Origin of the sequence: Vibrio penaeicida, from assembly GCF_030689305.1 — a bacterium.
Taxonomy (GTDB): Bacteria; Pseudomonadota; Gammaproteobacteria; order Enterobacterales; family Vibrionaceae; genus Vibrio; species Vibrio penaeicida_B.
On record NZ_JAUYVM010000004.1, the window covers coordinates 115,343 to 230,685 of the forward strand.

At 42.2% G+C, this 115,343-nt stretch carries 95 protein-coding genes and 3 pseudogenes (2 of these 98 running past the window's edge); 54 read left to right on the forward strand and 44 right to left on the reverse strand.

The genetic code is table 11. The features are described from left to right. Positions 1-869 carry the 3' portion of a TerC/Alx family metal homeostasis membrane protein gene (locus tag Q8W40_RS08610; protein WP_305396778.1) on the forward strand. Its footprint begins 88 nt before the window's first position, so 869 of the gene's 957 nt are visible here — the last part of the coding sequence; the start codon falls outside the window, past its left edge; it ends in the stop codon at positions 867-869. An 11-nt stretch (positions 870-880) separates the two neighbouring features. On the opposite strand, the gene Q8W40_RS08615 is transcribed toward Q8W40_RS08610, so the two are convergent. The 4 genes from Q8W40_RS08615 to yccS all read right to left on the reverse strand — a co-directional run bounded on the left by Q8W40_RS08615 (position 881) and on the right by yccS (position 9,428). Continuing rightward, positions 881-1,318 carry a hypothetical protein gene (locus Q8W40_RS08615; RefSeq protein WP_305396779.1) on the reverse strand — a complete coding sequence of 146 codons (438 nt, stop codon included), beginning with the start codon at positions 1,316-1,318 and terminating at the stop codon, positions 881-883. A 68-nt stretch (positions 1,319-1,386) separates the two neighbouring features. Next, the gene (locus tag Q8W40_RS08620; protein ID WP_180958450.1) at positions 1,387-1,554 is read right to left on the reverse strand and encodes a hypothetical protein; all 168 of its coding nucleotides are present in this window, start codon (positions 1,552-1,554) and stop codon (positions 1,387-1,389) included. 341 nt (positions 1,555-1,895) lie between these two features. Further along, positions 1,896-6,632 carry a glycosyl hydrolase family 95 catalytic domain-containing protein gene (locus Q8W40_RS08625; RefSeq protein WP_305396780.1) on the reverse strand — a complete coding sequence of 1,579 codons (4,737 nt, stop codon included), beginning with the start codon at positions 6,630-6,632 and terminating at the stop codon, positions 1,896-1,898. Between the two features lie 627 nt (positions 6,633-7,259). Then, positions 7,260-9,428, reverse strand: coding sequence for a YccS family putative transporter (yccS, locus tag Q8W40_RS08630; RefSeq protein ID WP_305396781.1), 2,169 nt, complete (start codon positions 9,426-9,428; stop codon positions 7,260-7,262). Between the two features lie 197 nt (positions 9,429-9,625). On the opposite strand from yccS, the gene helD reads away from it, so the two are divergent. From helD to Q8W40_RS08650, 4 genes are all read left to right on the forward strand, one after another. Then, positions 9,626-11,692 carry a DNA helicase IV gene (gene helD, locus Q8W40_RS08635; RefSeq protein WP_305396782.1) on the forward strand — a complete coding sequence of 689 codons (2,067 nt, stop codon included), beginning with the start codon at positions 9,626-9,628 and terminating at the stop codon, positions 11,690-11,692. Between the two features lie 16 nt (positions 11,693-11,708). Then, on the forward strand, positions 11,709-12,308 hold the full coding sequence (locus tag Q8W40_RS08640) for a DJ-1/PfpI family protein (RefSeq protein ID WP_305396783.1): 600 nt from the start codon (positions 11,709-11,711) through the stop codon (positions 12,306-12,308). After that, complete coding sequence (locus Q8W40_RS08645; protein ID WP_305396784.1) at positions 12,292-12,657, forward strand: VOC family protein; 366 nt, start codon at positions 12,292-12,294, stop codon at positions 12,655-12,657. The genes Q8W40_RS08640 and Q8W40_RS08645 overlap by 17 nt, the downstream gene beginning before the upstream one ends. A 198-nt stretch (positions 12,658-12,855) precedes the next feature. After that, complete coding sequence (locus tag Q8W40_RS08650) at positions 12,856-13,458, forward strand: YceI family protein (RefSeq protein WP_305396785.1); 603 nt, start codon at positions 12,856-12,858, stop codon at positions 13,456-13,458. A 159-nt stretch (positions 13,459-13,617) separates the two neighbouring features. Here Q8W40_RS08650 and Q8W40_RS08655 read toward each other — a convergent pair whose 3' ends face one another. Further along, positions 13,618-14,073 (reverse strand): methylglyoxal synthase, encoded by a 456-nt coding sequence (locus Q8W40_RS08655; protein WP_126606482.1) that lies wholly within the window; start codon positions 14,071-14,073, stop codon positions 13,618-13,620. 99 nt (positions 14,074-14,172) lie between these two features. Next, complete coding sequence (torT, locus tag Q8W40_RS08660; protein WP_370693376.1) at positions 14,173-15,171, reverse strand: TMAO reductase system periplasmic protein TorT; 999 nt, start codon at positions 15,169-15,171, stop codon at positions 14,173-14,175. A 151-nt stretch (positions 15,172-15,322) separates the two neighbouring features. Between torT and torS the strand changes: the two genes are divergently transcribed. Further along, entirely contained in the window at positions 15,323-18,307 is a 2,985-nt protein-coding gene (gene torS, locus Q8W40_RS08665) for a TMAO reductase system sensor histidine kinase/response regulator TorS (RefSeq protein WP_305396787.1), read from the forward strand. A 159-nt stretch (positions 18,308-18,466) separates the two neighbouring features. On the opposite strand, the gene Q8W40_RS08670 is transcribed toward torS, so the two are convergent. The 4 genes from Q8W40_RS08670 to Q8W40_RS08685 all read right to left on the reverse strand — a co-directional run bounded on the left by Q8W40_RS08670 (position 18,467) and on the right by Q8W40_RS08685 (position 23,219). Beyond that, positions 18,467-18,646: a hypothetical protein gene (locus Q8W40_RS08670; RefSeq protein ID WP_101112949.1), complete on the reverse strand. Its 180-nt coding sequence runs from the start codon at positions 18,644-18,646 to the stop codon at positions 18,467-18,469. A gap of 211 nt (positions 18,647-18,857) precedes the next feature. After that, positions 18,858-20,483, reverse strand: coding sequence for a VRR-NUC domain-containing protein (locus Q8W40_RS08675; RefSeq protein ID WP_305396788.1), 1,626 nt, complete (start codon positions 20,481-20,483; stop codon positions 18,858-18,860). A gap of 70 nt (positions 20,484-20,553) precedes the next feature. Beyond that, positions 20,554-21,789: an L-lactate MFS transporter gene (locus tag Q8W40_RS08680; RefSeq protein WP_305396789.1), complete on the reverse strand. Its 1,236-nt coding sequence runs from the start codon at positions 21,787-21,789 to the stop codon at positions 20,554-20,556. A gap of 215 nt (positions 21,790-22,004) precedes the next feature. Continuing rightward, positions 22,005-23,219: a sensor domain-containing diguanylate cyclase gene (locus tag Q8W40_RS08685; protein WP_305396790.1), complete on the reverse strand. Its 1,215-nt coding sequence runs from the start codon at positions 23,217-23,219 to the stop codon at positions 22,005-22,007. 357 nt (positions 23,220-23,576) lie between these two features. Here Q8W40_RS08685 and Q8W40_RS08690 point away from each other — a divergent pair, with 357 nt between their 5' ends. The 3 genes from Q8W40_RS08690 (at position 23,577) to Q8W40_RS08700 (ending at position 25,772) form a co-directional block, all read left to right on the forward strand. Further along, positions 23,577-23,939 carry an NADH:ubiquinone oxidoreductase gene (locus tag Q8W40_RS08690; protein ID WP_305396791.1) on the forward strand — a complete coding sequence of 121 codons (363 nt, stop codon included), beginning with the start codon at positions 23,577-23,579 and terminating at the stop codon, positions 23,937-23,939. 379 nt (positions 23,940-24,318) lie between these two features. Then, positions 24,319-25,323, forward strand: coding sequence for a response regulator (locus tag Q8W40_RS08695; protein WP_305396792.1), 1,005 nt, complete (start codon positions 24,319-24,321; stop codon positions 25,321-25,323). Further along, positions 25,323-25,772 carry a PAS domain-containing protein gene (locus Q8W40_RS08700; RefSeq protein WP_101112955.1) on the forward strand — a complete coding sequence of 150 codons (450 nt, stop codon included), beginning with the start codon at positions 25,323-25,325 and terminating at the stop codon, positions 25,770-25,772. The genes Q8W40_RS08695 and Q8W40_RS08700 overlap by 1 nt, the downstream gene beginning before the upstream one ends. Before the next feature lie 173 nt (positions 25,773-25,945). On the opposite strand, the gene Q8W40_RS08705 is transcribed toward Q8W40_RS08700, so the two are convergent. Further along, positions 25,946-26,941, reverse strand: a complete 996-nt coding sequence (locus Q8W40_RS08705) for a 2-hydroxyacid dehydrogenase (RefSeq protein WP_305396793.1) — start codon at positions 26,939-26,941, stop codon at positions 25,946-25,948. 410 nt (positions 26,942-27,351) lie between these two features. On the opposite strand from Q8W40_RS08705, the gene Q8W40_RS08710 reads away from it, so the two are divergent. Then, entirely contained in the window at positions 27,352-28,395 is a 1,044-nt protein-coding gene (locus Q8W40_RS08710; protein ID WP_305396794.1) for a GMP reductase, read from the forward strand. Between the two features lie 125 nt (positions 28,396-28,520). Here Q8W40_RS08710 and Q8W40_RS08715 read toward each other — a convergent pair. Then, positions 28,521-29,476: pseudogene (locus Q8W40_RS08715) on the reverse strand (phage integrase). Between the two features lie 198 nt (positions 29,477-29,674). Between Q8W40_RS08715 and Q8W40_RS08720 the strand changes: the two are divergent. From Q8W40_RS08720 to Q8W40_RS08735, 4 genes are all read left to right on the forward strand, one after another. After that, complete coding sequence (locus Q8W40_RS08720) at positions 29,675-30,796, forward strand: DNA cytosine methyltransferase (protein ID WP_305396795.1); 1,122 nt, start codon at positions 29,675-29,677, stop codon at positions 30,794-30,796. A 124-nt stretch (positions 30,797-30,920) separates the two neighbouring features. Continuing rightward, the gene (locus Q8W40_RS08725) at positions 30,921-32,897 is read left to right on the forward strand and encodes a DUF262 domain-containing protein (RefSeq protein ID WP_305396796.1); all 1,977 of its coding nucleotides are present in this window, start codon (positions 30,921-30,923) and stop codon (positions 32,895-32,897) included. Next, the gene (locus Q8W40_RS08730) at positions 32,890-34,041 is read left to right on the forward strand and encodes a DUF3696 domain-containing protein (protein ID WP_305396797.1); all 1,152 of its coding nucleotides are present in this window, start codon (positions 32,890-32,892) and stop codon (positions 34,039-34,041) included. The genes Q8W40_RS08725 and Q8W40_RS08730 overlap by 8 nt, the downstream gene beginning before the upstream one ends. Before the next feature lie 2 nt (positions 34,042-34,043). Beyond that, the gene (locus tag Q8W40_RS08735) at positions 34,044-34,958 is read left to right on the forward strand and encodes a hypothetical protein (RefSeq protein ID WP_305396798.1); all 915 of its coding nucleotides are present in this window, start codon (positions 34,044-34,046) and stop codon (positions 34,956-34,958) included. A 35-nt stretch (positions 34,959-34,993) separates the two neighbouring features. On the opposite strand, the pseudogene Q8W40_RS08740 reads toward Q8W40_RS08735, so the two are convergent. Further along, positions 34,994-35,469, reverse strand: a pseudogene (locus tag Q8W40_RS08740) (transcriptional regulator); the annotation flags it as partial. A gap of 101 nt (positions 35,470-35,570) precedes the next feature. On the opposite strand from Q8W40_RS08740, the gene Q8W40_RS08745 reads away from it, so the two are divergent. The 3 genes and pseudogenes from Q8W40_RS08745 (at position 35,571) to Q8W40_RS08755 (ending at position 36,751) form a co-directional block, all read left to right on the forward strand. Further along, the gene (locus Q8W40_RS08745) at positions 35,571-35,783 is read left to right on the forward strand and encodes a hypothetical protein (RefSeq protein ID WP_305396959.1); all 213 of its coding nucleotides are present in this window, start codon (positions 35,571-35,573) and stop codon (positions 35,781-35,783) included. A gap of 114 nt (positions 35,784-35,897) precedes the next feature. Further along, positions 35,898-36,035, forward strand: a pseudogene (locus Q8W40_RS08750) (phage regulatory CII family protein); the annotation flags it as partial. Between the two features lie 179 nt (positions 36,036-36,214). Further along, complete coding sequence (locus Q8W40_RS08755) at positions 36,215-36,751, forward strand: phospholipid scramblase-related protein (RefSeq protein WP_201797010.1); 537 nt, start codon at positions 36,215-36,217, stop codon at positions 36,749-36,751. A 76-nt stretch (positions 36,752-36,827) separates the two neighbouring features. Here the strand turns inward: Q8W40_RS08755 and Q8W40_RS08760 are convergent, their stop codons facing one another. Further along, positions 36,828-37,283, reverse strand: coding sequence for a hypothetical protein (locus tag Q8W40_RS08760; protein ID WP_305396799.1), 456 nt, complete (start codon positions 37,281-37,283; stop codon positions 36,828-36,830). 252 nt (positions 37,284-37,535) lie between these two features. Here Q8W40_RS08760 and Q8W40_RS08765 point away from each other — a divergent pair, with 252 nt between their 5' ends. Next, positions 37,536-37,982, forward strand: a complete 447-nt coding sequence (locus Q8W40_RS08765; RefSeq protein WP_305396800.1) for a GNAT family N-acetyltransferase — start codon at positions 37,536-37,538, stop codon at positions 37,980-37,982. Positions 37,983-38,134: 152 nt separating this feature from the next. Next, entirely contained in the window at positions 38,135-38,932 is a 798-nt protein-coding gene (locus Q8W40_RS08770) for a Cof-type HAD-IIB family hydrolase (RefSeq protein WP_305396801.1), read from the forward strand. Between the two features lie 129 nt (positions 38,933-39,061). Here the strand turns inward: Q8W40_RS08770 and Q8W40_RS08775 are convergent, their stop codons facing one another. Then, positions 39,062-39,520 (reverse strand): MarR family winged helix-turn-helix transcriptional regulator, encoded by a 459-nt coding sequence (locus tag Q8W40_RS08775; RefSeq protein ID WP_305396802.1) that lies wholly within the window; start codon positions 39,518-39,520, stop codon positions 39,062-39,064. Positions 39,521-39,610: 90 nt separating this feature from the next. Here Q8W40_RS08775 and Q8W40_RS08780 point away from each other — a divergent pair, with 90 nt between their 5' ends. The 4 genes from Q8W40_RS08780 (at position 39,611) to Q8W40_RS08795 (ending at position 42,791) form a co-directional block, all read left to right on the forward strand. Continuing rightward, the gene (locus tag Q8W40_RS08780) at positions 39,611-40,759 is read left to right on the forward strand and encodes an Acg family FMN-binding oxidoreductase (RefSeq protein WP_305396803.1); all 1,149 of its coding nucleotides are present in this window, start codon (positions 39,611-39,613) and stop codon (positions 40,757-40,759) included. 347 nt (positions 40,760-41,106) lie between these two features. Continuing rightward, positions 41,107-41,253 carry a hypothetical protein gene (locus Q8W40_RS08785; protein ID WP_305396804.1) on the forward strand — a complete coding sequence of 49 codons (147 nt, stop codon included), beginning with the start codon at positions 41,107-41,109 and terminating at the stop codon, positions 41,251-41,253. A gap of 199 nt (positions 41,254-41,452) precedes the next feature. Continuing rightward, on the forward strand, positions 41,453-42,034 hold the full coding sequence (locus tag Q8W40_RS08790) for a tetratricopeptide repeat protein (protein ID WP_305396805.1): 582 nt from the start codon (positions 41,453-41,455) through the stop codon (positions 42,032-42,034). A 220-nt stretch (positions 42,035-42,254) separates the two neighbouring features. Beyond that, positions 42,255-42,791, forward strand: coding sequence for a cytochrome b (locus tag Q8W40_RS08795; RefSeq protein ID WP_305396806.1), 537 nt, complete (start codon positions 42,255-42,257; stop codon positions 42,789-42,791). A 396-nt stretch (positions 42,792-43,187) separates the two neighbouring features. Here the strand turns inward: Q8W40_RS08795 and Q8W40_RS08800 are convergent, their stop codons facing one another. From Q8W40_RS08800 to phhA, 5 genes are all read right to left on the reverse strand, one after another. Further along, positions 43,188-43,574: an ectoine synthase gene (locus Q8W40_RS08800; RefSeq protein WP_101112967.1), complete on the reverse strand. Its 387-nt coding sequence runs from the start codon at positions 43,572-43,574 to the stop codon at positions 43,188-43,190. 9 nt (positions 43,575-43,583) lie between these two features. Beyond that, complete coding sequence (gene ectB / locus Q8W40_RS08805) at positions 43,584-44,849, reverse strand: diaminobutyrate--2-oxoglutarate transaminase (protein ID WP_305396807.1); 1,266 nt, start codon at positions 44,847-44,849, stop codon at positions 43,584-43,586. Between the two features lie 23 nt (positions 44,850-44,872). Further along, positions 44,873-45,412 carry a diaminobutyrate acetyltransferase gene (gene ectA / locus Q8W40_RS08810; protein ID WP_305396808.1) on the reverse strand — a complete coding sequence of 180 codons (540 nt, stop codon included), beginning with the start codon at positions 45,410-45,412 and terminating at the stop codon, positions 44,873-44,875. Positions 45,413-45,752: 340 nt separating this feature from the next. Beyond that, on the reverse strand, positions 45,753-46,091 hold the full coding sequence (locus Q8W40_RS08815; RefSeq protein WP_305396809.1) for a 4a-hydroxytetrahydrobiopterin dehydratase: 339 nt from the start codon (positions 46,089-46,091) through the stop codon (positions 45,753-45,755). A 9-nt stretch (positions 46,092-46,100) separates the two neighbouring features. Then, positions 46,101-46,889, reverse strand: coding sequence for a phenylalanine 4-monooxygenase (phhA, locus tag Q8W40_RS08820; protein WP_305396810.1), 789 nt, complete (start codon positions 46,887-46,889; stop codon positions 46,101-46,103). A gap of 361 nt (positions 46,890-47,250) precedes the next feature. Here phhA and Q8W40_RS08825 point away from each other — a divergent pair, with 361 nt between their 5' ends. Beyond that, on the forward strand, positions 47,251-47,877 hold the full coding sequence (locus Q8W40_RS08825) for an outer membrane beta-barrel protein (RefSeq protein ID WP_305396811.1): 627 nt from the start codon (positions 47,251-47,253) through the stop codon (positions 47,875-47,877). Between the two features lie 14 nt (positions 47,878-47,891). On the opposite strand, the gene Q8W40_RS08830 is transcribed toward Q8W40_RS08825, so the two are convergent. Then, on the reverse strand, positions 47,892-49,481 hold the full coding sequence (locus Q8W40_RS08830; RefSeq protein ID WP_305396812.1) for a putative bifunctional diguanylate cyclase/phosphodiesterase: 1,590 nt from the start codon (positions 49,479-49,481) through the stop codon (positions 47,892-47,894). Between the two features lie 413 nt (positions 49,482-49,894). Between Q8W40_RS08830 and Q8W40_RS08835 the strand changes: the two genes are divergently transcribed. After that, positions 49,895-51,088 (forward strand): acetate/propionate family kinase, encoded by a 1,194-nt coding sequence (locus tag Q8W40_RS08835; protein ID WP_305396813.1) that lies wholly within the window; start codon positions 49,895-49,897, stop codon positions 51,086-51,088. 579 nt (positions 51,089-51,667) lie between these two features. Beyond that, the gene (locus tag Q8W40_RS08840; protein ID WP_305396814.1) at positions 51,668-53,722 is read left to right on the forward strand and encodes an ATP-binding response regulator; all 2,055 of its coding nucleotides are present in this window, start codon (positions 51,668-51,670) and stop codon (positions 53,720-53,722) included. Positions 53,723-53,916: 194 nt separating this feature from the next. On the opposite strand, the gene cqsA is transcribed toward Q8W40_RS08840, so the two are convergent. Both cqsA and Q8W40_RS08850 read right to left on the reverse strand, forming a co-directional pair. Continuing rightward, positions 53,917-55,089 (reverse strand): alpha-hydroxyketone-type quorum-sensing autoinducer synthase, encoded by a 1,173-nt coding sequence (gene cqsA, locus Q8W40_RS08845; RefSeq protein ID WP_305396815.1) that lies wholly within the window; start codon positions 55,087-55,089, stop codon positions 53,917-53,919. Positions 55,090-55,309: 220 nt separating this feature from the next. Next, on the reverse strand, positions 55,310-56,275 hold the full coding sequence (locus tag Q8W40_RS08850; RefSeq protein ID WP_305396816.1) for a TDT family transporter: 966 nt from the start codon (positions 56,273-56,275) through the stop codon (positions 55,310-55,312). 705 nt (positions 56,276-56,980) lie between these two features. Between Q8W40_RS08850 and Q8W40_RS08855 the strand changes: the two genes are divergently transcribed. Next, positions 56,981-57,991, forward strand: coding sequence for a CobW family GTP-binding protein (locus Q8W40_RS08855; RefSeq protein ID WP_305396817.1), 1,011 nt, complete (start codon positions 56,981-56,983; stop codon positions 57,989-57,991). A gap of 40 nt (positions 57,992-58,031) precedes the next feature. Here the strand turns inward: Q8W40_RS08855 and Q8W40_RS08860 are convergent, their stop codons facing one another. The 3 genes from Q8W40_RS08860 to Q8W40_RS08870 form a co-directional block, all read right to left on the reverse strand. Continuing rightward, on the reverse strand, positions 58,032-58,823 hold the full coding sequence (locus Q8W40_RS08860; protein WP_305396818.1) for an EAL domain-containing protein: 792 nt from the start codon (positions 58,821-58,823) through the stop codon (positions 58,032-58,034). Between the two features lie 458 nt (positions 58,824-59,281). Then, the gene (gene ylqF, locus Q8W40_RS08865; protein ID WP_305396819.1) at positions 59,282-60,217 is read right to left on the reverse strand and encodes a ribosome biogenesis GTPase YlqF; all 936 of its coding nucleotides are present in this window, start codon (positions 60,215-60,217) and stop codon (positions 59,282-59,284) included. A gap of 147 nt (positions 60,218-60,364) precedes the next feature. After that, positions 60,365-61,405, reverse strand: a complete 1,041-nt coding sequence (locus Q8W40_RS08870; protein ID WP_305396820.1) for a LacI family DNA-binding transcriptional regulator — start codon at positions 61,403-61,405, stop codon at positions 60,365-60,367. 223 nt (positions 61,406-61,628) lie between these two features. Between Q8W40_RS08870 and Q8W40_RS08875 the strand changes: the two genes are divergently transcribed. Genes Q8W40_RS08875 through Q8W40_RS08895 form a run of 5 tightly spaced genes read left to right on the forward strand, consistent with a single transcriptional unit; the run spans position 61,629 to position 67,750 of the window. Next, the gene (locus Q8W40_RS08875; RefSeq protein WP_305396821.1) at positions 61,629-62,933 is read left to right on the forward strand and encodes a M24 family metallopeptidase; all 1,305 of its coding nucleotides are present in this window, start codon (positions 61,629-61,631) and stop codon (positions 62,931-62,933) included. A gap of 16 nt (positions 62,934-62,949) precedes the next feature. Then, on the forward strand, positions 62,950-63,939 hold the full coding sequence (locus Q8W40_RS08880) for a thiamine pyrophosphate-dependent dehydrogenase E1 component subunit alpha (RefSeq protein WP_305396822.1): 990 nt from the start codon (positions 62,950-62,952) through the stop codon (positions 63,937-63,939). Then, positions 63,927-64,907 (forward strand): alpha-ketoacid dehydrogenase subunit beta, encoded by a 981-nt coding sequence (locus tag Q8W40_RS08885; protein WP_305396823.1) that lies wholly within the window; start codon positions 63,927-63,929, stop codon positions 64,905-64,907. The genes Q8W40_RS08880 and Q8W40_RS08885 overlap by 13 nt, the downstream gene beginning before the upstream one ends. After that, positions 64,904-66,367, forward strand: coding sequence for an NAD-dependent succinate-semialdehyde dehydrogenase (locus Q8W40_RS08890; protein ID WP_305396824.1), 1,464 nt, complete (start codon positions 64,904-64,906; stop codon positions 66,365-66,367). Before Q8W40_RS08885 ends, Q8W40_RS08890 begins: the two co-directional genes overlap by 4 nt. 21 nt (positions 66,368-66,388) lie before the next feature. After that, positions 66,389-67,750, forward strand: a complete 1,362-nt coding sequence (locus Q8W40_RS08895; protein WP_305396825.1) for a dihydrolipoamide acetyltransferase family protein — start codon at positions 66,389-66,391, stop codon at positions 67,748-67,750. A 71-nt stretch (positions 67,751-67,821) separates the two neighbouring features. Here the strand turns inward: Q8W40_RS08895 and Q8W40_RS08900 are convergent, their stop codons facing one another. Both Q8W40_RS08900 and Q8W40_RS08905 read right to left on the reverse strand, forming a co-directional pair. Then, positions 67,822-68,850, reverse strand: a complete 1,029-nt coding sequence (locus Q8W40_RS08900; RefSeq protein ID WP_305396826.1) for a Gfo/Idh/MocA family protein — start codon at positions 68,848-68,850, stop codon at positions 67,822-67,824. After that, positions 68,847-70,466 (reverse strand): GMC family oxidoreductase, encoded by a 1,620-nt coding sequence (locus tag Q8W40_RS08905; RefSeq protein ID WP_305396827.1) that lies wholly within the window; start codon positions 70,464-70,466, stop codon positions 68,847-68,849. The genes Q8W40_RS08900 and Q8W40_RS08905 overlap by 4 nt, the downstream gene beginning before the upstream one ends. Positions 70,467-70,714: 248 nt before the next feature. Here Q8W40_RS08905 and Q8W40_RS08910 point away from each other — a divergent pair, with 248 nt between their 5' ends. Continuing rightward, on the forward strand, positions 70,715-72,424 hold the full coding sequence (locus tag Q8W40_RS08910) for an ABC transporter substrate-binding protein (protein WP_305396828.1): 1,710 nt from the start codon (positions 70,715-70,717) through the stop codon (positions 72,422-72,424). A gap of 34 nt (positions 72,425-72,458) precedes the next feature. Here the strand turns inward: Q8W40_RS08910 and Q8W40_RS08915 are convergent, their stop codons facing one another. Beyond that, positions 72,459-73,457: a sugar ABC transporter substrate-binding protein gene (locus Q8W40_RS08915; RefSeq protein WP_237324127.1), complete on the reverse strand. Its 999-nt coding sequence runs from the start codon at positions 73,455-73,457 to the stop codon at positions 72,459-72,461. A 266-nt stretch (positions 73,458-73,723) separates the two neighbouring features. On the opposite strand from Q8W40_RS08915, the gene Q8W40_RS08920 reads away from it, so the two are divergent. The 4 genes from Q8W40_RS08920 to Q8W40_RS08935 all read left to right on the forward strand — a co-directional run bounded on the left by Q8W40_RS08920 (position 73,724) and on the right by Q8W40_RS08935 (position 78,444). Next, positions 73,724-74,683, forward strand: a complete 960-nt coding sequence (locus tag Q8W40_RS08920) for an ABC transporter permease (protein WP_104400641.1) — start codon at positions 73,724-73,726, stop codon at positions 74,681-74,683. Positions 74,684-74,718: 35 nt separating this feature from the next. Then, the gene (locus Q8W40_RS08925) at positions 74,719-75,684 is read left to right on the forward strand and encodes an ABC transporter permease (RefSeq protein ID WP_305396829.1); all 966 of its coding nucleotides are present in this window, start codon (positions 74,719-74,721) and stop codon (positions 75,682-75,684) included. A gap of 66 nt (positions 75,685-75,750) precedes the next feature. After that, positions 75,751-77,241: a sugar ABC transporter ATP-binding protein gene (locus tag Q8W40_RS08930; RefSeq protein WP_305396830.1), complete on the forward strand. Its 1,491-nt coding sequence runs from the start codon at positions 75,751-75,753 to the stop codon at positions 77,239-77,241. 57 nt (positions 77,242-77,298) lie between these two features. Then, positions 77,299-78,444: a Gfo/Idh/MocA family protein gene (locus Q8W40_RS08935; RefSeq protein ID WP_305396831.1), complete on the forward strand. Its 1,146-nt coding sequence runs from the start codon at positions 77,299-77,301 to the stop codon at positions 78,442-78,444. A 168-nt stretch (positions 78,445-78,612) separates the two neighbouring features. Here Q8W40_RS08935 and groL read toward each other — a convergent pair whose 3' ends face one another. Continuing rightward, positions 78,613-80,223, reverse strand: a complete 1,611-nt coding sequence (groL, locus tag Q8W40_RS08940; protein WP_305396832.1) for a chaperonin GroEL — start codon at positions 80,221-80,223, stop codon at positions 78,613-78,615. A 443-nt stretch (positions 80,224-80,666) separates the two neighbouring features. Between groL and Q8W40_RS08945 the strand changes: the two genes are divergently transcribed. From Q8W40_RS08945 to Q8W40_RS08980, 8 genes are all read left to right on the forward strand, one after another. Continuing rightward, positions 80,667-81,470, forward strand: a complete 804-nt coding sequence (locus Q8W40_RS08945) for an SDR family NAD(P)-dependent oxidoreductase (RefSeq protein ID WP_126609199.1) — start codon at positions 80,667-80,669, stop codon at positions 81,468-81,470. Positions 81,471-81,561: 91 nt separating this feature from the next. Next, complete coding sequence (locus Q8W40_RS08950; RefSeq protein WP_305396833.1) at positions 81,562-82,497, forward strand: sugar ABC transporter substrate-binding protein; 936 nt, start codon at positions 81,562-81,564, stop codon at positions 82,495-82,497. Positions 82,498-82,761: 264 nt separating this feature from the next. Next, entirely contained in the window at positions 82,762-83,802 is a 1,041-nt protein-coding gene (locus Q8W40_RS08955; protein WP_305396834.1) for an ABC transporter permease, read from the forward strand. Between the two features lie 16 nt (positions 83,803-83,818). Next, entirely contained in the window at positions 83,819-84,769 is a 951-nt protein-coding gene (locus Q8W40_RS08960; protein WP_305396835.1) for an ABC transporter permease, read from the forward strand. Then, positions 84,766-86,316: a sugar ABC transporter ATP-binding protein gene (locus Q8W40_RS08965; RefSeq protein WP_305396836.1), complete on the forward strand. Its 1,551-nt coding sequence runs from the start codon at positions 84,766-84,768 to the stop codon at positions 86,314-86,316. The genes Q8W40_RS08960 and Q8W40_RS08965 overlap by 4 nt, the downstream gene beginning before the upstream one ends. 120 nt (positions 86,317-86,436) lie before the next feature. Beyond that, positions 86,437-87,327, forward strand: coding sequence for an NAD(P)-dependent oxidoreductase (locus tag Q8W40_RS08970; protein WP_305396837.1), 891 nt, complete (start codon positions 86,437-86,439; stop codon positions 87,325-87,327). After that, positions 87,327-88,034, forward strand: a complete 708-nt coding sequence (locus tag Q8W40_RS08975; protein ID WP_305396838.1) for a ThuA domain-containing protein — start codon at positions 87,327-87,329, stop codon at positions 88,032-88,034. Before Q8W40_RS08970 ends, Q8W40_RS08975 begins: the two co-directional genes overlap by 1 nt. Next, positions 88,003-88,773: a sulfite exporter TauE/SafE family protein gene (locus Q8W40_RS08980; RefSeq protein WP_305396839.1), complete on the forward strand. Its 771-nt coding sequence runs from the start codon at positions 88,003-88,005 to the stop codon at positions 88,771-88,773. Before Q8W40_RS08975 ends, Q8W40_RS08980 begins: the two co-directional genes overlap by 32 nt. 1 nt (position 88,774) lies before the next feature. Here the strand turns inward: Q8W40_RS08980 and Q8W40_RS08985 are convergent, their stop codons facing one another. The 5 genes from Q8W40_RS08985 to msrP all read right to left on the reverse strand — a co-directional run bounded on the left by Q8W40_RS08985 (position 88,775) and on the right by msrP (position 93,200). Next, positions 88,775-89,551: an EAL domain-containing protein gene (locus Q8W40_RS08985; protein WP_126609192.1), complete on the reverse strand. Its 777-nt coding sequence runs from the start codon at positions 89,549-89,551 to the stop codon at positions 88,775-88,777. A gap of 457 nt (positions 89,552-90,008) precedes the next feature. Further along, the gene (locus tag Q8W40_RS08990) at positions 90,009-90,800 is read right to left on the reverse strand and encodes a lipase family protein (protein ID WP_305396840.1); all 792 of its coding nucleotides are present in this window, start codon (positions 90,798-90,800) and stop codon (positions 90,009-90,011) included. Positions 90,801-90,907: 107 nt separating this feature from the next. After that, a complete protein-coding gene (locus Q8W40_RS08995) occupies positions 90,908-91,546 on the reverse strand; it encodes a hypothetical protein (protein WP_126609284.1) in 639 nt (212 codons plus the stop codon). Between the two features lie 38 nt (positions 91,547-91,584). Beyond that, the gene (gene msrQ / locus Q8W40_RS09000) at positions 91,585-92,184 is read right to left on the reverse strand and encodes a protein-methionine-sulfoxide reductase heme-binding subunit MsrQ (protein WP_305396841.1); all 600 of its coding nucleotides are present in this window, start codon (positions 92,182-92,184) and stop codon (positions 91,585-91,587) included. Continuing rightward, positions 92,184-93,200 (reverse strand): protein-methionine-sulfoxide reductase catalytic subunit MsrP, encoded by a 1,017-nt coding sequence (gene msrP, locus Q8W40_RS09005; RefSeq protein WP_305396842.1) that lies wholly within the window; start codon positions 93,198-93,200, stop codon positions 92,184-92,186. The genes msrQ and msrP overlap by 1 nt, the downstream gene beginning before the upstream one ends. A gap of 131 nt (positions 93,201-93,331) precedes the next feature. Here msrP and Q8W40_RS09010 point away from each other — a divergent pair, with 131 nt between their 5' ends. The 3 genes from Q8W40_RS09010 to Q8W40_RS09020 all read left to right on the forward strand — a co-directional run bounded on the left by Q8W40_RS09010 (position 93,332) and on the right by Q8W40_RS09020 (position 94,906). Further along, positions 93,332-93,568: a DUF2164 domain-containing protein gene (locus tag Q8W40_RS09010; protein ID WP_305396843.1), complete on the forward strand. Its 237-nt coding sequence runs from the start codon at positions 93,332-93,334 to the stop codon at positions 93,566-93,568. A gap of 232 nt (positions 93,569-93,800) precedes the next feature. Continuing rightward, the gene (locus tag Q8W40_RS09015) at positions 93,801-94,340 is read left to right on the forward strand and encodes a cytochrome b (RefSeq protein ID WP_101115018.1); all 540 of its coding nucleotides are present in this window, start codon (positions 93,801-93,803) and stop codon (positions 94,338-94,340) included. Beyond that, complete coding sequence (locus Q8W40_RS09020; RefSeq protein ID WP_305396844.1) at positions 94,337-94,906, forward strand: YceI family protein; 570 nt, start codon at positions 94,337-94,339, stop codon at positions 94,904-94,906. The genes Q8W40_RS09015 and Q8W40_RS09020 overlap by 4 nt, the downstream gene beginning before the upstream one ends. Before the next feature lie 103 nt (positions 94,907-95,009). Here Q8W40_RS09020 and focA read toward each other — a convergent pair whose 3' ends face one another. Next, a complete protein-coding gene (gene focA / locus Q8W40_RS09025; RefSeq protein WP_305396845.1) occupies positions 95,010-96,458 on the reverse strand; it encodes a formate transporter FocA in 1,449 nt (482 codons plus the stop codon). Between the two features lie 252 nt (positions 96,459-96,710). Between focA and Q8W40_RS09030 the strand changes: the two genes are divergently transcribed. Both Q8W40_RS09030 and Q8W40_RS09035 read left to right on the forward strand, forming a co-directional pair. Then, on the forward strand, positions 96,711-97,616 hold the full coding sequence (locus Q8W40_RS09030) for a LysR substrate-binding domain-containing protein (RefSeq protein WP_305396846.1): 906 nt from the start codon (positions 96,711-96,713) through the stop codon (positions 97,614-97,616). 310 nt (positions 97,617-97,926) lie between these two features. Beyond that, positions 97,927-98,397, forward strand: coding sequence for a DUF1097 domain-containing protein (locus Q8W40_RS09035; protein WP_305396847.1), 471 nt, complete (start codon positions 97,927-97,929; stop codon positions 98,395-98,397). Here Q8W40_RS09035 and Q8W40_RS09040 read toward each other — a convergent pair. Then, on the reverse strand, positions 98,394-100,028 hold the full coding sequence (locus tag Q8W40_RS09040) for an ATP-dependent endonuclease (protein WP_305396848.1): 1,635 nt from the start codon (positions 100,026-100,028) through the stop codon (positions 98,394-98,396). The two genes, Q8W40_RS09035 and Q8W40_RS09040, sit on opposite strands and share 4 nt — an antisense overlap. A 180-nt stretch (positions 100,029-100,208) precedes the next feature. Between Q8W40_RS09040 and Q8W40_RS09045 the strand changes: the two genes are divergently transcribed. Continuing rightward, the gene (locus tag Q8W40_RS09045; RefSeq protein ID WP_305396849.1) at positions 100,209-101,906 is read left to right on the forward strand and encodes a bifunctional metallophosphatase/5'-nucleotidase; all 1,698 of its coding nucleotides are present in this window, start codon (positions 100,209-100,211) and stop codon (positions 101,904-101,906) included. A gap of 380 nt (positions 101,907-102,286) precedes the next feature. Here Q8W40_RS09045 and Q8W40_RS09050 read toward each other — a convergent pair whose 3' ends face one another. The 4 genes from Q8W40_RS09050 to Q8W40_RS09065 all read right to left on the reverse strand — a co-directional run bounded on the left by Q8W40_RS09050 (position 102,287) and on the right by Q8W40_RS09065 (position 108,085). Further along, positions 102,287-103,945 (reverse strand): ABC-ATPase domain-containing protein, encoded by a 1,659-nt coding sequence (locus Q8W40_RS09050; protein WP_305396850.1) that lies wholly within the window; start codon positions 103,943-103,945, stop codon positions 102,287-102,289. A 106-nt stretch (positions 103,946-104,051) separates the two neighbouring features. Then, positions 104,052-105,959 carry a bifunctional diguanylate cyclase/phosphodiesterase gene (locus Q8W40_RS09055; protein WP_305396851.1) on the reverse strand — a complete coding sequence of 636 codons (1,908 nt, stop codon included), beginning with the start codon at positions 105,957-105,959 and terminating at the stop codon, positions 104,052-104,054. Between the two features lie 296 nt (positions 105,960-106,255). Next, complete coding sequence (gene fabV / locus Q8W40_RS09060; RefSeq protein WP_305396852.1) at positions 106,256-107,386, reverse strand: enoyl-ACP reductase FabV; 1,131 nt, start codon at positions 107,384-107,386, stop codon at positions 106,256-106,258. A 78-nt stretch (positions 107,387-107,464) separates the two neighbouring features. Beyond that, a complete protein-coding gene (locus Q8W40_RS09065; RefSeq protein ID WP_305396853.1) occupies positions 107,465-108,085 on the reverse strand; it encodes an arylesterase in 621 nt (206 codons plus the stop codon). On the opposite strand from Q8W40_RS09065, the gene Q8W40_RS09070 reads away from it, so the two are divergent. From Q8W40_RS09070 to Q8W40_RS09080, 3 genes are all read left to right on the forward strand, one after another. Beyond that, entirely contained in the window at positions 108,084-108,758 is a 675-nt protein-coding gene (locus tag Q8W40_RS09070; RefSeq protein ID WP_305396854.1) for an ABC transporter ATP-binding protein, read from the forward strand. The two genes, Q8W40_RS09065 and Q8W40_RS09070, sit on opposite strands and share 2 nt — an antisense overlap. Beyond that, positions 108,758-111,229, forward strand: coding sequence for an ABC transporter permease (locus tag Q8W40_RS09075; protein ID WP_305396855.1), 2,472 nt, complete (start codon positions 108,758-108,760; stop codon positions 111,227-111,229). The genes Q8W40_RS09070 and Q8W40_RS09075 overlap by 1 nt, the downstream gene beginning before the upstream one ends. Before the next feature lie 288 nt (positions 111,230-111,517). Beyond that, positions 111,518-112,978 carry an NAD(P)-binding protein gene (locus tag Q8W40_RS09080; protein WP_305396856.1) on the forward strand — a complete coding sequence of 487 codons (1,461 nt, stop codon included), beginning with the start codon at positions 111,518-111,520 and terminating at the stop codon, positions 112,976-112,978. 98 nt (positions 112,979-113,076) lie between these two features. On the opposite strand, the gene phnE (Q8W40_RS09085) is transcribed toward Q8W40_RS09080, so the two are convergent. The 3 genes in view from phnE (Q8W40_RS09085) to phnC are tightly spaced (each overlapping or abutting the next) and all read right to left on the reverse strand, a layout consistent with a single transcriptional unit that may run on beyond the window. Beyond that, positions 113,077-113,880, reverse strand: a complete 804-nt coding sequence (gene phnE / locus Q8W40_RS09085; RefSeq protein ID WP_305396857.1) for a phosphonate ABC transporter, permease protein PhnE — start codon at positions 113,878-113,880, stop codon at positions 113,077-113,079. Further along, positions 113,880-114,665, reverse strand: coding sequence for a phosphonate ABC transporter, permease protein PhnE (gene phnE, locus Q8W40_RS09090; protein ID WP_305396858.1), 786 nt, complete (start codon positions 114,663-114,665; stop codon positions 113,880-113,882). The genes phnE (Q8W40_RS09085) and phnE (Q8W40_RS09090) overlap by 1 nt, the downstream gene beginning before the upstream one ends. After that, a protein-coding gene (phnC, locus tag Q8W40_RS09095) for a phosphonate ABC transporter ATP-binding protein (protein ID WP_305396859.1) crosses the window boundary here: on the reverse strand, positions 114,653-115,343 show its 3' portion. Its footprint extends 80 nt past the window's final position; the window shows 691 of its 771 coding nt (coding positions 81-771); its start codon lies beyond the right edge, outside the window; it ends in the stop codon at positions 114,653-114,655. The genes phnE (Q8W40_RS09090) and phnC overlap by 13 nt, the downstream gene beginning before the upstream one ends.

Sequence of the window (115,343 nt, forward strand, 5' to 3'; positions counted from 1 at the left end):
CAGTAAGAAAAGCCGCGATTTGGAGTGTTATTTGGGTATTGGTTGCCTTGGCATTTGGCGTATCTATTCTGTATTTTTGGGAATGGTACGCACCAGAGAGCGCGTATACCTCAAGTAAAGCAGCTACCGCGTTTTTTACTGGATACCTGTTAGAGAAATCGCTTAGTGTCGATAACCTTTTCGTGTTTGCGATTATCTTTCACCAATACTTAGTGCCAGAAAATTTGCGTCCGAGAGCACTGCTTTTAGGCGTAATAGGAGCACTCATCTTACGCGCTGTGATGATCGCGATTGGCGTACAATTGCTAGAACAATTTCATTGGGTTTTGTACTTGTTTGCCGCTTTCCTGATTTGGACAGGCTATAAGCTAACGCAGCCTGAAGAGCAAGAAGCATTAAGCCCGCTGCCGGAAAGGATCATTCGTAAGTTTGCCAGAGTATCCAAGGATTACAAAGGCAATGCGCTGTACATAAGAGATAACCTAGGGCTCATATTGACGCCCATGGCGATCGTCATAGCAATGATCGCAATGATGGACGTGATGTTCGCTCTGGATTCGATTCCAGCCATATTTGCCGTAACGCGTGAGCCATTTCTCGTCTTGGCTGCAAATGTGTTCGCTTTACTTGGGCTGCGTTCTCTCTATTTTGTTTTGCAAGGCATGATGGAGAAGTTCGTATACCTTAAGCCGGCATTAGCCTTCATCATGATTTTTATCGGTATAAAGATGCTATTGGTTGAAACAGAGTGGGCAATTCCAACGCAAGTATCACTTGGTGTGCTTGTCACGGTGATGGGAAGTGCAATCTTGGCATCGATTATAAAGTCTAGGAAAGACTCGGTAGAAGTTTTAACAGATGAAGTTTGAACCGATAAAGTTTAAACAGAGATATCTAACATAGAACCAATCATGTCGTTGGAGCGAGAAACAACACTTGCTCCAACACTGTTGTAGCTTTTGGCTTGATTGAGTTTGGCGGCAGCTTCGACGTAATCAGATTCGTCTCTGCTTTCATTGGTGATTTCTTCTTGTCTGGTGTCGCGCTCTTCTTCAGCGCTAGGTAGGCGGTTGAATGATTCTTGGTAGTCGGCTTCAGTTTCACGCACGGCATCGGTTTCTTGAATTTCTTCTGCGTGTTCTGAAGCTCTAATTTCTTCGTCGGGCTGAACTTCTTGTATTCGCTCATCTTCTGCCATTTTTTCCGTGCGAGCTTTTTCAAGACGAGCTTCTTCATTGAGCTCCTCTGTTGCTTGCTTTGCCATGGTTCTCGACTGCTGGAGAATGACATGACCGGAATGTATCGATGAGACTGGCATTGATCGTTACCTCAGAATCTACTTAAAGGTTAAACTTTAGCCAGTAAAAGTTCAACTTTATGGGGTAATTACTCTTTAAAAAGGTGACAAATCGCCTCGATTTCTTCAGGAGTAAGCTCAATTTGAGTCCCGTTTTTGTCTAGCTTCCCTTCTATTTCCGTTTGTAAGTCTTTCAATTGAGCAGGAGTCAACTCCAGAACCTTACTCCTCAATTGTTCATACTGATGCTGTGGCATTTTTCTTCTTCCAACCTTAATGATAGTCAATGTCTCATTTGCACCGATAGCGAAACTTTGTGCGCTAAATACTAACGCGACCTACATTAAGAGCATCGAAATCTTCGTTTGTTCAATTTTTGTCAGAAAATGAGTAAATAATAAAAGATATGTGATCTTTACCCACAAACACATTTGTGGGAAGTGACAATGCAGAAAGTAGAGTGCGGCGAAGGGAGTGCATAGATCCGCAAATGGAAAGGTATGCTAGAGAGTCTGTTAAAGCGTATGAGACAAAATATCCCAAAAATTCAGGTCCGCGAACGCGGACCTGTTGTTTGTAGCCTTGATCTTAAGAGGGATCAGTAAACATTCAAGGACGCATCTACCTTGTATGTTTGACCCTTCGTTGTGTTGACAGTAATTGATTGACCATTGTAGCGGACCGTCAGTGGCTTACCTGCTTCAGACTTAATCGCGGCTTCAACGAGTACACCGTTTTTCCACTCTAGGTTAGTTAGGGTAAACCCGCGACGAGCTCGTAGACCTTCAACTTTGCCTTCTGTCCATGTGTCTGGAACAGAGGGCAACAGATCAATACTGCCACGGTGCGATTGCATGAGCATTTCTGCAACGACTGCACCACCACCAAATAGACCATCAACTTGGGTAACACCCGTAACATTCACTGTCAGGTCGGGGTAGGAGTGGCTGCTGATTACGTTTTCAAGCTGCTGGTATGCGCGAGGCGTTTCACCTAGGCGTGCCCAAACATATCCTCGCCAAGGCGATGCCCAGCCAGTTCCGCCACTACCACGGTTTTCCATCGAGGTCACAACTGCAGCACGTACTGTGCTGTCTTCTAAATCCAAACTCCATCCTGGTCCTGCTCCATATAGATGGGAAATGTGGCGGTGTTGATCGCTCTCTTTGTCAATGTCTTCATACCATTCCTGAATGCGTCCTAAACGACCGATAGGAGCAGGGTTTGGCAGCCTGCTCTTAATCGATTGCCAGTTGCTTCGAAGGGAAGAGTCTGTATTCAGAGTGGTCGATGCTTCAATCACAATGTCGTACAACTGATGAAGAAGTTGAACATCCATTGTTGGCATCAACTGCAGGTCTGAATCTCTGCCTTCTGGTTTGTTTTCAGGGCTTGTGGACCAAGTATGAACCAATTCATCATTACCAGAGTCCGGATGGGTTTGCAGCAGTTCATCAAAGAATAGCGCTGCCCCCTTCAATGTCGGGTAAATTTCGCGTAGGAAATTGATATCTGGGTTATAGAGGTAGTGCTCCCATAGGTTCATGGAAATCCAAGTTCCCCCCTGAACCCACTGACCGTGGATGCCTCTGACAGGTGGTGAATTACGCCACATATCTGATGCAATATGTGCGACCCATCCGCCATTGTCGATACCGTAAATTTCCTTAGCATAACCTTTGTTTTGCTCTGCCAATTCATAAATAAATTGGAACAAGGGTTTGTGAGCTTCTACTAGGTTAAGGTTTTCTGCAGCCATGTAATTCATAGCTAAGTTGATATCTAGGTGGTAGTCACTCCACCACAATGGATGGGTTTTGTCATTCCAGCGACCTTGTAAGTTTGCGGGCTCACTATTAAACGATGATGAAAGCAGCGCATAGCGAGAATACTGCGTCAACAAGGCAGCCATATGCTGGTCAGAATCATTGCGGAAGTTTTTCCTGCGCAAGTCTGTTGGTGTATCACCATTCTCCTTACCCGGAAAATCGAAATTCAGCGTTTGGAACATCGGTTGATAGACAGACAAGTGGCGAGCCAACAGATTATCAAAATTTCGTGACATCATGCTATTTGCTGTCAGATGCTCATCTACCTGCGCTTTCTCATCAGTGGTAAGTGCCTTGTAATCAGTAACGTTAGTATCAACGGCCGACCATATTTGTACTTCGGTTGTTCCACGCACTATGACCTTGTCGTCAACAACGTCGATTTCACCATCAACTGCTTTAATGATGGTTTTAGAACGGAATTTCACTTCTCCAGGTACGATATACAGCTCATTTCCGTCGGTGTTTTGACCGTCCATTATTATTTCAGCACTCAGCACCGTTCGTTTCCGAGTTGACACAGTAATCGGTAGCGGCGAATCATAACTGAACGAGAGATCCTGCACACCACCATCCACTTTAAAGCGAGAGACCATCACTGGGTCTTTGAAACTGGTAAAGGTCTCGCGGGTGTGCTGGGCACCTTTGCTGTCGATAAAGCTAACTTCCGCAACAGCGGTATTGATATCCAGTGCACGACGGTAATTGGAAACGTCGCCGGAAACGTCTGTCGCAACACGCAGGTTACCAGCCAGCTGGTAATGAATTGGGCGCTGACGGCGGAAGTGATCTTTGAACAGCTGATTGGTTGTGGGGTAGTCTTTGTTAAACACAGACTGGATCATCTGATCACGAATGTCTTGAGATACTTCCTTGCTGTGGAAGAAAGGTGAGCCAGCCCAGATTTGATGTTCGTTAATGAGAAAACGCTCCTCTTCTACGCCACCATACACGGATATACCTATCGGACCATTACCAAGGTGAACAGATTCCTGAAGCACCGTTGCTGGTTGGGTATACCACAACATCCAGTCGGAACCATTCGGCTTACCAATCAAGTCTGATGGGCATCCACCGTGTTGACAGAATCCAGCGTAACTTAGTGAGATCCCTTGGCTTGTTGGCTGGAACTCAACACGTAGCTTACTGTAGAGATTTTGGTCCGGAACGCCGAAGTAGCTTGGTGTATCCGTCAGCGTCTGGTCAAATTTCACATCCACTAAGGTCCAGTTTTCACCATCCAATGAACCCCAAACAGTCCAAGATAAAGTTTGCTCGCCAACATCGCTTGGTGCACGTAACGCGTAGCTATTAAGGCTACTTACCGCGCTATTTGCAGCAGAGAACAACACTGTAGCTGGTGCATTGATATCACCAGCGCTTTGCCAGTTGTCGGTGTTATCAACTGTAGTGAGGGGATTGGTTGAGTCGTTATTGCCTGGTGTCTGTATACTAAAACGGTCTGTCTGCAAGTTATGAGGCTCATTGGACGCGAGGCTACTACAGTTTACTGGACACAAGACAAACTCAGAGAGTTGGAGGTCATCGCCATTCTGAGACGTTCCAATCAGACGATAGTGACGGTATGTGCCAAACCAACGGGTGGAAAATGTCTGGGTCTGATAGCGGTTTTCAAAGGTGATGTCATTGCGGGTATCAAGTGTTCTCCACTCACTGCCATCGTTTGAACCTTGCAGTTGCCAGTTGGCTGGGTCTCTACTTGGAACATCTCCGGCTGAAGTAATTTGGTACTGGCGAGCGCCATACCCTTTGCCGTTTTCAAGATCGACTTGAAGCCAATGTTCACTTCCACCTCGACCGGTATACCATTTACTGTATACGCCACCGTTTAATGTCGTCTCCGGTCCTTGGTGAACAGGTCCCTGCATATCAGCAGAAGCATTAGCTCCTATGGTAAGCGCCGATTTAAGACGTGGGTTATCAGCCTCATTACATTGAAGCTGGCAAAGCGCAATATCGGTGAGTTGATAGAATGTATCACCACCATTAGACTGGAGAGGTAGCCGATAACGGGAATAGGCTTGGGCGTCAGCAATATTAAAATGGCGGGTCTGCTTGCGTGAATCAAAGGATTGATTAGCACGTATATCCAACACTTCCCAATTGCGACCGTTATCAGAACCTTCAAGTACCCAAGAGGTTGGATCTCGTGAAGGAACATCGTTCCCAGAAGTAAGGGAATAGTAACGGACAGCTTTGGTTTTTGCTTGTGGAAGAATCATTGAAATGATTGGTGTGTCATCGCCTCGGCGAGAGATCCACTTCGTTACTTCATCCCCATCGATTAATGCATCAGCAGATTGTCCGCCTAGTGCCCACTCGGATGAAGCTTCGATGGCTCCTTGATACATCAGGTTGTTGGCTGTGATCCCTTGATTGCCATCGTTCACATTACAGAATATTTCGCAAAGAGCGACTTCCGCAAACTGGACTTGATCACCACTTTTAGGTGTTATAGCCAAGCGATATTGACCGTATGCTTCCTCATTAGTGAATTGATAAGTTTTCGGCCAGTGGCGATCGGGAAAATACTGATCGGTTCGTGAATCTAAAGTCGTCCAGTTGCTACCGTCGTTTGTACCTTGGAGTTGCCAAGACTCTGGGTCTCGTTGAGGTGCGTCGTTACCTGAAATCAGCGTGTAAGAACGGATAGGGCGAGTCACACCTTCGGGCAAGTCAATATTGTAAATTGCTTGTCCCGACGTTCTAGCACTAAGCCATTTGGTTGAAAGGTCGCTGTCACCACCTTGTCCCGACGTTCTAGCACTAAGCCATTTGGTTGAAAGGTCGCTGTCACCACCTTGTGCTGAAGTTTCATTACTGTTGGCCGAATCTGCATCGACGCTGGCGTAATGAACCCAGTTAAGGCTGCCGCCAACAGTTGCACTTTCCCTGGCTGTTTTCAGTCGGAAAATTTCCACTTCACCTAGAGAGAGGTACGACGAATTGTCTTTAAGAATTTTAAGGTAGCGAAATGTGCTTGAAAGGTTGAACTGTGTCTGCGTATCTGTTGAATCTACACGGTAGACGTTTGTATCATTGCTTGAGGTTGCCTGATCTAGCGTTACAGAGTCTAAAGGGGTATTTGATGTGAGAACGTAAAATTCTCCAAGTCGATTACTGCAACAATCCGTCCGATTCCAAATCCGAACTTTCTCGATATTCTCCGATTGACCCAAATCGACTGTCCACCAAGGCTTGGATTCAAAACTAGTATGGGTAATAGAGTGTTGTTGATACACACCGGATGTATTGCCGTCTACGGCAGAAAACGAGTATCCATTAAAAGCCGTAGAGCTTTGTTTAGTGACTTTCCCTTTTGCTGAATTAAAGTAGAGTTCTCCTTGTTGGCTAAACTGAGCTATTTCTTCGTTGCTGTCTTTCGATATTGATTGCACAGGCAAGCCATAAGCTTGCGTACTTAGCAACCCAAACAACAGAAATATCCCGTAGAAGTTATTTATCTTCGGTTGAAATCCTTTCATATTTTGTCGTTCCTAATTTTTTTGCTATACGACAGTAGGCGTATAGCATTACAAAGATTTCAAATGTGAAATCTTTCTATATATATAAAATAAAACAATCTTGTCACATTTGAATTTTAAATATAAATCATAATTTCAAATTAGAAATTACCGGTACCGTTACATTTGAGTTACATAACACAATATTTTCATTTTTCAGAAAGAATTGTTAATAAATATCAAAGATATTAATAGTTAACATTGTAAATTCTGTGGTTATATGTTTGGTGATTACGTAATGCATTGTTTTTTATATAAAATATCTTATTTGGGGGTTTTAAATTTGGTATTTTCAATTCAATTGATTGATAAAAATCTGGATGCTGTGCATAAAGGATTTCAGATGTAGATGGTGCAACGTTGTTACCTGAGAAGAGATGGTGCGCTACATCGAATGCCAGCTGTTAGAACGACTGAAAAGTGCGATAAGGCTTTTTGTGATTTTATAAGGTCAAATTGCTACGTGGGCATAAAATGTATGCCCTTGTAGCTTCGTTCGTGGAGGGGAGATCTCTAAGATATTCAGGTAGAGCCGAGTCCTGAATAGCCGATAAGATTTCTGACGTTCGAGTTTATACGTTGAACCAGCTATTGAGCGCTATTCGGGACTCTTACCGCAATTTTCGCCGCTAACGAATGAAGCTCAGGTAGCATTCGATAGATCAAATGAAGCTGTTGCAAGACCAACCGAGCTGAGCTTTCATCTTCATCTCGCCATTCACTTAAGCGCTTTTCAATATCTGTTTCTTCGATAACGGAAGTATCACATTCTTCACATTGGTCATTCAGCTGTTTATGAAGGATCTCAAGGTGCTTGTGAATGGCTCTGTGCGAATCCAAAACAAGCTGGTGGATAGTCTCATCTTGTAAACGCGTTCGGTGGGCACCCAAAGCAGAAACATAGCTGAGCAATGCGTGATTCAAGGTAAGGAAGCGAAAACTCTCGTCGACGGCAGACCGATATTTACCAGGTTCAACCAGCATATTGCTGATTGAAGAACTCAGGCTCGCATCTTTATTGTGAGCATCACGTCGCGAAATGCGGTATGCCAATGTGTCTTTTTTCCCAACTCTATACTGACCAATAATTTGGGCGAGATAGCTTTGGTTGGCGATAACTGATTCTGCCATCACTTTGTGCAATCGTTTCGAGTGCCAATCCGGCAAGATAAATGCAACAGCCAGTACCGCCAAAGCGCACCCGATCAACGTATCTGTTAAACGAGGCAGCACAACGGCAAACCCTTCACCCAATTGGTTGAAACAAAACAGGACTAATAGGGTAATAAAGGCGGTAGCAAAACCGTAATTATTAATACGAAAGGCAAAAAACGAAATACCGGAAAGGACGATAAAAACGAGCTGGCTCTCTAACGAAGGGAAAAACGTGAGCAGCGGAACACCGACCAGCAAACCTGCAATTGTTCCAATAACTCGCGCCGTCAGTTTTTGTCTAGTTGCACTGTAGTTTGGCTGGCATACAAAAAGGGTGGTGAGTAAGATCCAATATCCTTTATCAATGTCGAAAGCTTGAATCAAACCATATCCAGCGGTTAAAGCAATCGACATTCTAACCGCGTGACGGAAAAGGATGGAGCTAGGTGTCATGTTGCTTTTAATCCGTAACCACATCGCTTTGGGGGTATGTGCGGTGGTATCATCTAGTACATCGTCCTCTGCGTTTTGCTTAACGTCGGGGTTGCTGACATTGCTAAGTTGCTTTTCAACTGTTGATAGATTTCTGAATAGATAACTTAACTGGCTAAGAGAGAGGGACCAATCTGTTCTTTTCTGTTCCTGCAAAAACAAAATTGAATCGTTAAGTTCATTTAAGGCTTCAGTGTTTTTGTCGTCGTGATCGTATTGATTACCTAAGTGCAGAGATTTGGATATCTGTCGACAGGCGTTTGCCTGTGTTTGCAGCAGGTGTTTAAAGCGAAAGAGCACGTCGCTGTGTTTGAACTGGTCCGCAAGGTCTTGATAGCGGTAGTGAGTGGAACTGACTCGCTCATGAATGTCTTGCGCAAGGAAGTAAATGTTGAGAAACCGGTCGCTCGGGCCGTCTATATGTCCACGCTTAGAACGAGACAGTAATGTTGCTTTACACTGGTTCAGAGAAGTGACCGTTGCGGCGTTTAAGCTGGCTTCACGAATTCGGTGTGGTTGAGGTGCCAAATTGGTCACAGGGTGGAATAGCTCACTTTTGGCGTCCAAATAATTGGCCAGTTCTTCAAATACATTGCCTAAGCTCTGTTGCACGGGCTGCATTGGCCAAAATATTTGCCAAATCATGGAAATAAAGTAATACCAAGCCGAACCCGCTAAAAGCATAACGGGTTGAAACCATATATTGGGGCTTTCGTGAGCGCCTAGCATGGTATATATCGCGATCAATAGCGAACCGAAGGCAATACTGGCGTAGCGAGGACCTATCGCTCCTAGCATGATAAAAGCAAAGGTTGACGCGAATAATCCAATGGCGAAAAAAATGGGGAGATCAAACAGAAGCTCAATGGAAAACGCTGCGATGGCAAAACAGACAAAGGTGAGAATAAGCGCACGCATTCTTCCCCAAAAGCTGTCGTCCGTTTCTGCGAGAGCAGCGGCAATTATGCCTAAGATTAGTGGGACAATGGCCGTATTTTGTTCGTAAAACCAGCAAGGGATAACAACCCCAATAAGGGCAATAGTGATGCGAATGCTGTAATTAATGGTTTTGTTAGACCAGTAGTGGCGAAAAATAGTCAATAGAGGCACAGTTTATAATTTCTTGTTTTGTCAAAGGGAACACGCAGTAGTGTAACTAACGACATTATCAAGGATATGACCTAGCACCAAGAAAAAGTGTGTATGCTGAATTAATAGCCGATGAGCTGAGACTTAGCGTTGTTCTACAACCCGGTGTGATTTAAGATTCCCCATAGACGAAATAATACCGAATCAGGGTTCACTCAATGCAACTAGCGGCATCACGATCTGCCAAATTTTTAATTCAGACGGAATACAATGAAGTCAGTGTCGAAGACGACAAACTGGTTTTGAACTCCGCGCAAAGTGAAGAGCATATTCCCTTTTCGGTATGGGATGGCTCTATTACATTGAAGCGTGGTTTAGTCTGGGGCAGTTTAGTTTTTCATGCTCATGAAAAAAACAGCACTCAACAAGCTTGGTTGGTGCAAGGCTTACCTTGGGCGGACTGCAACGCCTTTATTCAATACGCTCAGAAAGAATATTCTGATTGGCATTATCACCAATGCCAGAGCCTAAACGAAAAACTGCCCGCATGGCGCGAAGCGCTTACCCTAATTAGAAATCAACCTTCTTACCTACAAACCTCCCAACTTCAAAGCTGGACGGACAGCGTCGTCAACGATTTCTCTTTGTTAAATATGAGTTTAGAAGAAGCGGAGCAACGAATGCCCAAAGCGATGGTTGAGGTATCAGACTGGTTAGGTAATGGGGCTGAGAATCAGAAATCACGTAATTTAGACTGGCTAGAGAAAGAACGTGAATATTGGCAAGTCTTGTTTGCACAGTGCGAATCGAGCCCGCTTAACCTTTCTCAACAACAAGCTGTTTTGATGAACAATGACCACAACCTGATACTGGCAGGAGCGGGAACGGGTAAAACAAGTGTCCTCACGGCTCGTGTATCTTATTTACTTCAAAGCCATCAAGCCAAACCAGAAGAATTGCTAATGGTGGCGTTTGGGCGTGATGCGGTAGACGAAATGCGTCAGCGCTTAGAAAGCAAGTTAGGAAGTGATGGGCATGCCATAACGGTAAAAACATTTCATCAGTTAGGGTTAGAAATCATTCGTCATGTTGAAAATGAGTCGATAGAAATTACGCCACTGGCAACCAACGACAGCATGAAGCAAGCGTGGTGTGTTCAATGGTTAAAACAACATTGGGCAACGCAGAATCAATTTAAACGCTGGCAAAAACATCTTTCTCAATGGCCGATAGCCTATTTAAAAGGGGATGAAGAGCTAGGATCCCAGTCTGAGAACCCTAAACTCATTGCGTGGTTACAAAAACAGCTAGAACAGTTGTGTGCAATGAACATGGGTAAAAAGCAAATACAGCAGCGTATTATCGACCATGAAGACTATTCCCGTTTAAACAGTGAATTGCAGCTTGTTTGGCCAAGTTATCAAGCGTGGAGCCAAATGCTGAAAGACAACAACCAGATCGATTTTCACACCATGATCACTAAGGCAACTAAATACGTTGCGAGTGGCAAGTATCGACCTCAGTGGCGCTATGTCATGGTCGATGAATATCAAGATATTTCACCTGCTCGACTTGAATTGTTGGAGGCGATTTGCCACCAGCCAAAAACGAAGCAGCAGGCTTCTCTATACGCTGTAGGAGACGATTGGCAGGCGATTTATCGGTTTGCTGGTGCTGATGTGAGCCTAACAACGGACTTCGATTCTCGATTCCCTGGTGCTTCTATCCATTACTTGGATACCACATACCGCTTTAACAATATGCTTGGGGAAGTCGCTAATAAGTTCATACAACAAAACCCATCTCAATTGCATAAAAATGTGACAAGCCACAAGATGGTGAAACAAAAATCTATTACTTTGTTGCATATGTCTATACTTGAGAAATCCCTTCTGGAACTAGACAAAAAACAGACCTCAAAAAAAGAGGTATTACTGCTAGGACGTAACCATTACCACTGTCCAGAGCAATTAAAAGATTGGCAAAAATCTTGCTCTAACTTGGACATAAAGTTTATGACATGCCATGCAAGTAAAGGTCAGGAAGCGGATTTTGTCTTTATTTTGAGTGTTGATGAAGGTCAGTTCCCTGCGATGGAACGACAACACCATCTCGATAGTGCACTTATTCAAACCCAAGATACTTATGCCCATGCTGAGGAGCGTCGTTTGTTTTACGTTGCTTTGACTCGGGCAAAATCTAAAGCGTGGGTAATGTACGGTGCTCAACCTTCTGTATTTGTAGAAGAATTGAGAGGAGGAGGTTACCCCGTTATCAAAAAATAACTAGGCTAGGATAACCATGAATATCGGGATTTTTATCTATGAATACGCAGAACCCATCGACTTTACTGGTCCTTACGAAGTGTTTGCGACGGCTAATAAATTCGCAGCAAACTTCGACGCGCAGTTCCTCCCTTATCTGATCAGTGAATCCGGCGATACCATTACCGCAAGGCATGGCTATCAAGTGGTTCCACATCGCTCCATCCATAACCATCCAGAATTAGATGTACTGATTGTTTCAGGAGGTGTGTACTCTCATGAAATGAAAAACAGTCGAGTGATCCGCTGGCTTCAGGAGCAATCAACGAAAGTCAAAATTGTTTCTTCGGTGTGTAATGGCGTATTTTTACTTGCTCAAGCGAAATTGCTTATCGACAGGCGTGTAACGGTTCATAAACAGCATTTAGATGATCTCGCACAGCAATTTCCAGATGTGAAACTTGTTAAAGACGTTCGTTGGGTAGAGGATGGAGAAATCATCACTTCTGCAGGAATGACAGCAGGGATAGACATGAGTTTACAACTTGTATCTCGACTTTCAAAAATGGAGCTTGCCTTAAAAACTGCAGATCAGCTCGACTTTAATTGGAGAAGCAAACATGTCGTCGCCTATTGACTTTGAACATCATTCAATCAATTACATAGAATTTGCTGCGAACAATCTAAAAGAAACCAAGTTGTTTTTTGAGCAAGCGTTTCAGTGGGTGTTTACAGATTATGGGGAAGAGTACACCGCTTTTACCGCTAAGGGTTTAATGGGCGGATTCTTTCAGTCGAATGTTGTAAGCGCAACAAACACTGGGGCGCCGCTTCTTGTTTTGTTCAGCACTGATCTTGAAAGTTCTTTCGAGGTCGTTAAATCCCAAGGCGTAGAAATAACACGACCTATTTTTGAGTTCCCTGGCGGGCGTCGATTTCAATTTAAGGAACCCAGTGGTAATGAATTAGCTATATGGGGTGAATAGCAAAAAATCTGACACCCTATGATATGCATTAAATTTATTATCTATGAGACATTCGGCTGTGATTTACTAGTACGAACAATGCGCAAGCACAGTTTGTCTTGCAAAATCACAGCCTTTTCTTTATATGCGGCTCAAATGCACTGAGTATAATTGCTTGCGAAAGATGAAAGGCGTTAAGAATCTCGAAAGGAATTGAGTATGAAAAAGTCAGCCCGACTACTATTAATGATATCAACCTTATTCTCTTTACCCATTCTATGGCTATCACCAGCGCATTCGGCGCACCATCACTACCTGTTAGATTCTAATGTTTCATCGGTAAACTTTGCGACCATCAAGAAGCAGTACATCGTTGAGCCTGCTGAATTCACGGAAATTGATGGCAGAATCGAAGCGAGTGGCGAGTTCACCTTAGAGATCGAATTGGCATCTGTAGACACTATTGTTCCTATTCGTAACCAGAGGTTGAGTGAGCTTTTTTTCGATGCGGGTAAACATCCCAAAGCAACATTGAAAGGTAAGGTTGACCTCACGGAAGTATCAAGCCTTGCTGAACCTACCATCAAGAATATTGAAGCTACGTTAAATTTCTACGGAATGGATAAGAAAGTGACGTTGTCTCTTTTGGTGTTCAACACGCCTCGGTATATTGTCGTTAGCTCGGTCAAGCCTGTTATTGTTAGTGCAGCAAGCTTTGGCGTACCAGAAGCAAACTTAACAGCGCTGTCTGAAACCGTAGGAGCGATTGCTATTTCACCTACTGTTTCAGTTAACGCTTCACTGGTATTTAAAAGGAAATAATACCTTCCCCAGATATCGGATATATCTTTTTCAAGTAAAAACGCCGAATGACGATCATTCGGCGTTTTTACTATGTTTACCGGCTAGCTTGCAGCTGGATATGAGCGCACTAACTTGTGCTGTTATCCCAACCTGATTTATTCTGTCATCGAGGCTGAGTTAGGTTCGTTTTGCTAGATACGCATCGTAGTCGGGGATTTCTATATCCACTTCTTCATTGAGTAAAGTGGAGGCAAATAGAAAGTTAGCTGTCGCTCGGTTGGTTGCCACAGGAATATTCCAAACACTCGCAATGCGCAGAAGCGCCTTTACATCAGGATCATGTGGTACGGCATTGAGTGGGTCCCAAAAGAATACCATTAGGTCAATTTTCCCTTCTGATATTAACGCACCCAATTGTTGGTCCCCGCCCATTGGTCCGCTTATCAAACTTTTAATGGCCAAGCCTGTTTCTTTACTGAGCATGTGACCTGTGGTCCCGGTAGCATAAAGAAAGTGCCCTTGAAGCTTTTCTTTGTTCTCTGTTACCCAGCGCAGCAATTCTGGTTTGTGATTATCATGCGCAACCAGAGCAATATTTTTATGAGCGGGCATTTTTCTTATTGTTTTTTGCATTCTTAACTCCATGAATGATTCGCTTCGCTATTGTGCCAACGTTTTATGACAAAACACAACAAACGGTAAGCAATTCTGCAAACTAGCGCGAGCATGCCTCTAATTGGCATCAGGAGTTGGTGACCACATATAGACAGGACGATATTCAGCAGGTGATAACGAATCTAAAACGATTTGTTTTGGTACATCCCCTGCGGTAAGTGCCTCGATTTTAGGGGTGTATACTGAATCGTAGGGCTCATCTCGAAGAAAACGCGTTGCCTGCGTGATCGATGTTTTTCCTTGTAGAACCATCTTATCAGTAGGGGCGAATTCGACTCTATCTCGTCTTAAGCCGCGATAAATTCCGTGGCTCAAATAAGTCGCAACCAACTTAACGTCTTTACGTTCGGCAATGCGAACCTCACTGATTGCTGCTTCTATCGCTACAGCACTGCCAACGATGTATTCAACGTTATTCTCTTCTAAAACATGCTGCACTAGGTTACGCTGTAACTCTTTGTCGTTGTCTTCCCACATCGATACAGCAACCTCGACATCGCTTTCTTTAATTGCATCAAGAAAACCTTGCTCAACGGGCTTTGTTCCACCTCTTTGCTTAGGACCAGGCAGCCAAGCAATGCGAACTTTCCCGCTGCCTTTAGGGTGTAAACCTTTTAAGTATTGACCGGTCTCGTAACCCATGTTGTACCAATCCACACCAACGTATCCATATACTGCGTTTTTTGTTTCAGCATTCGTTTTGAGTTGGTTTACGGTTTGAAATACAGGAATACCTTGAGCCAGGAGGTTAAGATTGTTTTGGTATGCACTTGGTGAGACAGTGCCCAATATGATCGCTTGAGCGCCCCAAGAGCGGCACTCTTGAATTTGCTGTGTTTGGCGCGCGATATTAGGGTAGCCGCCAGACTCCAACACCTTCAATTCGACTTGCTGTTTCTTCGCTTCTTCAACCATGCCATAGTTAACGGAAAGCCAATACGAATCTTTCAGGTGAGGGTAAATTGCGCAGATTTTTTCCATAGCCAAAACTGGAAAAGCAGATAAGATCAAACTTCCAGAAACTAAGATAGAGTAGTGTATAGCGCGTATAGGCACTGACGATGAAAAATGTGTGAGTGTTTTTAGCATGATGGTTAGTATCTACTGGGTAATCACGGCAAAATATAACTGAATACCGCATCTTGCGGTAGCTTGAATATAAACACAATGTTTACTGTTGAATTCTATTTTTTCACTTGAGGCAACTATGTTGTTATCCCCCTCGAGTATAGGCAGTAAGCTTCTATACTCCTTTATCGCGATCGCATCTCTGATGGTTATGGCATCTGTCATTGGAATTGCTGGCTTTTCACTCGTCGCAAAAACGGAGCGGCAGGTAACCAATGATGCGATCCCAGCCATGTTAGAAGCGCGTCAGGTGTCGGAATTGAGCTCGCGTATCGTTTATTCCGCACAGCTGCTCTCTAATTCCGAGAATTCAGAGGAAGTGAAGCGGTATGGTCAAATGTTGTTCTCTGAACTCAATCAACTCCTTTCACATATCAAGCTACTTGGCTCAGATTCTTTCGATAATACCTTGCTTGACCGCTTAGAGTTTAACGTTCAAAGCATCATAGATAATCTCGCGGAACTGGGGCTTTCCGTTGAAAAACGGCTAAAGCTTACCCGAGAGATTGGTCATTCAGTGGAATTAATGCGTTTGAAAGCCGATGAACTTGAAGGTTTAGCTCGTACACAGGTATTGAATTCTAGCACTGTAGCTGTTGCCAATGTTGCCCATGTTTATGACCTACTAGAAAACAACGATTCCGAATTGGCTTATAAGGCGTTGGACACCTTAGTTGAAGTGGATATGGATCTGACGGAAAGGCTACACGAGCTTCATTTGCTGGCTTATCGATTACTCACCCAGATTGAAGAAGTAAAAAGTGTCACGGTATTCCCACGTATCCAAGAGTTGAAAACCCAGTTCGATTCAAACCTTACTATCATGGAACGCCGAGTTCGGTCGGTAGAAGATCCAACTCGCTCCGTGAAAATGAGCGCTCTGATTGATGACTTACAAGCCAGTAATCAGATCTTTGAGCTGCTTATGCAAAGGCACCAAAATGAAGAATTAGCAAACGGTTTGAACGCCAAGACTCATGAGCTATTTGCTCAATTAAACAATATTGTTAACCAATTGGTGGACTCTTCTAATAAGAGTTCTTCGATTGCGATTGCCAATGTATCTCAAACTCTCAATATGGCGCAATGGACACTGATTTTGCTCTCGATTTTAGGGCTTTTCATCGTGGGAATCATTATTTGGAAAGTGGTTTATCAATCTGTGGTTGTACGTTTGAACCAGTACTCTTCCGCTTTATTTTCTGTTGCTGAAGGACGCCTCGATATCGACATGAAAGTACACGGGCAGGATGAGTTGGCAGATATGGGGCGGGCAATATTGGTTACTCGTGATACCGCTCAAACGCTAAAAGTTGTTGCAGAGGCTGAAGCGCAAGCCAAACAGGAATTGGAGCGACATAAAGAGCATCTTGAAGAAATCGTTGACCATCGCACTGTAGAACTAAAGAACACCAACCAAAAACTTAACCTTGAAGTCCTTAATCATGCCAAGGCGAGAAATGAAGCTGAGCGAGCGAATCGTGCGAAATCGGCGTTTCTTGCCACCATCAGCCATGAAATAAGAACCCCTTTGAACGGTGTACTTGGCACGGCCAATCTTCTTAAAGAAACACCACTGACCGATGAACAGCATCAATATACAGACATCATTGATCGAAGTGGTACGAGTTTGTTAAACATCATTAATGATGTGTTGGATTACTCAAAAATTGAAGCTGGGCATTTAAAAGTGGTGCCAAGAAATTTTGACTTGGTCAGTTTGGTTGGTGATGTCACTCAAATGCTATCGAGCCGAGCAATGGAAAAAGGGCTGCAAGTCTACCAAGAAGTACAAACGGACATCGGACGTTATTTTATCGGCGATTCGATAAGGATATGCCAAGTTTTGACCAATTTAGTGGGGAATGCCGTTAAGTTTACCCAAGAAGGTGAAATCGATATTTACGTTGGTCGAGACAAACAGTACCCGGAACAGATCTATTTTGAAATCTCCGATACTGGTATCGGGATTGAACAATCATCGCGAGATACTTTATTCGATGCGTTCACCCAAGCGTCTGGAGGGGAAAATCAGGTAGGTGGAACGGGATTAGGCTTAGCCATTAGCAAGAAACTGGTAGAAGCCATGGGTGGGGAAATTGGCCTGCATTCTGAACTGGACGAAGGTAGCCGGTTTTGGTTTCGTCTGCCCCTTGAAGTTGGCAGTGAAGAATGCGAAGTTAAAGAGGCATCTATTTCTTTGAATACCAGACAAGCTAAGGTGCTATTGGTTGAAGATAATCCAGTTAACTGTGTGGTTGCAGAAGGATTTTTGCAACACCTAGGGCACAACGTTGTTACCGTGATGACTGGCTTGGAAGCAGAGCAAAGAATACAGCTTGAAGCTTTTGATATTGTTATGTTGGATATCAATTTACCAGATTGTAATGGCGTCGATTTACTAGGCCGGCTTAGAAATATTGAACGGGAAAAGTCTGTGGGTATCGGTGGTGAACTGACACCAATGATAGCGGTGTCTGCGCATGTGTTTGATGAAGAAGTGACAGAATACCTAGCGGCCGGTTTTGATGCCTTTATCCCCAAACCAATAGAAAGAGAATTGCTCGCCATTACGTTAGCCAAAATGCTCGACGGCGAAGAATCTTCCGACAGTCTGCCAAAGTCTAATATGACCCTTTCTATTGATGCTGAGGAGAGCCTTAACAAACAAGATGAAGGTATAGCCGTTAGCAGTCAAGATGGCGTTATAGATGAGACATGCGAAGATATCCCAGACTTGATTGATGAAAATGTATTGAAGCAAGATGTCAAAGTACTAGGAAAGCAAAAAGTGCAGGAGTTCATCACTGTATTTGAGCATTCATCTTCCACAGAGTGGGCGAATATTCTAAATGCTGTACAAGAACGCGAACAAGAAAAAGTAGCGTCTATCGCTCACAAGTTAAAAGGTTCCGCTTCCAGTATGGGGCTCGTAGCACTGCGAAAAGAACTCGAACAAATTGAAATATCCAATCAACCGATTGAGCGCTTTGAAGCCACGCGTGGCGAACTGGAGTCGATACTTTCGAAGTCATTGGCAGCATTGAAAGCTCTAGATCTGTAGGTATAGGGCTTTTAAAAGAAACAAGGGAAGCAAAAGAAATACAGGAAGTAAATGAGATACAAATTAAAAACCCCGGAGCTTGCTAATCGGGGTTTTGATAAATGGCTATTATCGCCATTCGATTGAATCGTTTGGATAATGCGTATAGGTTAACTAACCTTAGTCGTCGGTTAAAAACGAGCCGCTTAACGCATAGGGATCTTCTTCCATTCCAAAAGCAATTCGACCTCTTAGTTGTTCCAGTTCATTTTCTAGCAAGTACATTTGGTCGAAATTTCCTTCGGAACATGCGATGAAAATCTGTTGTTCCAAGTCTTCAATTTTGTCTTGAATACCCATGTTAAATCCCCCCACTTTGGAATGATTCTCAGAGCGAATAACCCGAACAAAAGGGTGACCCTCAATCGGATTATAGACAACGAATTCAAGTTAGATCATCAGATCTCGCCTTAGACCAAAATTGAGAAAGGTACAAACCAATAACTTACAGATGGCAATGTATAAAATTCGACCAATAACCAGCGACTTATAAACTTGTAAAAAATGCCAATTATTTTGAATTTTTTCTGGGGAAATTGACGTAGCAAACTTCCGCGTTTATTCCTATCTTCTGAAATACCTGTAACCAACGAATTTGGTTTTGCTGCAGTTTATCCCCAGGTCCCTTTACTTCAATAAACTTAAACTGATCGCCTTTAAACGCGACTAAGTCGGGCTGCCCTGCACGGAAGTTCCGCATGTCAGACAGTATTACTTTGAATAATTCAGCTAATTTTTCTTTAGGCAATGCGTGTTCTGCTAGTTGGATATGTTCTGGTGTAAATAACTCCCAAATCACGTAGGGGTTAGCTTTGCCTTGCTTTTCTATATAACGTTTTTCGAGAGCTTCGTAGCCATCGTTCAAAAATTCTTGAAAAGCTTGGTCTAATTTATTTGCTCTAATTTGTGAAAACTCGGGACGATAAAGATCTAATGGTCGATATTGATAAGCATGGTTGAACGCACCTTGCACAGACGCAAAAATACAATCCCAAAATGCTAAGCCAAACAACCCATTTAAAAAGCCGTTTTCGAGATAAAATACACCCCAGCCCTCATGGCTAAAATGCTGCTGAGAGGCGATCTCAACCCTATTTTGAGACAAATCCAACTCGATGAATGTTTCTTCAATATTCGGTTTCTTTTGTTGCTTGGCTTTTTGCCCCAATTTCCTAAGTAACTTGCGTTCAATTCGCTGTGCTACTTCCTTTTCATCGACATCATATGGCGATTCAATCATCTCTCTCACAAGTTGTAATGCTTGTTCGTTGTTATTTTGCTTCTCCCAAATGCGGGCTCGTCTCTCCCGGCTAGGGGGAAGGTTGTTTTCGCTAAACCAATTTACTGCAGAATCGTATTGTTCGAAGCGCTCTAAATCGCGTGCCAGTTTATTAACTAAGTGAGATCTCTTTTTGTTAATGTCGCTGTGGGTGCTGGCTGGTGGGAGATTGCCTAACCAATGGCTTACTTGTTCTAACGTCGGTTTTCGTTGTTCATAATACTGATTACTGAGTTCACTGATTTGGAGCAGTAAATCCAGTTCTTCGCGCTGGTTAAAGTAGCGAAGCTCACGGCTAAGTTTGTAGCTTTCGAATTGATTAAGACCAAGATCAGACAACACAAATTGAGTGAAATCTTGATGAGTATTGGTGAAAAACAGCGATGTAAAAATCGGCATTAAATTGGCATGAAGCAGTTGAATGCAGGAAAATTGAAGTTGCCCTGTGTTTATTTCTTCTTCTGGTAATGTGGCTATGAGGGTTGCTTTCGGAAGCGATTTACCGGTTGAAGGGAAAAGAGTGATGATTTCTGGTTTTGTGAGTAGTTCATGCGCAAGTGTTTTTGCGCTAAGGGAAGCGGGGAGCAGAATAAGTCTTTGCTGTTCGAGTTCTATTAAGCTCGCTTGAATATCTTCTATTTCGTCGTAAACGAGCTTATCGCTTCGAAACCACTCACCTTTACGCGATAGCATTCTTATGAGCAAACATTGAGATGAAACACTCAGCGATTGGAATCGATCGATCCAGAGTAATTCCTCTTCCAATAAAAGGTCGCCATAGATGCCAAGCGCGTGGTCGAGTAGAAGCTGAAAGTTTTTGTGGTAATAGTCTGGTGCGAGTTCGGGAGTAGGGTGCATTAAAATACATATAAACAAAAAGAGCCTACCCTTGAGGGTAAGCTCTTTTAGAGAAAATGTTCAATAAGATTTAAGCAGAAGCTTTAAGTGACTCTGCTTTCTCTTCAGTGATTGGCTTGGTAACCAGTGCAAGTACAACACAAACGCCCATCATGACCGCTGAGATGGTGTAAGCCAACCCAAATCCAGTGCCATTCGCCATTGAGTAGCCAACAACCGCAGCACCAATTGCACCACCGATACCCCAAGACGTATAAAGTACACCATAGTTAGTACCATAGTTCTTAAGACCATAGTATTCCGCAGTAATAGATGGGAATACAGCAAGCAAAGTACCATAGCCAACTGCAGCGATAGCTGTTCCGATGATCAATGTGAATTCAGAAGTGAACGTTGCAAACAGAACCATGTTAATGCCCTGAAGAACGAACGCTAAAAGAAGCGTGCGCACGCCACCGATTTTGTCTGAAAGTATACCGGCTGCAACACGACCGCCTGAATTAAACACGGCAAGTATAGACGCTAGGTAAACCGCGTTAGGCAGGTTTGCTTGAACGCTCGCAATGTTTGTGATGTTACCGATGATCATCAAACCAGCTGATGCGGCGAACGCGTACATGATCCATAAGGAGTAGAACTGAGGCGTTTTTAGCATGTTATGCCAAGTGATGTCGGTTGGCGTTTTGGTGACGACAGTGGCTTTACCTGCTTTCACTTTTGGCGCTTCTGGTGTGTAACCTGCTGGTGGGTTATTGATGGTGCAAGCAAGTGGAACAGCAATGATCAATACACCAATACCCAAGATCATAAAGCTTGAGTTAATCCCGTAAGAAGAAATAAGTGCTGATGTCACTGGGGCTAGGTAAACCGCAGCCAAACCAAACCCAGCAGCAATCAAGCCATTTACTAAACCTTTCTTAGAAGAATGGAACCACTTCATTGCAGAAGGAGAAAGGCAGGCGTAGCCAAAACCAATACCAGCACCGGTGATTACGCCGAAAGTAATATTCAACATAAGAACGGAATCCGCAAAGCTTGAACCTATCATGCCAAGACCGGTAAGCGTTGTGCCCAAAATAAGAATGTTTCGTGGCCCCATTCGGTCCTGAAGTACGCCAGCAACAAGAAGACAGATAGAAAAAGTAATCGTGGCGATTGCGTAAGGCTGCGATGCGTCGGAAGCGCTCCAACCAAAGTCACTTACTAATGCTTTGTTAAAAACACTCCAGGCGTACAGAATACCGAGGCAAAGGTTGATACAGAATCCAGCCAGTAGAATTCGCATCGCTCTATCGATTTTTTTCATTTCTTATCTCAATCCACCCGTGAGGGTTTGTTAGGTTCTAAAATATTTTTTGTCTTTATCAAAAAAAGACACAAGAGGTGCGCGCGGATTATAAACAATCCCGATGTGATTGGAATCCCTTTTTCAACATAAATTAGGAATAATTTCGGGATCAGAGTTTTATTAGTTAGGAGTAGGTATTGACAGTGTTGGAATGATGTTAATGAAAGGTTTAATTAGCTGTAAAAGTCGTTGTCTGTGGTGACGATGCAATTTTTTCCCAATCTTTTCGCTTCATACAATGCGCGGTCTGCTCGCTGGATCATTGTGTTGTAGTTTGCGTCTTCTTCACAAGAACAAGCAACGCCAAATGATGCTGTTGTGGCCTCTTTAAAGCCCCATTTATTAACCTTAGATCGTATTGCTTGAGCGTAGCAAAGTGCCTGCTCGTATTTATAATCACTCATGCATACAATGAATTCTTCGCCTCCCCATCGTGCACTAAATGCTTGGTCGCCTAAAACTTCGTTTAAAACGGCAGCAAATGCTTTGAGCGTCTTGTCTCCACCGGAATGTCCATACTTGTCGTTGACCGATTTAAAATCGTCTAAGTCAATTAAAATACAGCTCATCGATTGGTCGAGGGAGTGGCGATTTTCTAAAGTTGTTGTCATGAATCTACGATTATGAAGCCCTGTGAGGGAGTCATGATTTGCCTGATAGGTGAGCTTTTCTTCCAAAAAGAGCTGCTCGGTAACATCCAAAACTGAAACTTGTACGGCGGGCTGACCATCCCAATCAATTAAGCGCTCGGAAAGCTTAAAATAAGCGGTGGAGCCGTCTAGTCGTGTGTTTCTAACGGTGACGTTTTGGCTGGTCTTCTCACCATCGAGCAACATCTGATATCGAGAGAGAGCAACCTCTTGATAATTAGTCGGTATATGATCGAGAACCGAAGCCGTCTGCATAAAAGATTCAACGTCAGAATAACCCAGCATTTTCGCATAGGTTTGATTGACCAATAGCGGATCAAAATCGCGGTGAACAAGTATGCCTTGAAGAGAACCTTCTACTAATTCACGGTAGCGCCTTTCATTTTCGCGAAGCTGTATCAATGCTTCTTCCTGAGCTGACATATCAATGACGGTCACTTGCAAGGCTGGTTTTCCTTCCCACTCGATAACATGATCGATTGCCAATACTGAAAACTCTCTGCCATTCCTATCGATATTAATAGAGGAGTGCATTCTTGGACGCTGTTGATCTGTCAAAATCTTTCGATAGGTATCGATGGCTTCTTCGTGATCACTCGGTGCGATGAGATCAAGCAAGCTGCTTAACTTATAGATTTCATCTACCGAGCTAAAACCGTAGATATTGGCAAAAGCTAAATCGACGTAGAGCGCTTTGAAGTTGCGCTGAATGACAACGCCATAAGTACTATCGAACAAAGTAAGACTCTAATGGTTGTGAAAATTAAATGGTAACTCACAACTAAGGGGGGGATGTGATGATCGAGCTCTCGAAAACAGAATTTCCATTGCTTTAGTGATGAGAATTTAGAATGTTAATTTTCTGTGAATAAATTTTTATTAAACTGCATTTCAATAGAAAAATCAGGCTTTGTGAGTGTAAGTAAATGTTTCCGGTGTTAACTGTTTGTAAATGCGTGTTTATGTGAGGAAAAAATCAACGTTATGTAACATTTTTTTACTTGAAATTGAGCGATAAATGCGCAAAATGGCGCTGAAAACTAAGATTTCGATAATGAAAGGACGCATTCCCTTAATTTAGGTAATGGTGAATATATGAAACTGATTTTAATATTACTGGCTTCTGTATCTGCGGGTGTTGCTTCTGCGGATCACTTTCATTCTTTCATGCTAGGGCTTGCTGTTTCAGCGTTGGCTGTCGGTAGCTGCTACTGGTTCTGTTTCCGTAGTACTCGTTTCCCAGCATTGGCTGTGGTACTTCTTCTTTGCGGCATGCTTTCTAAGCTCACCATTACTGTCTCTGGTGTAATGATTGGTGTGAACGAAGGCTTAATGACTTCTCCTTTGGTGTTTTCATTAACCTATCTTTACTTCTCTATTGTTATTACCTATTTGTGGTTCAGCTATCGCCAAAGCGTTACAGAGGTTCCTAAGAAACTCGCTGTTGCAAAAGCTTAGATTGCAATATTGGTAACGCTCGTAACGTTGTCAAAGAAAAGAATTAATGAAAGGCCTTCCTAAACGGAAGGCCTTTTTGCATTTGCAACAAAATGAACTGATATCGTGACCCTAAGACTAAGCGTGATAAAACCACCATATTGGTAAAATATGATTAATAATTAATCGGTTACACAATATGCCGTTCCTTAGCTTATTTATATCCTATATTGTATATAGAAGTGGTGGGAATCTTGCGCTGATTTTCTCTTTAGATGTGTTAAAGTTCACCATTCTGTTTAAAGATGCCCAAGTAAAAGTTTAGTGAAAAAAGTACTATGGTTTGGGTATAAGCAATTATTTTTAAGTATGTATTTCATACGCGACCTATGGTGAATCAATGTCATTTCCTATTCTTATCTGTGACGACTCCGCATTAGCCCGTAAACAGATGGCACGTTCACTTCCTGCTTCGCTTGGGGCAGATATAACTTTTGCTGTTCATGGACTCGATGCATTAGAACAACTTCAAACGAGTGAATTCAAACTGATGTTTCTCGACCTGACCATGCCTGAACTGGATGGATACGGTACGCTTGAAGAGATTGGGAAACGTGGAATAGACATTAAAGTGGTGGTGGTATCGGGGGATATCCAGCCTAAAGCGAAAGAAAAAGTGATGTCCTTAGGGGCAAAAGCGTTTTTGCAAAAACCGATTAACAAAGACGATTTAAAAGACGTACTTAAAACCCTCATTGAGCCAGCTACGCAACCGCAAACTTACATGCCCACAGCGGTTGAGCTTCCTGTTCTAAAAAGACGCGACATATACATGGAAGTGGCCAACGTGGCGATTGGCCGAGCGGCCGATGCGCTTGCTCGTCATTTTGATGTGTTTGTGCACTTACCATTACCAAACGTGAATATTTTTGAAGTCAGTGAGCTGCACATGGCACTGCGCGATTTGGCTGATAATGACCAAGTTTCGGGGGTTTGCCAAGGGTTCAGTGGTGAAGGGATCGCGGGGGAGGCACTTGTACTTCTTAGCGATTCTTCAGTTACCGACATCAACAAACTCATGCAATTACCAGCGGATAATGAGCATGAAGAACTTGAGTTGTTAATGGACGTATCCAACATTCTGGTGGGTTCGTTCTTAAATGGATTAGGCGAGCAGTCCGAAGTGCGCTTCTTCCAGAGTTCTCCTGTTTTATTGGGACAGCACATCCCGATCGATTCGATTATTCAGTCCACGTCTGGATCGTTCACCAAAACCATGACCTTCGAAGTAAGCTACAACATAGACGGCACGAATATTAATTGTGACTTGTTGTTTATGTTTGTAGATGAATCTCTTCCTTTGTTGGATAACAAATTAGCTTACTTAATGGAGGATGATCTGTAATGCTGAATCTACCTGCAGAATTCGAACAGTTCCACTGGATGGTGGATATAGTACAAAACGCAGAAATGGGGTTAGTAGTACTGGATAGTGAATACAATATTCAGGTTTGGAATGGCTTTATGACCCACCACAGTGGAAAACAAGCGCACGAGGCTATTGGTAAGTCTTTGTTTGAGGTGTTCCCTGAAATCCCAAGAGAATGGTTTGTTCTTAAAGCCAAGCCTGTATTCAATATGGGTTGCCGCAGCTTTATCACTTGGCGTCAACGCCCGTATTTGTTCCGCTGCCGTAATGTTCGCCCAATCACGCAGCAGGCGGAGTTTATGTATCAAAACGTCACTCTTAACCCGATGCGAACACCAACTGGGCAGGTTAAATCGATGTTTTTGTCGATTCAAGACGCCACAGCAGAAGCAGTGATAGCAGGCGAAACAGAAAATACTCGATAACGATATAAGTACGAAGTGTAGCCTTTAAAAAATACAGCCCGATAGAATATGACTATCGGGCTTTCTTTTTTGCGGCAAAGCCATAGGGCTACGCTTCTGTGCTAAGTACTTAGATGTAACGTACTTAGGTATAACGTACCCAGGTGTAAAGATTTAGTGGGCTATGAAGTCACTTATGAAGCGACTTCATTTACGCTGCTGCCATTGTTTATTACGTCCGTAATGTTTTGTAGTGTTACCGAAGCGATACTACTTAGAGCGTCTTCTGTTAAGAACGCTTGATGCCCGGTAAAGATGACGTTATGGCAAGCAGACAATCTTCTGAACACATCGTCTACAATCACATCACTCGATTTATCTTGGAAGAACAATTCTTTCTCATTGTCATAAACATCTAATCCAAGTGCCCCTATCTTACCTGACTTAAGTGCCTCAATAGCGGCAGCAGAATCGAGCAAGTCTCCACGACTGGTGTTAACAATCATGACACCGTCTTTCATTTGAGCAAATGCGTCGGCGTTCAACATGTTCTTATTTTCTGGAGTAGAAGGGCAATGTAGGCTAACGACATCCGCATGTTTATAGACGTCCTCTAGTGCGCAATACTTAACACCTAAATCGATAGCTTTAGGGTTTTGGTATGGATCGAAACATAAAATTTCCATTCCTAACCCTTTTAATATTCGCATGGTCGCCAAACCAATTTTACCCGAGCCCACAATACCTGCGGTTTTACCGTGAAAGTTAAAGCCGACCAAGCCTTCAAGGTTGAAGTTAGCATCGCGCGTGCGTTGGTATGCTTTATGATATTTTCGGTTAAGGCAAAGCATTAAACCTACAGCGTGCTCGGCAATAGATTCCGGTGAATACGCTGGTACGCGCACTATCCTGATGTTTAACTCTTGAGCTGCATTGAGATCCACACGATCAAATCCAGCACATCTCATAGCAACAATCTTCACTCCGATATCAGCAAGCTGTTGTAGTACTGGTTGAGACAAATCGTCATTCACGAATGCACAAACCACCTCGCAGCCAGAGGCTAGGCGAGCAGTTTGCTCAGTTAATCGGAAGTCATGAAACTCAAAAGCATACGAATAATGCTCGTTTTCGTGACTAAAACTTCGCTCGTCATAAGACTTAGAGCTGAAAAATGCGATCTTTAGCATGACTGTACTCCTCAACAATAGAGTTAGTTATTAGTATAAGTGCTATTGATACAGTTGATTGAAAGAAAAATAAACCCCAAATTTAATGAGCGTTAACTGTTTGTTATTAAAGAGGTTGTAGTATTGTCTAAGAGGTAAAAATGAGAAAAATGAATAGGATAAAACGCAAAAAGGTAGGGTTTTGGGTATGATTTCTTCGGTAAGGTAACACAAAAAAATTACAAATATTAGTCTTGTCAGGAATCTTTAAGTGCCTATAATGCTGAAAACCGGAGCGTCTGCCAACGCTCCGGTTTTTTTGTGTCCGAAAAACGTGAAACTCTTCTGCCAAAGAGATTCGCGCTTGAAAGCAGGCCTGCCAGCCAACTTTCTACGGGCATGCAATACACAGTTAAAGGAAATTGCATACCATGCGTATCGAACAAGAACTCAAGTTAGGTTTTAAAGATGTCCTGTTTCGCCCGAAACGTTCTACCCTGAAAAGCCGTTCCCAAGTAAATTTAACCCGCGAGTTTACATTCAAGCACAGTGGTCGTCAATGGTCGGGTGTCCCTGTCATTGCAGCGAATATGGATTCTGTCGGCAGCTTTGAAATGGCGAAAGCCCTAGCCGAAAATGGCGTAATGACCGCAATTCACAAGCACTACACCACAAATGATTGGGCGGAGTTTGTTAAAACCGCTGATAAAAGCGTGTTGAACAATGTCATGGTGAGCACCGGTACATCTGATGCCGACTTCCAGAAAACCCAAGATATTCTAGCCCTAAGCGACGAGCTGATTTTTATTTGTATCGACATAGCCAATGGTTACTCCGAGCACTTGTGTGAATACGTTTCTAAAGTGCGCGCTGCATTCCCGGATAAAGTGATATCTGCTGGTAATGTTGTCACCGGTGATATGACGGAAGAACTGATTCTCGCAGGTGCGGACATAGTGAAAGTAGGTATTGGCCCAGGCTCAGTATGTACGACACGCGTAAAAACGGGGGTAGGTTACCCGCAGCTCTCAGCCATCATCGAGTGTGGCGATGCCGCACACGGTTTAGGCGGCACAATTATTGGTGATGGCGGTTGTTCTTGTGCGGGTGATGTATCCAAAGCGTTCGGTGGCGGAGCCGACTTTGTGATGCTTGGTGGCATGCTAGCAGGTCATGAAGAGTCGGGTGGGGAGCTACTTGAAAAAGACGGCAAAATGTACATGAAGTTCTATGGCATGTCTTCCCAATCCGCGATGGATAAGCACTCTGGCGGTGTCGCTAAGTATCGCGCAGCAGAAGGCAAAACCGTTTTATTGCCGTTCCGTGGTCCGGTTGAAAACACCATTCAAGATATTCTAGGTGGCGTACGCTCAACTTGCACTTATGTAGGCGCAGCCAAACTAAAAGAACTGACCAAGCGCACCACGTTTATCCGAGTTCAAGAGCAAGAAAATAACGTATACGGTAAAGAGTAACATTTAAAACCTGTGTTTGAAATTTCAAGAGTTGAGCCACTTTTAAGTGGCTCTTTTTTTACCCGAAATTAGGAAAGTGGCGACAAAGTGGCGACAGCCGAGCAAAAAATTTTTATGGCGGCAGGCTACAGATTTGCAAGCGGGTTATAGGAAATGGCGTCAGAAAGATGATCAGGTGCGAAGTGGGCATAACGCATTGTCATGCTGATGTTGGCGTGACCGAGAATATCTCTCAGTACCAAAATATTGCCGCCATTCATCATGAAGTGACTTGCGAACGAATGACACAAAACATTGGAGGCTTGCCCTGAGGTTGGTTTGTATATCTCGTTGTAAAGCTCTTGAGAGATGGGTACAGAGCGATTCTTCTTAGTCTTGGTATTCGTGAAAGTAACCTTGAACTTACTTAATTGTGATCCTTTTAGCTGAGCTGCTTCATTCCAGCGAGCCCCAGTGGCAAGGCATAGCCTCACTATCCTTTGCATGTCTGTTCGGTTGTGTTTAGACACGTGTTCAAGCAATAAAATAATGTGCTTTTTATGAAGGAAAGACATGTTGCGTTCGTGATCTTTAAATGGCTTAACTTCTTCTAAAGGATTCGGTCCTTTCCACTCTCCAATTTCCTTCAATTTGGCAAACATAGCCATAAAACGCGCGAGTTCTGAATTTAGCGTTGCGATACTAGGCGCCCCTTTTTGCCAGCGCGCATCAACAAAACTAATTTGCCCACTCATTCGGTTACTTCTGAATTCAGAGTATGTTTTTGCAACGAAAATGGTCGCTACAGGGTCATCCATAGCTTTAGCCATTCTTAAAAATTTACTTGGATGACACTGCCATTAGCAAGGGTTGCACCATAGTGGGAGTACCAAAGCTTAATAAGTTAAGAAAGCCTGCGATGATCGGGCTTGTCACCCTTCCACGGCTTATCCTTAATCTCTTTCATTGTGAAGCGTTCAATAGCAGCAGCTTCGCCTTTAGTTGCAAACTTCTTGCGAACACGCTTACCAGTACGACCGTTTGGGTAGCACTAACATAACCAAGGCTTTTTAGAACCATCTTTTAAGTTGCGGATAGACATAGATTAGCCATATTACTGTATTTATAAACAGAGTAAGTATGCTAGGGTGTCTTGTAATGTTTTATGTCTCGACTCTAAAACAATCCTCAATCCTTTTATCTAAAAGTAGAATCCTATTTTAGCTGTCGTAGCTATGATGTATTATGGCTGGCTGGGTACTATTTATAGATATAATTAACAATTAAGAAAGGCTCTCATTTGTCAGCTCAACAACGACCAATAATTTTCTCTTTTTTCTCTGGTAGTGGTTTTTTAGATTTGGGCTTCGAACGCTCTGGTTTTGACGTGCGTTTTATCAACGAGTTCCATAAGCCTTTTCTAGACGCATATAAGTATTCTAGAGATCAAATGGGAATTCCAAAACCAGAATATGGTTACTACCATGGCTCAATAGATGATCTTGTAACAGGTGAAGAGACCAACCATTTAACTGAACTAGTAACGAAAGCTAAGAAAGAAGCACTCACGGGTTTTATTGGCGGACCACCATGCCCAGACTTTTCAGTTGCAGGTAAAAATAAAGGTTCAGATGGTGAGAACGGTAAGTTAAGTCGTGTTTACATTGATGCAATTATTCGAAATAAACCTGATTTCTTCTTATTTGAAAACGTAAAAGGGCTTTGGCGTACCGTTAAACACCGTGCTTTTTATGATGAGATGAAGCAGCGTTTAGTGAAAGAAGGCTACATACTTACAGATCGTTTGACGAACTGTATTGAATACGGTGTCCCTCAAGATAGGGACCGTATTTTACTTTTCGGTATTCATGAATCACGAGTCGGTGATATCACAAGCAAAGAGCTAGAAACGCGATTTAACTGGGAAGCCAAAGTGAAGTTCGATAAAAGTGTCGTACTTGATAAAGGTATGTGGCCTGGGCATGAAGAGTACGCTCAAGATTCTCAAAAAGAGCTTCCGGAGGCGCTTTCTGAGTTCAATGAACTGACAGTTGAGCATTGGTTTAAGAAGAACAATGTGTATAACCACCCTAACTCAGTGCATCACTTTAAGCCTCAAGCAATGCATCGATTTGAGTCAATCTTAGAAGGTGATGATAGTAAGAAGTCATTTAAACGCCTCCATAGATGGCGTTACTCGCCAACCGCAGCATACGGAAATAATGAAGTCCACTTGCATCCGTACAAATCTCGTAGATTAAGTGCAGCAGAATCTTTAGCTATTCAATCATTGCCTAAAGAGTTTTGTTTTCCGTCAACAATGACATTGTCCGATATGTTCAAGACTATTGGTAACGGAGTGCCCTACTTAGCAGCTGAAAGCTTAGCTGAAACTATACGGACTTATCTCAACTCACTATAAAGAAAAGGAGCAATTTAGCTCCTTTTCTTTATACATTTCACATCGTTATGAACCTGCCTAGTACATTAAGATTTAGTCGTGGTAAACTTGCCTCAAGTAATTGCTATCTTAACTAGGTCTATTCATGCACTTTAAAGATGTTTTATCTGATATAGAGCAACTCGTCGGAAAACAACTTCAATCTTTAAACCCCAAAACAGCGCCCATTTACCTTACAAAAATTGATCTTGAATCAAAGAAGTATTTTGTTTCTTCTAAATTAGGCGAAGAAGGGAACGCTCGATTTTTTTGGGAGTTAGAAGCTATATGGGCTGATTTGACACACAAAGGTTTTGCCAACGTAGATCAAGCACTATTTGGTAGTGGTAGCAGTCGTAATCAACCAGAAACCATCTTTGCAAACCTACCCTACATACAATATTTTCGATTTAAGGGTAAAAAGCATATCTTTCTTCGTGGTACTTCCGTCCATGAGCTCGGTTCTTTGTCTGAACTAATCGGCGATGAGCTTAGCCTTGTTTTATCCAAAATCGATAATTACTTTGCTTTGAGTAACTTAGAGATCTCTTCGCAGCAGACCTCAATTATTTCCAAGTTACGTTCGACTTTAAAACAACTTGAAAAGTCTGACTTAAATAACACAGTAGCAAAAGGTTTTGAACAGGCTCTAAGTGACTTGCTTGAACTTGAAGGTATTGTTAGTGATTCGGTTGTAACCGTAAACGGAGAGCTGCATAAACTTACAAATACTAAAAGCTCTAAGATCGAACACTTACCAGTATTACCTGTTGAAGAACTCATTGAAGACGAAACTTATACTGGTGTTGCGAACGAAGTCGAAGATCACAGTATTACTGGGGATCTGCTTGTACACGAAACCCCTGAATCTAAAACTAGTCTTATACAGGATCGTAATAATAGTGGCCTCCGAATTCATCATATAACTCCAGTGTTGTCTCTTATTTTTGAGCGTTTAAGTTACGATGAAATTGAACTACAGCCTGATTTTCAGCGTGAAGATCGAGTTTGGAAGTCAGCTCGCCAATCAAAACTTATTGAATCTATATTAATGGGTTTGCCTTTGCCTGCATTTTATTTTGCCGAAAGAAATGATGGCGATTGGGTTGTTGTTGATGGACTTCAACGGATTACTACAATCTACAATTTTATGAAAGACGACTTTGCACTTAATGGTTTGGAGTCAGTAGACGATAGTTATAACGGAAAGTTCTTTAGTGGCTTATCGAGATTAGATAAGCGTAAAATTAGAGAATATCAAATAACTGCTCACGTCATTGATGTTGAATCAGATCATGATAATTTAATCGTTGAGCTCTTTCACCGTATAAATACCTACGGTGTCAAGCTGAGTGACCAAGAAATTCGCTCAGCAATGTATCAAGGTGTCAGCGTGAAGCTTTTACGTTATTTATCTTCTAGCCAAGAATTTAAAAAAGCTACAAATAATAAAGTCAACCCACATCGACAAAAAGATATGGGGCTATGCTTGTCGGCTCTGGCTTATATCGTTCTAGGGTACAAAGATTTTTATTATAAAACCTATGATTCATTCCTTTGTACTAGTATGCATAAAATTAATCAGTTTGAATTATTTTTGGATAATGAAGAGGTAATCGATCTAGGGAATTCAAGTTTATCTAATCGAAGTAGTGATACTATTTTGGAGCTTGAGAAAAAATTTAAGCAAGGACTTAGCTTAGCGCATGAAATTTTTGACGAACTTGCTTTTAAAAAAACGATAGAGACAGATCGAGTTGTTCCGATTAGTAAACCGTTATTTGAGGTTATTGTAGCTACATTTGCATTTCTTGATGAAAACCAAATTAATGACTTACGAGTCAGTTCTGAAAAATTGGTATTTGAGTTGTATGATGCAATAGACAATGATTCTACAGAGTTTGCAGTATGGGAATCTGAAGTATATGCAGAAAATAATAGAGGTTTTTCATACTCTATTTCTTCATCTACAGGTAAGCGAGTTACTGTTAAATATAGATTCGATGCATTTATGAATATATTAAAAAAATCGACAGGTATCAATGTAAATATAAAACCAATGCTAGGTGATTTTAATGCTTAATAAACTTACACTACATAATTTTAAGTCATATAAAGACCAAGAGTTTGAATTTTCAAATCTGACTGTTTTTTGTGGTAATAACTCAGTAGGAAAAAGTACCGCAATTCAAGCTATATCAATTCCACTCCAGTCATACTTTGATTCTAGTGTCGCATTAAATGGGGAGTTAGTTGAATTAGGCACGATTGATGATGTACATAATCAGAGAGCAGAAGATGTAACTTTGAAGCTTGAGTTTGAAATAGATAACCATAATATATCATGGGGATTTCATGATATTGATGAACAAGAAAATATATCCAGTAGGCATTTATCCGCTATAAATTTCCCCACCCAAGAGGCAAGAGAATCATTAAGGTCTCTATTGGATAGTGTTCAATATCTACAGGCTGAAAGGTTTGGACCAAAGTCAAATTATGACATTGCTAAGTCATCTGGCTTTCATAAAGACTGGTTAGGGGCAAAAGGGGAGTTTACATCTGAGTTTCTTTCACATTTAAATTCATCTAGACGTCTGTTCGTCGGTGGTGTTACTGACGCTGGTAGTGGTGTGGATGATCCTCGATTACATTCTAATGAAAAACAGAATAGGCTAGGACCTCAAATTGATGCGTGGTTAAAAGAAATTAGCCCTGGTATATCTGTAACATCTACATTTTTTGAAGAGGCATCTACCTCAGCAAATACTTTTGCTCAAAATGGTAATAACTCATTAAAGCCACATAATGTAGGCTTTGGTGTTAGCTATGTATTATCAATCGTTACAGCATTGCTTTACACGAAATCAGGTGGGCTAGTTATTATCGAAAACCCAGAGGCGCACCTTCACCCTAGAGGTCAAAGCTTTCTAGGGCGTTTGATAGCATTGACTGCTCAAGCAGGTGTTCAAGTAGTAGTTGAAACACACAGTGACCACCTACTTAATGGCATTCGTGTTATCACTAGGATTAAAGAAGACTTTGATCCGAAGTTGTTTACTCTTTACTACATATCACAGGGTGAAGGGCAGAGTAATGTAGATAAAATTACTATTACTAAAGATGGGAAATTGTCTAACTGGCCTGATGGTTTTTTTGATCAGCAAGCTCAAGATATGTTCATGATTATGACTGGGCAAGACCAGCCTCCTTCTAAAGGAGCTTAAACATGAAAGCAACAATTTGCTTTGTGTCCCAAAGCTTTGACTTTTCAAAATCAGAAGATGTAGTTGCTCAATCTATTAAGACTTCTTCAGATATGATTGAAAAATATTATAAAGAAAAGGGTTTTTTATCATTTGCAAAATCAAATGATTTCGATGCTAACGCCGCTACTGAACTATATAAACAACCAGCTCATCTAGATGCCGGTACTATCATGAAAGAGCTATATGATGCCAACATGGGAAAAGCTACTTGCATTGTCGACTTAGATTCTGCAGCGGTAGTTCGTTTGGTTGATACTGATAGGCCTGAGCACAAAGGAGCATGGTTATCTTTATACTCATCGATTCCAAGTAATAGTTTAACAACGAAGCCGTTGCGTAATATCGTTGATGGAGGGACCATAGTCCAGTTCGGTTCTGATGTGCTTGTAAATAATCCAAGAACACACGGTGAGTATGCGCGGAGTTTTGTTCAGTTATACCGAAATCTAATCTTTCTGGATTACCCAGGACATAAACAAAACACAACTTTTGATAGTATTAGAAAAACTGAGGGTGGTTATCAATCGTTTATTCAAGGTATTACAGATTGTCTTACTTTTATGGATCAGTATGAAATAATCCCTCATGACTCACAAGGTAATATAAATAATCTCAAGGCAAATTTAGACTTCCCAGTTACGCCTGAAGGTGCTGGTAAAAACAAGAGAACAATAGCGGCATTAAAAAGAGATTTTTTAATTAATAATATCGAATATAAGAATGTTAATTGCGAATATCACTATAAATTAGAGCAGATTGATGGAGCTAACGGCAAAGGTACCTACTACTTCAACCGTATTTATTTTGGTTTCTTTAACAAAATAGACCCCAAAAATCCGAAAATCGCAATTGCCCATATTGGTGAGCATTTATAAATAAAGCGGCTATTTAGCCGCTTTCTCTTTACCCATCACACCTTCTCTATCACTAACGCAACTTTACCCACAACTCTCACTTCATCTTCTTCGACTGTTAGAGTCGAGCAGTTAAAGCTGAACGCTAGCTTCTTACCTGGTAAACGCTGAATATCGTTGAGCGAGAGTAGACCGTCCATATCTACTAAGTATGTACCGCTTACTGCTTGATGAACTTCTTTATCGACAATGAATGTAGTCCCATCGTGCTTGATGACCATTACATTCAGAACCCCAAGTTTGTCTAAGTAGCTTTTATCAAAGGCTAGCGTTTCATTTCCAACAAGTTTTCCATTCGTGAGAGTGAAGTAATCCAAATCAAAAAGAGTTTTAGCCTCGTTCTTCTTGGATACGTGATTTTGTGCGTTCTGCTCAGGAAAAGGTTCACCTTGATCTAATAGAAGCCACTTCAAAGACACACTCCCTCACTCAAATGAATGCGTACTGCTAATTCAAATGGTTCTATTTTTTTTGCAGTCATTCAATTGAACACTTGAAATTCAAATCAATGACTAGCGAGGTGCAACTCACTAGACCGTTATGAAGCATTTAATAACCCAACACGATATCACTATGCTCTCATATCAAGTAGTCCTAAATACGCCTTTCATGACGTACGACCAATACTCTCAGTTCTCTAGAATGCCTAAGCGCACCATCATTGATTGGGTAGTTGATGGTCGCTTACCTATTAAAACTAAAGCCAAAGGTAAAGAAACCCCTCTCATTAATATGATCGCCTTAGTAGAAATGGCGACTCGTGAAGCTATGGAAAAGTTGGGGTAGGCCGTCATGCGTTCATCTTCCCTAATTCCAACCAACGAGCATTGCCTGTTATGGCCCAATGTTCTTGGTTGGGGCTTCGTTTTCGTCCCGTTTGTCTTCAATTGAGTATTGGTTATGAACGAAATTGACTCAATGTGCGAATTCCGTGGCTCTAAACAAAAGCCATTTAATGAAGTGTGTTGTGCATTTGCGAACTCGGAGAACATGACTAGGTTAGCGAAAGCCGTGGGCATGAATGCGACTATGCTGCGTTACCATACCCTTAGAATTGTGCTCGCTCTCATAGAACTGGGAAACTTTTCTTTTTATCAAAGAGTTAAATGATAAAAGAACTACTAAGAAATTTTTGGCTTAGGTATTAAACCCACCGGAGGAATAGAGTGGTAGATGTAATTAATAAAAACCTGTTTTTGGTAAAGGAACATGTTGGCATGTTTAAGGCAGCCAATAACTTCGATATATACGACCCAGAATCGGGTGACGTTATCATGGAGTGCCGTGAACCCACCCTAGGGTTCTTTACCAAGCTATTGCGCTTTACAGACTATAAGCGAATGACGCCGTTTGATATTCAAATAAAAACTCCAGACGGGCAACGAGTGGTTCGTATCCAAAGGGGGATTTCGCTTTTTTTATCTAAAGTGACAGTGACTGACCACAACAATGAATTGATTGGTGAATTCGAGCAGAAACTGTTTTCAATTGGTGGGAAATTTGCACTGCTTGATAAGCGTGGTGAAGAGATGTGTCAGCTAGAAGGTAAGTGGACTGGTTGGGATTTCTATTTCAAAAATAATGAGAAAGAGCTCGCTCACGTATCCAAGAAGTGGGCTGGGATAGGGAAAGAAATGTTTACCAGCGCTGATAACTATGTGTTAGAAATTGCCAGCGATGTTCCAGAAAATGACGATGTTAGAAAACTTATTCTGGCGGCTGTTATGTGTATTGATATGGTGTTGAAAGAGTAGAACGAGTGCGCTAAACGAAAAACGTAGCACCGAATCTGTTGCTGCGTTTTCAAAATATGTGTATTAAATCTAGTGGCTATTTGTACATGTCTTCCACTTCTTTAAAAAGGTTGGTGATCTCACGCGTTCTTGTGATTCCACGCTTTTCTAAGATCCAATCCTGAATCCCTTTATAAGCTTCTCTGAAGGTGCGATTTTTCAGCTGCCAATCGGTTGAAACTTGCTTGCCATCTACAGATACTTGGGCTCTGAGTACTTCTACCACGCTTCCGTTATTTGTGCGTCTAAGGCGTTTGCTTAACCCTTTAACAGAGCCATCAGCATGGAATATTTGGTTTACATCGAGTGTAAGCCGAATTTCGCGTACCTTTCGTTTTTCAGAGAGTTGTTCTTGGAATTCACGAGCAGATTTTTCTGCTTTTTTGGGCGTTCCAAATTTAGAAAAAGGGAAGTATTTCTGAACATTGAGTACTTTATCTTGTACACGATAGCCTTTTGGCGATGTTTTGGTAGGGTAAAGCATTACTGTCATTACTCGAATCTCTTTCTAAACGCTTTCTTTTATTTTGAGCTGCCTGAACAAGTTGTAGGCATTAAGACTAAGCGTTGTGTTGCGTGTTCACTAAGCCACATATGTCGGTAATTCATTAGACCGCACAAGCAGCATATCATTCAGTTAATTGTACACCAAAAAAAATAGACTAATGTTAATGTTCTAACAAAAAACAAGTTAAGTCTTTTATTACAGGATGTTAAGTTGAGCTTTCGGACATAGGAGAAGGCTTTGGATATAAAAAAAGTAGAAGAAATTGATATGGCTGCAGTCGTTGAGCTTGTGGAGAAGGTCGCGAATTCAGATATCTTACCTCATTTCAACGAAAAAGGAAGATTGACCTTTATATCAAAAGTGCTTCCAGACTTAAAAACAGCTTTTGATGAAAGCAAGTTTTACAGTGTTAAAGCTGTGGAAAATGGAAAACCGATTGGTTTCGGTGCTCTACGAGAAGGCTCGTACATTACACACCTTTTTGTTGATACAAAGCAGCAAAGAAGTGGGATAGGCAAAAAGTTGTTGCAGCACCTCTTAGACCATTCTGAAGCAGGCCACGTAAGCTTAAACGCATCAGTTAATGCGGTTTCGTTCTATGAATCGCAGGGGTTTGAAATAACAGATTCTGAATCTGAAGTTAACGGTATCCGATTTGTTCCTATGTGTTACTTTAATAAGTAAAAGATAACCCAAAAGCTTGGGTGCATTCAGATATTAAGTTATTCACGCAGTTAACGTTTTGTGGCATTTTAGTTTTCAATGATTAGATTAGGTCTATAGACCCTAGGCTTTGTTGTTGAAGTAAAATCGTAGATAAGTATTTTGGAGTCGTTTTGTTAGAAAAAATAAAGTTTATTGCCACCGATATGGATGGCACATTGCTCGATAGTTCAAAAAATCTTCCCTCAGAGTTCTATGATGTTTTTCATGCGTTACGCGAAAAAGAGGTTCTTTTTGCCGCAGCGTCAGGTAGGCAATATTACAGCTTGCTGAGTATGTTTGAGTCTATCGCAGATGACATGCTTTTCATTGCAGAAAATGGCGCGATCGTCATGTATCAGGGGAACGAGCTGTATAGCGCCGTTATTCCTAAGAAAGAAGTACACGATATTGTTGTTACTGTTCGTGGTATTGAAAATTCAGACATCGTTTTATGTGGAAAGGATTCAGCGTACATTGAAACGAATGACCCGAGTAAGTTCGAAGAGATCCAAAACTATTATCACCGTGTAAAAAACGTAGAGGATTTACTCGATGTCGATGATGAATTTATTAAAATAGCCATTCTGAATTATGAAGGTACAGAAGAGCATGTATACCCAGTCGTATCTGAAAAATTCGGAGATTCGCACCAAGTGGTAGTGAGTGCCAAAATTTGGCTCGATTTTATGCACAAAGACGCGTCAAAAGGCACTGCAATACGGCATTTACAGAAAGTGTTCAATTTTGATTTCGAGCAGAGTATGAGCTTTGGCGATTACTTTAACGATGTCGAAATGCTGAAAGAGACGTATCACAGCTACGCCATGGAAAACGCCCACCCAGAAATAAAAGCGCTTGCTCGCTTTGAAGCGCCTCATCAAGATGAACAAGGCGTTTTAACGGTAATAAAAGAGAAGGTGCTTGCCTAGAACAGAGGCGAAAGAATAAAGTGAATGCCTGTAGGTTTATTGCTACGGGCATTGAATTAAAGCTGTGCCTTTAAAATATAAGAGATTCTGATTCTTATACCCAACCAAAGACCTGTTTTCACAGGGTCGCTAGTTTAGATCTCGATTCTCATCTAACCAATCTTTTAACTTATTGGAATGCTTTAACATTTGCAGCATTTCGTCATTATCCCAATTCGTAAAGCAAGCTTCGATTGTGGGCATAAAACTCATAAAAGCGAGCTGAACCTTATCTAATCCAGCATTGTTTATTCTAATCCACTTTTTTCTTCCATCTGTTTCGTCTTTTCTTATTTCAATTAGCCCATCTTTTGCGAGCTTATTGATCACCTTAGTAATGCCAGGCTGGTTCATTTGCATAACCTGAGCCAATTGGCTGATGGTTTGTTCGCGTTCTGGCTGGTGTGAAAAGTGATTCAGCAAATTGAACTGGGACTGGTTAATTCCAATAGGTGCCAGCGCTTTGTTAAGCCAAGAGTCGGTGAGTTGATTAATTATTCCTAATGTAATCATTATCTTAATGGATGTTTGCTGTTTTTCTGTCGACATTATGAACAAAACCTCTTGATATATATTCCTTGGAATGTATATTTATTCCGTGGAATGTAGTTTAGCAAATGAATTAAAGAGGGTATAGCAATGGATAGAAGGAATTTCATTAAAGTGATGGGCGCTGGGGCAGTCGTTTTGGCTGCTGCACCTGTTTTGGTCAGTAATGTTTCAAGCTCTTCTGATCTTTCATTTAGACCGGCACTGACTTATTCGGATCTTAGGAAGACACTCATCAGCTACGCAATGTTGTGCCCAAATCCTCACAATATCCAGCCATGGAAGGTCGCTTTTAAAGGCGAAGATACAATTTTGTTGTATGTCGACGAGGACAGGTTACTGCCTCAAACGGATCCGATTCATCGCCAAATCCATATTGGTCAGGGTACGTTTATTGAAAGTCTAGTCGTGGCTGCAAGCCATTTTGCAACGAGGGCTGACGTGCAATATTTTCCGCTAGGCGAGTACGGTAATCAGGTGTTGGAAAATATGCCAGTTGCAGCGATTAAACTTGTGCCAGATACGAGCATTCAACCGGATCCCTTGTTCCCTTATCTTGTTACACGTCAATCAAATAAAACCGAATACACAAATGAAAAGCTTACTGATACTGATCTGAACGCGATTCTTAACGTTGTAGAAACGAAAGGCAGCGAATTAAGATTCATACAAACGGAAGAATACAACCAAGAAATGCGACACTTCCTTAATCAAGCGATGGAAATAGAAGAGCAAAAAAGTTCGCGCAGCCTTGAAACAATAGGCATGTTCCGTTTTAACGATGATGAATTCAAACAGTATAGAGATGGTTTTGGTTTGCCACAAAATGGTGTTCTAGGCACGAAGCGGTGGTTAGCAGAACAGTTCTTTTTGAGTCGTGAATCGGCTGAAAAAGATCCAACGGCTTTTGGCAAAGAAGGGGTCAAACTAACAAAAGCAGTTACTGGAAGCACACATCATTTTGCTATGTTGATTACGGAAGGAAACACAAGGAAAGACCAATTAAAAGTGGGGCGCTTATACAACAGAATTAATCTGGTGACGGCTTCGATGGGCATTGCACAACACCCAATGAGTCAAGTACTGCAGGAATATCAAGATATGCTTCCACTGCAAGATAGCTTCAAACAGTACTTTAATGTCCACAAATCCCATACTGTGCAAATGGTGTTTAGGCTAGGCAAGGCGAAACCCACACCTGAGTCTCCGAGAAGAGAAGTTAGCGATTTACTAATTTAGCCTAATTGGATTAGCGGTATACCCAAATCGTTCTTGGGTATGCAAAGTGCGTAGAACTCACTAAATTGATTAAACGTAAGTCAAGATGTTAATAGCGTGTTCTTTGGTTTGTATTCCCTTCCATGTCGGCATTCTTTCTTCGATATTTCCATTTCTCATATACTCAATTCGTGAGTCTGGTATTGAACGACCTATGTTGTAGAAATTACTTGCTTTGTCTTATCTCTGCAATTCGAAGTCCAAACCAACTGCTAGTTTGCTCGCATATTTTATTGATGTACTCAATTACACTGCAGTGGTGCACATTGTGCATTGTTTGCTCACTTAAATGTTTACAAGGAGGCAACATGAATAGAAGTCATAGCTCAAGTGGTGGTGGTCATAGAGGAAGCCCAAGAGGACCATCTTACCAACCCAGTTCTGGGGTAAATTGGCAGCGTTCCTCAAGCAATCCACCAAAAAAACCTCAGGAAAATGAGGGTAATGCGAAATAATTCAGCAAGGTAAAGCCATTGGAGGCATCTATGAGTCTGTGTTTTTCATCACGATACCTAGGTGCCTCTTCAGACGATGTACACGGGTCTAAGTTGAGAATGCGAGTTACTTAGCATTAATGTGTAACGTTAACCTAGATTTTACGTTTTCGTGACATACTTTTGGCTCTATCGAAGGTTAAGACTTAGGATCATGGAATTGTCAGACATAGAAAAAGTGAAAAGATTTATCACTTCTTTGATTCAAAAAGAATTAAACGATGAAGATCTTAAACGTGAATCTAATGAGTTTTTTAAAGAGACCGCAAATTTGCTCAATAAAGATTTCATGGAAGCGCTTCTTTCTAGAAGGGTGAACAACGCTTTAGTAAACGTAAACATCATTGTTGAATATGCTTATCGTGGTTCACCTGTTGCCCAGTTACTTACAGGAGTAGGTCGGCTAACAGGTTTGGGCGCAGAGAAAAACGAAAGTGAAGGTATCTTTTGGCTGAAGCGATCGTATTGCGGAAAAAACACCAATGCTGCAATGATCCTTTATACCGTTTACGCGAGTGGAATCGGTGTATTTGAGGATATGGCGAAAGCGAGAGCGTATTTAAACGGTGCTGCCGACCTCAATGTACCAAAAGCACAATACATGTTTGCTCAAATGTTATTCAGTGGGGAGGGCGGTGTCGTAGATGAAGATCATGCCATTGAGTATATGTACAAGGCGGCCAAGAACAATTGCCAGAATGCTATCGAATTTTTGTCTAAGAATGAGTTAACTCTATCTTAGCTTTTCTATTTTTCTACTTACATCGAGCCGCTTTTTAGCGGCTCTTTTTTTAGACCCCATTTTAAGTTCGAAACACGCGACTCATCTCTTAAACGAGATAATGTAAAGTTTCTGAGCCTTTTAGGTACATTTACATAACTTTACACAATATGGTATCGAACTTTAATAGGTTGTTGTGCATGATTTACTCATAATAAAACCATATAAACATAGGTGATATATGAGCAATCGTCTTTCAATCCCTACAGTCATTTTTCATTGGCTTGTGGGCATCAGTTTTATCGTGACATTGGGGATGGGTAAGTTTGTTGAAGGGTTACCTCGAGGTCCCGAAAAGTTTGAATTACTTGCAACGCATAAATCACTCGGGTTGATGGTGTTGTTGATAGCAGCCCTTAGAATCGCATGGCGGCTTAAAGAAGGGGAAATTGTCAGTGCTTCTGTAATGCCTAGGTGGCAAGCAAACCTGTCTAAGATCATTCACTACCTATTATTGATTGGTACTGTTGCTATGCCTTTGTCTGGTGTACTAATGAGTATTGGCGGAGGTCACGGTCTGGCATTTTTTGGAATGGAGTTGATTGCAAAAAGTGATAAAACAGAATCGTTGAGTAACTTGGGTGGCGCCATTCATGGAATTGGATTTAAGATATTACTTGTAGGGCTGCTTTTACATATTGTCGGCGCTCTAAAGCACCAGTTTATTGATAAAGACGGAACACTAAGCCGAATGTTAGGAATAGCCAAGAAAAACTGAGTTCTTAGGGTCTGTTGACCTTTCGAGATGATTTTTGCAGCAATTTGTGGGGGGATTTATACAAGGCAGAGCTTATTCGGTGTAGTCGCTCTACATCAATGAGCGATAACGCAGTAGAAATAAGCCACAAATGCTGCCCGAAGGGTTCGACTAGGCGTCCCCGTTCCCATGCCTTTTACTCTTTGTTGCAAGGTATTTGCTTAGAATTGATTTTGTTCTTAAAAAATGGGCGTCCCACCTTGCGCCGCGATTAAAAGGCATAGAAGTCGAACAAAATTTAACCGAGAAAGATCAACAGACCCTAATATCAAGTTTGAAAACAATGCGATCTTTAATGTACAGCCACTTAAGATCGCATTGGGTTAACTCAGACGAGATGTGATTCTCAATGATAGATTAATCTACAATTGGGTATACGCCGTTTTCGTCATGAACTTCGTTGCCAGTAATCGGCGGGTTGAATACACAAGCCATTACCATTTCTTTATCTTTGTACGCTCTTAGGTAGTGCTCATCATGTTTGTCGAGAATGTAGAGCGTTCCTGGTTTAATTGGATAAGTTTTACCGCCAATTACCTCGATTTCGCCTTCACCGCTCATGCAGTAAACAGACTCAAGATGATTTTTATAGTGGATGTGAGTTTCCGTATTTTCATAAATAGTAGTGATATGAAACGAAAAGCCCATCTTGTCATCTTTAAGCAACATGCGAACGCTTTCCCAGTTGTCTGATACGACGCGTCGCTCGCTGTTTTGACATTCTTCTAAAGTTCTTACAATCATTCTAAATTCCTAAGATGCTTTCTTTACTATCTGTTGAGCGGCTGCTTCAGAAGACGCTTCAAATATTTCTAAGCCTTGAGCCAGTTCCGCCTCTGTAATGGTTAGAGGGCAGAAGAACTTAACAACTTCATCATTTGGTCCCGCAGTCTCGATGATCATACCGCGATCAAAGCAATTTCGAGTAATAAGACCAGCGACATCAGGGCTTTTACACTCGATACCAATCATCATTCCGCGGCCTTTTATTCTTTCAAACAAATGAGGGAAGTTAAGAAGTGATTGTTCTAAGTGCTTATTAATTTGGTTTGCGCGTTCAGAGATGTGTTGTTCGAACTGACTGTCTGCCCAATACAATTCCAACGCTTTTGTTGCGGTAACGAAAGCATGGTTGTTGCCACGAAACGTACCATTGTGCTCGCCTGGTTTCCAAACATCCAACTCAGGTTTAAGCAGTACAACCGCCATTGGTAAACCAAACCCGCTAATGGATTTAGATAAAGTGACGAGATCAGGCTTGATACCAGAAGGCTCAAAGCTGAAGAATGTGCCAGTGCGCCCACAACCGGCTTGGATATCGTCGACAATCAGCAAGATTTGATGTTTTTTACAAATGGCACTCAGTTTTTGCAACCACGAATTACTGGCAACGTTTAAGCCTCCTTCCCCTTGAACCGCTTCAAGTAAAACGGCAGCAGGCATATCTAGACCACTTGAGTTGTCTGAAAGCATGGCTTCGAATAACGCGAGTCCATCGACGTTGGCATAATTTTCGTAGGGTATACGAGTTACACCAGTGAGCGCCATTCCTGCACCGCCACGATGGTGTTGATTGCCTGTAGCTGCAAGAGCACCCATAGAACAGCCGTGAAATCCATTCGTAAACGCAACAACATTTTGTCTACCAGTGAATTTTCTTGCGAGCTTTAAGGCCGCTTCAACCGCATTAGTACCAGTAGGACCAGTGAACTGAACTTTATAGTCCAGATCGCGTGGTGCGAAGATATGCTTGTCTAATGCATGTAGAAACTCCGCTTTGGCTTCAGAGTGCATGTCTAAGCCGTGCGTAATGCCGTCGTTAGTTATGTATGCAAGTAATGCATTTTTCAAAACGGGGTTGTTATGCCCGTAGTTTAGAGAGCCTGCGCCTGCTAGAAAATCTAAGTACTTATTGTTATTTTCTGTTTCTAGCCAGCTACCTTGCGCTTTTTGAAAAACAACTGGAAAGTTATTTGAATAGGATCTGACTTTAGATTCCTTTTTCTTAAAGATATCCATTGTGGGACCGCTTTTTCCTTGGGTTAAATTTTAAGTAGAGGGATGCGATACAAATATTCGGTATCGTGCTTGCCTTTGAAATGTTCGGCTTCATCCAAAAATATGGTTTTGCTTCCGGTGTTCCCGTTTTCTTTATCTAATTTCTTAAATAGACTCCAAGAAGCTTGATTTGATTCGGTAATCGTTGTTTCCACGCACTCTATCGCTTTCAAGCTTTCTCTTTTCAATAGCGCTTTCAACATTGAAAATGCCAGCCCTTTCCCCCTGTGATTTGGGGAGACGGCAACTTGCCAAACAAACAAGTCCTTCGGTGAGCTAGGTTTACAATAACCGGAAATAAAACCCGCCAATTCACCATCAAATTCCGCAACGATACATGTGTCTTTGAAGTGAAAGGACTGTAAGAAATTACAATAAGAGGAGTTGGTGTCTAGAGGGGGACAGCTCTCTATAAGCTGGTGAATATCATCGCCGTCCTTTTTGTCTGGGTTACGAAATATCCACTTTGTTTTTGCCTTTTCTAATATGTCTGGGTTAGTTACCCATGGGGCTGCAATTGTCATTTGATGCCACATATTCCTTTAGAGGTCTAAACATTATTGCTTCGCAGAAGGGTACATTATTTAGGGCTCAAATCAAGCTGAACTCATTTTATCCCGATAAATGAGATTTAAATCACATTTTATGTAATTAGAATGGTTGAATTCTAAAGTTTAGTGTACGAACTAAAAAATAACCAATTTGTCATTAGAGCATTATCTGGGTGTCAAATTGCTGCAGGCACCACGAACTTTGGATGACGCGGCTTAAAGTAACGAAGTGGGGTGTTGAGGGAGGGGGAGTGATGTAACCTCAGGGTATGTTATGCGAACCTGAGGTTACGAACGAGTTTGTTAAATCGCTTTAGAGCAGCGAATCTGTTTTTGCGGCGCAGATAAAATCGTTTTTATGGAGACCTTTGATCGAGTGACTCCACCACTGAACGGTTACTTTTCCCCATTCGGTTGTCAGGGCTGGATGGTGCCCTTCTTCTTCAGCCATATCACCTATTCGATTAGTAAATGCTAAAGCGAGTTTAAAGTTTTTAAATGTATAGACTCTTTCGAGTTGTGAAATACCGTTCACTTTGATGAGTCGCCATTCAGGGATCTGGCTCAGTAACTCCTTGGCTTCATCGGTTTCTACTTGTGGTGCATCAAAACGGCACGCTTCGCAAGATGACTCTAACAGTGCTTCTGACATGATTTTTCCTTAATCGTGTTCAAGTTCATACATGGGCGAATGTAGACCCAGTGATTTGGCGTGATCAATTAGCGACATAATATCAAGATTAGCGATGTCGAAAAGCTCGCTGATATTGTCGATGTAAAAGTATTTTGGTTGCATGATGTTGATTCGGTATGGGGTTCGCAAAACATCAAGTGGTTTTAGTGGAGCGAATACGGGCTGGTCGCTGTAAACGTATTGAGTTTCACCTGGGCTAGAAAGTATTCCACCACCATATATGCTGATTCCGCTGCTATTTTTAATCAGGCCAAATTCGACTGTGAACCAATATAAACGAGCTAGATAAACTCTGTCTTCTTTAGAAGCCTTTAGCCCTAATTTACCGTAAGAGTGGGTAAAAGCAGCAAAGGCTGGGTGAGTTAGCATCGCGCAATGACCAAATATTTCATGGAAAATATCAGGTTCTTGAAGGTATTCCATTTCTTCTCTTTTGCGAATAAAAGTTGCAACTGGAAATTTTCGCTCAGACAACATTTCGAAAAATTTGTCGAAGCTTATTAAGGCCGGTACCGCTTCGCATTGCCAACCTGTTTCTGAAGAGAGTGCAGAATTAATTTCGTGAAGTTGAGGAATACGTTCGTGTGGAAGGTTGAGTTTATTTAGTCCTTCCATGTACTCATGGCATGCTCTGTTTTTAATACAGTTAAGTTGCCTGTGAATGAGTGTTTTCCACACACTATTTTCTTCGTCAGTCCATTGAATGACACCGTTTTCATCCGTTTTTTTTGACTGATATTTGCTCTGCTTAGTCATAAGTCACCACGATGTTGCAAATATGTTGCGTTGATGTGGTAACTATCGATGAAAAGTAAATTGTCGTCTACAAATTCACCAATTTCTCGAAATCATAATCTGTAACAATTAATTTACATGCATATTTGAACGCCTGAGCCTAGCTAGTATCAAGGATAATAAGGTGTTCTAAATCACGTAATGAAAATAAGAGATGATTTGTTCAGCGAAAATTCATAAAACACTCTATTGATATGCATATTAGTTGTGTAGAATCTCGCGCGCTCAATCAATCATGAGAATTTGGTGCCATTGTTGGATTTTTTTCTTGCAAAGCTCAATTTCTTTACACAAAACCCAGTCAGATTATTTGGATATTGTTTTGAAAAAACAGTTTGCTTTAGTTTTTGCCAGTGCAGTCGCATTATCCTCACATGCTAGTGCAGAACAGCGCCCAGAGGCTTATCAATTATTTACTGCCAAGGTTGGCGGATCCAGTTTCCAGTCTAAAGTGGCGAGTGTTGGCGATTATGAATTGGTAGGGCGATCTTTGTCGCTTGAATATTCGCGTATGACTTCAAGTTGGACAGAGGCAAAAGACATTTATTTGGGCGTTGCGCTATCTGGCGATATTCATTACAACTCAAAGAAAAAGTCAGACACGTCTTCCCTTTACGAAGTAGAAGAAATTAGCTCTGTTGTTTTGAACGCAGCGCCAAAAATAACGTATTCGCTGACAGACTGTATCGATATCTACGGTAGTGCTGGTTTATCTTATGGGTATGTCGAAGCGTTGGAATACAAAAAAACGTTAACGGTTGATAAAGATTCCAAACCAAAAGCAAAAGGCTTAGGTTACATGTGGGCAATTGGAAGCGCCTACCGATTGGATAACAATTTTGAGTTTGGTACTGAGTTACGCGGTAACCACCTATCGCTTAAGAAGGATGGGAAAGCAGGGGATGCAAACCTTTATGCCATATACGTTACCATGGGATACGAGTTTTAATTTTTCAATAGACCTTAAATGACGCTTTTTAAATGGTGCCGTTTTGTCCAGTAGACAATGTCTTCAATTGTTTGTGCACGTCCATTGATAAACCCTTGTACATAGTCACAATTCGCTGTATCAAGCAATGCCATTAGCTCTGTTTCTTCTACACCTTCAGCAATCACGGTACAATTCAGCCCGTGTGCCAATGAAATTGAAGATCGGACGATGGCATGATCAGAGTCGCTCCTGTGCATCCCAGATACAAAGGAGCGGTCTATTTTAATTTGGTCTATCGGTAACTCTCTAAGTAAAGTGAGTGAAGAGTAGCCTGTACCGAAGTCATCTAAACTGATCTTAAAACCAATCGCCCTCAGTGCATCTAATACTTGTTTAGTATTGTTCAAATCTTTAAGCATATTGCTTTCCGTCACTTCTAGAACAAGTCGGCTTGGATTGATTTGGTCGCTGTCTACCAATTGTTTTAGATTGTTAAACAGTGCTCGGCTGTTTAAGTCTTTAGCTGACAGGTTTAAGTGAATACTGGCGTCTATCCCTGATTCATTAAAGATTTGCATATCAAGTATGACTTGATTAACCACCCAATCTGTAATGTCACGAATAATATGCGACTGTTCTGCTATTGGAATGAATTTTTCGGGTGAAATGAAAGTACCGTCGGGTTGAGGCCACCGAATTAGCGCCTCGTAACCGTAGAGAGAATTGTACCTAGTGTTGACGATAGGCTGGTAGTGAAGCTCAAATTCTTGATTGTGTAGTGCGGACGTTAGCTGGCTGGATATCGCGAGTTGTTCTTTCGCTTGATCCGCTAGGTGGCTTGAGTAGAAATACAAACCGCATCCGGAGCGCTTTGCTTCATACATCGCAACATCGGCTTGTTTGAGGATCTGATCTTTCTCTGTGCTGTATTCGGGATAAATGCTGACGCCAGTACTGATGGAGGTGATGATGCTGTATTCGCCAAGATTGAATGGATGGCTCAGCTCCTCTGATATCTCATAATAAAGTTCTTCAATAGGCTTTCGACCGCCAGTTCGTAAAATTATGACGAATTCGTCCCCCCCGATTCGAGAGAAAAAAGCCTGTTTAGGCAATACCATACTTAACCTTTGGCTTATTTGCTGGAGTAACATATCGCCAAATTGGTGCCCCATTGCATCATTCACATATTTGAAATTGTTTACATCGAACAACAAGACAGAAAATGGTGTTCTCCGCTCAATACGTTTGTCGAGTTGACGCATGCAAAACTGGCGATTGGGCAGTTTGGTTAAAGAATCGTGAAGCGCGTTATAGCGCTCCAGTTGAGCTATATCATCAATCTGATTGATGCTTTTTTGACTGTAGCTGACGACCAAAACAACGAATAGACTACCCCCAAACAAGATCGCCGCCATGCCTAATTCGATATAGCTAACGGAACGTATGCTGAGTAAATACAAGAGAAACAACGTGTAGCCTAGCGTGAACGCAATAATGAGTGTTAGTAATATTTGCCAACCTAGCTCATGAGTTTTCTGGCAAATTTGGATAGCAGGCCTGAGCCCAAAACCCAAAAATACAATCCCCAGAAAAACGAGCAAGTCAGCAAATAGAATCACATTTAACCCTTAACAATGGCTGCGCGAATAGGCGTTGCGCATAAGCTTTAGATGTACAAGAAACTCTCTTCCTACATCTATTACAGATAAAGTATAGACAACGTTCCAAACATATTTCGTAAAATGGTCAGCTTAGTGGAATCGTCAGTTGAAGAATTCAACACGCTTAGCGCTTATGGTGTTTCAAGTTTAGAGAGTGGATGTTTTTTATATGTATTCAGGTGCTTATTTGTTAATTTTAAATTTTCTCTATGAAGTAAGTGCTTTGCTGCGCTAGATCAACAAAACTCTTAATTGCATGACTTGTTAATTAAAATAAAGTTGAAAGATTCAAAAATCATTGAATAATGGATTCATCTTCGACGAAAGCATATCGCTTCAGAAAATTAGCTAAAAACAGGATTCATAACCTTATGTCTCATTCCTTTGTTCTAGTTATAAACTCAGGTAGTTCTTCTCTTAAATTCGCAGTCATTGATTCCGAAACGGGCAGTGCTGTTGTCAGCGGTTTAGGCGAGTGTTTTGGATTGCCTGAGGCGGTAATCAGCTGGAAACACGATGGTAATAAGTTTGAAGAGAAGATTGATGCACCTGAAAATCATCATCACCATGCAATCAATCGAATCGTTGGGTTAGTAGAAGAATATAAGCTAACAGAAAACATTGTGGCTGTCGGTCATCGAATTGTTCACGGTGGCGAAAGGTTCACTCAAACAGTTCGAATTGATGCAGATGTTTTACAAGAAATAGAGAGCCTTTCTGACCTTGCACCACTACATAACCCAGCCGGTGCGACGGGTATTCGTGCTGCAATGTCTGCGTTTCCTGCTTTGCCTCAATTTGCCGTGTTTGATACGGCATTCCATCAAAGCATGCCTCAAAAAGCGTTTACCGGAGCTATCTCTAACGAATTGTACAAAGAATACGGTATCCGTCGATACGGATTTCACGGCACAAGCCATTACTTTGTTAGCCGTGAAGCAGCAAAAATGCTTAATAAGCCAGTGAATGAATCTAGCTTTATTTCGGTTCATTTAGGTAATGGTGCGTCAGTATGTGCCATAAGCAATGGAGAATCAGTAGATACATCAATGGGCTTTACGCCGTTAGCAGGGTTAATGATGGGAACGCGTTCTGGCGATCTAGACCCTGGCATCATTGAGTTTCTGATGAAGAAAGGTTGGAGCCAAGAAAAGGTATTTGATACTTTAAACAAAAAATCGGGCTTTCTTGGCGTTTCAGGGCTTACTTCCGATGCTCGTGGCATTCTAGAAGCGATGGATGAAGGGCATGAAGGGGCAAGGCTCGCATTTGAAGTATTTACGTACCGTGTTGCCAAATACATTGGTTCTTACTTAATTCCACTGGGTGACCTAGACGCCATTATTTTCACAGGGGGCATCGGTGAGAACTCACTACCTATTCGTAGTGAGATTTTAAAGAACCTCAAGCTTCTCGGTTTTGTGGAAGATGAACAAGGTAATGAAGCCGCAAGATTTGGCGAGTCTGGCGTGATTGCTCGATCTGACATATTAAATGCTGTTGCATTGGTTATTCCAACCAACGAAGAATTTGTTATTGCTCAGCAGTCGGTAGAATTGCTTTAGAGTTACGATTCAATAAGCGTGTTTTACTGCGCGAAAAATACTCAAATCAAAGCCCCTATTATAGGAGCTTTGTTATTGGTGCCGACTTTGTTGTGATGGTTAATGAATCGGTGAATAGAGTCATTTTTAATATTAGATTGAGCTCAAATTTAACAAGTACCTACTTCAAAGTAACTTTTTACTATTTGAAGGCATGACACTGAAAACTGGTGAGACTGAATAAGTGATGACAGGTGAATTTCGCAACGCTTTGTTTCGACAACCACGAAATGGTTGTCGATTTTGTAATGAAATTAATCTCATTTTTGGGAACTAGCGTACAAACAACAGAGATATATGAATGAGGTTTGTATTTCGGATCTATGGTTGGTCAATTTCCAATCGGTGGTCTCAATGTTTGTAGATTATTGGTCACAGAACCTTTACCTAATTACCCAATTTAACAATGAGTTATTCAATTTTTTGAAGAAGTTTGGCGTGGATCATACTTCACTCAGTTTCAATGAATCGAGTATTATTCTGTGCTATAACTAATCCGACTATATGATAAGAATAATCGTGCTTTGGCTAGGGACACTAATGCAGTTCGATCGTGCAAAAAAGATCTATGAATACGCGGAACCTAATCTGACCATTGTGGCTTTAATGGGGATTATTGGCTTTCCAGCTTATTACTTCGTTTGGACATGGCTAGCGCCTGAAAGCTACGAAAATCTGGGCTTTCGAATTGTATGCGGACTATTACTCGTTCCTATTTTACTTCGAGATGTTTTGCCCATCTATTTAAAGCGCTACCTGCATATCTACTATGTCATTTCTTTAGGGGTGTGCATCCCTTATTTCTTTTTCTACATGCTTTTGAAAAACGATTGGTCAATGATCTGGAGCATGTCGTTAATGTCGGGGATTTTCCTTCAGATTTTACTGATATACGACACGAGAATCGTATTTTTACAAAGCCTCACTGGCTATGCCGCAGCTTATGCGACAATATTTGTTCAAGGTGATCCTGTAACGTATTTTGAATGGACGCTGATGCCCGTATTCTTCTTTACATACGCATTTGGCACGCTCTTTTATTATCGAAACTTTACAGAAAACGAATCTAAAGTTTCGCTAGCAAAATCATTTGGGGCGGGGATCGCTCATGAAATGAGGAACCCTTTAAGTGCGGTTTACAGTTCCATTGAGGTAGTAAAACACTTGTTGCCGGAACGCAATGCACAGCAGCTATCCGATTTTTATCCTCTCGATGCCAAAAGCTTAGACGAGATTAATGGCATTCTTGACGACTCTCTCAATGTCATTGAAAGGGGCAATGAAACTATTAGCCTTTTATTGACATCCATTGATGAGCACAAACTTTCCACATCTAGTTTCCGACGACATTCATTAGGTGAAACGCTAGAAAGTTCAATTGAAGGGTTCCACTTCAATAATGCTGCGGATAGAAGTTTGATCCGACTGACATTTGACGAATCCGAACCCTATTTTGGTAGTGATGTACTGCTACGCTACGTCATCTTCAACTTGTTAAAAAATGCACTTTATTACAAACACCGAACGGATTTCCAAATTGATATCAAACTTGTTATCGGAGAAGAGTTCAATTCAATATTTGTCGAAGACACGGGACCAGGTATCGACAGTGAAAACATCGAAAACATATTCAGTGATTTCTATACTACCGGTAAAAAAGGTGGCTTTGGGCTAGGCCTGCCGTTTTGTCGTAAAGTGATGAAAGCGTTTAAAGGAACTATCGTTTGCAAAAGTGAAGTAAACAAAGGAACACAGTTTGAGCTTAGATTCCCTAAATACGAATCTGAGCGCGTCTTTTCTTTAAAAAGTAGTGTAGTTAAAGACAAATCTTTGCTTTATCTGGGCGGAGCAGGGGAAACACTCAATGCGCTTCAATCCCACGCTTTCTTCACTGGGTACGAACTGAGCCACAGTGAGCCTACAAGCCTAGATTTGAACGCGAGCAAATTTACTCAAGATGTAATATTGGTAAACCTTTCGAGCTACCAAGAAGATAAAACGCGCTTCATTTCTCTTGAGAAGGAACTTTGCAGCTTTGAAGGAAAAATTGTCTACCTTTACTCTGGAAACATACTGAATTACCTCACATTAAATCGAATACTATCCTACGAATTACTAGAGGTAACCGCGTTCACAAAAGGGTTAGCGACGAAACTCGATAAGTTATTTTTTGAAAAGGCATCGAAGGGAAGCGACATTGCAAGAGTACCCAAGGGCTATAAGGGAAATACAACCATTTTAATTGTTGACGACAACGCGTCACTTCGGCTTTATTCATCCACTCTGTTGGAAAGGCAGGGCTATAAAGTACTTCAAGCCGAGAATGGCAGAGAGGCGCTGCTTTTGCTTAACTCTAACGATGTAAATCTCATTCTAATGGACTTAGAAATGCCCGAGATGGATGGCATAGAGACCACTGTCGCCATTCGTGACCAAAAATATCAGCACAATGGGAAAGATATACCGATTATCTGCTTCACTGGTGAAAAATGCGAGAAAACGCTTAAATCTATTTCAGAAAGCGGTATGAACGACTACATATTAAAACCCGCATCCAAAGATGTGTTGATACATAAAGTATCTACTTGGATATAAAGTGAGCTCAAAACATAAATAGTTTCAAAAGGCTTAGCTAGACCAAAAAATGTAGGGCTATAGCATCGGTAAAAAACAAAATGTTTTATAAATTACCATGCATATAGCCCTATTCATTTTATTGCTTATTTATTTATCAACTAAACCGATATACTGGATATATAAATTAACCAATTAGCTAATTAAATTTCATATTAAGCTAACAAACCTTGCTCTTTAGCTAAACTGCAAACAGTCAATACTTTGTCTAATTGTGCATCACTCACTTCACTATTTACAGATAGACGAATAACACTTTTATTTTTTGGTGTTGCAGGGCTACAAAATACCGCACCAAAAATTCCGTTTAATTCGAAGAAGTCACGCACTTTTTCTGTGTTCTCCTCGGTTCCTGTTTCTATTGCAACAATTTGTGAGTTGCTGTCTGTGTGTATATCCAAGGATTTCAATCCTGAAATAAGTTTATGAGATTTATTGAATAAATGCTCACGTCGATGGTCACTCTTTTTAATGAGCTCTAATGTCGCTTTTAGCGCTTCCATTTCATAAGGAATGATGCCTGAGCTAAAAATTGCGGGTAACGAAATAAAAGGTAGACATTCATGTACCTTGTGGTGGCACAAGATTGCTCCGGCGCGGTAGGAGAAGGTCTTAGCTAGGCTGGTTGTTACGAAGTCCACTTTGTCGGTTAAACCAAGCTCAGAGAGCAAGCCAGCGCCGTCTGGTCCGTGTGTTCCAATCGAATGAGATTCATCAACAATGATGGCGCAGCCTTGATCGTTGGCTACGTCTACGAATTCTTTAAGCGGTGCGACAGTTCCGTGTGTACTGTATACAGAGTCAATAACCACGATACCTGGGCCGTATTTCTTTATTTGTTTAAGTAAATTCTTTGGCTTGTTGTGAAGGAAAGGGTGAATTTTGCTACCGGCATTTTGTGCACCGTGCCATAAAGACATATGGGCAAAAAAATCAATGTAAACATGGGTATCTTGGTCGGCAATCGTTTGAAGTAAGCCAACGTTTGCTGCCCACCCAGACTGAGTGATAATGCAATGGTCGAATCCTAAGAAATCTGCAAATTTCTGCTCAAAGGAGCTTTCATCTACCGTTTGGTTTTGGAATACGGCAGACATGATGGGTTCACGAGTCGCATTACTCAATGCGTTGATTTGCCGAGCCTTAATGTAGTCGTGATTGCATATGGCCAAATAATCGTTACTTCTGAGTACTATCGAATCGTCGCTAGGTTGTAAGCCTTGTACTATGTGTTTACCGTTACTTCTGGAATAGATGTGCTTTTCGAGATATGTCTCGAGTTTATTCTCAATAAAAGACGGCAGTGGTTTAGCGGTAAAATTACTCATGATATTTCTCTTATGTGGATATTTGTGAGGTCAGCTGACCCTTTTATTAATATCCAGAGAAATAGATACGTCATTATGCAATATTTATGTTTTTGGCGCTTATTGCAAAAAAAGCTATCCTTTATTTATCTATTTGTTATCTAAATTACCCTTTAGGGAGTGCGGCTTAAATAGATTTGTTGAAATAAACAAGTATTATTCTATTAGTTTCACCTATAAATTACTCGGGCTTGGTTAACTTAAATGATAGCTCAGGCCAGTACATTTTTAGATAATTTGCCGATACCCACACCACCAAAATTGTCGCTATTGTAATTTCAAAGAACCCAAACCAATGCAACCATACCCACTGCGTGTGCTGCTCTGCAAACCATGTGGTTAATCTTTGCATAGCAATTGCACTGATTACGGAAGGAAAGGTAACCGCTGCAATTGATGGCTGAAATTTCAGCCTCATCAGCTTGAAATAACATAGGTAAATGAGCAGAGTCATCGTAATAGCGATACCAGATAGTGCCCCAGCTAGAATAGGATCTGGATTAGGGAAATTGACTAAGTAAGCGGCTAGAGAAAGGTTCACAGGTGCTGCCATGATGGCAAGGGTTGGGCGAGCAGGTCGAGGGAGTTTACCTGCGAAAACCAAACGATACAAAACCATGGGCAGCATAACAAAATAGATGGCAATGCATACCATTGCCATATTCTGTGAAAATACCGTGTGCCCCAATGTGCTCCCAGCTAGCGTTGAGCTAATCACTCCCACAGGATAAAGAAACCAACTTGGAAAAATATTGGTGAACTTAAAGTTGCTAATTTGAAATGAAAAGAACAACACCATCATGGTGATATGTAAAGTAAGTGCCGCAAACCAGAGTGGATGTGCAATCTTTGGAAGTAATATGGCGAGATAATCGCATAATACTAACAATGCCATGCTCATCGGAGCCATTAGGCTACCTCGTAGAGGGTGTTTTATATCATGAAGAAACACTCTGGGAGAGGTAATATACCTAATTAGGACTGGGGCAAGGAGCAGAGAGCCAACGATGGAACAAAAGGGGCGAATTACATCACCAAACAAAGGAAAATAGAGTGCCCACGCTTGACCAAGACCAATAAATCCAAGTGCGAGCGACGCTTGTGCCGTGGGGACATGTTGGAAGTAGGTAAAGCGTTTCCAGTCCAATGATGTGATTCCTTCTACTGCAAAAATCTACCGTGTGACGGATTTAGCGTGATACATACCCTAAATGTCGCCGACAAGGAGTAACATTGACTCTGTTGAATGACTATTCAAAGGTGCATAAATTAAGTGCGCGTATTATACCGAAGGGCTTTTAAGATGCATTGTCTTCGAAGAAATAATGCGAAGTGTGCCGTTGTAGCGTTCATTGTTTTATCCACTTAGTCATTTGAATGGCGAAAGTGTGACATTGGCAGGATCTTTAAACGATCTTTCTCTAAAATTGGTTGCAAAATAGCCGATATGGACGATACTAAAAGTGTAGAGCAAGCGTGACACTTCATTGAAGGGAGAAAATTGGCTCTACATAAAAATTTGGTAGGAAAACAAGTAAAACACAGGAAATCCTCGTAAGTTGTTAGTACCCGACTGGTAGCTAATTCGCAAACTCACGATTGAGAACGAGGTCTGAGGCGTATCACTTATGTGGTGCGCCTTTTTAGTTTCTAAAGCTTACGGATTCCAAAGCTTACCGTTTCGAGAGTTTGAAGTTTCGAGAGTAATTGTAGATTAACAAACTATAAGATAAGTAGATCGTTTTGTTGTCGAAAGAGACTCTACAAGAAAATGACAAGTGTAATAATATAACAATATGGTTATAATGCCGCGCTGCTTAAGGCTAAACAACGCTTGCCCAAAGGAAATACGATGGTTCCAACGAATATTATCACTGGCTTTTTAGGTGTAGGAAAAACAACAGCAATTCTTAACTTGTTAAAAAATAAGCCTGAGAATGAATCTTGGGCTGTTTTAGTTAATGAGTTTGGAGAGATTGGAATCGACGGAGCGCTTTTGACCGACCAAGGAGCGCTAATTAAAGAAGTTCCTGGTGGTTGTATGTGCTGTACTGCGGGTGTTCCGATGTCCGTAGGAATTACAGCATTGTTACGCCAGAAACCCGATCGTTTGATCATTGAGCCGACGGGGCTAGGTCACCCTAAGCAAGTCATTTCAACGTTACTTTCCGAGCAATACGAAAATTATGTGGATTTAAAAGCCACGATTGCTCTTGTTGATCCTCGAAACCTCCAAATTGAAAAGTATATAGGAAATAAGAACTTTAACGACCAGCTCGCTAGTGCGGATGTTGTTGTAGCAAATAAAGCAGATGAGTGTAGCGAGTCGGAATTACAATATTTCGAAGGTTGGGTTAAAAGACAAGAAAGCATAAAGGTATCGATTGTTACCGAGAAAGGCATTCTGGATATTCAATCCTTAGATATTGAAAGGAATGGGCGAGTTGCATCATCTTCTAAATCGAGTCATAACCCCTCGTCGCCCGATGCATTGAGTGACGATCAGCATGAGCATGAGCATACAATAGACTCACCTGAATTCATCCTATCTCCCTATCAAACTTATGTTAGAAAGGAAAATAGAGGGCAGGGTTTTTATAGTTGTGGTTGGGTTTTTGGCTCAGAATGTGTCTTCAATTTTGAACTTTTAATGAGTATGTTGCGTGATTTAACAGCAGAGCGAGTAAAAGGTGTCGTTAATACGGATAAAGGCTGTTACTCCATCAATAATGCCAATGGTGTCATTTCAGTCAACCAGATAAGCCTAGAGGGTTTTGAAACTCGCATAGAAGTTATTGACACGCAGCTTATGCCGTGGGATCAGCTAGAATCTGTCCTTTTGGGGATTTGTGGGCTCAATTAAGAAAAAGCGCAAAGTAACAAACCTGCGCCTAAAGTAGCGACTATTTTACTTTTGCAGTACACATAAGGGGTTCTGGCATTGAGAACAGATACCCTTGATAGAAGTCTATACCTAACGCTTTCATAGCGTTGTACTGGGCTTCTTCCTCAACCCCTTCAATGATGAGCTTTGCGCCAATATTTTTAGCCACACGCACAATTTCCAATAACGCTGTCTTATTTTCAGCCATATAGTCTAGTAATAAGGATCGGTCGATCTTAACGATTTCAGGCTTTATCAAATTGAGCCGATTAAAGTCGGAAGACTTGACACCAAAATCATCCATAGCGACCTGAAAACCTGAATTTTGCATTGCAGTGGTCGCATCGAGTAACAGTTGGTTATCAAACGCAGCACTCTCAACAATCTCCATAACGATTTGTTGAGTACTCAAACCCAATTCAATAATCCGTTTTTCAAGTAAACTCGCTTTGATGGCCATAAAGGCATTGTATTCGCCAGATACAGGGAGAACATTCAAAAAAAGCTTAAGATTTTTATGTTTTGATTGAGAAAAATTCCGAACGTGTATCGCGCGGGTAAGGCGATCGAGATTGATCTTTTTAGCAATAGAGATCTGCTCTGAATCGAACAAAATATCAGGACGGATATTTTCCCCCGTCGTTTCATTACTAAATCTTGCGAGGGCTTCATAGGCGAAAGGCTGCATTGTTGGTGTCATGATTGCCTGAAAAGCGCTGGTAATGATCAAATTGTCGTATTTTGCATAATGCTTCCCCTCATCGTCTATAAAGCAATGTGCATTAAACTCTTCACGATTATTTAAAATCATAAGCAACCTAGTAAGCATTAAAGGTTAAACCGCAACCATTAACAGACATGCAATTTGAGGTTATGTCCATGCTTGTGTAGCAAGTACGATAACCTAATTCACTATGTGTAACCCTAAGTACTATATCAAATTAATAGCAAGCTATCACATTGTCTATTGGATAGTTTTACCAATAGTTCACAGTGAGGTCCCAAAAATGAAAACCATTACATTAGCCAGCTCTAGGAGATTAAAGATTAAAATCTTCACAAACAGAAGGACTTCCAACAATATAAGTTGTGGTAAATCATCCATTTGAAGGCTAACTATCGATATAAGCATGGCAATCAAATCAAGAAACTGCCAGTCAAAACGAGAATTACTCACCTAGCATGGATAATCTTTTGGAGGAATATTCACCTCATCATAAGAAGACCGAATGATCTGCTTAAAATGAGGTGATGAATGAGATGAGAGGGCTATCGCTTGTTTTTCAGGTAACGTTTACGGCGTTCTTCTTTTTTCTTAAGCTTTTGCTCGGCCTTTCGTTCTGCTTCTTTTTCTACTTCGATGAGCTCTTGCGTAATCATTTCTGGGCGTTCCAGAGTAATCTGACCAATGGTACCGCTTCGTAGCTCATGGAGGAGAATTTCTGATGCCTTATGTAAATCGACTCGGCCGCCGGAGCGAAGTGCACCACGCTTGCGACCTATCTCTTCCATTAATTCAATGTCTGAAGTAGGCAGTTCATCTAATTGGTAGCGTTCTTTTAGAAGGTTAGGGTACTGCTCGGCTAAGTACTCTACGGTGTAAAAAGCAACCTCGTCATATTCCATCGCGGTATCTTTTACTGCCCCTGTAGCAGCGAGCCTGAACCCACTGTGAGGATTCTCTACTTTTGGCCAAAGGATTCCAGGTGTATCTGACAACACAATGCCATTTTGCAAATTTATGCGTTGCTGCCGGCGAGTCACTGCTGGCTGATTACCGGTAACGGCTATGGTTCGACCCGCTAAAGTGTTAATGATTGTCGATTTGCCGACGTTTGGTATGCCCATAATCATCGTGCGAATATTTTTCCCCATCTGCTCACGATGAGGCGCTAACTTACGACATAGTTCCATTATCTTATGGACTTCTTGTGGGTTAGACGTTGTGATCGCCATGGCTTTTACGCCTTTCTCTTTTTCGAAGTGCTCTATCCAGTAATCGGTCATTGCGGGGTCGGAAAGGTCACGTTTGTTAAGGACCTTAACGCAGGGTTTGTCCTTACGAAGTGAAGAGATCATTGGGTTTTCAGAACTGAAAGGGATTCTGGCATCCAAGACTTCGATGATAACGTCGACTTGAGGAATGACTTCTTCGATCTCTTTTCGGGCTTTGTGCATGTGGCCCGGAAACCATTGAATTGACATAGAGAGAACCTAAGGAAATAAAGAGTTTGGGCTCATTGTAAAGCCAAAAAATGAAGAGTAAAGGTAGATTGTATTGCTTAAAGCCGAATACTGCGTTAGCAAAATCGTAAAGGCTTAACCCTTAGTAGGAGATCATGTCAGAAAGCTCTAGCTATCGAGCTTTCTTGTTGATTGACGAACGACAAGTTTTGGCTGTAACAAAACCTTACGAGGAGATACTTCTTCTGTTCCTGCTTTAATTTGATTCACTAACATATTGATAGCTTCATTTGCCATCTCTACATTAGGGATAGACAACGTGGTTAACGGAATTCTAAACCAGTCTAAGAATGGCATGTCGTTGATACCAGTAATAGAAATGTCATTTGGACAGTGGACACCCTGGCTTTCTCGTTCACCAATGCAACCCAACGCCAACAAGTCATTGCTTGCTATTACAGCGGTTGTTTCTGGGTGTTTCTCAAACAGCTCTATAGAAGCATTGTGACCAGCTTCTTCTGAGAACGCTGAAGCTTGTACTAATGTGGGGTGGAGATCGTACATCTCGGCAGCGGCTTTAAATGCCAATCTTCGGTTAAAGCCAGAAGAAATCTCACTTGGTCCTGCAATATGAGCAATTTTTCGGTGACCCAATTTATATAGATGCGAAGTGAGTTGGTGAATTCCTTCATTGTCATCAACAAGTATTTGGTCGGTGACGAGTGAATCAACTGATCGTGTAAGCAGCACAAGTGGAATATGCATTTGCTGACAATACTCAACGGTAGGGTCTTCACGAAAAGCAGATGCCATTATGATTCCATCAACATTTCGGGAAACAAGTCGCTTTAATTCTTCCATTGCAATTAGGGAGTTATTTTCTGTGTATGCAAACGTCAGTGTATATCCCAATTTATGAGCGCGTTGTTGAATCTGATTGATGAGTGGGGGAAACATCGGATTCAAGATGTCGGGGATCATGACACCAATTGTTTTCGTTGAGCCTTTTTTAAGTGCTGAAGCAAGGGGGTTGACGCTGTATCCCATTTCTCGACTTTTCTTAATTACCTGCTCTACAACTCGATCGGATACTAAGTGCTGTTTATCGGGGCTTAAAGCACGAGAAACTGTAGATGCGTTAATATTCAAGGCATTAGCAACGTCTTTAACAGTTACTCGTTTCTTATTTGTACTTCGTGAGGAGCTCAATCTTTATCCCTTACTTTATTATTCGCACTTTGGCGAATAGAGAAAATGATGTAAACATAATGTTAATTACATGATTGACAATTAATCTACTATGTGCTGCAATCGTTTGCAAGCTGAAGCCTATCTAAATGTAGCCTGTGTTCTAAGACATAGGATAGTACGGATATGGCTTATTATTTGGAATTTGTTTGCAAACGTTTGCATTAATAACAAAGGAATGTCTATGGAAATTGTCAAACTCACAGAACCAAGGATAGTTCGAGAAAGTGATATAGAGCCTGGCTGGGACTGGTCTAAAAAGATTCCTGCACCAGGGAAAATGAGCGTGGATTTTGAACAAAGAGTAGACTTCAATCGTTTGCATCGCTATCGAGTTGGACGTGTTCAGAAAGTACTTGAAAAGTCGGAATTTGGCGCGATTCTTTGTTTTGATAACAACAATATTCGATACCTCACGAGTACGGTAATAGGAGAGTGGGCACGCGACAAAATTGCTCGTTACACGTTGTTTACCGGAAACTCAGATCCCTACCTATGGGATTTCGGATCCGCTGCCAAGCATCACCAGCTATACCAACCATTAATCGATGCAGAACACTTTAAATCTGGGATGCTCGGATTACGTGGTTCGATGGGCGAGGAAGCTGGGCTTTTTAAAAAAGCAGCCAAAGAAATCAAAGATCTTCTGGTAGCAGAAGGCGTTGCAGATATGCCAGTTGGCGTTGATGTCGCTGAACTCCCAATGCTTGAAGCATTAAAAGCGGAAGGGTTAGAAATCCGCGATTGTCAGCAACTCATGTTGGAAGCGAGACAAATAAAATCGATGGATGAAGTTGTTCTTTTGAACATGGCGGCAGCGATGGTTGACGGTGCCTATCACGAATTGGCGTGTGAACTGAAACCGGGAAAACGTGAAAATGAAAGCGTCGGGCTGGTAAATAAATTCCTATACGACAATGGATCTGATGATGTCGAAGCCATCAATGCGATTTCAGGAGAGCGAGGTAACCCACATCCACACAATTTTACTGATCGAATGTACCGCCCTGGCGATCAGGCCTTCTTCGATATAATTCATTCATTTATGGGCTATCGAACCTGCTATTACCGCACACTCAATGTAGGCAGCGCAAGTCAGGCGCAAATGGATGCTTATAAAAAAGCGAGAGAGTGGATAGATGCAGCGATTGATCTTATTCGTCCAGGAATGACGACAGATAAAATTGCCGCGGTTTGGCCAAAAGCGGAAGAGTTCGGTTTTGCGAGTGAAATGGAAGCCTTTGGTTTGCAGTTTGGTCATGGAATAGGGCTAGCATTACACGAACGTCCCATTATTAGCCGTTTAGTCTCCATGGAACATCCATTTGAACTTCAAGAAGGTATGGTGTTTGCCCTTGAAACGTATTGTCCCTCGGCAGATGGCAACGGAGCAGCTCGAATCGAAGAAGAAGTTGTCGTCACAGCGACTGGTTCTGAAGTGATTACATTGTTTCCAGCGCAAGACCTATTTATTGCAAATAAATACTGATTCAAGGAAGAAACAAATGCCCCTAGAAATTACAGAGGAAATTCAATGGTCGCTATACAAGACCATGCTCAGAGCCCGCGGGTTTGAACAACGCGCCTCCGATCTGTTTTTACAAAATTTAGTGAAGGGAACGAATCACTTAGCTATGGGTCAGGAGGCGGTAGCTGCTGGCTTTGGTGTAGCGATGAAAAAGGGGGATTATACCTTTTGTACCTATCGTGGTCATACACACACCTTGGTTCGTGGTGCCGATATGTCGGCATTGTTTGCTGAATTAATGGGTCGCGAAGGTGGGATTCTTAGTGGTAAAGGTGGCTCTATGCATTTAACAAGCGTCGAGCATGGTGCGATGGGTTCATACGCTATTATCGGAGCGCAACTGTGTATTGCAAATGGAAGCGCATGGAAAAGCCAATACAAAGAAAGCGGTGAAGTCACGGTTGTTTTCTTTGGTGATGGCACAACCAATATTGGTGCATTCCACGAGGCACTTAACTTCGCTGTTATTTGGTCTTTGCCCGTTGTCTTTGTGTGTGAAAACAACCTTTATATGGAATACACGCCAATCGGCAATGTAACAGCGGTTGAGCATCCAGCGGCTGATCGCGCTTCAGCGTATGGCTTAGAATCCATCATTGTGGATGGAAATGATGCCGATGCAATGTTTGAAGTGGCTCAGTCGGCAATTGAAAAAGCGAGACAAGGCGGAGGTCCTAGTTTAATCGAAGCCAAAACCTATCGTCACCAAGGGCACTCACGTGCAGATCCCGGAAAATACCGCCCTAAGGAAGAGCTAGAAAAATGGCTCGCGTATGACCCCATTGATATCTATCGGGATCGTTTGCTTCAACAAGGGGTGGATAAAAATCGAATAGAACAGCTAGAAGCTGAAGTCGAAAATGAAATTGACGAAGCCACGGAAAAGGCAAAAACATCTCCAGCTCCATCGGAGGCGTTGTGTTTTAAAGATGTTTGGGCAAATGGAGGTTGGGAATGGCGAAGTTAATCAGCTACCGAGAAGCCGTTGCAGAGGGGATTGCCCAAGAATTACGACGAGACAATGATGTCGTATTTCTAGGGGAAGACGTCGCGGCAGCAGGAGGCGTATTTAAAGCAACGGTTGGTCTGTATGAAGAATTTGGTCCGGAGAGAGTTAGGGATACCCCTATATCCGAACAAGCCATATTAGGTGCCGCGATGGGGGCGGCGATGACAGGGCTTAAACCCATAGCTGAAATAATGTTCTCAGATTTTTTGGCCGTTTGTTGGGATATGGTTGCTAACGAAATTGCAAAAGCTCGGTACATGACTGATGGACAAATGACGATTCCGCTTGTGATTAGAACCGCAAACGGTGCAGGATCTCGCTTTGGGGCTCAGCATTCACAAAGTTTAGAAAATTGGGCAATGATGATACCGGGAATTAAGGTTGTTGCACCTTCTAATCCAGCGGATGCGAAAGGGCTGCTCGCTGCAGCTGTTCGAGATCCCGATCCGGTCATTGTGTTTGAACACAAATCTCTTTACGCGATGAAAGGCGAAATACCAGATGGCGAGCATGTTGTCGAGCTGGGGAAAGCCAACCAAATCCGCTATGGAAGTGACGTTACAATTGTTGCTTTAGCAGCAATGGTTCCAAGAGCAGAAAAAGCGGCAAAAAAACTTAACGAAGAAGGGATAGATTGCTCAGTTATTGATTTAAGGTGCCTCGTCCCACTTGATGTGGATACCATCCTTAATGATGTAAAGAAGACGTCTAGGTTAGTCACCGTTGAAGAAAACCCTCAGTTATGTGGTTGGGGGGCGGAAATTGCCTCTATTGTTGGGAATGAATGTTTTTTTGAACTGGATTCACCGATAACTCGCATCACAACGCCCCATATCCCTTTGCCTGCCGCTGATAATTTAGAAGACCATGTCATCCCTTCCGTTGATCGGATCATTGATGAAGTAAGAAAGGTGGTGTCAATATGATTGTCGACGGTATTAAGGTGCCAACCGGTGTATTTATTGGTGGAAAGTGGTTCAACAGCCAAAGTCGCGATATCCCTGTTTATAACCCTGCAAACGAAGAGCTTCTTACGTATGTCGCTTCTGCGAACGAAAAGCATGTAGAGGCAGCCATTGATAGCGCTGAAAAGGGGCTGAAAATATGGAAGAGAACCGCGCCCAGAGAGCGAGGAGAGGTTCTGAGAAAAGCGTACCAACTGATGCAAGATGAAAAAGAACTCATCGCCAAGATCATCACTTTGGAAGAGGGGAAAACACTTGCCGAATCCAAAGGAGAAGTGAACTATGCTTCTGAATTCTTTCGCTGGTTTTCAGAACAAGCCGTTCAACTGAACCAAACCATGTCACCCGCTCCCAATGGTGATAAAGCCATCATGGTGTGCCAGCACCCAGTAGGGATAGCCTATCTTGTGACACCCTGGAATTTTCCCGCTGCGATGGCGACAAGAAAGATTGCCCCAGCATTGGCAGCAGGGTGCAGCGTTATCCTCAAACCTGCCACAGAAACACCATTGACTGCTTTGTATATCGCCGATCTATTAAAGCGAGTTGGCGTACCTGATGGTGTTGTTTCTGTTCTACCCTCTATCAGCGCTAGAAAAGTATCTCAAGTGATGTTTGCTGATGAGCGAATCGCTAAGCTCTCTTTCACAGGGTCAACTGAGGTAGGGAGAACATTGCTCCACAATGCAGCGGATCGTGTAGTGAATACGTCAATGGAGCTTGGAGGTAATGCACCTGTCATTGTGCTTGATGATGCAGATCTGGTGAAAGCCGTAGAACAAACCCTAGTAGCGAAAATCCGAAATGCCGGGGAATCTTGTATCGCAGCAAATCGAATTTACGTCGCTCGAAACTTGTACAAATCATTCTACGAACTCTTAGCTACTAAAATGGAACAACTTACTATTGGCTCTGGAACGGATGCAGATGTTGATGTTGGTCCTATGGTGAATAAGCAAACGCAATCTAAAGTGGAACACTTAGTTCAAGATGCCGTGGAAAAAGGAGCAACACTGATTACAGGTGGAAACTCATGGAGAGGCAAGGGGTTCTTTTGCCGGCCAACCGTACTTTGCGACCTTCCGAGTAACTGTGAAATATTGCAAGAAGAAATCTTTGGACCTGTTGCCGTTGTTATTCCCTTCGATTCGGAAGAAGAAGCCGTCAATTTAGCGAATGACACACCATTTGGATTAGCAGCCTATGTCATGTCTGAAAATATTCCTCGCGCAGTCAATGTAGCGAAGCAAATCGAAGCTGGCGTAATAGGAATCAATAAAGGCGTGATATCGGACCCTGCTGCCCCGTTTGGCGGGATGAAGCAAAGTGGCATTGGTCGGGAAGGTGGTGAGATGGGGATGGGGGAGTTTTTAGAAACCCAGTACATCGCTCTTGATTGGCCTGGCTCCCCAAATTTATGAGGCAATAATATGGATATTGTAATGCCCCAACTCGGAGAAACCGTGACAGAAGGGGAAATCATTCTTTGGTGCAAAGAAGTTGGTGACGAAGTAAAAAAAGGTGAAACACTTTTTGAAATTTCAACCGATAAAGTAACAATGGAAGTGCCGTCGGTCGAAAATGGCACTCTTGTTGAAAAGCATGCTCAAGTGGGTGAAGTTATCGATGTTGGTTTACCTGTTGCGACTTTGAAGGTCGAAGGTGAGGAGGCTCATTCTTTATGTACCGCCGAAGAAACTAGCGTAACTGAGCCGACTGAAGGCACCTATAAAGGCTTAAAATCACCTGCCGTAAAATACTTGTGTAAGCATAACAACGTTGATTTGGATGATATTGTAGGTTCGGGTTTAGATAATCGGATAACAAAAAAAGACGTACTTCAATGGATGTCATTGGAGCAAAAGCAGGTATCGGATGCGCTATCACCCGCTGTGCGGCGATTACTCGGAGAACACAATCTTCATGCTTCTGATATTGCGGGGACAGGTAAACACAGCCGAATAACAAAGCAAGATGTCTTAGACCACTTAGATAGTACGACCGTTGAAACCGGGTCTGCTATTAACAACGACTTTCATCCCGCTATTGAAACACAGGCTGAACTTTCGGTACCGAATTCGTATTCAGAATTTGAGACGGTTAAACCTTTCAACCACATGCGAAAAATGATTGCCCATCAAATGTCAAAGTCGGTTGATGAAGCCGTTCATGTTGCACAAGGCATTGATGTTTGTTTTGACGCTGTAGAGCGGACTAGGCTTCAACATAAAGAAGCATTTAAGACAAAATATGGATGCAGTCTTACACCACTTGCTTTTATCGCCCGTGCTGTTTGCATAGCGTTGACCGAATTTACTGACCTTAATGGCCGTTTAGAGGATCAAACGCTTATTACGTCGAGAGATATCCATCTAGGTATTGCTGTTGACTTAAATCATAAAGGGCTTGTTGTGCCCGTGATTAAAAATGCAGCCGATTACAATGTATCAGGGTTGGCAAAGAAGATAGCTTATTTAGCGAGAAAAGCGAGGGACAACGAGTTGAGTGCTGATGAGCTTCAGGGAGGCACTTATACACTTTCAAATAATGGTGTTTATGGCACGGCTTTCACCACACCGATCATCAATGTTCCTCAAGTAGCCATTTTATCTGTCGATGCCATTGCGAGGAAACCTGCTGTATTTGAATGCAATGGACAAGAATCGGTCGGTATTTCAAGCCAAGGAATGTTAACTCAATCATTTGATCACCGCGCTGTAGATGGTGGATACTCCGGAGCCTTCTTAAACAGAATCTCTGAAATATTGATTCAACACCCATGGCAAGATGAGGTAAAGGTTTAACGCTGCTTAGCGTTAAACCTAGTTCACCGCTTACATTACTTGCACTTTAAATTCGCGTGATCATGAACATTTCATTTTTTGTTCATCATCATTTTTTGTTCATCATAGTGTGGAGTGACCCATTGGTTTATCTCCGAACTCTGTTGGCATGCCTGAGCAATAATCAGCGCATTCAACCCATCTTTAAGCGTGGTAGATATAGGAGTACGGTTGTTGACCGACTGAATGAAATCATCGAGTTGAAGCACAAATGACCTTTGGTAGCGCTCAAGAAAAAAGTGTTTGAGTAAAGAAGAACTCTGGTAGTTTTGGTTGTTCGAGACAAGTAAGCCAGTCTCGGTTTGGTTTGTTGTTTGAAGCATACCTTTGTCCCCAAAGACCTCGATTCGTTGATCGAAACCGTAACGACACTCACGGCAATTATTTATGTGTACCAATGTTCCGCTGGGCATTTTTAACAACGTCATTGTCGTATCTTTATCGCCAATTGAAGCGATATCTTTGTTAAATAAGGTGCTGCCGACTGAATTAACTGATATAGGCTTCTCACCCGTTATCCAGCACGCGAGATCAATGTCATGTATGGTGCTGTCGCAAAAATACCCTCCGCTGAGCTTTAAATAATCGAGCGTTGGAGGTGACGGATCTCTGCTAGTCAGTAGCAGCATACGAAGACGCCCTAAGCGCCCTTTTTTAATCTGTGTTTGCAACTCGAAGACTTGAGGATCGAAGCGACGATTAAACCCCACCATGAAAGGGATACCACTTTGCACAACGCGCGTCGCGACTGCTTGTACTTTTTCGACATGAATGTCTATTGGTTTTTCGCATAAAATAGGGAGCGCGAAATCACAGCAAATTTCAATATGTTCAGAGTGAAATCGGGTTGGTGAGCAAATGATGACGGCGTCAAGATCACTCTTCAATAGTGCAGACCTGACATCATCGAAAGGCATTCCTCCAAATTGTTGGCATAATGCGGATGCATTGTTTATGTTCCGGCTGACTATCGCCCCGACAGTAGCATCGCAATGGTCTGAAATGGCGGAGGCGTATATTTTCCCCATTCGCCCTGAACCTATAATGCCAAGGCGAATCATGATGGTGTCCTCTGCCATTTTTCTAAAATATGGGCGGCTCCTTTTTCACCAATCATAATAGATGCAGCATTTGTGTTTGCAGATACGATAGTAGGCATAATCGACGCGTCTATGACTCTTAACTTATCGATCCCATGAACACAAAGTTTTGGGTCGACCACGGCCAAAGAATCGCTGCTCGGTCCCATCTTACATGTGCCGACTGGATGCAATAACGATAAGCCTGTTTTCCGGCAGTGCTCTAACCATTGTTCGTCCGTCACACACCTTTTTTTAGGGCTGACAAAGTCTTTGACGTAGTTACTCATTGGTTTGGTGTCTGCGATTTTTTGAGCGAACTTTGCACCTGCAATGGCTGCTTTTTTATCGTTTTCCGTTGATAAGAAGTTAAACTGAATAGCGGGTGTTGTTTTAGGGTTATTGGACGCTATGTGCACTGTTCCACGGGATTCTGGCTGAATGTGCTCTGCCAAAATTGTAAAGCCAGAAAAAGGATGTGGCTGTAAATCCTCACCGGTACACCAAGCCATAAAGGTAACCATCATATTGGGATGTACGTCATCACCTGTTGTTGAAATAAAGGTATTGGAATAATTGCCGTTACTCGCCATAGGTCCAGATTTAAAGAGCAAATACTGCAACATTGCCCACGACCTCTTTATGAGGCTATTAGCAAGATCATTAACGGTATCTTTGCTGTTACTTTTAAATTCGAGACCGACACCAAAATGGTCTTGGAGATTTTGACCAACACCTTTAAGGGGGTGCGCTAGCTTAATGTTATGCTTTGCTAGAATTTTAGGATCACCGATGCCAGACAGCTCAAGAATCTTTGGCGAATTAAACGTTCCTCCGCAGAGAATTACTTCTTTACTCGCGGGAACAGTATGCAAGCTTCCGTGTTTGTCTCTATACGTTACACCTACTGCACGAGATTTTGAGGCATTAAGTTCTATTCGCTCAACAAGCGCATGTTTTGTGACGGTAATATTTTGTGAGAAATTGGAACGAAGGTATGCCGCAGCGGTACTCCAGCGCTTACTGTGCTTTGTTGTAACTTGCACATAGCCGGTACCTAACTGAGTGTCCCCATTGAAGTCGTCGTTTTGCTTCGAACCTAATTGAACGGACGCAAGACTAAACGCATCGGCCAGGGGGTGAGTTGAGGGGAGGTCAGATACCCACACGGGTCCACCTTCACTATGGTAGTAATCGCTACCACGAACCTGATGTTGAGACTTTTTAAAGTAAGGCAGAACGTCGTCATAGCCCCAGCCTTCACAGCCATTTTTTAACCATCGGTTAAAATCGTCGGGCTGACCTCTCATGTAGATCATACCATTGATAGAACCCGTGCCACCGAGCACTTTTCCCCTTGGTTGATGCAATTTTCGACCATACAATTCTGGCTCAGGTTCTGACTCATAACACCAATTGAGCTTAGGGTTGTTATAGAGCTTGGCATAGCCTAGAGGAATATGTATCCATGGACTTTTATCTGCACCTCCTGCTTCAAGAAGGAGTACTTGATATCCAGCCTCACTTAACCTACCTGCAACGACACAACCTGCAGAGCCTGCTCCAATCACAACAAAATCGTACTCACTTGAGTTCATTTAACCTATCCCTGTAACGTTAACCATTCCTTGAATGAGTTTTTCATAGTTGCCCAAAACACCGCACATCGGAGTTATCCAAAATGGATATTTCAATTGTTTGTTTATCAATAATTGGAAGGACGCAACAACGGATCACAGATATGATGAAAGAGTGTGCACCTTAGAGAAAATGCTCAATTGATTGATATTTTCCCTGAGTTGGAAAACGTGTACCTGTAAGACTATTGATTCAAAGGAACTGGTTTATGACAAAGGAAGAATTGATAAGGATATTGAGCTTCGTTGAGTCATCTCGAACACTAACAGAGTTCACTCATCCATTGTCATCTGTTGATCCTCGTTGGAATATTATTGCCTACTGTGTTCGTCGTCATTTTGAGGGGAAGCTCATCACTGTGACGTCTCTTGCTATGGCGTCTAATGTTCCGTATGCAACAGCTATGCGAAGGATTAACGAGTTAATTGACGAAGGTATGTTGCTTAAAAGAATAAAGACGAAAACGGGGAAATCATTTTCTATTCACCCCACGGAAAAAATGATTAAGCAATTTGAAGCGTTTGCTTTTCAACTCAAAGGGCTTGTGGGAAGTACTTTTGGATTTCACTCTGATCAGCGAGACTTCTATTTTGGTGGCGCCTATATGGGGCAAAGAACCATTCCATACCCCAGTGTCCTTAAAGATGGTTTGGGTTACGAGAGGGTGTTAAAAATCTTATGCCCTTCAGATCCAACCTTCAGAACCCTTAGTGATTTGTCTTCAACATTAAATGAATTGTGCGGTGGGAAATTGAAAATCGTCAATTTGGCCCTAGATGAACTTCACGACGAGATAATTGCAAATGCCCAACGTGCAGAATCTCAATACGACTTAATTGCTGTTGATCTTCCTTGGTTTGGCGAGTTTGTGTCTAAGAATATGTTGTTACCTCTTACTCAATTTATTGAAGAGAAGTCTTTTAATCACAATGATTTTCATACTGCTGCATGGCGAGCATCAATGCTAGCAGGAGAGCAATATGGTATTCCTATTCAACCTACAGCAGAGCTTTTATTTTATCGCAGAGATATGCTTGAAGAATTGGGATTGTCTCCTCCTAAAACCACCCAAGATTTATTGGATACATTGATTCAGCTTCAACAATGCCATCCCGAAACGTATGGAATCATACTGAATTGTGGATCCGGTACGCCTGTCGCTCATACTTTCCTTCAAATACTCGCGTCCTTTGGAAAGGCCGTCATCAATTTACCAAAAGTAGGTGACGATTTTGATACCGAAAATTTGCAAGCAAATAACTTCAAACCTTGTTTAGATTCAAAGGAAGCGCTTGCAGCGGTTCACTATTTGAAATCATTGCTTAAGCTCGCACACCCAGCCAGCCTTAAATGCGATTGGGATAAAAGGATACGTTTATTCTCTGAAGGCGAGACGGCATTTACGTTTGGTTGGTCTATTCGCGCAGGATTCTTCGAGCTGAATCCAGACAGCCTACCAAATGGTAACGTTGGTTATTGTGTCGCACCACCAAACGTCGGTTGTAAGCCTATATCCCCAATAGGTGGTTTCTCACTTGCTATTCCATCCAATTTACCAGTAGAACATTTAGGTACGACATGGCAAATGATGTCTTACCTTACGACACCCGAGATGATGAAGTGGTATACACTTAATGGCAGTTTTTCGAGCCCACGATTTTCTACAAGTGCAGATGAGGAGGTAGTGGAATTCAGTTCAGTGATAAATACAGTAGACTCATTGGAAAAGAAAGGTCAAATTCAAGTGTGGCCAAGAGTTTCCATACCTGAATTTAGCGACATCACTCATATATTAGGGGAAGAGATCCACGCAATCTTGAGGGATGTTAAATCTCCAGAAGAAGGGTTGGAATCAGCGCAATTCCGCATTAATCAGATAATGATTGAAACGGGGAGATATAAAAAAAGCCAGCTTTGAGACTGGCTAAATAATAAGAAGTGAAGCGGTGCGTCTACCAACTAGGTCGCTCAAACTGGTTTACATTGTTTGCTTGGATCTTCGGTGTTTCAATAGTGCTGAGTTTAGGTACATCAATACCATTTGCCACTTTAACGGCGGTTTGAATCGCGAGAATTGCGTCGTCGATTGGAGACTGTTTGTTAGACCCCGTCTCCCAACCGGCTTTAATCGCATCCCAACCTTCTCCAAATAAGTTGCACGTGACGACTTTTACATCACCAGGCTTTTTGCCTGCACCCTGTAAGGCACTGATAACCCCAAGCCCCATGCCGTCATCGAATGCATAAACGCCATCAATTTTGTCACCGAACTTAGTAATGAACGTTTCCATAACGGTTTGTGCTTTCTCTCGGTTCCATTCTGCTGTTTGGCTAGCAAGAATAGTAATATTTGGGTAGCGGTCTTCAATCTTGTCTAAGAAACAGTTTTTCCTAAGAATTGAAACGGTATAACCCGGTGTACCTTCAACGACCACAATGTTCCCTTTACCCCCTAACGAATCGCCAAGCATTTCTGCAGCCTGTTCCGCTTGAGAGCAATCATCGGGCCCCGTATGTGCTGCAATGTATCGTCTTCCAGCTTCTCCGATTGGCGAGTTCGATGTGACAACGGGAATATTGGAGCGCGTTGCTTGCCTAACCGCTGGGATGAGGGCATTTTGCGATGTAGGCCAAAGTACAATCACATCGAACCGCTGAGAGATCATATCTTGAAGTTGATTAAATTGAGTCGCAGGATCACCTTGGGGATCCATAACCGTTGCTTTTAGCCCGAGTTCCTTGGTGTACTTTTCCGCGGTTTCTGCGTATTTAGCCTGATAAGCGTTTGATCCTGGGTAAAGTACGGTTATCCCAATTCTTGTTTCGCTCAGTGGTTTTTTTAGTTCTCCTCCCAACCAATCTGGCGCATCCGATGCAAAGGATGTTGAACATATTAGTGTTGTGGATATGAGTAGTGAAAGTTTCTTAAGTATACGTTTTTGCAACTTCATGTAGCCTCCATTCTGTATTACATCAGGTCATCCATTGCCTTTATGAAGAGTGAATGCTTCAACTATAAGTCTTGTAAGCAAGTCACCTGTTAAAGGTTAATCCCTATCCATGATTGACCTTTACTACGCATTTACAAGGCAAAGAATATTCATAATGGATATTTTGTTTTTACCTGAATATCCATTATGGATATTTTTAAAAACACAAAATGTACGCTCATGACATAATCGATTTCATTAACAAGTGATTAACATTGGAGTGTGCAATGACAAGCAGGGAACGTGTCATATCACTAATGCGGTCAAACGGGTTATTGGTCGCCTTTTTACTATTCCTATCTGTCGTTACAGTAAATGTACCTTCATTTCTAACAGCGAATAATATTCTCGATGTGATGAGGCAAGTTTCTATCACTGGAATGATGGCAATCGGTGCAACGTTCGTTGTTATCAGCGCTCGGTTAGACCTTTCAGTGGGCTCCATGCTGACTTTACTCACTGTCATCATGGTTGATTTACATAACCAAATTGGTCCTTTGCCCGCCATTTTGATCACACTCGCTTGCGGTGTCTTTATTGGTGCTGTTAATGGTTACTTTGTCGGTGTAATGGGGCTTAATGCTCTGATTGTCACGCTTGCAATGCTCTCTCTTCTTCAAGGTTTAACGCTGCTCTATTCTGGGGGAGCCAACGTCAACGTTTCCGATTCACAAACTACGTGGTTTGCGTTTTTTGGGCGTGAAGAGCTATTGGGTATACCTGTTCCGGTTTGGATTTTTCTTTCATCAGCACTAATTGCGAGTTTTGTTTTAAAGCGAACGGGCTTTGGGCGATCTATTTATGCCGTTGGTGGAAACGAAATAGGCAGTTTGTTTTCGGGGATAGGAACGTCTATGTGTGTCCTAGTCACTTTTGTTATATCAGGGCTCACGACGTCAATAGCCGCCATTATTATGGCGAGCCGTGTGATGGGCGCGCAAAATACGATTGGACAAGGATATGAACTGACAGTCTTGGCAGGAATTATTTTGGGAGGAACTTCTCTCATGGGAGGAAGTGGCACCATTTGGCGCAGCGTAATCGGAATATGCATGCTTGGATTTATCCAGAACGGTTTATTGTTGCTTGGCTTTCCTTACTATGTTCAGTGGCTAGTGACTTGGGTGATTATCATTGTTGCTGTTTGGATAGATTTAGCAGCACAGCGTGGGAGGGTAATCGCTTGAGGAATACGGCAGTTACAACCGCAAGGAAGAGCATTGTGAATAACGTCTTGAAAGGTTCACGGACACAAGAGATCTTGATGAAACTGGCGAAAAATCACATTTGGTTATTCCTGATACTAACCATGATTTGTTTCTCTTTTACCTCTCCTTATTTTCTTACTTTAAACAATTTAAGTAATGTTGCAACGCAGGCTGCTTTTATAGGAATTATTGCGATTGGCATGACGCTGGTGATGATCAACGGTGAAATAGATTTGTCCGTTGGCGCGATTTTGGCTTTGGCGAGTGCACTTGCTATTGGATTACAAACGCATATTGGCGTGTGGCCCGCTGTTATATGCGCGTTAGGGTCAGGCGCTTTACTCGGGCTGCTGAATGGCACTTTAGTTACGATGTCGGGCATGCATTCTTTTGTCGTCACGCTTGGTGGGTTGATAGGAATTCGGGGTATCGTCTTTGTCTATACAGGTGAAAACGCACTAATGGTAGAAGATTTTAGCTATACCGAATACCCCGAGATCTACTTTGGTCCGTTATCCATAACAGCACTGATTTTTTTAGCGCTCGTTTTCTTTTTCCAATGGATGCTTTCTTCAACTCGACATGGGCGAGAAGCTTATGCCGTTGGCGACAATGTAGAGGCTGCTCATGTTGCTGGAATAAACGTAAAAAAACACAAGACCATCAATTTTGTACTGTGCGGTCTTATGGCCGCCATTGCGGGTGTTTTATTGTCTATGCGTTTAGGAACTGCAGAACCCAATGCAGGAAAAATCTGGGAGCTTTGGGCGATAATTGCCGTGGTTTTAGGGGGCACGCGGATGCAAGGTGGGTATGGGAGTATGTGGAAAACGCTTGGCGGAATACTCACGCTATCGGTGATTCAAAACGGACTGAGATTAATGAATACGCCCAACTACATTGAGCTAATTGTGATGGGGTCTGTGCTCATACTAGCGTTGATACTCGACAAAGTACTGGTTGGTCGAAGTTCTGGCTAACTAAGATTCAGACGAAACTCTCCTAGAAACATGAGCGATGTTAGGGAACATAATAGGTAGGAATTTATGGATAAGAACCCACCCACGTTATCTCTTAGAAGCATTACAAAACGATTCCCTGGCGTTATTGCGTTAAATGAGGTGAGTTTTGATCTCAAGGCCGGAGATGTACATGCATTGGTTGGTGAGAATGGAGCTGGAAAATCAACCTTAATGAAAATTCTCGCAGGTGTTTATCAGCCTGATGAGGGGCAAATTTTTTTATCGGACCTTTCTGTGGTGTTTCCAACCCCAAAATCTGCAATCGAGAATGGGATATTGCTCATTCACCAAGAGCTTTCACTTTCGCCTGAGCTGTCGGTTGCGGAGAACATCTATTTAGGAGCATGGCCAACCAATGCCTTTGGAGTGGTGAAAAAGGATGTGCTGAACCAAGAGGCCCAGCTCGCCCTAAATCAACTTGGCTGTGATTTCAAACCGACTGATTTAGTGAAAGATCTCTCCATCGCTCGACAGCAAATGGTTGAGATCGCGAGAGTGTACGCGTACAACGCAAAAATCATCGTGTTCGATGAGCCTACTGCATCATTAACGGATTTAGAAAAAGATAAACTGTTCTTAACCATTCGACGGTTAAAGGAACAGGGGGCCGCTATTGTATACATCAGTCATAAAATGGATGAAATCTTCGAAATTACAGACAAGATTACGGTTCTTAAAGATGGTGTTTTGCAAGCGACTTTACCAACTGAATCGACGGATGCCGGCGACATCACAACAAAAATGATTGGGCGGACTATAGATAAATATTTTATAAGAGCGAATTCGACACATGGCACCCCAGTTTTAAAGGTCGATGGGTTGTCGAAAGCTGGGGAATTTTCAAATATTACTTTTTCAGTAAACTCAGGAGAGGTACTTGGCCTGTATGGTCTTGTCGGTGCAGGACGATCTGAAATTGCCGAAACATTGTTTGGCTTGAAAGTGCCCGATAGCGGGAACGTTTTTTTTAACGAAATGAAAGTACAGTTTAGCTCTGCACGTGAAGCCATTGATGCCGGAATGGCATTGGTTCCGGAAAGTAGAAAAGAACAAGGGTTGATATTAGGAATGGGGGGGAAGAGCAATATTTCTTTACCAAACCTTAAGTCAGTGTCTTCTTTTGGCGTTTTAAATCATTCAAAAGAATCCTCGCTTTTTGTTAAATATAAAAATTTACTGGATATAAAAACGACGGGTCCAAACCAGCGAGTTGAGGATCTGTCTGGTGGAAATCAGCAAAAATTTGTGCTCGCTAAATGGCTGTCAACTCATCCTAAATTGATCATTTTAGACGAACCCACGAGAGGCATTGATGTTGGTTCTAAGTCTGCGATTCACGAGTTGATCGCTTCTCTAGCTGAAAATGGGTTGGCGGTTATCGTCATTTCCTCAGAAATGCCAGAAGTTATTGGCGTAAGCCACAGAATTTTAGTGCTTTCAGAAGGAAGTATTACAAAGGAATTGGTGGGTAGTGCAATGACTGAGAAAAACTTAATTAATGCGGTGTCTTTTTAACTTTGCTGAGCAATTTAAGTTAGCAGAGCGAAAGCGATCGAGACAAAGTGAGGATGCATGGAAAGTATAAGTAAAAAGGTCGAACCTGTACGAATTGGCTTGATCGGGGCTGGTTTTATGGGGCGATGCCATGCCCATGCTTTTCGTTCGGTATCAGGGTTATTCGATATAGAAAGCCCGATTGAACTCTATTCATTAGCGGATGTTGATCAAATAAGCGCAAATAAAAACGCAAAAGCACTTGGATTTGAGCGCGCAACTAGCGATTGGCGAGAACTTATTTCCGACGAATTAATTGATATTATTGCTATAACGACTCCAAATATATTCCATGAAGAAATGGCGCTCGCAGCGATTGCCGCAGGAAAAACGGTGTATTGTGAGAAACCGTTAGCCACGAATCTTGAAGCGGCGAAAAGAATGGTGAAAGCGGCTTCCGATAAAAAAGTGGTGACCGTGGTTGGGTTTAATTTCCTACGAAATCCGTTGATTGTCTATGCGAAAAAACTCATTGAATCCGGCGAATTAGGCGACCTAGTTAGCTTTAGGGGGCGCCATGCTGAATACTACATGCCAAAAGATGTACCCCATTCGTTTCGCACTGAGATAAATGGTGGGGGAGCTCTTGCAGATATAGGAAGCCACATTGTCGCTATGGCAAGGTATTTGGTGGGTGACATTAGTACGGTCTGTACCCAGAGCAAAACAATTCATAAATTGAGATCGTGTAAGAAGCCGGGAAATGACGAATCAGTGCAGAACAAGGAGTCTTTTGTAGACGATGTGTCACATTCTCTCATTGAGTTTTCTAGCGGATTACAAGGCAGTATCGATGTGAGCTGGATAATGTCTGGTAGGAATATGGATCTAGAGTTCGAAGTCACTGGAACAGAAGGTGCGATAATCTTTAACCAAGAGAGAATGAACGAGTTGTTGCTTTGTAAGAATACTGAGGCAAAGCCGGAAAATGGCTTTCGCAAAATCGAAATGGGGCCGGCTCACCCACCTTATGGCAATTTTTGCCCAGCTCCGGGGCACCAAATAGGGTTTAACGACTTAAAAATCATTGAGGTGGCAGAATTGATAAACTGCCACAATACCAACCAACCACATGACTGTGACTTTTTTGAGGCTTACCAAATCATGAAAGTCATCAATGCGATGCAGCAATCGGTAAAACTTAAAAGCTGGGTGAGCGTTTAATTCGCGTATTGATTGCGTATTTTTTGTGGGCATAGGTTTGTGCAATCCTTGCCATTTATAGTTGTCGTATAGTCGGAATTAGTTCACTTAAGGCCAGTAGGCAATAAGCACCAAGTAACCCTTGTCGTAACATGCTGTCGCAATGTTAGGTTACTTGGTTTCATTCAATTAATGTTCATGGTGATGTGAAGGTACATAATCCGGATCGGTATCACCAATTAGGGCTTCCGTGGTTAACATCAATGCAGCAATGGAACTCGCGGTTTGTAAGGACATACGAGTCACTTTAGTTGGGTCAATGACGCCCATTTCAACCATATCGCCAAATTCGTTACTTGCAGCGTTCAATCCGAAATTCGTTTCTTTATTGCTTACTTTTTCGAGATGCACACCGGCATCTAGACCTGCATTAGTAATAATCTGTTGAAAAGGAACCTTCATTGCGTCTAGCGCAATGTTCATTCCTGCTTGTTCATCGGGCGAACGAGGTGTTGGAAGCTTTAAATTTTCTACGACTCTAAGCAACGCTATACCACCGCCTGGCACTACACCTTCTTCTATTGCCGCCCTTGTAGCATGAAGCGCATCTTCTACTCTGGCTTTCTTCTCTTTTACTTCTGTTTCCGTTGCAGCACCGACTTCAATCACCGCAATACCACCAGAAAGTCGGGCGCGTCTTTCCGACATTTTTTGCTGATCATAATCCGACTCAGAGTCGACGATCTCCGCATTAATTTTTCCTATGCGTTCATTTATAGCGCTTTCTGTACCATTCCCCTTAATGATGGTGAATTGGTCTTTAGTCAGTTCTAGGCGTTCACACGATCCAAAATGGGACTCTGTAATTGCTTCCGGTGTTAATCCCGTTTCCGCAGATAGGACCGTTGCCCCCGTTAGTGCAGCGATATCTTGAAGGATAGCAGAACGCCTTGGCCCAAAACCGGGCGAACGAGTGGCAACCGCTGAGAGTGTTTTTTGCATATGATTGACGACAAGTGTTGAAAGTGCTTCGCCTTCTATCTCTTCGGCAATGATAAACAATGGTCGATTCTTTTTGGCGCATATCTCCATAGCGGGGACTACTTGGTCATAGTCGAGTAACTTGCCATCAACTAACATGATTAACGGCGTTTTATGAAGAACTTGCATTTTCCCTTGAACGTTAACGAAATGGGGAGAAACGTAGCCTCGTCCAAATTGCATTCCTTTAACAACAGACAATTCAGTATTAAAACCACGACCTTCTTCTATGGTTACAACGCCATGCTGACCAACAGAACGTATTGCATCGGCAACAATTTTGCCAATGGTAGAATCATTATTAGCAGAAATGGTGGCAACATTCTGAATGTCGCTTTCGTTGTTGCAAGGTATGGATAAGGCTTTTAACGCATCAACAGCAGCGGACGTGGCTTTTTCAATTCCATATTTTATATCAATGATATTGAAGTTAGCGGCCTGGGCCTTGAAACCTCGATTCAAAATAGCCTGCGCTAAAACCGTCGATGTTGTGGTTCCATCACCTGCCTCATCGTTGGCTTTTGAGGCAACAGCGCGCATTAGGGATGCGCCCATTTCTTCCATTTGACCCTTAATGGCCACTTTTTCAGCGACTGATACGCCATCTTTAGTGATGATCGGCGGCTGATCGAAGTTTCTCATAACGACATTTCTTCCGCGAGGCCCCAAAGTTACCTTGACTGCATCCGCTAATAAGTTAGCGCCAGTAAGTAATCGTTGGCGAGCTTTCTCTCCAAACTCTAAATGATCCTGATCCATAATCTCCCTCATGATTTTTGTTGCTCTGCTTAGAAATATCTTGTCCCCATTTGCAAACGTTTGCAAATAATAAATCACATACTGATAACATAACTTGAGCATAATGAACGATGCAATGTGATCAATTAGCCATTTTGAGTATTTTTTAATCATTAATATTCACAAGGTAAAGGATAGGTATCTATCTGAAAATAAGTTATTATTTTGATCAATTAGACAAAAGAAGAAATGATATTCTTATATTTGAGCCAAAAAAGGGGATGTAAAAAATATGTAAATAGCTATTCTGTTTGTAACTTTCTAAGCAAAAAAATTTTCAAAAGTAATGCAAACGTTTGCAATGTTGGTTAAAAAATAAATTTGAAGGTTTGTGTGAAGTAAGAAGCCAGAGCTTTTGGTATGACTAAGATTAAAGTTGAGTTGACACAGAAAGGAGATGAATTGTGGATATAAACAGACTCAAAGGAAAGCATGTTTTGATCACAGGTGCTGCCAGAGGCATGGGCGCTGCTATTGCTGAAAATTACGCAGCACAAGGTGCCAAAGTCTGTGTTGCTGACCTAAACATTGAAGGTTGTAAAGAAGTAGTGTCAAGAATTGAGGCTGCTGGTGGTGAGGCGATTGCGGTAAAGATGGATGTCACAAAAAGAGAAGACATCGCTGCCGGTGTAGAAGCAACGGTTGCGGCATTTGGCTCAATTAACGTGATGCTCAACAATGCGGGTATCAATAAGCCACTTATGTTTATGGATATTACTGAAGAAAACTGGCATCAGATTATGACCGTTAACGGGCTTGGCTGTCTGATGGGAATGCAAGAAGCTGCTCGCCAGATGATTAAGCAAGGGCCACAGAAAGAACCCTACAAAATTATAAATGTCGGCTCAATTGTGTCTCGTATGGCTTTTGATGATGTTGTTCCATATTCGTGCAGTAAACACGCAGTTCTTGCCATGATTAATGGTGGCGCTAAAGCACTCGTTCAGCACAACATTACCGTAAATGGCTATGGTCCGGGTGTAGTGAGAACCGAATTATGGGAGCAACTAGACAAGGATCTGGTGGCGATAGGTAAATTCGAAAAACCCGGTGAATCAATGGATAAGCTTGCTGAAGACATGATCTTACTGGGCAGATATTCATACCCAGAAGATGTGCTGGGTACTGCTGCATTTTTAGCAAGTCCGGATTCAGATTACATGACCGGACAGCTGATCATGATTGATGGCGGTATGGTGATGCAATAAAACGAAGAGATAAAGAAAGTGCCTGAGGACCGAATTTTTGGGATGTATGTGGTAGAGGGCACTAAATAACGTAAACAAGGAGTAGTTAACAATGAAAACGGTAAAAATAACGCTGTTAGCCTCAATGGCTGCTTCAACAGCATTTGGTGTTACTGCAAAAGATCTTGTTATTGGTATTACCCAAAATAATGTTGGGGTTGACTCTTACCAAACCACTTATGAAAAAGCGTTTAAAGAAGCCGCCGCGAATACGAGTAATGTGAAGACGGTAGTGCTGGATGCAGGTGGTGATGTCGCTCGTCAAATCGCTCAGATGCAGGATCTCATACAGCAAAAAGTCGACGTGATCATCATATGGCCGACCAATGGTAAAGCCGTTGTTCCTGTCATCCGAAAAGCAAAAAAAGCCGGTATTCCCGTTGTTGTGACTAACTCAAATGTCGCTGAAGAAGGTCAGCAATTTATTGCTTCATTTTCTGGTCCAAACAATATTGTTCAAGGTGCTTATTCTGCGGAAATGATGTGTGATGCGTTAGATGGTAAAGGCAAAATCGTGCAGATTTCAGGGCAACCCGGTTATACCACTGCAATCGAGAGACAATCAGGTTTTGAGGATCGATTGGCTGAGGCGTGCCCTGGAGTTGTGATTATGGAAACTCAACCTGGTGATTGGAATAGAGAAAAATCTCAGCGTGTTATGGAAAACTTCTTAACCAAGTACGACAACATCGACGGCGTGTACTCTGGCGACGATAACATGGGAGTCGGTGCGCTAAATGCTGCTAAAGCCGCAAACCGCAAAGGGATTGCATTTATTGGTGCCACCAACTTTGCTGTTGGTTATGAGGCCATGGGACGCGGCGAATATTGGGGGTCGGTATATCAATCTCCTGTCGATGACGCAAAAAACGCACTAGCGACGGCTATTTCGGTAGCGAATGGTGAAGAGGTGCCTAAGCAGAACTACTTTGATACGCCAAAAATCACCCAAGACAACATGTCTCAATTTACCAAACCAGTTTTCTAATTGTGAAAATAGAAGCTATATAACAAATAGAAGCTATAAAAGGTAGATGGTAATGGATGTGGCTTATTGATAGTGAAACGTGATGCGTTTCGATAAGCCACAGATTTTCCACGGTCTCATTTTGAAAACTTATGTAGGCAAATCAAGACGGTGTTAAGCGAATCTTGAGGACTACACTTTAAGAACTTAATGGTTAATGTGTTTGTATTTTAGTTCTTAAAGCATCTATTCGGACCGTATCAATTTCATTTCTAAGGTAGCGGTATGACAATGGACTCTCCACCAGCACAAACCTATAAGAAAAGTGACGAAAGTAAAAAGCAACCATCCATTGATGAGCGCTTATCTCAACATTCGTTGAGTAAGCTGATGGCTAAGCACGGAATCAGTGTGGCTTTCCTTCTGTCCATCGTAGTTTTCTCTGTATTTTCTGAACGTTTCTTAAGTACCGATAATTTTATGACGGTGATTCGCCAAGCGTCCATCATAGGAACGATTGCTCTGGGCGTCACGATTGTTGTCATTGGCGGGAACCTCGACCTTTCAGTGGGATCACTTCTTTCTTTTTCTACGGTTCTCGTTGTCGATTTACATGACAAGGTTGGTCCTTCTCAAGCCATTCTATTCATGTTTGTTTTTACGCTCCTTATCGGTGCAATTAATGGTTTTCTCATTGGATATCTTAGGCTTAATTCTCTTATCGTCACACTTGGCATGCTTTCGGCAATTCAAGGCATTATTTTGGTGTATACCGGCGGTCAAAATGTCGATATTGCTAACCAAGAAGACACGTGGTTTGCATTTTTTGGCAGAGGGTTCATAGGACCAATTGCGGTTCCAATTATCATCTTTGCGGTTTTAGCTATTGTGTATGAGCTTCTGTTAAAGAAAACATCTTACGGAAGAAAAGTTTTTTCGTTGGGTGGAAATCCTCTCGCTACAACTTATTCGGGAATTCGTCGAAGCAAATTAGTTTTTACTACTTACATTCTTTCAGCGCTTTCTACTGGCGTTGCTGCGCTCATCTTAGGGTCAAGAGTGATGGGCTCACAAAACAACGTTGGTCAAGGGTATGAGTTACTTGTTCTAGCGGGCATCATTTTAGGTGGTACAAGCTTGCTTGGTGGTTCTGGAAGTATAGTGAAAACGGTCATTGGGGTATTGATGCTGGGCTTTATCCAAAATGGTTTACTGCTTATGGGTTACCCATATTACGCTCAGTGGCTCGTGACTTGGGCTGTGATCATTTTAGCGGTTTGGCTCGACGTGGGCTCTAAGCGCGGAAGCTTGTTTACCAAATACTGAGTAAAAAGAGGGAAGCATGAATCAGCTAAAAACATTCTTAACCGCGCAGCCGATTTGGATTTTTGTACTTGTTTCAATTTTCGTATTCAGCTTTGCGTCCGAGCACTTCTTTGATGTGACTAACTTTCAAAACATTCTGATCCAAACGTCGACGATCGGTTTCATTGCGTTAGGCATGACTTACGTAATGATCAACGGAAATATCGACCTTTCTGTTGGTGCCGTAGTAGCACTTTCGGCGAGTTTAGCCGTCGATTTACAAGGAAGCATTGGAATTCCACTTGCTGTAATTGCTGCTCTAGGTGCCGGCGCCTTGTTAGGCTTTTTAAATGGTGTTTTGGTGTGGAAAACCGGTGTTGACGCATTCATTGTGACTTTAGGGGCAATGATTGGTGTACGCGGGCTTGTGTTTGTATACACGCAAGAGCAGTCTTTTTATGCACTCGACTTTGCGTATTCAGATTTTGGCAGTAGCGATGTTTTCGGATTCCCCACGTTGGCTCTGCTGTTTTTAGTCGCCACTCTACTTATGCATATCGTACTTAAATATACGGTTCATGGACGCAATGTATACGCCGTTGGAGGGAATATAAAGTCTTCGATTGATTCGGGGATTCGAGTCGGTCCTCACATGGTAATTAACTTTGTGTTAGTCGGCTTCTTTGCTGCATTTGCAGGTGTGACGTTATCGACTCAAATGGGGGCAGCAACCCCAAACCTCGGGCGAGATTTTGAATTGTGGACAATCACCGCTGTTGTTTTAGGAGGCACACGGTTAACAGGTGGTGCAGGGAGTATTATTGGGACACTAGGCGGTGTACTCGCTATTGGCATATTACGTAATGGATTGAACTTACTCCAAGTACCTGCATTTTATGTGTTAGTCATTATGGGCTCAATTTTGATTTTAGTTTTGTTTATTGACAAGAAGGTGAATCAATCTGGCAGTAAAGGGGTAACGGCATGAGTACGTTAATAGAAGAAGACGCAACAACATCAGCCGTAATAACATCCGAAAAAACGAAACCTAATACACCAACGTTAGAGCTAAAGGGTGTACGTAAAGAGTTTCCGGGTGTCGTGGCATTGAATGATGTGAGCTTTGATATTCGCTCGGGTGAAGTACATGCGTTACTTGGGGAAAATGGTGCGGGTAAATCGACATTGATGAAAGTCCTTTCTGGAATTTATCAGGCAGAACACGGAGAAATATTGATTGATGGAAACCCTGTTCTCCTTAAAACCCCAATGGATGCGCGAAATCAGGGCATTTTAATGATTCACCAGGAGCTTTCGCTTGTCGAAGATCTTACTGTGGCGGAAAACATTTTCTTAGGCATGTTACCGCGCTTCGGGCTTGGTTTTGTCGACAGTAAAACGCTGAATCGAAGAAGTTCAGAAATATTGTCTCGACTAAATTGTGACTTTAAAGCCAGCGACAAAGTAGCGGATCTTACCATTGCAAAGAAGTACATGGTTGAGATTGCTAGAGCGTTGGTGTTCACCCCCAAAATAGTCATTTTTGATGAACCTACAGCGTCGTTAACGGACTACGAAAAAGTCGTGCTGTTCGACATGATCAGCGAACTTAAAAAATCAGGAGTAGGGATCGCGTACATATCGCATCGGATGGATGAGATTTTTACACTGTCCGATAGGCTCACCGTACTTCGGGACGGTGAATACCGTGGAACGCTAGAAACGACCAAAACAAACGAGCAAGACGTAACCGCGTTGATGATTGGTCGGGAGCTAGATAAAAGTGGTTGTATTGACCCTCAATTAGGTGGAGAGACCGTTCTTGAAGTGAATGAGTTAACCCTGAAACCTTACTACGAAAACATCAGTTTCGAGTTAAAAAAGGGAACGGTTGTGGGTATGTACGGTTTGGTGGGAGCGGGACGAACTGAAATCGCAGAAACATTGTTTGGATTAAGAAATCCAGAAAGTGGCTACATTACATTCAATGGCGAGCGAACCATTATTTCTGATAGTAAAGTAGCCGTTGATACGGGGATCGCTCTGGTTCCTGAAAATAGGAAAGAACAAGGGCTTGTTCTTGAAATGAGTTGTCGCGATAACATGACCATCGCTCAAGTAGATAGGCTTTCTGTGCTTGGATGGTTACTTCAGGGAAAGGAAGGGAAAATATACGATGATTACGCACAGCAGTTATCAATAAAATCACCTGATGGTTCTTATCCCGTAGGCAACCTGAGTGGCGGTAATCAACAAAAAGTAGTTATAGGGAAATGGCTTTCTATGCAGCCGAAGGTACTCATTTTAGATGAACCTACACGCGGTATTGATGTAGGTTCAAAATCAGAAATTCATAGCCTTATTAGAGAGTTAGCACGCTCAGGCTTGGCAGTGCTTGTGATCTCATCTGAAATGCCTGAAGTACTTGGCGTTAGTGACCAAATACTCGCAATGTATGAAGGAAAATTGGTCAAAACATTTACTTCAGAGGAAGTCTCGGAAAACGCACTAGTCACTGCGATTACTGGTCAATAACTCTACTCATATCTTTGGAGCGCTCGCTAGCGCTCTAAGCTAATTATGTCTTAAAAATAGCTAGTCACACTTCGAAAGCGGTGTGCATGGTTTATTGTGCCAAATTAAAGGAATACTTACATGAGGGTTGGATTTATTGGGTTAGGAAAAATGGGGCGGCTTATGGCTTCAAATCTTGCTACCAATGGTATTTCGTTGATGGTTTATAACCGAACTGTTCAAACTTGTTTGGATTTACGAGCGCGTTTTGGTTCTATCCAAATAGCGAAGAGTCCGGCGGAAATCGGTCACCACTGTGACATGGTTTTCTCCATACTTTCGGATGATAAAGCAGTAGAAAGTGTGTACTTAACAAATAAAGACAGCGTCCTTTCTGGCTCAATGCGTTCTCGTTATTGGATTGAAATGAGTACCATCGGCGAATCCACCTCAAAACGATTACACCTTTCAGCGTCTGAAAATGGAGTGCAATACATTGATGCGCCAGTGTCAGGCAGTTTAGATGCCGCTGAGAATGGTGATTTGGTTTTCATGTTAGGTGCGAACGAGTTAAGAAACAGTACGCTACAAGCTTGTTTTGATTTGATGGGGAAGCAAACTTTGCTTATGGGAGGTCCTACACTTGGGCACATTGCCAAATTGCTGATCAACAGTGTTATTCACAGCCAAAACCAAATCATTGCGGAAATACTTTCACTCGCTGAACCGTTAAACGTCAAGCATGAAGCGTTGCTTGAACTTCTTAATCTTAGCGCAGCTGGCTCACCTATGATGCGCTTCCGTACACCTCTTTATTTAGGAACGGACGATGCTGTGACATTTGCTCTCGATCTTGCAAAGAAAGACATGAGGCTGGCCATCGAATTAGCCAATGAAGCCGATTTGGACGTTCCTCAAATGTCGATCAACCATCAACAATTATGTTTGGCAAGCCAAGCTGGCTATGGTGAGCAAGACATGGCAGGAATGGCAAGTTATCGCAAACAACGAAACAAAAAGGAGACAAAATAATGAAGAAAGCAGCATTGTTTGTAGGTGGATGGGAGGGGCATACTCCCGAAGCATTTTGTTCTTGGGCAGCGAACCTTTTGAAAGAAGAAGGGTTTGAAGTGATTGTGTATGATTCGTTCTCTCCGTTACTGGATCGTGAATTGACCTCGGATATCGACTTAATCATTCCTATCTGGTCGAGCGCTAGAAGCAGCCACCAAGAAGAATTCGGAAATATTTCAAGAGAGGAAGAGCAAGGTTTATTAGCTGCGATTGCAGGAGGGTGCGGAATCGCTGGATGGCACGGTCACATGGGAGACGCATTTAGAGATCATCCAACCTATCACTTCCTCATTGGTGGGCAGTTTGTTGCTCATCCACCCGGTTGGCCCGACAATCCAATTCCTTCTGATGATTTCATCCACTATCCAATCCGCTTTCACGACTCAAGAGATGGAATTACGCACAATCTCTCAGACTTTACGATGTATGGCGAGCAATATTACATGTTGGTAGACCCAAGTAATGATGTATTGGCTTCTACTGAATTTAGTGGGGAGCACCTTCATTGGATAGAGGGTACTAAAATGCCCATTGCTTGGCGCAGGTTTTGGGACCAAGGCAAAGTATTTTATTGCTCTGTAGGTCACACAATAAGAGAGCTAGAATACCCGCAAATCGACGAGTTGATGAGGCGTGGTTTTCGCTGGGCAGCAAGAGATAGATGATAGTCGACCCTTTTTTTATTTAGTCGCCGTCCCTGCAATTTTGATTTATGGAATAGGGAAAGGTGGGTTTGGTGGTGCCATTGGAAGCATTTCAGTTCCTATGATGTCACTAACGATTTCCCCCATTCAAGCTGCCGCCATTTTACTGCCCATTCTGATCGTTATGGATATCTTTGCTGTAAAACATCATTACCGAACCGCAAATTACTCCGTGATCCGCTCTATGCTGGCTTGGGCAATAATAGGTATTGTAGTTGCTGGCCTGCTTTTGGATCTATTATCTATACATTTGATCAAAGCGTTGATAGGAGGGATATCCGTTCTATTTTGCTGTTTATATTGGTTTGGCATCAGTGGCCATGCGTTTTTTAAGCATCCAAAATGGCGGATAATCTGGAGTTGTTTATGCGGGTTCTCTAGTACCGCTATCCATTCGGGTGGTGGACCTGCAACCATTTACTTACTGCCGTTAAAGCTAGATAAGGTTGTTCTTGTAAGTACTATGGCGGTCTTGTTCGCGATTCTGAACGGAATAAAACTTGTGCCTTATGGGATGTTAGGAAGTTTCTCAAAGGAAAATCTAATGACGGCATTTGTTTTAGCGCCGTTAGCCCCGATTGGTGTCTATTTGGGCGTTTGGTTGCTCCACAGAGTATCAGAAAAGTTTATATATCAAGTATGCTATGTCTGCCTATTGGTATTCGGCACAAAACTGCTTCTTGAGGGGATTTTGCTTTAACTCAGTTAACGGAATGCAAAGGTTCTGGATGAGCCAAATGATAGCCTTGGAACATGTCGATGTTCAACGAGACCATGTTTTCGAATTGTTCCTTCGATTCGATACCTTCAATAACAGTTTTTGCACCGACTTCTGTGGCAACTCGAAGTGCAGAAAGGAGTGGGGATGCGATGCCACCCATAAAGTCATTCATTAGACTCTTATCGATCTTTACTATTGAAGGGTTGATGAGCTTCACTCTATCTTTTGTAGACGCTTGCTGACCGTAGTCGTCTACCGCAATACCAAACCCATTTTGAGTCAGTAGTGAAGTCACTCGAGATAACATCTGATTGTCTTTAACTTGCAGTTCGACAAATTCAATAACAATTTGCCTGGTCCGGATTTTAAGTTCGTCGAGTCTGTTAACTAATACAGAGCGGCTCAAATCGTGGAAAAGATTATGCTCTGGGTCCGGCAGGGCATTTAAGAAGAGTTGTTTATTTCGGTGTTTGGATTGAGCAAAATTGAGTATGTGTATTGCCCTGCTTAGTGCTTCTACATCTATACGAGTTTCTATACAAAATGTGTTGGTATGAAAAAATAAGTCCGGTCGAATGGTTTCACCTTCCTGATCAGAAATTCTAACAAGAGCTTCCACCCCCATAACTTCTTTGCCAGCATTGAAAATTGGCTGAAATACACTTCTCAATACGAAGTTATCGTATTCTGCGTAATGCTCACCAGATTTGTCTTGCTTAAGGCACAGCGTAAAATTTTCTGAATTAGATAAGATCATACTTTCATACAAGCTCAAGGCAATACTAAGATCGATATATTAAAATAACGAAATACTTAAAAACATCACTCTATTTTGGGCAGAATATCAACATTGTCAAGACTATTTATTTGGTATGCTAACCCTAATTGATTTGTAATGATTTATTTGAAAATTATTTTGTTAAGTTTTTGATATGTATTATTAATATAATGTCTTCTTATGGCTGCTATAAATATAAATAATAGGTGCATAGAAGAAGTTATTTTTACAAAATATAGAACTCGTCACAATATTTATAAATGAGCCGGTTGTTCAAATATCAAACGAAGCTCACATATAATTAGAACCTGCTCTCATTTAAATTGTAACAAACACTAACTTCATTAATTAAATAAACACATTTTGTATTTAGATCAAAAAAATCGTTGATAGGGATCTTAAGATCTATATTTGATCAAAATACTATTTGAATTATTTATCGTTCATCGAAAAAGTCTTTATTTCTAATATATTTCCTCATCAAATGGTATGAGAAAGGGCGGATCAACCAGCTTAGAATTGAACGTATAAGTCGGATCCCAGTAGGAGTGTTTTCGTAAATTTTCCCATTGTATAGCCACAAAAGTTTTCCGACGTGCCAATACACGAAAGGGAGGGGTGGCATAAATGTTACAATATCGAGGTCGCAGCATACCCTGTATGTTCTTCTTGCCAGTTTGTAATGCGCTTTAAACTGATAGTTTCCAGCTGCTGGTTGACCAAAAGTGACTACGCGTTTAATGCAATTCGGATAACGGGACTCTAAATAGTCAGCCAGTACGTTACCAATCGCTCCACCCGAAGAGTGACCAGTGATACTTATTCTCTTTCCTTGCTCGTCGACTAAAGGTTTCACAATATCTTCTACGCGCTCCATTACTGAGCGACCTAGCGTATCTTTTTTATGCGCTGGCGTACTTTCTTGACTAAGTAGGAAGTGAAACCCAGCGTGAATAGAGTAGTGAAGCCCCCAGCATTTACAGGACTTTTGCCACATTGCGCTGTTTAGAAGCCAATCCCAAATGTTGTGTGACCCTTTTATAACGATGATCACTTCATCGCTATTACGACTCCAAAGAATGCGCATCAGCACCTTTCCAAATCGGTTGTTAATGACACGTTGTCCGTTGGGATCGAATCCGTATCGGGTTTGCTTAAAAGTACGTGGGTAGGCAAGTTCGCAAAGAACGGCGTAGCGTTCATATTGGTAACGTTTTAGTTTTTTCACAGCCAACTTAAGAGTTTTATTTCAGCTTGACTGCGAAGTGTTAAAACTTGATGACAAAAAGTGGGTGTTGTTTAGGTAGTTTGGGCAAAGTTATTTATAAATTGAGCCTAACGATGCCATTCAAGTATGGAGTAGAGGTGTATGTATTTAAGAATCGCGTCTTTGGTGTTGGGTTTTCTTAGAGGATGCGCAAAGCTAAGGTAACAAGGGCGAATAGAAAACCGCTGTTCCAGTTCTTTATAGATCGAACTCTCAGATTTCCATAACAAGACGCCTTGCTCTTTGTACTCTCCTTCGTTCTTCGGAAGTTCAGTATTCCACCAACTTAATATCTCACGGCTCCATTTTCCCCGAGTAAACCAGTGATCGGCAATAACAACTAATAGATCATTCGGTTGTATGGCGTACCCATATTCAGCTTGCCATTGATTTATGTCTCTTAGCATATTTTCCCGGCAGCTTTTACTTGCACTCATTAAGTGGTGGCTATGCACCCAAACAGTCCCGATGTCTGAGGATACGCGGAAATGGAAAGGCTGGTCAGGAACCGGAAGGCTTTCTATGGATTCGAAGTAGTTTGGGTGATCATATTCTGTAAACTTGCTAGCCATTCTGCGAGCAAACGCTAAACCGAGATGATGCTCACTCATGCCACGATTATGCACAGTTGGGTAATGGCTTTCGCATAATTTCAGGCAGTCTTCCTGAAAATCAATCAATCCTTGAATGACTAAATCTTTTAACAAACAGAGCTCTCCTAGTGCAAGGAGAACTCAAAGACTCCTTACTTTACTAACCAACGTTTTACTTTATCTTTTCTAAATAATAGTAGTAAAAATGAAGATGTTAGATATAAAACGGGTTCTATACCTACAGATTTAACAGACCAAAGATAATGGATTGGTATAAGCAAGACTGCGATATAGACCCAATTATGCAAAGCTTGCCACCTTTTTTTTAACTTTCTTTGCGCTTGTTTCGTTGATGTAACTGTAAGAAGCAAAAGGATAATCCAGCTAAGTGCCCCAATTATGAGGTATGGGCGAGTTATGATTTCATCGAGTATCAAAAGCCATTGGTAGCCGAGATCCAACGAAACATAAGCTAAAAGATGCAAAGCGGCCCACATAAAGACAAATAAACCAAGTAAACGCCTTGTTCTGATTAGCTGCCCGATTTTTAACCATCGAACAAGAGGGGTAATAAGCATGGTGGCAATTAAGGTATTCAGTGCAGCCTTACCTGTAAAATGAATGATTTCATCTACTGGTTCTGCACCAAGGTGTCCATTGGTTGCAGCCATGAACAACCAAAGGAGTGAAAACCACTGAACAACATGAATGAGTGCTTTGGTCACAATGATGTGTGTGTTGCTCAGTGTCATTAATAATTCCTGTTCAAGTCGAGACCAGTATAGAGTTTGGCTACTTCATCCTCATAACCATTGAACATCAACGTATCCTGCCTTGAAGAACTAAAAATAGTGCCTTCGCCAATGAACCTTTCTGACGCTTGGCTCCAACGAGGGTGGTCCACTTGTGGATTTACATTGGCATAAAAGCCATATTCATGGGCTGCGAGTTGATTCCATGTTGTTGGGGGTTGATGCTCGGTTAATACGATTTTTACAATAGATTTAATACTCTTAAAACCGTACTTCCAAGGCACCATTAGACGCAGCGGCGCGCCGTTTTGAGGCGCAAGGGTTTTGCCATAAAGTCCAACAGACATAATAGCCAATGGGTGCATCGCTTCTTGAATTGTTAAGCCTTCAACGTAAGGGTAGTTAATTCCCCCTCCGACGCGTCTGGACTTTTGACCAGGCATTCTTTCAGGGTCGTAAAGTGTTTGGAAAGCGACGTATTTTGCATTCCCCTTTGGTTTCGCTTTTTCAATTAACTTGCTAATCGGAAAACCAAGCCATGGAACGTTCATCGACCAAGCTTCAACACAACGAAACCGGTAATACCGATCTTCGATTGCAAACTGATTTAAGATATCAGCAAAATCGATGGTGTAAGGTTCATGAACTTCACCACCGATTTCTATTTGCCAAGGATCGGTCTTGAATCCTCTGGCATTTTCTGCTGGCTGGTGTTTTGCAGTACCAAATTCATAAAAGTTGTTGTAAGTCAGAATTTTTTCTTCAGGGGTGAGCGTAAGCGTACGATTTTTGTATTTTGATGGTACAGACTTCAGAGGTTTGCGGGGATCGACAATGGCTTCCGCCTCTTTTGACTTAAATACATCAAAAATACCAGCATTAGCTGTCCCAGCTATTGGTGCTGTGGCAGCAAGAATCCCTAGTTTCTTTAGGACTTGGCGGCGATCGTCATAGACAGTTTCAGATGTAATGTCATTGTCTTTTAACTGCCATGATTTTGCGATCCGGATTAGCATAAGAAACTCCTGATTTTGGTACAATTCGTTGCGTATCTACCCAATACTGTTAGATATGAGGGTACTAATACTTTAGACCCTTTAAGGTAATAAAAACTTTCATTGCACAACCACCGAGAACTCATACGGCTATGTCAGAGATAAAGATTGAAAGAAAGAAGAAGAACGAACTCGTAGAAGAGCTTCAAGAGTATTTACTAAACGAGCTGGATACCGAGGCAGGGCAATTTGAAGCAGAGTTTTTACTCGATTTTTTCATTAGTAAAGCTGGACCAGCGATTTATAACCAAGCATTAACCGATGCAAGGACTGTTATTGAAAGGAAAGTTGCAGATATCGATGAAGAGTTGTATGGCATTGAAAAATAATAATTAAAAGCTGGATCGTTTCGTGTTTTTACACTGTAAATTTTTTGTCGACCATCTTCATTTCTAATAGTTCACCTCAAATTGTTCAAATTTTTCGAATGAGTCAATCAGTTTGTACTACTTTTTGATAAGTGCTTTTTGGTAAATACTTCGTTGCACCTAACCAAGGTTGGGTAACACAAATGCAAACATAACCCACACAGTTGGGTAAATAATGATAATGAGTAACATAATGAGCAACATTCCAAAAAACTATTCGCTTACTGCAAGAGTCGTACACTGGGTTTCTGCACTTTCAGTCTTTGGACTGTTTGGTGTTGGTTTATGGATGGTTGACCTAACTTACTATAGTGAGTGGTATAAAACGGCACCGTATTGGCACAAATCAATTGGTTTGATTTTGGCTTTGGTAACGCTGTTTCGCTTGGTTTGGAAACATTTGAGTGCTCACCCTTCTATTGAAGGCAAAGCATACGAGGTTTTGGCGGCGAAGTTAGCTCATATTGCGATGTACTTATTGTTGTTTACATTGTTTACATCAGGCTATTTGATCTCAACGGCAGATGGTCGTGGGATAGAAGTATTCGATTGGTTCGTTGTACCCTCGATGGGGGAATTATTTGCCAATCAACCTGACATTGCAGGAACGATCCATTATTACGCGGCTTTCGCTTTAATAGGATTGGTGGCAATTCACGCTGCGGCTGCACTTAAACATCACTTCATCGACAAAGATGACACGCTACGCAAAATGATAGGAGTTTCAAAATGAAAAAATCGATTTTCGTCACAGGGCTAGCTTTAGCAATGGCTTTGCCATTCGGTGCAAGCGCAGCGGATTACAATATTGATACTAAAGGCGCACACGCCTCCGTAAACTTCAAAGTTCCGCATCTTGGTTACAGCTTTATCCAAGGTCGCTTTAACACTTTCAGCGGTGATTTTTCATACGATGCAAACAACGTTTCTGCGTCTAAAGTTAACGTTGTGATCGACACTACAAGCTTAGATTCAAACCACGCGGAGCGCGATAAGCATTTACGTAGCTCTGATTTTATTAACACTGGTAAGTTTTCTCAAGCGTCTTTCAAAAGCACGAAAGTGACGGATAAAGGCAACGGCAAAATGGCGATTGAAGGTGAATTGACACTTCATGGTGTAACAAATCCAATCACTATCGATGCTGACTTCATTGGAGAAGGTAAAGACCCGTGGGGCGGTTACCGTGCAGGTTTTGTTGGTACAACTCGCCTAGAGCTTAAAGATTTCGACATCGCGGTAATGGGTGCGTCTAGCTACGTAGACCTAGAACTTCATGTTGAAGGCATTCGTAAGTAATTAAATCGCTTCGAATAAAATTTATGCCCCCATTAGATTAGTTGCTAATGGGGGCATTGTTTTAGGTGTATCTTTCTATATTTCTTTCTGAGCGGATCATAATTTAAGCAATTTCTAAGCGTGATTCTTGCGTTTCCTCTCGCTCACCGTAAACCGTTCTAAGAGCTTGCATGACGTCCATCCGTGTAACGGTACCTATGAATTTATCGCCTTCAAGAATAGGGTAGCACTTAGGCTTGTTCACTTTCATCGCTTTTGCACGCTCTTCCAATGAAAGACTGCTGAAGCTGGTAGCAATACCCATACTCGTCGTCGGATAAAGCTGATTTTTATCAATACAAACGTACTCTGCTACGTTAATAAGCGAATCACTTGCGTCTAATGCGAGTACGTCTCTCGTCATCAAATCCACAACCTTTTGATCTTTCGCTGGAATGTAGTCTTGGCACCATAAATCAACCAATACATCGTGTATTGAAAAATAGCCTACGAGCCTTTCATTTTTATCAGTAACAGCAGCGCCTTGAAGACCAGAATCAAGCAGTATATCGACAGCGTCTGCTGTTGGCATATCCGCTGGAAGCGAAATAGAAGGAAGGGTAATGAGTTCTTTTACTGTTACGTTACTGTTCATAGTGGAATCCTTAAGCGAAGACGTTGTTTGTGTTGTTGTAATGGGATGAATTTGGGCGGCTTTTAGCTGTGGTCTTGTGTAAATAGACCAATTTGTAAGCCCGACAAGTACCGCTCCTCCGACAATGTTGCCAAGAGTGACGGGAATTAGGTTTGCAGTGATGAATTGAGCCCAATTCAAATCGGCGTAATGTCCTGGTGTAACACCTACTTGAGTCCAAAACTCCGGCGAAGCGAATGCTTTAATAGCCATACCAAGTGGCACCATAAACATGTTGGCTACGCTATGCTCAAACCCGCTGCTAACAAACATGGCAACAGGAAGAACGAGCATGGCTGCTTTGGTTGCCGCATTAGTCGCGCAAAATGAAAGCCAAATAGCCAAGCAAACTAAAAGATTACAAAGAACACCGAGAGAGAAAGCTTGTAGCGGTGTATGGTGAACTTTGTGTTGAGCAATATTCAGCGCATTAAGTCCCCATTGACCGTGATCGAGCTGATATAAACCAGCGGCAGCAACCAATCCGAGTAAAAACATCGCGCCAAGAAAATTGCCGATGTAAACCTTGCCCCAAGTCGCAAGCATTTTACTTACTGATATTTGCTTGTTCGCTAATGCAATGGCAGATAGTACCGAGCTGGTAAACAGTTCGCCTCCACCAAGTACAATGAGTATTAAACCGAGGCTGAATGCGATTCCGCCTGCTAGCCTGCTCAACCCCCAAGCAGCGCCTTCGCTGCCCGTTGTCACCGTTATATAAAATAGAAAAGCCAGCCCGATGAAAGCGCCTGCCATCATGGCAAGATAAATCGTTGTGCTAGTGGATTTAGCCGTTTTGTTTAGGGCGTATTTTTCCGCTTCTCCCATCATTTCTGGTGGAGTATTTATGGGTTTGTTTAAAGAGTTAGGTGCATGCATATTTGCTCCTTAGACTCGTGTTCATGGCGTGTTCTCCTATATGGCTTCATGCGGTCATTGCATGGCTCACATCCAGAATAGGGAGATTGGTTAGCAGATAAAAATTGATAATTTTCAAGATCCTTATCAGTTTTATTGATAAGAGTTTAGATGCATGTAAAATGACCAAAAAGAAGAAACCCCAGTGCCCTCTAGTTCTGAATACTTTCTATTGAGGTCATATGGGGTGATAAGAATTTCAAAAGGAAATTTATGCGTTACTCACTAAAACAGTTGGCAGTCTTTGATGCAGTAGCAGACACCGGAAGTGTTAGCCAAGCTGCAGATCATCTTTCATTAACCCAATCCGCAACAAGCATGTCTCTAGCTCAACTTGAAAAAATGCTCGGTCGTCCTTTGTTTGAGAGACAAGGTAAAAGAATGATGCTGACGCATTGGGGAACTTGGCTTCGACCTAAAGCAAAAAAGCTTTTACAAGATGCACAACAGATAGAACTGGGCTTTTTTGACCAGCATTTATTAAGTGGTGAGATTCGTTTGTGTGCGAGTCAAACACCTGCGGAACATTTAGTCCCAGACCTTATCAGTATTATTGATAACGACTTCCCTGAGATGCGAATATCACTCAAAGTAAAAAGTACACGTAGTGTTATTGAAGGTGTGTTGGATTACAAATACGACTTAGGCGTGATAGAAGGGCGCTGCGACGACAATAGAATCCATCAAGAAGTTTGGTGCCGAGACCACTTGACCGTTGTAGCTGCAGCCCATCACCCCTTTGCTCAACGAGATAGAGTCAGCCTGGCACAACTTGAACAGGCGAAATGGGTTCTGCGAGAGCATGGGTCGGGCACTCGAAAAGTTTTTGATAGTAACATTCACAATTTAATTGCCGATTTAGACGTATGGCGTGAATACGAACACGTACCTGTATTGCGAAGCATGGTGGCAAACGGTCCTTACCTCACTTGTCTTCCTTATCTAGACGTTGAGCGGTTCATAGAATCCGGTCAATTGGTCGCGCTCAATGTACCTGAACTCAAGATGGAAAGAACACTGTCCTTTGTTTGGCGGGCAGACATGGTTGAAAACCCACTTCTGGATTGTATTAAGAGAGAAGGTCTTCGCATGATGAAGAATAAACCTTCATTTTTGTAGTGACGATACTTCAATGGCAACGGGGTAAGTTAGCGTTGAAAAAGGAAACGCTATATTGGGTATATTGATAAAGCGACCCGAGCGGTCGTTTTTCTAACTCTAATGCAGCTTCGTGGTTTACCGCCGGTGTTGTACACCGCAAAGCCGATTTCCATATAGGTTCACATGATAGCCGTCATCAATAAAATCGATTGCATTAACATTTCTATGTAATACACACCTCCCCGCTATATATAAATGTGAGTTGGATCGTATTCGATATTGCTCGGTTTATATAACATCTCTTTTTGACTGCAATACAGGTTTTTCAATGAGTGTTCTATTCGCCATTGCACTTACAACTGGCATTCTTTCTGGTATCTGGGGTTGGCTATCTGTCGCTTTAGGTTTACTAAGTTGGGCTGGTTTTCTTGGCTGTACGAGTTACTTTGCTTCCCCACAAGACGGTGCAAAAGGTCTTGGTGCTTCTCTTCTTACTAATTTATCTGGCGTATTCTGGGCGATGGTAATTATCACCTTATCAGACTATCTGAGCTTAGAAATTACTGGTTACGCTGTCACGTCAATTGTTGCATTTTTTATGTGTATACAAGCTAAGAAAAGCTGGTTTGGCTATATTCCGGGCACGTTCATTGGTTGCTGTGCAACTTTCGCGGCAAATGGTAACTGGCAACTCGTTGTGCCATCACTCTTGTTGGGGGGAGTATTCGGTTATTTAATGAAAGCGAGCGGAGAGCGACTTCACCAATACCTAAACCTGACCAAGCAAGACGCCCACTAGCGATTACCGTTTGCTAATGAAACCACTCGTTTTAGGGTCCAACGAATCAGTAATGGGACTTTATCCGTGCCGTTATCTTCGCAGTAACTGACAATGGCGAGCGCCAAATCGGGTTTAGCGTATTTTTTAAGAGCACGCGCGATGACTTTTTTGGCTGGAATCTGATGATCCATCGGGATTTTTACAAGGGAACGAAAAAAGGGTTCGAACCCATTGGCGTAGAGGAAATGCTCGATGTCTCTGTCGGGAAGCTCGGTTAAGCGGTGACGCTCTTGCTCGTGGTTGAGTAAGCTGCGTACTGATGCCGAATATTTTTTGCCAGCGGCATCGCCATCAGTAACGACATGCCAATCAATATTGAACGATTGCGCGACTTTCACTAAAGATTTCAAACCAGACTGCGCGAACTCAATAATTTGCACGCCTTCGGCGGCTAAGTTGTAATCCAGAAGTCGTGCTAATTCGTTGAAAAGCCAAACCTCCGTTTCTCCTTCAACCAAAAGCCAACACCGAGCAAATAAAGCACTGGAGCGGTGAAAGCGTATATGGAATCCGATTTTTCGTAGTTCGTCCGCGGTTAGCTTTTTGTTCGAAATTGAATGCGCAACTGTTCGGTCGGAATGTCGAGTCAAGCGCCTAATCGTACTTAAAGGCACAGCGCTTAGAAGGTCACCACTATTTGTTGTGATGATCTTTTGCATTGGCAGTAGTTGAAAGATACTCCAAGCACGTATCAAGTGGGTAGGGTGTAGACGTCCTTCCGGATCTTCAATAATCAGTATGGGGCGAGCGCAACGCCTTAAATCAGCCGGACCTTTTGCTTGTAGATACGCACTCAGTAGACCCATAAGTAGCAAGCGCGTCTGTTTGTTATTGGTTTTATCTGCCAACTCCATAAGCGCATTTTTGTCGTTTTGGCTGGTACTCCCAAAGAAAATTCTATCGCGCTGTCGCCTTGGATTCCCGCGGGTCTGCCCACGGACGTTAAAATAATGTTCAACAAGGTTTTGCATGGAATTTAAACTACTGCGCATTTCCCCTTTATTCACATGCCCAGGCATAGCTAATAAGCGTCTTGAGGTATTTTCAATCCGCTTTTCTGCTCGGGAGTTGATTTCATTTTGAGTGTTATTCGTGATTTGTCGTCTTGCGTCCTTCAAACGTATAACTGGGTGAAGAGCCATCAATTCTTGAGCAAGTTTATAGGCATGGTGTAAATGCAGTTGATTGCCAGATGCGTCTAAGAACATATAGTTGGTGGTGATTTTAAAGAGATCTCGTGTGGCGCTTAATCGATATATTATTCGCTTAGTGCCTTCGTCATCAGTTATCCATACCGGTTTTATTTTACGATATCGTCCAGCTTGTTCTTCACCAGTAAAACTGGCTTTCCAACTCAACACAATTTGCAGGTGTTGGGTCTGTTGCTCTGCAATTGAGTAGTCAACATGGAAATCCTGCATAACAAATTCATAAGGTACACAGTCACTAGGTAGTGCGATAGAGAGTGCGTCAAGGAGCGAGGATTTACCCCAAGTATTTTCCCCAACAAGCGTTGTGAGCTCATCAAACGTCAGGGATAAACGCTTAATCCCGCGAAAACCAGCTATCTCTATTCTTTCTAACTGCATACATACCAAAAGGTCTTCTTGAACTATGTTTTAAGCTTATACCATTTCGTTAAGCTTAAGCGGTGATAGGATCACAGTATTTAATAAACAAACACTTAGCGCCAACTTATCTATGATTCATTAATATGTCATTCACATGGGGCTATGATAGAATGTCAAAAAGGTCAGTAAGATAAAACAATGAAAAATCAAAATAAAAAAGCGTCGATCACGATTGCACACATCAACGATACACACTCTTATTTCGAACCCAGTACCATTCAACTTCACTTAAACATCAGCGGCAGGCAAGTTTCCCCTTTCATCAGTGTTGGCGGCTTTGCTCGTATTTCAAACCGGTTACAACAAATTAGAAAAACAGCGCTCGAAAGTGATCGCCGTTTCTTGTTTTTGCATGCCGGTGATTGCTTTCAGGGCACACTTTACTTTTCTTTGTTTAAAGGAAGAGCCAATGCAGAAATGCTTAGTGCCTTGGAGCCAGACGCAATGGTGGTAGGGAATCACGAATTAGATATGGGAAATGAGCCAGTTGCTGATTTTCTCGACAATATCAATTTTCCTATGATTGCGAGTAATTGGGATTTATCCGCCGAGTGCAATAAACCTAATCAATTAAGTACTAAACAAAACCTTCATTCGTACAACAAAGCCAAAAAACAAGGCAGCTGGTTAACGTTTGACGCCCACGGTGAACAAATTGCCGTATTCAGTTTATCTCTCGATAAAATGGCAGACATTTCGAATCCAGATCCAGATACCCCGTTTTTGAATGCAAAGATGGTTGCCGAGCAAACGATTGATGCGATTCGCGAGTCGGGGATCAATAAAATAATCCTATTAAGCCATTTAGGGTATGAGGACGATAAACAGTTGGCAGAAGATGTTGACGGGATCAGCTTGATAATTGGTGGTCATTCACATGTGTTGCAAGGAGATTTCACTGATATAGGTCTTACTAAGCACGATGACTACGGGCTACTAATCAAGAACACAAGAATTGTACAAGCTGGGTGTTACGCTCAATTTATGGGGCACTGTGAAATCGATTTTAATGAAGATGGCACAATTGCCCGGTTTGAAGGAAAGAATGAACTTCTTGTTGGGCGCAGGTTAGCAATGGATGCCAGCTTAGACGAACTTGTCGACGATTCTGTGTACGACAGAACTCAAGCGGTAATTTATACCCACCCGAACGTTATTCGCTGTACGAAAGATCAAGCGGTGAAATCAATTCTTGACGACAAATATCGCCCACAAGTAAACGAGATTAGAGCGAGAGTGATTGGAGAAGCGTCAAAAGTTTATCGCCACGTCCGAATCCCCGATGAAGATGGCCCCAGCGAGCTAGCGCCAATAGTTTGTCGTTCTTTCTATGCCGTGATGAATAACGACGGCCATAATGTCGAGTTTGCAATTCACAATGCTGGTGGAGTCAGAAATTCACTTCCAAGCGGCAAAATTACCGTGGATGAAGTGGCAGGAAAATTGTTGCCGTTTGCCATACCTGTGGGCTATTACGACATAAAAGGTAAGTATCTCAAAGAGATGCTTGAAGGTGCCATCAATAACGCACTGAGTAATGGCGTGATTGGCACAGGATCGGGTAGTTACCCATACACACATAACCTGTGTTTTGAATACGATGCGGATGCGCCAATGGGACACCGTATTACTAACCTAATGATTGGTCATGCTCAGGGTTGGAAAAACGTCGAAGATGAAATAATTTATCGAGGTTGTTCAACTGCTTACACTATGAAAGGTAAGGAAGGTTACGACGCTATTCTTAAGATGGAAGATCAAGGATTCGTGTCAACTCACTCTATGGCTGATTGCCTGATCGACCTCGTTCAATCTGACCCAACAATATTTATTTGATCACAAATTGAACAGTTGGTCTGTATTTTGCTTCTATCAATGCGAGAGATGATTCACTGCCGGCTACGAGTTAGCCATGAGCATCACTTATTTTATGCATTGGGAGAGTACCATATGTGGAGTAGAGACTGGCTAGACACCGTAATGGTGTGTGTATGGATTTTTGCTTGGTCTGCATTGGTCTATTTTATCCCGCTTACTGGGATGTAGTTGAGTATCGATATCAAAATAATGCGATAAAGATACAATTTAGGAGCCATATGGCTCCTTTGTTTTTGGCTACGATAAAGACAAGCTAAGTGATACTCAAACAGACCGATTAAGGCTGTTTGAGTATACACTCCTTATCTGTAACCTGTTTAAAGTGAGAGTAACTTTGGTTACTTTGCGGCTTTAAACTGAGACTGCCTCATACGATTCAATGCTGCCATGACGTCAATCACTCGTGGTTTTGCCAAATCACCGTGTTTTGGCATAGCATCAAACCAATTATCTTCCTTAATCATGTTTGCTAGATCTTTTGCTGGATACTTTGACCAGCTTGGAAGTTGAGCGAATTGAAACCACACCCATCCAATAGCGTTAATCTGACTTTCAGACTCAATTTGTTCAAGCGCTTGTAGATCTACTTGTTCTTTACCAAACCTTAAACGCGCCTTTCCTTTCGAACCAACACGGAACTTACCTTCAGCCAAAATACCTTGCAGTGATTTTGAATTAAATGAGCGTTCAGAGAACGTAGCGAGCGCCTCAGTAGCTTCTTGAATGCGCTGTGTCGGATGTAGTTTGATCACTTCTTTAGCTTTTTCAGTTACATCGACTGCTTGGTAGTCGTGCATTTGAATGACGGTATCGGCAACGTCTAGGTAATCTCCGGAGCCACCCATTACGATCAAAGTGGATATCTCGAGCTCATCACGGATCTGACCAATACGATCCACCAACGGAGTGATGGGTTCTTCCCCTTTACTAACAAGCGCTTGCATGCGTTCATCACGGATCATGAAGTTAGTTGCCGACGTATCTTCATCAATCAGTAGACCAGTTGCGCCAGATTCGATGGACTCTTGAAGCCAAGCTGCCTGAGAAGTAGAACCAGACGCATCTTGAGTAGAAAACTCTTCCGTACTACGACCTTGCGGTAGGTGATTAATGTAATTAGATAAGTTTAAGTTGTGTACGCAACGACCATCTTCGGCACGTATTTTCATTGCGTTTTCATCCGCGACAACATACTCACGTCCATCGCCGGGGATGTGGTCGTAAATAGAACGTTCGACCGCGTTCAATAGGGTAGACTTTCCGTGAAAACCACCACCAACAACGAGAGTGATGCCTTTTGGAATACCCATGCCTTTTATCTTTCCGGAATTTGGCGTATCTAACTCAATGGTGAGCGATTCTGGAGAGGAGAATTCAACCGCGTCTTGCATCGGTAAATCACTGTTACCCGCTTTACGAGGTAATACGCTGCCGTTACCGACAAAAGCCATCAGGTTGTGTTCAGAAAGTTGCTTTCTTAATGCAACTTGATCTTCGATGATTTCGCAGTGTTGCTTAAGGCGGTCAATGTCGAGCTCCCTGTGTAGGGTCGCTTTACGAATAAACTTAGGTAAGTAAAACGTAAGAATATTAATCGCTTTCTTGCCGAGAATTGTGCGTCCATCTGCTGGGAGATCAACTTTAAATCTAAGCTCTATGCCTTGCTCGGTAAAAACAACGGAAGTGTGGTCCAAAACCGTTTGACCCGTCGACGCGATAAATACGTTGTTTTCTTGTGCTGCGAAGTGCGCGAAAGAGCGAGCAATAAAATCTCTGGCAGCGCGTTGGAATGCCGGTGAGGTTTCTTTTAACCACTCTAAACCGGTTAAAGACCACTGGCGGAAAGCGCGCACTCGAGAAGCAGGAGCAAATGGGTCGGCTTGAGTGCTATCAATGAATAATTCAAAATCTCCGAAATCGTAACTGCCTTTAATTTTCTGGTAACTGCGGTAGTTTTGTTTTTCGATTGTTTTAAGTAATGCGATCAGTTGATCCATTCGAGAAGTCACTATTTAGATTGGAGTGGAGGGGATTATACCCAAACCATGTAAAGATGCGACCTGAAAGGTTGTGGCTAAGGAGATGACTGCCAAGTGGCGTTCTTTAGTGTCGCGCTGCAATGCGCTGACCATTGAATTTCTTGGTGATTAGGCTATTTTCAAACTCATGGGTATTCATGGGTTTGCCATATAGGTATCCCTGAACATAATCGCAGCCTTCATCAAGAATGAATTGTTCCTGGTCGTGGCTTTCCACACCTTCCATTACCACTTTCAGCTTGAGCTTCTTAGCCACATGAATAATAGAGCGGATGATTTCTTTATCTTGCTCACTACCGGAAATTTGATTGATAAAACTTTTATCGATTTTAATGCAGTCAAATGGGTATTTCTTGAGATAACTGAATGAAGAATATCCCGTACCAAAATCATCCAGTGACAACGTCACTCCTAGTCCGTGAAGTTTGCGAAGTGTTTGACCTGCGAGAAACTCATCGGCTATTAAGCTGGTCTCTGTCACTTCCAGCTCTAAGCATTTTGGATTAAGTTTATAATAATCAAGCAATTGCTCAATTTGTTCGACAAAGTTTGGATCTCGCAATTGAACCGCTGAAACATTAATGGCGACACGAAAATCCTTCATGTACTTCGTCCATTCAGCGGCACGTTGAATGGCACTTCTTAATACGTAATTGCCAACTTCAAAAATTAAGCCGTTCTTTTCCGCCAGCTGTATTAATGAATCGTTTGAGACTTGACCCAAAACTGGGTGGTTCCATCGAAGGAGGGCTTCTGCACCCAACCAATACCCATTCCTCGGCGATACCTTTGGTTGGAAGTAGAGCGTTAAATCATCGTTTCTCACCGCCTGCAGCAAGTAGCTTTCTAATTGGTTATTAGTTGGGGTTGTAATATTGGAATTGGCATAGAAAGCGTATTTTTTACCAGAATCTTTACAAGCAAGCATTGCTTCACCTGCGTGCTTAAGCATTAAGTTTGCGTTATCTGCATCGTATGAGGTGGCGACGCCAATGAATGCATGTAAATGAAGTGGCTGACCATTAATAAAAAATTCCGATTGACCTATATCCACTAAGCGTTGACAGAGCGATTCAAGGTTGTGTTGCGACTCTTCAATCTCAAGCGCGAAAACAAGGTCGATAGTGGAAGTGCGAGCTGTGATGCTATGTAATACATCGATGAAACCAACGCGTTTTCGATACTCTTTAAGCACAGTATCAAACACTTCATAACCATGCTTTGCTAATAATCGACGTCCGTTTGTAAAACCAACATGAACAAAGGCGAGGGTGCTGTCTGTTGATTTCATCTGACCAAGTAATGTCTGCGCCTCGTCAATCAAAGCAAGCCTATTGAGAAAGCCTGTGCCTAAGTCATGGGATTGTTGATACAGAACTTTTTGCTCTGCTGCTTTGCGGCGGTCAATCTCCGTCCCAAGTGAAAAATTTAAGCTGGCTAGATCTTGTGTACGGCTTTGAACTCGGTTTCGTAATTCTCTATTGGTTTGTTCCAATTGGTACTGTTGATAAATCAGGGCAAGTTGCGACTCTACTGATTCTCGAAATGAGTCGAGAAGTGACTTCATAGTGGGAGAAAAATGGTTCTCTTTATTATCAAGAATACAAATGGTGCCAAATGGATCACCATTCGGCCAATTTAATGGGATTCCGTGATAAGCGATCATGCCTAATTTAACATCGGGATTATTTGCCCATTTAGGGTCTTTCAATGCGTTTGGTACGGTGAGAGAACGTTGTTCTTCAATAACGGTCTCACAATATAGCTTGTCCTCTAAAGGTTCACATTCTGCTTCTTTATAGGGAGTATTGGCGGATTCTGAGGCTTTATAAACTTCGATAGAATGCCGATGCACTTGCATGATAAGTGCAGAGGGTACGTCGGATAACTCCGCAACCAAATTTACGATTTGTTGCCAGCTTTTTTGCATGTAAGCTGGAATTTCAATCTGACTAACGTCAATTTTTGACATGGAATCCTTTCCGTTTCCGAATTTTCTTCATCCTAACTACAATCATTATATGACGCAGGATTCAGGTCCAACGTATTAGATGACGGATTGTCGCAAAATAGAGTCAGTACGCCAATTTTTCATTGAGCTTTCAGCACAAAGCGGAAGTTTGGGATCAAGATCTGAGCATTTTGATTCAAATTATATGTGAGTTTAGGGTAAATCATGGGCTAAGGAAGTGAACAAGCCATTCCCGTTGCAATATGTGGAATGGCCTGTAAGAAATGAATACTGCTTTAAGGATCCTACTTAAAGCTCTAGTACCCATTTAGTTCTAGGAAATCGGACTTGAAGCCTGCGTAGTCTCCAACTTGCTTGAAATTGGTCGCGTTCATCTCATTGAGCAACTCTGATACCTTTCTTTGAGTATCGGTATCTAACTCGTACTCATCAAGCCTGATCAGGCGTTCAGGATCGACAAGAATTTTGTTTACATACAGTTTTTCCCTAAACAGTCGCTGCATTTGCTCTATACATCCTTCGTGTGTTTGCTTTTCTTTCATTACTTTGTAAAGCGCAATAATATAAGGGCTAAACGTTGGTATATAGACACTCGCTTTGGTAACCAAAGCCTTACAAACGCAAGCGTAGGCACCGCCTTGATATTGAGAAAGTTTAATATTGAGCGAATGGCTCGTCTGATGGAGATCGACTTTAGCGTGACCCAGTGTTCCATCGAGATAGATTGGGTGGGTGACTTCTGAGCCTACATAGGAAAACGCAACGGTTTTACACCCTGTCGCGATTGAGTCTGAATTAATTAGAGTATCAATCCAGCTTTCCCAATCTTCACCGCCCATCACACGAACTGTGGATTCGAGTTCTTCATTGCTTGCAGGCTCTACGGTATTTGCAACCCAAGAATCATCTTCTAGCAGTATTGAAGCACCTTGGACCGCTTCATTGAGTGGCTTTATTGACGAATACCAGAAACTGTCGTTGTCTTTGCGGCGTTTTGCTGCAGCAAGGCTATAAATAATGAGGTCGACTTCACCTTCAAAGTAAGTTTCGATCGCTTCTATAACCTGCTCCCGAATTTCCGAAGAAAAGGCATCACCCGCGATATTAACCGCTACGCGATCTTCTTTGTTTGCCTCTTGTTCAAAGTAAACGTTGTTATGCCAACCAGCACTTCCAGTGAAATTATCCGATGGTGCGTGTTCGTGCGAAACGCTAATGGTATTTGCTTTTGCACCACCGAAAGTCAGTGCAATCCTTGCGGCTAACCCCAAACCGGATGAGCCGCCCAAAATTAGTACACGTTTAGGCGTAGTATCTATTGGTAATGATTTTTTAACCGTTTCAATTTGCTTGCTTACGGCAGCTTGACAACCTTCGGGGTTTGCTGAGCGGGCAACGACACCTTCAATCACTGGCTTGTTCTGCATGTCTTGGTCCTAATTATTATCGTAACCGCATAACCTTACACCAATAATGGGTATATTCAATTGAGCTAGAACAGCAAACTATTCGTTTGTGGTTTCATTTTTTAGAAAAGGTGCAATTTCTTGTGCTACAAAGCCTGAAATCCATGGTTGTGCTTCTGGCTTAGGGTGTAAACCGTCACTCATCATCCACTCAGGCTTTAAGATAACTTGCTCTAAAAAGAATGGAAGCAAAGGAATTTTATACTCTAGAGCGAGGTCTTCATAAATAGCGGCAAACATATTGCTATAGCGCATGCCATAATTGGGTGGGACACGAATTTGCATTAGCAGTGCTTTAGCGCCAGATTGTTCACTGATTTCAATCAGCTCTCTTAGGTTTTTAGTGATCGTTTTAGGTGGGAATCCACGTAAACCATCATTAGCCCCGAGCTCTATCAAAACCCAATCTGGGGAGTGTGTGCCTAATAAACCCGATAGTTTGGCAAGTCCATTACCCGTTGTATCGCCAGAAACGCTGCTGTTCACGACAGTGACATTCAGATTGTGTTCACTCAACGAATGAGATAGTAGAGACGGCCAGCTTTGCTCTGCCTTCATTTGATAGCCAGCACTCAAGCTATCGCCCAAAATAAGTAAAGTTTGACTAAACGTCGTGTTAGAAAATAAAACACATAATAAGATCGAAAGGAAACGCAACATGCCATCATCCGTTATAAGAGCTGAATCAGTTTCTAAACAAGTTACTACTAATCAAGAACATTTAACAATCCTTGAAAACGTAAATTTGGAAATTAGCCGCGGCGAAAGCGTCGCCATAGTAGGCACATCTGGTGCAGGAAAGTCGACATTAATGACATTGCTCGCGGGTTTAGATACGCCATCTGAAGGGGAAATTACGCTACTTGATAAGCCTTTATCAAAACTCGACGATGAAGCTCGTGCCGCACTACGCAGCGAAACGGTCGGTTTTGTTTTTCAAAGCTTCCTTTTGATTCCAAGTCTAACGGCATTAGAAAATGTTACTTTACCCTGCCTTTTAAAAGGTGAAGATGAAGATACAGACCGAGCTCGCTCATTGTTAGAGTCTGTAGGGTTGAGCCATCGAGAGAATCATCTTCCCACTCAGCTTTCAGGTGGTGAACAACAACGCGTGGCTTTAGCTAGGGCCTTTATGATAAAACCGAAAATCCTGTTTGCCGATGAACCCACGGGAAACCTCGATCAACATACTGCTGCGAATATTATTGAGCGACTGTTTGAGATGAATAAGCAACACGGTACGACATTAGTGCTTGTTACACATGATCCTGAACTTGCAAAGCGTTGTGATAGAACGTTCCACATGCAAGCAGGTCACTTGGAGGTGGCATAATGGAAGAAGTGCAAACCCCAGTTGCCACGCCCAAGCTTAAAATGCCCAATCGACAACTATTTCGTTGGAGTATTAGAGAAATCAGACAAGGTCAACTTTGGCCTATTTCAGCTGCACTCACATTGATCATTGCCTGTATTTTTGCCCTTAGCGCACTGGCCGATAGAATGGAGCAGGTCATCGTTAAACAGGGAAAAGATGCTCTAACTGCTGACTCTGTGTTTGTATCTGCCAATCCAATTCCTGATCATTTGCTAGATCAAGTAGCCAAACAAAACCTACAGACAACCAATCTAACGCGATTTGCGACAATGGCATTTAGCGAAGAAGACATGCAATTGGTGACGGTTAAAGCAGTGGGAGATGAGTACCCTTTGCGTGGAGAACTGATCTTAACTGGCGATGAAGGTATTCGATCTACTGTCCGCCCTGGTGAGCTATGGATAGAACCGCGTGTGCAAGATCAGCTTGGTACTAAAGTGGGTGACGTTGTCACGATAGGGGATGCAGACCTAAAAGTTTCAGGCATCATAACTGAAGAGCCCGGTTTGTCTTTTAATCCGTTCCAGCAAATGCCTTCGGTGATGATCAACTCCGCCGACATTGATAAAACCGGCGCATTACAGGTTGGTAGCCGTGTTCAATTCCGGCTGTTTCTCAACGGCGACGCTGCTGCAATTCAAAAAATTGTTGATGATACAGAGTTAACTCCGAGTGATAGATGGCTGACAGAAAATACACAAAGCCGAACTTCTGACGTATTTACTCGAACCAAGCAATACCTTTCTCTAACCGTCGCAATAGTCATATTGATGGCCGCAACGACGCTCGTATTAACTTGCCAACATTATGTAGCCAACAGACGCCAGACTATTGCAATGTTAAAGAGTATTGGTGCAAGCAAAAACTGGATTGCGAGATGGCTGTGGGTTCAATTAGGTGTGTTGTTTGCCATTGGCATCACCTTCGGCATTGCCATTGGTATAGGCTTGGAAGTACTTCTCCGTTTACCGATGGGCGATCTACTCCCTGATCCATTACCTTCGTACGGATCGGCTCCTTATCTGTATTCTGTGGTGACATGTATTCTGATCAGCGTACCTGCACTTGGTATTCCGCTTTTACATTTACTCAATACTCCCGCGCTAAACGTGATACAGGAATCTACTAAGTCTATTAGTAAAAAATCGTTGTTATTGCTTTTAGTTCCTGTGATTCCAATGCTGATAGTCTACGGCGGCAACTTAATGGTGTGGATGGTGTTGGTTGGCATCGTTGTACTGTTTGTATTACTTGGAATAGTCAGTACGTTGATAACACGACTTGTCGCTAAGTTACCAATGAACACAACAATGAAGCTTGCTGTAAGCCGACTTAATCGTACCAGTGTGGCGAGTGGCGTTCAGTTTGCTGCATTGGCGTTGTCTCTGATGCTGCTTTCTATTATCTGGTTAGTAAGAACAGATTTACTTAGCGACTGGCAACAAACACTACCTGAAAACGCCCCTAATGTGTTTTCTTTAAACATCGCATCTACAGAAATTGACGATTATCTTGAAACTCTTGATGGTAACGTCCAAGAACGATCTGATGCATATCCAATAATACGCGGACGGGTAAGTACGATTAATAATGTGCTCGCAAAAGATTACGTATTGAGTAAAAAAGGCTCTGAAGAAGAGACAGATGCACTCAGCCGAGAGTTAAACTTTACGTGGGCAGATCAGATTCCTGCACATAATGAGTTATTGGAAGGAAGCTGGGTCGGTAAAGGCTCTGTTTCGGTCGAACAAGAGGTCATGACAGAGCTGGGGCTTGAGATTGGAGATACACTCAGTTTTGTGATTAATGGTGTAACGGTTGAAGCCAAGGTCGATTCTGTTCGTTTCGTAGAGTGGCGAGAGATGAAACCGAACTTTTACTTTATATTTTCACCGGACGTTTTGGCGAGTATCCCATCAACTTATCTGGTTAGTTTCAGAATTGAGGAAGAAAATAAACCTTTCTTAACGACGTTATCTCGCTCATTCCCAACGGTTAGCGTGATGGATATCAGTACAATGGGCGCTAAAATTCAGGAGCTTTTGAGCCAAATAGTATGGGCAATTACTGTTTTAGCTGGCCTTGGCGTACTAGCTGGATTGATGCTTATCTTTACACTTCTGAGACTGAGTCTTTCACAGCGACAACAAGAAATTCGATTGTATCGAACACTGGGAGCTTCAAAGAAACGAATTTCAAATACCCTGTGGTGTGAATTTGGTTTGATGGCGGTTACAGCTGGTGTGATCGCAAGCTTTGGCGCTGAAGCAAGTGTCGCAAGCCTGATGAAGTGGGGCTTTGAATTAACACCTAATGCACATCCATGGCTATGGGTTCTCTTACCATTGCTCAGTTTTTTGACGTTAGGATTGGTTCTTAACACTTTGATAAAGCGCTTGTTAATACCAGTGAATAAGGGCGCATATTAAAGCCTTGTGAATAACTCATGATGACTTATCCACAAAATCAGTGGATAAATAATTGGATAACTTTGGGCGAATAATCGGTACACATTCGCCCAAGCCAATGGCTAAGGAACTTCAACGCAATTTGTTATTCACAAATCCGAAATGTGTTTAATTTAAGGCAATTTCGTCAAGTTTTTTTTAAGTTTTTTTTGATCGTTCTTTATAACTAAAAGGTACAAGAAAAATGTGATTTTCTTCAAATGAATATCTGAGTAAAATACTTATGTACTTAAAAAACGTATTAAAGACATGACCCTCATAAAAAATAAAGAGCAGAAGACATTAAGTGTTGGAATCATTGGTGGTGGTATTGCAGGTTCTACCGCCGCCCTCAAATTTTCAGAGCTAGGTTTAGATGTAACTCTGTTTGAAAAACGCGACAGCTTAGTTAATGGTCCACCCATCTGCCACCTTCATGCCGGTGGTAACTTGTATCGTGAAATATCCGAGAAACAATGTGCAGAATTGCTTCGTCAATCTATCGATACGGTAAAGCTATTTCCTCATACTATTAACATCAGACCCACAGTAATAGTTACACCGACCACAGATGATGGAAGTGCAGGTGAGATTCTCACACGCCTTGATTTTCTTCAGAACTATTACCAATCATTAGTAGATGAGGATGAGTCGAATGCTGTTTTGGGGGATCCTCAAAACTATTACGTAACGTATGAAAAAGAGCAGCTAACGGCGCTACGTGAGAAAACGCAACCAGAGAAGCCTGCTACATTTGATGATTGGATGATTCCTTTTGCTCGGCATACCAACCTAGATAATATTAAGTACCCAGTCGTCGCCGTACAGGAATTTGGTTGGAGTGTTTTCAGGCTTTCTTCGACTCTCGACTTGGCGCTAGCAAGCAAAATCAACTGCGATTTGCGCATGGAGACTAAAGTTGAAAAGGTTGAAAAAAGCAATGGTGGATGGTGTATCACTCATTCTCGATTAAGCGAAGAAACTACCCAATATACTCAGGTAGATTACCTCATTAATGCAGGTGGCTTTGAAACGGGTATGGTCGACGACTGGACACAACGCCCAAAGCAAAGGTTCGTGGAATTTAAAGCCGCTTATGTTACGCGCTGGGAAGATTGCGATCAGCAATGGCCTGAAGTTATATTTCACGGGCAAAGAGGTACTCCAAACGGAATGGCACAGCTAACCCCTTATGCGGACGGCGTTTTTCAGCTACACGGGATGACGGAAGACATTACGCTATTTCATGATGGGCTAGTCACAAGCAATGACAAAAGCTCTCAGCCAGCATTACCCAACTACTTGTTTTCCAAAATCGAAGAAGGGTGGTCAGAGTCAGAACAATTGACGCGTACTAATCGCGCAATCGAGCATATTGCTCAGTTTATTCCCTCTTTTGCTAGTGCAGAAATGGCGAGCAAACCTCTATATGGTGCACAGCAAATACCAGGTGAAGATTCTACATTAAGAGCGTCTGACATTTCGGTAGAAGGGACTAACTATGCGCGTATGGAAATTGTGAAGGCTTCATCAGCGATAGAAGCATCGAATCAGATAGCCGCACACATGCACTCACAACAGATGATTTCAGAGAAGCAGCGTTTCCAATCCTACGAGCTTTTAAATGGCGTCCAAGAATCAGACGTTGTCGGAAGGGCGGTAGAGCTGGCGATACAAAGAGATTACCCAGAAGAGTTAGCACTTGTTGCTGGTGTATCTAAACCTATTTAACATCGCCTGAAAGTATCCGAAGTCTCGAGCGTAATAAAAAGCCCAGAAGACAATTCTGGGCTTTTTACATTGGTTATTTCCGTTTGATCTAATCCTAATCAGATAAGCTTCTTTCGAATTTGAATAACCAACGCTTCTGCTAATACAACGACAACAAAGATGCTCAACAGAATCACAGAAACTTTTTGCCATTCAAATAGATTCATGGCGTCACTTAGAAGTACACCAACACCACCAGCACCAACCAAACCCAGAACTGCCGATTCGCGTACATTAATATCCCAACGGAAAAGTACAATAGAATAGAACGCGGGCATAATTTGAGGCCAATACCCTTTTATCAAAATGCTTGCTGTTGAAGCACCTGTTGCTCTTAGCGCTTCAATTGTGCCCATGTTGACTTCGGTAATCGCCTCTGCAAGCAACTTACCAACGAATCCGATGCTTCGAATTGCAATCGCCATGATGCCAGCAATAACTCCGGGACCAAAGAACGCGATAAATAGCAGCGCCCAAACCAAAGAGTTGATGGAGCGGGATGATACTAGAAAGAACTGCGCAATCCAGTTGATGGTTTTGTACGGTGTAATGTTAGGGGCATTTAGCAACGCTAATGGCACGGCGAAAATTAGTGTAAACAATGTACCCAGTGTCGCGATATGTAATGTCTCGATAAGCGCTTCATGTACACTCTCTGGGTAAAAACCATATTCAAGTGGAACCATTCGCTTAAACATATCGGCGAACTGGGCCGGAGCGTCGTATAAAAACTCAGGAATGACTTCGACAGTTTGCCAAGACCAAACCAGTGCCATAACGAAACAAAAGTAAGCGGCATATCGCATCAGTTTTTCTGATGTGGTAAATCGTTCCCAGTGATGATCAATATTTGCAGTCGTCATCAGAAAATCCTCCGAACGATGTTAGATAAGAATTCACCAATTAAGATCAAGGTAATGATAGTAATTAGGATCGCTGCAACAAAGTCATAATCGAACCTTTGGAATGCAGAAAAAAGAGTTCCACCAAGACCACCAGCACCTACAATTCCGACCATAGTCGAGTTGCGCAGATTCGAGTCCAATTGATAGCTCGAAAATCCGATAAAGCGAGAAAACACTTGAGGCATAACTGCGAATAAAACAACGCTGATAAAACTTGCTCCTGTTGCTCGAATTGCTTCAACTTGTTTGAAAGAAATTTCCTCAATCGCTTCAGCAAAAAGCTTTGCAATGAATCCGATGGAAGCGACAACAAGTGTAAGAATCCCCGCTAACGCCCCAAAACCCACAGCCTTAACAAACAGTATTGCGATGATCACAGGGTGAAATGAACGACAAAGAGCAATGACCCCTCGCACAGGCGTATTGACAACTAGAGGCATCATATTTCGAGCTGCAAGTAACCCTAAAACCAACGATATAACAATGCCAAAAAAGCTCGAAATGATCGCTATTTGTAGGCTTTCGGCAAGACCATCAAGGAGCAAATTACTTCTAGAGAAATCTGGCGGAAACATACGAGAAAGGAGACGCTCACTCTCTCCAATACCGATTATAATCCTGTCCAAACTTAGCCCTAACGACGAGAAGCTGTAAACCAAATACGCAAAGACACCAACCCAAATAAGCTTGCTCGACCAGTGAGCTTTGAATGGGTTTTGTTGATTGGCGGTTAATCCAGCCATGATTCACCTCCGTAGATGACCTTGAGATCGTCTTCGGTAATACCACTAGGGTGCCCGTCATAATGAACTGAGCCTCCACACATTCCGATGATTCGCTTTGCAAAACGTTTAGCTAGGTTAACGTCATGAATGTTAACTAACACCGGGATCTGGTTCTTTTCTGCAAGCTGCTCCATCAGCTCCATGATCTCGACTGCGGTTTTAGGGTCGAGTGAAGAGGTGGGTTCGTCTGCTAGAAGAATGTAAGGATCCTGCATAACAGCGCGTGCAATTCCTACGCGTTGCCTCTGACCGCCAGACAAGCTATCGGCTCTTTGATTGGCGAAATCGGATAAGCCCACAAAATTGAGTAGCTCAAATGCTTTATTGATGTCTTCTTGTGAATAGTTACGACGCCATGCGTTCCAAGCGCTCATGTATCCCAGTCGACCAGTGAGCACATTCTCAATCACTGTTAACCGTTCAACCAGATTATATTCCTGAAACACCATACCTATGTGACGGCGTAACATGCGAAGTGGTGTACCTTGTAATTTCGTTAAATCTTCGCCATTAAAGATAATTTCACCAGATGTAGGGTCGTTTAGTCGGTTAATGCAACGGAGGAGCGTACTTTTACCCGTACCAGAAGGACCTATGATCGCAACAATACCTGGCTCCTGAATGTCGACATCTATG

What these genes read in the sequence shown, in the direction of transcription:
- Q8W40_RS09070 (WP_305396854.1), top strand. Translation starts at nt 108,084, where the DNA reads ATGCCATCATCCGTTATAAGAGCTGAATCAGTTTCTAAACAAGTTACT.
- Q8W40_RS08835 (WP_305396813.1), top strand. Translation starts at nt 49,895, where the DNA reads ATGTCTCATTCCTTTGTTCTAGTTATAAACTCAGGTAGTTCTTCTCTT.
- helD (WP_305396782.1), top strand. Translation starts at nt 9,626, where the DNA reads ATGCAACTAGCGGCATCACGATCTGCCAAATTTTTAATTCAGACGGAA.
- Q8W40_RS08840 (WP_305396814.1), top strand. Translation starts at nt 51,668, where the DNA reads ATGCAGTTCGATCGTGCAAAAAAGATCTATGAATACGCGGAACCTAAT.
- torS (WP_305396787.1), top strand. Translation starts at nt 15,323, where the DNA reads ATGTTGTTATCCCCCTCGAGTATAGGCAGTAAGCTTCTATACTCCTTT.
- cqsA (WP_305396815.1), bottom strand. Translation starts at nt 55,089, where the DNA reads ATGAGTAATTTTACCGCTAAACCACTGCCGTCTTTTATTGAGAATAAA.
- Q8W40_RS08935 (WP_305396831.1), top strand. Translation starts at nt 77,299, where the DNA reads ATGGAAAGTATAAGTAAAAAGGTCGAACCTGTACGAATTGGCTTGATC.
- Q8W40_RS08885 (WP_305396823.1), top strand. Translation starts at nt 63,927, where the DNA reads ATGGCGAAGTTAATCAGCTACCGAGAAGCCGTTGCAGAGGGGATTGCC.
- Q8W40_RS08970 (WP_305396837.1), top strand. Translation starts at nt 86,437, where the DNA reads ATGAGGGTTGGATTTATTGGGTTAGGAAAAATGGGGCGGCTTATGGCT.
- Q8W40_RS08800 (WP_101112967.1), bottom strand. Translation starts at nt 43,574, where the DNA reads ATGATTGTAAGAACTTTAGAAGAATGTCAAAACAGCGAGCGACGCGTC.
- Q8W40_RS08855 (WP_305396817.1), top strand. Translation starts at nt 56,981, where the DNA reads ATGGTTCCAACGAATATTATCACTGGCTTTTTAGGTGTAGGAAAAACA.
- Q8W40_RS08620 (WP_180958450.1), bottom strand. Translation starts at nt 1,554, where the DNA reads ATGCCACAGCATCAGTATGAACAATTGAGGAGTAAGGTTCTGGAGTTG.
- Q8W40_RS09045 (WP_305396849.1), top strand. Translation starts at nt 100,209, where the DNA reads ATGAAAAATCAAAATAAAAAAGCGTCGATCACGATTGCACACATCAAC.
- Q8W40_RS08735 (WP_305396798.1), top strand. Translation starts at nt 34,044, where the DNA reads ATGAAAGCAACAATTTGCTTTGTGTCCCAAAGCTTTGACTTTTCAAAA.
- phnE (WP_305396858.1), bottom strand. Translation starts at nt 114,665, where the DNA reads ATGGCTGGATTAACCGCCAATCAACAAAACCCATTCAAAGCTCACTGG.
- Q8W40_RS09015 (WP_101115018.1), top strand. Translation starts at nt 93,801, where the DNA reads ATGAGCAACATTCCAAAAAACTATTCGCTTACTGCAAGAGTCGTACAC.
- Q8W40_RS08780 (WP_305396803.1), top strand. Translation starts at nt 39,611, where the DNA reads ATGGATAGAAGGAATTTCATTAAAGTGATGGGCGCTGGGGCAGTCGTT.
- Q8W40_RS08655 (WP_126606482.1), bottom strand. Translation starts at nt 14,073, where the DNA reads ATGCAAAAAACAATAAGAAAAATGCCCGCTCATAAAAATATTGCTCTG.
- Q8W40_RS08860 (WP_305396818.1), bottom strand. Translation starts at nt 58,823, where the DNA reads ATGATTTTAAATAATCGTGAAGAGTTTAATGCACATTGCTTTATAGAC.
- Q8W40_RS08955 (WP_305396834.1), top strand. Translation starts at nt 82,762, where the DNA reads ATGACAATGGACTCTCCACCAGCACAAACCTATAAGAAAAGTGACGAA.
- focA (WP_305396845.1), bottom strand. Translation starts at nt 96,458, where the DNA reads ATGCATGCACCTAACTCTTTAAACAAACCCATAAATACTCCACCAGAA.
- Q8W40_RS09035 (WP_305396847.1), top strand. Translation starts at nt 97,927, where the DNA reads ATGAGTGTTCTATTCGCCATTGCACTTACAACTGGCATTCTTTCTGGT.
- Q8W40_RS09050 (WP_305396850.1), bottom strand. Translation starts at nt 103,945, where the DNA reads ATGGATCAACTGATCGCATTACTTAAAACAATCGAAAAACAAAACTAC.
- Q8W40_RS08905 (WP_305396827.1), bottom strand. Translation starts at nt 70,466, where the DNA reads ATGAACTCAAGTGAGTACGATTTTGTTGTGATTGGAGCAGGCTCTGCA.
- Q8W40_RS09080 (WP_305396856.1), top strand. Translation starts at nt 111,518, where the DNA reads ATGACCCTCATAAAAAATAAAGAGCAGAAGACATTAAGTGTTGGAATC.
- Q8W40_RS09065 (WP_305396853.1), bottom strand. Translation starts at nt 108,085, where the DNA reads ATGTTGCGTTTCCTTTCGATCTTATTATGTGTTTTATTTTCTAACACG.
- Q8W40_RS09075 (WP_305396855.1), top strand. Translation starts at nt 108,758, where the DNA reads ATGGAAGAAGTGCAAACCCCAGTTGCCACGCCCAAGCTTAAAATGCCC.
- Q8W40_RS09020 (WP_305396844.1), top strand. Translation starts at nt 94,337, where the DNA reads ATGAAAAAATCGATTTTCGTCACAGGGCTAGCTTTAGCAATGGCTTTG.
- Q8W40_RS08880 (WP_305396822.1), top strand. Translation starts at nt 62,950, where the DNA reads ATGCCCCTAGAAATTACAGAGGAAATTCAATGGTCGCTATACAAGACC.
- Q8W40_RS08815 (WP_305396809.1), bottom strand. Translation starts at nt 46,091, where the DNA reads ATGTCAGAAGCACTGTTAGAGTCATCTTGCGAAGCGTGCCGTTTTGAT.
- Q8W40_RS08710 (WP_305396794.1), top strand. Translation starts at nt 27,352, where the DNA reads ATGCGTATCGAACAAGAACTCAAGTTAGGTTTTAAAGATGTCCTGTTT.
- Q8W40_RS08645 (WP_305396784.1), top strand. Translation starts at nt 12,292, where the DNA reads ATGTCGTCGCCTATTGACTTTGAACATCATTCAATCAATTACATAGAA.
- Q8W40_RS08675 (WP_305396788.1), bottom strand. Translation starts at nt 20,483, where the DNA reads ATGCACCCTACTCCCGAACTCGCACCAGACTATTACCACAAAAACTTT.
- Q8W40_RS08650 (WP_305396785.1), top strand. Translation starts at nt 12,856, where the DNA reads ATGAAAAAGTCAGCCCGACTACTATTAATGATATCAACCTTATTCTCT.
- phhA (WP_305396810.1), bottom strand. Translation starts at nt 46,889, where the DNA reads ATGACTAAGCAGAGCAAATATCAGTCAAAAAAAACGGATGAAAACGGT.
- Q8W40_RS08695 (WP_305396792.1), top strand. Translation starts at nt 24,319, where the DNA reads ATGTCATTTCCTATTCTTATCTGTGACGACTCCGCATTAGCCCGTAAA.
- ectA (WP_305396808.1), bottom strand. Translation starts at nt 45,412, where the DNA reads ATGACAATTGCAGCCCCATGGGTAACTAACCCAGACATATTAGAAAAG.
- Q8W40_RS08875 (WP_305396821.1), top strand. Translation starts at nt 61,629, where the DNA reads ATGGAAATTGTCAAACTCACAGAACCAAGGATAGTTCGAGAAAGTGAT.
- Q8W40_RS08795 (WP_305396806.1), top strand. Translation starts at nt 42,255, where the DNA reads ATGAGCAATCGTCTTTCAATCCCTACAGTCATTTTTCATTGGCTTGTG.
- Q8W40_RS08965 (WP_305396836.1), top strand. Translation starts at nt 84,766, where the DNA reads ATGAGTACGTTAATAGAAGAAGACGCAACAACATCAGCCGTAATAACA.
- msrP (WP_305396842.1), bottom strand. Translation starts at nt 93,200, where the DNA reads ATGCTAATCCGGATCGCAAAATCATGGCAGTTAAAAGACAATGACATT.
- groL (WP_305396832.1), bottom strand. Translation starts at nt 80,223, where the DNA reads ATGGATCAGGATCATTTAGAGTTTGGAGAGAAAGCTCGCCAACGATTA.
- Q8W40_RS08615 (WP_305396779.1), bottom strand. Translation starts at nt 1,318, where the DNA reads ATGCCAGTCTCATCGATACATTCCGGTCATGTCATTCTCCAGCAGTCG.
- Q8W40_RS08725 (WP_305396796.1), top strand. Translation starts at nt 30,921, where the DNA reads ATGCACTTTAAAGATGTTTTATCTGATATAGAGCAACTCGTCGGAAAA.
- Q8W40_RS08920 (WP_104400641.1), top strand. Translation starts at nt 73,724, where the DNA reads ATGACAAGCAGGGAACGTGTCATATCACTAATGCGGTCAAACGGGTTA.
- Q8W40_RS08745 (WP_305396959.1), top strand. Translation starts at nt 35,571, where the DNA reads ATGCTCTCATATCAAGTAGTCCTAAATACGCCTTTCATGACGTACGAC.
- Q8W40_RS08890 (WP_305396824.1), top strand. Translation starts at nt 64,904, where the DNA reads ATGATTGTCGACGGTATTAAGGTGCCAACCGGTGTATTTATTGGTGGA.
- Q8W40_RS08705 (WP_305396793.1), bottom strand. Translation starts at nt 26,941, where the DNA reads ATGCTAAAGATCGCATTTTTCAGCTCTAAGTCTTATGACGAGCGAAGT.
- Q8W40_RS08785 (WP_305396804.1), top strand. Translation starts at nt 41,107, where the DNA reads ATGAATAGAAGTCATAGCTCAAGTGGTGGTGGTCATAGAGGAAGCCCA.
- Q8W40_RS08700 (WP_101112955.1), top strand. Translation starts at nt 25,323, where the DNA reads ATGCTGAATCTACCTGCAGAATTCGAACAGTTCCACTGGATGGTGGAT.
- Q8W40_RS08760 (WP_305396799.1), bottom strand. Translation starts at nt 37,283, where the DNA reads ATGACAGTAATGCTTTACCCTACCAAAACATCGCCAAAAGGCTATCGT.
- Q8W40_RS08730 (WP_305396797.1), top strand. Translation starts at nt 32,890, where the DNA reads ATGCTTAATAAACTTACACTACATAATTTTAAGTCATATAAAGACCAA.
- Q8W40_RS08960 (WP_305396835.1), top strand. Translation starts at nt 83,819, where the DNA reads ATGAATCAGCTAAAAACATTCTTAACCGCGCAGCCGATTTGGATTTTT.
- ylqF (WP_305396819.1), bottom strand. Translation starts at nt 60,217, where the DNA reads ATGTCAATTCAATGGTTTCCGGGCCACATGCACAAAGCCCGAAAAGAG.
- ectB (WP_305396807.1), bottom strand. Translation starts at nt 44,849, where the DNA reads ATGGATATCTTTAAGAAAAAGGAATCTAAAGTCAGATCCTATTCAAAT.
- Q8W40_RS09055 (WP_305396851.1), bottom strand. Translation starts at nt 105,959, where the DNA reads ATGTCAAAAATTGACGTTAGTCAGATTGAAATTCCAGCTTACATGCAA.
- Q8W40_RS08915 (WP_237324127.1), bottom strand. Translation starts at nt 73,457, where the DNA reads ATGAAGTTGCAAAAACGTATACTTAAGAAACTTTCACTACTCATATCC.
- Q8W40_RS09040 (WP_305396848.1), bottom strand. Translation starts at nt 100,028, where the DNA reads ATGCAGTTAGAAAGAATAGAGATAGCTGGTTTTCGCGGGATTAAGCGT.
- Q8W40_RS08910 (WP_305396828.1), top strand. Translation starts at nt 70,715, where the DNA reads ATGACAAAGGAAGAATTGATAAGGATATTGAGCTTCGTTGAGTCATCT.
- msrQ (WP_305396841.1), bottom strand. Translation starts at nt 92,184, where the DNA reads ATGACACTGAGCAACACACACATCATTGTGACCAAAGCACTCATTCAT.
- fabV (WP_305396852.1), bottom strand. Translation starts at nt 107,386, where the DNA reads ATGCAGAACAAGCCAGTGATTGAAGGTGTCGTTGCCCGCTCAGCAAAC.
- Q8W40_RS08670 (WP_101112949.1), bottom strand. Translation starts at nt 18,646, where the DNA reads ATGGGTATTCAAGACAAAATTGAAGACTTGGAACAACAGATTTTCATC.
- Q8W40_RS08900 (WP_305396826.1), bottom strand. Translation starts at nt 68,850, where the DNA reads ATGATTCGCCTTGGCATTATAGGTTCAGGGCGAATGGGGAAAATATAC.
- Q8W40_RS08930 (WP_305396830.1), top strand. Translation starts at nt 75,751, where the DNA reads ATGGATAAGAACCCACCCACGTTATCTCTTAGAAGCATTACAAAACGA.
- Q8W40_RS08975 (WP_305396838.1), top strand. Translation starts at nt 87,327, where the DNA reads ATGAAGAAAGCAGCATTGTTTGTAGGTGGATGGGAGGGGCATACTCCC.
- Q8W40_RS08640 (WP_305396783.1), top strand. Translation starts at nt 11,709, where the DNA reads ATGAATATCGGGATTTTTATCTATGAATACGCAGAACCCATCGACTTT.
- Q8W40_RS09030 (WP_305396846.1), top strand. Translation starts at nt 96,711, where the DNA reads ATGCGTTACTCACTAAAACAGTTGGCAGTCTTTGATGCAGTAGCAGAC.
- Q8W40_RS08985 (WP_126609192.1), bottom strand. Translation starts at nt 89,551, where the DNA reads ATGATCTTATCTAATTCAGAAAATTTTACGCTGTGCCTTAAGCAAGAC.
- Q8W40_RS08755 (WP_201797010.1), top strand. Translation starts at nt 36,215, where the DNA reads ATGTTTAAGGCAGCCAATAACTTCGATATATACGACCCAGAATCGGGT.
- Q8W40_RS08950 (WP_305396833.1), top strand. Translation starts at nt 81,562, where the DNA reads ATGAAAACGGTAAAAATAACGCTGTTAGCCTCAATGGCTGCTTCAACA.
- Q8W40_RS08775 (WP_305396802.1), bottom strand. Translation starts at nt 39,520, where the DNA reads ATGTCGACAGAAAAACAGCAAACATCCATTAAGATAATGATTACATTA.
- Q8W40_RS08895 (WP_305396825.1), top strand. Translation starts at nt 66,389, where the DNA reads ATGCCCCAACTCGGAGAAACCGTGACAGAAGGGGAAATCATTCTTTGG.
- Q8W40_RS08680 (WP_305396789.1), bottom strand. Translation starts at nt 21,789, where the DNA reads ATGAAAAAAATCGATAGAGCGATGCGAATTCTACTGGCTGGATTCTGT.
- Q8W40_RS08690 (WP_305396791.1), top strand. Translation starts at nt 23,577, where the DNA reads ATGAAACTGATTTTAATATTACTGGCTTCTGTATCTGCGGGTGTTGCT.
- phnE (WP_305396857.1), bottom strand. Translation starts at nt 113,880, where the DNA reads ATGACGACTGCAAATATTGATCATCACTGGGAACGATTTACCACATCA.
- Q8W40_RS09010 (WP_305396843.1), top strand. Translation starts at nt 93,332, where the DNA reads ATGTCAGAGATAAAGATTGAAAGAAAGAAGAAGAACGAACTCGTAGAA.
- Q8W40_RS08625 (WP_305396780.1), bottom strand. Translation starts at nt 6,632, where the DNA reads ATGAAAGGATTTCAACCGAAGATAAATAACTTCTACGGGATATTTCTG.